107 protein-coding genes and 1 other RNA gene (2 of these 108 cut by a window edge) are annotated in these 112,667 nt (G+C 62.9%); 42 read left to right on the top strand and 66 right to left on the bottom strand.

Going from position 1 to position 112,667, the window contains the following annotated elements:
• Positions 1–64 carry the 3' portion of an adenine phosphoribosyltransferase gene (locus ACZ9A3_RS05130; RefSeq protein ID WP_045200461.1) on the top strand. Its footprint begins 485 nt before the window's first position, so 64 of the gene's 549 nt are visible here — the last part of the coding sequence; the start codon falls outside the window, past its left edge; its stop codon occupies positions 62–64.
• 78 nt (positions 65–142) lie between these two features.
• Here the strand turns inward: ACZ9A3_RS05130 and recR are convergent, their stop codons facing one another.
• Positions 143–745 carry a recombination mediator RecR gene (recR, locus tag ACZ9A3_RS05125; RefSeq protein ID WP_045200459.1) on the bottom strand — a complete coding sequence of 201 codons (603 nt, stop codon included), beginning with the start codon at positions 743–745 and terminating at the stop codon, positions 143–145.
• Positions 746–1,110: 365 nt separating this feature from the next.
• Here recR and ACZ9A3_RS05120 point away from each other — a divergent pair, with 365 nt between their 5' ends.
• From ACZ9A3_RS05120 to ACZ9A3_RS05100, 5 genes are all read left to right on the top strand, one after another.
• A complete protein-coding gene (locus ACZ9A3_RS05120) occupies positions 1,111–1,656 on the top strand; it encodes a fimbrial protein (RefSeq protein WP_045200457.1) in 546 nt (181 codons plus the stop codon).
• Positions 1,657–1,715: 59 nt separating this feature from the next.
• Positions 1,716–2,462 (top strand): fimbria/pilus periplasmic chaperone, encoded by a 747-nt coding sequence (locus tag ACZ9A3_RS05115; protein ID WP_045200572.1) that lies wholly within the window; start codon positions 1,716–1,718, stop codon positions 2,460–2,462.
• Between the two features lie 185 nt (positions 2,463–2,647).
• Positions 2,648–4,981 (top strand): fimbria/pilus outer membrane usher protein, encoded by a 2,334-nt coding sequence (locus ACZ9A3_RS05110; protein ID WP_476252200.1) that lies wholly within the window; start codon positions 2,648–2,650, stop codon positions 4,979–4,981.
• Positions 4,894–5,115 (top strand): FimD/PapC C-terminal domain-containing protein, encoded by a 222-nt coding sequence (locus tag ACZ9A3_RS05105; RefSeq protein WP_476252199.1) that lies wholly within the window; start codon positions 4,894–4,896, stop codon positions 5,113–5,115. Before ACZ9A3_RS05110 ends, ACZ9A3_RS05105 begins: the two co-directional genes overlap by 88 nt.
• Before the next feature lie 158 nt (positions 5,116–5,273).
• Positions 5,274–6,125, top strand: coding sequence for a fimbrial protein (locus ACZ9A3_RS05100; RefSeq protein ID WP_476252198.1), 852 nt, complete (start codon positions 5,274–5,276; stop codon positions 6,123–6,125).
• 50 nt (positions 6,126–6,175) lie between these two features.
• Here the strand turns inward: ACZ9A3_RS05100 and ACZ9A3_RS05095 are convergent, their stop codons facing one another.
• Positions 6,176–6,502, bottom strand: a complete 327-nt coding sequence (locus ACZ9A3_RS05095; protein ID WP_010226011.1) for a YbaB/EbfC family nucleoid-associated protein — start codon at positions 6,500–6,502, stop codon at positions 6,176–6,178.
• Between the two features lie 69 nt (positions 6,503–6,571).
• Positions 6,572–8,563, bottom strand: a complete 1,992-nt coding sequence (gene dnaX / locus ACZ9A3_RS05090) for a DNA polymerase III subunit gamma/tau (RefSeq protein ID WP_476252197.1) — start codon at positions 8,561–8,563, stop codon at positions 6,572–6,574.
• Positions 8,564–8,680: 117 nt separating this feature from the next.
• Here dnaX and ACZ9A3_RS05085 point away from each other — a divergent pair, with 117 nt between their 5' ends.
• Positions 8,681–9,454 carry a substrate-binding periplasmic protein gene (locus tag ACZ9A3_RS05085; RefSeq protein ID WP_258597106.1) on the top strand — a complete coding sequence of 258 codons (774 nt, stop codon included), beginning with the start codon at positions 8,681–8,683 and terminating at the stop codon, positions 9,452–9,454.
• A 4-nt stretch (positions 9,455–9,458) separates the two neighbouring features.
• Here ACZ9A3_RS05085 and ACZ9A3_RS05080 read toward each other — a convergent pair whose 3' ends face one another.
• From ACZ9A3_RS05080 to ACZ9A3_RS05050, 7 genes are all read right to left on the bottom strand, one after another.
• Positions 9,459–13,745: a dermonecrotic toxin domain-containing protein gene (locus ACZ9A3_RS05080; protein WP_258597104.1), complete on the bottom strand. Its 4,287-nt coding sequence runs from the start codon at positions 13,743–13,745 to the stop codon at positions 9,459–9,461.
• Positions 13,746–14,107: 362 nt separating this feature from the next.
• An RNA gene (ffs, locus tag ACZ9A3_RS05075) (signal recognition particle sRNA small type) lies at positions 14,108–14,204 on the bottom strand.
• Between the two features lie 116 nt (positions 14,205–14,320).
• Positions 14,321–15,493 (bottom strand): zinc-binding metallopeptidase family protein, encoded by a 1,173-nt coding sequence (locus ACZ9A3_RS05070; protein ID WP_258597102.1) that lies wholly within the window; start codon positions 15,491–15,493, stop codon positions 14,321–14,323.
• 60 nt (positions 15,494–15,553) lie between these two features.
• Positions 15,554–17,908, bottom strand: a complete 2,355-nt coding sequence (gene ligA / locus ACZ9A3_RS05065) for an NAD-dependent DNA ligase LigA (protein WP_476252196.1) — start codon at positions 17,906–17,908, stop codon at positions 15,554–15,556.
• Positions 17,909–17,988: 80 nt separating this feature from the next.
• Positions 17,989–18,858, bottom strand: a complete 870-nt coding sequence (zipA, locus tag ACZ9A3_RS05060) for a cell division protein ZipA (RefSeq protein ID WP_045200443.1) — start codon at positions 18,856–18,858, stop codon at positions 17,989–17,991.
• 204 nt (positions 18,859–19,062) lie between these two features.
• Positions 19,063–22,551 carry a chromosome segregation protein SMC gene (smc, locus tag ACZ9A3_RS05055; RefSeq protein WP_476252195.1) on the bottom strand — a complete coding sequence of 1,163 codons (3,489 nt, stop codon included), beginning with the start codon at positions 22,549–22,551 and terminating at the stop codon, positions 19,063–19,065.
• 2 nt (positions 22,552–22,553) lie between these two features.
• Positions 22,554–23,213: a GntR family transcriptional regulator gene (locus ACZ9A3_RS05050; protein ID WP_045200438.1), complete on the bottom strand. Its 660-nt coding sequence runs from the start codon at positions 23,211–23,213 to the stop codon at positions 22,554–22,556.
• A gap of 272 nt (positions 23,214–23,485) precedes the next feature.
• Here ACZ9A3_RS05050 and xdhA point away from each other — a divergent pair, with 272 nt between their 5' ends.
• Genes xdhA through guaD form a run of 4 tightly spaced genes read left to right on the top strand, consistent with a single transcriptional unit; the run spans position 23,486 to position 29,512 of the window.
• Positions 23,486–24,940, top strand: a complete 1,455-nt coding sequence (gene xdhA, locus ACZ9A3_RS05045; RefSeq protein ID WP_093385476.1) for a xanthine dehydrogenase small subunit — start codon at positions 23,486–23,488, stop codon at positions 24,938–24,940.
• A complete protein-coding gene (gene xdhB, locus ACZ9A3_RS05040) occupies positions 24,933–27,329 on the top strand; it encodes a xanthine dehydrogenase molybdopterin binding subunit (protein ID WP_476252194.1) in 2,397 nt (798 codons plus the stop codon). Before xdhA ends, xdhB begins: the two co-directional genes overlap by 8 nt.
• Positions 27,330–27,351: 22 nt before the next feature.
• Positions 27,352–28,197, top strand: a complete 846-nt coding sequence (gene xdhC / locus ACZ9A3_RS05035; protein WP_045200432.1) for a xanthine dehydrogenase accessory protein XdhC — start codon at positions 27,352–27,354, stop codon at positions 28,195–28,197.
• Between the two features lie 10 nt (positions 28,198–28,207).
• Positions 28,208–29,512 (top strand): guanine deaminase, encoded by a 1,305-nt coding sequence (gene guaD, locus ACZ9A3_RS05030; RefSeq protein WP_045200430.1) that lies wholly within the window; start codon positions 28,208–28,210, stop codon positions 29,510–29,512.
• Here the strand turns inward: guaD and aqpZ are convergent.
• Positions 29,509–30,201: an aquaporin Z gene (gene aqpZ / locus ACZ9A3_RS05025; RefSeq protein WP_401288245.1), complete on the bottom strand. Its 693-nt coding sequence runs from the start codon at positions 30,199–30,201 to the stop codon at positions 29,509–29,511. The two genes, guaD and aqpZ, sit on opposite strands and share 4 nt — an antisense overlap.
• A gap of 169 nt (positions 30,202–30,370) precedes the next feature.
• Positions 30,371–31,138 carry a GntR family transcriptional regulator gene (locus ACZ9A3_RS05020; RefSeq protein WP_036994364.1) on the bottom strand — a complete coding sequence of 256 codons (768 nt, stop codon included), beginning with the start codon at positions 31,136–31,138 and terminating at the stop codon, positions 30,371–30,373.
• A gap of 359 nt (positions 31,139–31,497) precedes the next feature.
• Between ACZ9A3_RS05020 and ACZ9A3_RS05015 the strand changes: the two genes are divergently transcribed.
• Positions 31,498–32,847 (top strand): NCS2 family permease, encoded by a 1,350-nt coding sequence (locus ACZ9A3_RS05015; protein ID WP_045200426.1) that lies wholly within the window; start codon positions 31,498–31,500, stop codon positions 32,845–32,847.
• A 180-nt stretch (positions 32,848–33,027) separates the two neighbouring features.
• On the opposite strand, the gene uraH is transcribed toward ACZ9A3_RS05015, so the two are convergent.
• On the bottom strand, positions 33,028–33,381 hold the full coding sequence (uraH, locus tag ACZ9A3_RS05010) for a hydroxyisourate hydrolase (protein WP_010225132.1): 354 nt from the start codon (positions 33,379–33,381) through the stop codon (positions 33,028–33,030).
• Positions 33,382–33,779: 398 nt separating this feature from the next.
• On the opposite strand from uraH, the gene puuE reads away from it, so the two are divergent.
• The 7 genes from puuE to ACZ9A3_RS04975 all read left to right on the top strand — a co-directional run bounded on the left by puuE (position 33,780) and on the right by ACZ9A3_RS04975 (position 40,763).
• Positions 33,780–34,706 (top strand): allantoinase PuuE, encoded by a 927-nt coding sequence (puuE, locus tag ACZ9A3_RS05005; protein ID WP_045200424.1) that lies wholly within the window; start codon positions 33,780–33,782, stop codon positions 34,704–34,706.
• A complete protein-coding gene (gene uraD, locus ACZ9A3_RS05000) occupies positions 34,706–35,221 on the top strand; it encodes a 2-oxo-4-hydroxy-4-carboxy-5-ureidoimidazoline decarboxylase (protein WP_045200422.1) in 516 nt (171 codons plus the stop codon). Before puuE ends, uraD begins: the two co-directional genes overlap by 1 nt.
• A 104-nt stretch (positions 35,222–35,325) precedes the next feature.
• The gene (locus ACZ9A3_RS04995; protein ID WP_045200421.1) at positions 35,326–35,829 is read left to right on the top strand and encodes an ureidoglycolate lyase; all 504 of its coding nucleotides are present in this window, start codon (positions 35,326–35,328) and stop codon (positions 35,827–35,829) included.
• A gap of 50 nt (positions 35,830–35,879) precedes the next feature.
• Entirely contained in the window at positions 35,880–37,205 is a 1,326-nt protein-coding gene (locus ACZ9A3_RS04990) for a urate hydroxylase PuuD (protein WP_045200420.1), read from the top strand.
• Positions 37,206–37,338: 133 nt separating this feature from the next.
• The gene (locus ACZ9A3_RS04985; protein WP_476252193.1) at positions 37,339–38,694 is read left to right on the top strand and encodes a nucleobase:cation symporter-2 family protein; all 1,356 of its coding nucleotides are present in this window, start codon (positions 37,339–37,341) and stop codon (positions 38,692–38,694) included.
• A 133-nt stretch (positions 38,695–38,827) separates the two neighbouring features.
• Positions 38,828–39,613 carry an outer membrane protein OmpK gene (locus ACZ9A3_RS04980; RefSeq protein ID WP_045200416.1) on the top strand — a complete coding sequence of 262 codons (786 nt, stop codon included), beginning with the start codon at positions 38,828–38,830 and terminating at the stop codon, positions 39,611–39,613.
• Between the two features lie 361 nt (positions 39,614–39,974).
• Positions 39,975–40,763, top strand: a complete 789-nt coding sequence (locus ACZ9A3_RS04975) for an outer membrane protein OmpK (RefSeq protein ID WP_045200414.1) — start codon at positions 39,975–39,977, stop codon at positions 40,761–40,763.
• Positions 40,764–40,867: 104 nt separating this feature from the next.
• Here the strand turns inward: ACZ9A3_RS04975 and ACZ9A3_RS04970 are convergent, their stop codons facing one another.
• On the bottom strand, positions 40,868–41,185 hold the full coding sequence (locus ACZ9A3_RS04970) for a hypothetical protein (protein WP_093385491.1): 318 nt from the start codon (positions 41,183–41,185) through the stop codon (positions 40,868–40,870).
• A gap of 186 nt (positions 41,186–41,371) precedes the next feature.
• Between ACZ9A3_RS04970 and ACZ9A3_RS04965 the strand changes: the two genes are divergently transcribed.
• The gene (locus tag ACZ9A3_RS04965; RefSeq protein WP_258716621.1) at positions 41,372–43,318 is read left to right on the top strand and encodes an LTA synthase family protein; all 1,947 of its coding nucleotides are present in this window, start codon (positions 41,372–41,374) and stop codon (positions 43,316–43,318) included.
• Between the two features lie 15 nt (positions 43,319–43,333).
• Here the strand turns inward: ACZ9A3_RS04965 and ACZ9A3_RS04960 are convergent, their stop codons facing one another.
• Entirely contained in the window at positions 43,334–44,242 is a 909-nt protein-coding gene (locus ACZ9A3_RS04960) for a DUF808 domain-containing protein (protein WP_258597094.1), read from the bottom strand.
• Between the two features lie 147 nt (positions 44,243–44,389).
• Here ACZ9A3_RS04960 and ACZ9A3_RS04955 point away from each other — a divergent pair, with 147 nt between their 5' ends.
• Positions 44,390–44,998, top strand: coding sequence for a TetR/AcrR family transcriptional regulator (locus tag ACZ9A3_RS04955; RefSeq protein ID WP_010225109.1), 609 nt, complete (start codon positions 44,390–44,392; stop codon positions 44,996–44,998).
• Positions 44,999–45,109: 111 nt separating this feature from the next.
• On the opposite strand, the gene ACZ9A3_RS04950 is transcribed toward ACZ9A3_RS04955, so the two are convergent.
• Entirely contained in the window at positions 45,110–45,550 is a 441-nt protein-coding gene (locus tag ACZ9A3_RS04950) for a GlcG/HbpS family heme-binding protein (protein WP_045200407.1), read from the bottom strand.
• Positions 45,551–45,806: 256 nt separating this feature from the next.
• On the opposite strand from ACZ9A3_RS04950, the gene gcl reads away from it, so the two are divergent.
• The 12 genes from gcl to ACZ9A3_RS04890 all read left to right on the top strand — a co-directional run bounded on the left by gcl (position 45,807) and on the right by ACZ9A3_RS04890 (position 61,599).
• Positions 45,807–47,582 (top strand): glyoxylate carboligase, encoded by a 1,776-nt coding sequence (gene gcl / locus ACZ9A3_RS04945; protein ID WP_045200404.1) that lies wholly within the window; start codon positions 45,807–45,809, stop codon positions 47,580–47,582.
• A gap of 57 nt (positions 47,583–47,639) precedes the next feature.
• Positions 47,640–48,422 (top strand): hydroxypyruvate isomerase, encoded by a 783-nt coding sequence (gene hyi / locus ACZ9A3_RS04940; protein WP_093385501.1) that lies wholly within the window; start codon positions 47,640–47,642, stop codon positions 48,420–48,422.
• 117 nt (positions 48,423–48,539) lie between these two features.
• Positions 48,540–49,433 carry a 2-hydroxy-3-oxopropionate reductase gene (locus ACZ9A3_RS04935; protein WP_045200397.1) on the top strand — a complete coding sequence of 298 codons (894 nt, stop codon included), beginning with the start codon at positions 48,540–48,542 and terminating at the stop codon, positions 49,431–49,433.
• Positions 49,434–49,605: 172 nt separating this feature from the next.
• Positions 49,606–50,874: a glycerate kinase type-2 family protein gene (locus ACZ9A3_RS04930; RefSeq protein WP_045200395.1), complete on the top strand. Its 1,269-nt coding sequence runs from the start codon at positions 49,606–49,608 to the stop codon at positions 50,872–50,874.
• 1 nt (position 50,875) lies between these two features.
• Positions 50,876–52,291, top strand: coding sequence for a pyruvate kinase (gene pyk, locus ACZ9A3_RS04925; RefSeq protein ID WP_123568113.1), 1,416 nt, complete (start codon positions 50,876–50,878; stop codon positions 52,289–52,291).
• 122 nt (positions 52,292–52,413) lie between these two features.
• Positions 52,414–53,298: an urea transporter gene (locus tag ACZ9A3_RS04920; RefSeq protein ID WP_093385510.1), complete on the top strand. Its 885-nt coding sequence runs from the start codon at positions 52,414–52,416 to the stop codon at positions 53,296–53,298.
• Positions 53,299–53,342: 44 nt separating this feature from the next.
• Positions 53,343–54,167 (top strand): ion transporter, encoded by an 825-nt coding sequence (locus ACZ9A3_RS04915; protein ID WP_045200389.1) that lies wholly within the window; start codon positions 53,343–53,345, stop codon positions 54,165–54,167.
• Positions 54,168–54,260: 93 nt separating this feature from the next.
• On the top strand, positions 54,261–55,262 hold the full coding sequence (locus tag ACZ9A3_RS04910) for a sulfate ABC transporter substrate-binding protein (RefSeq protein ID WP_123568109.1): 1,002 nt from the start codon (positions 54,261–54,263) through the stop codon (positions 55,260–55,262).
• A 137-nt stretch (positions 55,263–55,399) separates the two neighbouring features.
• Positions 55,400–57,427 (top strand): mechanosensitive ion channel family protein, encoded by a 2,028-nt coding sequence (locus tag ACZ9A3_RS04905; protein ID WP_195883391.1) that lies wholly within the window; start codon positions 55,400–55,402, stop codon positions 57,425–57,427.
• Positions 57,428–57,468: 41 nt separating this feature from the next.
• Complete coding sequence (locus ACZ9A3_RS04900; protein WP_476252192.1) at positions 57,469–57,855, top strand: DUF2946 domain-containing protein; 387 nt, start codon at positions 57,469–57,471, stop codon at positions 57,853–57,855.
• Between the two features lie 101 nt (positions 57,856–57,956).
• Positions 57,957–60,125, top strand: coding sequence for a TonB-dependent receptor (locus ACZ9A3_RS04895; protein ID WP_476252191.1), 2,169 nt, complete (start codon positions 57,957–57,959; stop codon positions 60,123–60,125).
• 10 nt (positions 60,126–60,135) lie between these two features.
• The gene (locus tag ACZ9A3_RS04890; protein WP_476252190.1) at positions 60,136–61,599 is read left to right on the top strand and encodes a PepSY domain-containing protein; all 1,464 of its coding nucleotides are present in this window, start codon (positions 60,136–60,138) and stop codon (positions 61,597–61,599) included.
• Positions 61,600–61,660: 61 nt separating this feature from the next.
• Here the strand turns inward: ACZ9A3_RS04890 and ACZ9A3_RS04885 are convergent, their stop codons facing one another.
• A complete protein-coding gene (locus tag ACZ9A3_RS04885) occupies positions 61,661–62,590 on the bottom strand; it encodes a class I SAM-dependent methyltransferase (RefSeq protein WP_476252189.1) in 930 nt (309 codons plus the stop codon).
• A gap of 167 nt (positions 62,591–62,757) precedes the next feature.
• Between ACZ9A3_RS04885 and ACZ9A3_RS04880 the strand changes: the two genes are divergently transcribed.
• Positions 62,758–63,402, top strand: a complete 645-nt coding sequence (locus ACZ9A3_RS04880) for a DsbA family oxidoreductase (RefSeq protein WP_213602037.1) — start codon at positions 62,758–62,760, stop codon at positions 63,400–63,402.
• Here ACZ9A3_RS04880 and ACZ9A3_RS04875 read toward each other — a convergent pair.
• Entirely contained in the window at positions 63,399–64,304 is a 906-nt protein-coding gene (locus tag ACZ9A3_RS04875; protein ID WP_213602038.1) for a LysR family transcriptional regulator, read from the bottom strand. The genes ACZ9A3_RS04880 and ACZ9A3_RS04875 overlap by 4 nt on opposite strands.
• Positions 64,305–64,405: 101 nt before the next feature.
• Between ACZ9A3_RS04875 and ACZ9A3_RS04870 the strand changes: the two genes are divergently transcribed.
• A complete protein-coding gene (locus ACZ9A3_RS04870) occupies positions 64,406–65,098 on the top strand; it encodes an alpha/beta hydrolase (RefSeq protein ID WP_045200372.1) in 693 nt (230 codons plus the stop codon).
• On the opposite strand, the gene ACZ9A3_RS04865 is transcribed toward ACZ9A3_RS04870, so the two are convergent.
• Positions 65,085–65,990, bottom strand: coding sequence for a DMT family transporter (locus ACZ9A3_RS04865; RefSeq protein ID WP_476252188.1), 906 nt, complete (start codon positions 65,988–65,990; stop codon positions 65,085–65,087). The genes ACZ9A3_RS04870 and ACZ9A3_RS04865 overlap by 14 nt on opposite strands.
• A gap of 131 nt (positions 65,991–66,121) precedes the next feature.
• Here ACZ9A3_RS04865 and ACZ9A3_RS04860 point away from each other — a divergent pair, with 131 nt between their 5' ends.
• Positions 66,122–66,559, top strand: coding sequence for an Lrp/AsnC family transcriptional regulator (locus ACZ9A3_RS04860; RefSeq protein ID WP_045200368.1), 438 nt, complete (start codon positions 66,122–66,124; stop codon positions 66,557–66,559).
• A 14-nt stretch (positions 66,560–66,573) separates the two neighbouring features.
• Here ACZ9A3_RS04860 and ACZ9A3_RS04855 read toward each other — a convergent pair whose 3' ends face one another.
• Both ACZ9A3_RS04855 and ACZ9A3_RS04850 read right to left on the bottom strand, forming a co-directional pair.
• Positions 66,574–67,485 carry a transporter substrate-binding domain-containing protein gene (locus ACZ9A3_RS04855; RefSeq protein ID WP_476252187.1) on the bottom strand — a complete coding sequence of 304 codons (912 nt, stop codon included), beginning with the start codon at positions 67,483–67,485 and terminating at the stop codon, positions 66,574–66,576.
• Between the two features lie 35 nt (positions 67,486–67,520).
• The gene (locus ACZ9A3_RS04850; RefSeq protein ID WP_213602041.1) at positions 67,521–68,762 is read right to left on the bottom strand and encodes a D-amino acid dehydrogenase; all 1,242 of its coding nucleotides are present in this window, start codon (positions 68,760–68,762) and stop codon (positions 67,521–67,523) included.
• A gap of 105 nt (positions 68,763–68,867) precedes the next feature.
• Here ACZ9A3_RS04850 and ACZ9A3_RS04845 point away from each other — a divergent pair, with 105 nt between their 5' ends.
• From ACZ9A3_RS04845 to ACZ9A3_RS04835, 3 genes are read left to right on the top strand one after another with little or no spacing between them, the layout of a single operon-like run.
• On the top strand, positions 68,868–69,791 hold the full coding sequence (locus tag ACZ9A3_RS04845) for a LysR family transcriptional regulator (RefSeq protein WP_213602043.1): 924 nt from the start codon (positions 68,868–68,870) through the stop codon (positions 69,789–69,791).
• A gap of 44 nt (positions 69,792–69,835) precedes the next feature.
• Positions 69,836–70,585, top strand: coding sequence for a hypothetical protein (locus ACZ9A3_RS04840; RefSeq protein ID WP_093385553.1), 750 nt, complete (start codon positions 69,836–69,838; stop codon positions 70,583–70,585).
• Positions 70,582–71,268 carry a hypothetical protein gene (locus ACZ9A3_RS04835; protein ID WP_093385558.1) on the top strand — a complete coding sequence of 229 codons (687 nt, stop codon included), beginning with the start codon at positions 70,582–70,584 and terminating at the stop codon, positions 71,266–71,268. The genes ACZ9A3_RS04840 and ACZ9A3_RS04835 overlap by 4 nt, the downstream gene beginning before the upstream one ends.
• Positions 71,269–71,271: 3 nt before the next feature.
• Here the strand turns inward: ACZ9A3_RS04835 and ACZ9A3_RS04830 are convergent, their stop codons facing one another.
• The 3 genes from ACZ9A3_RS04830 to ACZ9A3_RS04820 all read right to left on the bottom strand — a co-directional run bounded on the left by ACZ9A3_RS04830 (position 71,272) and on the right by ACZ9A3_RS04820 (position 73,500).
• The gene (locus tag ACZ9A3_RS04830; protein WP_045200362.1) at positions 71,272–71,934 is read right to left on the bottom strand and encodes a hypothetical protein; all 663 of its coding nucleotides are present in this window, start codon (positions 71,932–71,934) and stop codon (positions 71,272–71,274) included.
• A gap of 209 nt (positions 71,935–72,143) precedes the next feature.
• Positions 72,144–72,482: an FKBP-type peptidyl-prolyl cis-trans isomerase gene (locus tag ACZ9A3_RS04825; protein ID WP_195883382.1), complete on the bottom strand. Its 339-nt coding sequence runs from the start codon at positions 72,480–72,482 to the stop codon at positions 72,144–72,146.
• A gap of 79 nt (positions 72,483–72,561) precedes the next feature.
• Positions 72,562–73,500 carry a DMT family transporter gene (locus ACZ9A3_RS04820; protein WP_045200358.1) on the bottom strand — a complete coding sequence of 313 codons (939 nt, stop codon included), beginning with the start codon at positions 73,498–73,500 and terminating at the stop codon, positions 72,562–72,564.
• Between the two features lie 153 nt (positions 73,501–73,653).
• Between ACZ9A3_RS04820 and ACZ9A3_RS04815 the strand changes: the two genes are divergently transcribed.
• Entirely contained in the window at positions 73,654–74,547 is an 894-nt protein-coding gene (locus ACZ9A3_RS04815) for a LysR substrate-binding domain-containing protein (protein ID WP_476252186.1), read from the top strand.
• Here the strand turns inward: ACZ9A3_RS04815 and ACZ9A3_RS04810 are convergent.
• The 12 genes from ACZ9A3_RS04810 to ccmA are packed head-to-tail and all read right to left on the bottom strand — an operon-like array spanning position 74,540 to position 83,329.
• On the bottom strand, positions 74,540–74,947 hold the full coding sequence (locus ACZ9A3_RS04810) for a GFA family protein (RefSeq protein WP_045200354.1): 408 nt from the start codon (positions 74,945–74,947) through the stop codon (positions 74,540–74,542). The two genes, ACZ9A3_RS04815 and ACZ9A3_RS04810, sit on opposite strands and share 8 nt — an antisense overlap.
• A gap of 46 nt (positions 74,948–74,993) precedes the next feature.
• Entirely contained in the window at positions 74,994–75,932 is a 939-nt protein-coding gene (locus ACZ9A3_RS04805; protein ID WP_258597068.1) for a 2-hydroxyacid dehydrogenase, read from the bottom strand.
• A 47-nt stretch (positions 75,933–75,979) separates the two neighbouring features.
• The gene (locus ACZ9A3_RS04800; protein WP_045200350.1) at positions 75,980–76,393 is read right to left on the bottom strand and encodes a lipoprotein; all 414 of its coding nucleotides are present in this window, start codon (positions 76,391–76,393) and stop codon (positions 75,980–75,982) included.
• Between the two features lie 10 nt (positions 76,394–76,403).
• Complete coding sequence (gene ccmI / locus ACZ9A3_RS04795; RefSeq protein ID WP_045200348.1) at positions 76,404–77,606, bottom strand: c-type cytochrome biogenesis protein CcmI; 1,203 nt, start codon at positions 77,604–77,606, stop codon at positions 76,404–76,406.
• Entirely contained in the window at positions 77,599–78,075 is a 477-nt protein-coding gene (locus ACZ9A3_RS04790) for a cytochrome c-type biogenesis protein (RefSeq protein ID WP_045200346.1), read from the bottom strand. Before ACZ9A3_RS04790 ends, ccmI begins: the two co-directional genes overlap by 8 nt.
• Positions 78,072–78,605, bottom strand: coding sequence for a DsbE family thiol:disulfide interchange protein (locus ACZ9A3_RS04785; RefSeq protein WP_045200344.1), 534 nt, complete (start codon positions 78,603–78,605; stop codon positions 78,072–78,074). Before ACZ9A3_RS04785 ends, ACZ9A3_RS04790 begins: the two co-directional genes overlap by 4 nt.
• Positions 78,602–80,575, bottom strand: coding sequence for a heme lyase CcmF/NrfE family subunit (locus tag ACZ9A3_RS04780; protein WP_176794336.1), 1,974 nt, complete (start codon positions 80,573–80,575; stop codon positions 78,602–78,604). Before ACZ9A3_RS04780 ends, ACZ9A3_RS04785 begins: the two co-directional genes overlap by 4 nt.
• 11 nt (positions 80,576–80,586) lie before the next feature.
• The gene (gene ccmE / locus ACZ9A3_RS04775) at positions 80,587–81,042 is read right to left on the bottom strand and encodes a cytochrome c maturation protein CcmE (protein WP_045200340.1); all 456 of its coding nucleotides are present in this window, start codon (positions 81,040–81,042) and stop codon (positions 80,587–80,589) included.
• Positions 81,039–81,215, bottom strand: coding sequence for a heme exporter protein CcmD (gene ccmD, locus ACZ9A3_RS04770; protein WP_038996352.1), 177 nt, complete (start codon positions 81,213–81,215; stop codon positions 81,039–81,041). The genes ccmE and ccmD overlap by 4 nt, the downstream gene beginning before the upstream one ends.
• Positions 81,212–81,988, bottom strand: coding sequence for a heme ABC transporter permease (locus ACZ9A3_RS04765; RefSeq protein WP_038996353.1), 777 nt, complete (start codon positions 81,986–81,988; stop codon positions 81,212–81,214). The genes ccmD and ACZ9A3_RS04765 overlap by 4 nt, the downstream gene beginning before the upstream one ends.
• 43 nt (positions 81,989–82,031) lie before the next feature.
• On the bottom strand, positions 82,032–82,700 hold the full coding sequence (gene ccmB / locus ACZ9A3_RS04760; protein WP_026001415.1) for a heme exporter protein CcmB: 669 nt from the start codon (positions 82,698–82,700) through the stop codon (positions 82,032–82,034).
• On the bottom strand, positions 82,697–83,329 hold the full coding sequence (gene ccmA / locus ACZ9A3_RS04755) for a cytochrome c biogenesis heme-transporting ATPase CcmA (protein ID WP_045200338.1): 633 nt from the start codon (positions 83,327–83,329) through the stop codon (positions 82,697–82,699). Before ccmA ends, ccmB begins: the two co-directional genes overlap by 4 nt.
• Before the next feature lie 163 nt (positions 83,330–83,492).
• On the opposite strand from ccmA, the gene fliK reads away from it, so the two are divergent.
• A complete protein-coding gene (gene fliK, locus ACZ9A3_RS04750) occupies positions 83,493–85,061 on the top strand; it encodes a flagellar hook-length control protein FliK (RefSeq protein WP_045200336.1) in 1,569 nt (522 codons plus the stop codon).
• A complete protein-coding gene (locus ACZ9A3_RS04745; RefSeq protein ID WP_045200334.1) occupies positions 85,058–85,390 on the top strand; it encodes an EscU/YscU/HrcU family type III secretion system export apparatus switch protein in 333 nt (110 codons plus the stop codon). Before fliK ends, ACZ9A3_RS04745 begins: the two co-directional genes overlap by 4 nt.
• A 75-nt stretch (positions 85,391–85,465) precedes the next feature.
• On the opposite strand, the gene ACZ9A3_RS04740 is transcribed toward ACZ9A3_RS04745, so the two are convergent.
• The 30 genes from ACZ9A3_RS04740 to fliG form a co-directional block, all read right to left on the bottom strand.
• Positions 85,466–85,858: a DUF2802 domain-containing protein gene (locus tag ACZ9A3_RS04740; RefSeq protein ID WP_038996358.1), complete on the bottom strand. Its 393-nt coding sequence runs from the start codon at positions 85,856–85,858 to the stop codon at positions 85,466–85,468.
• A 1-nt stretch (position 85,859) separates the two neighbouring features.
• Positions 85,860–86,339 carry a chemotaxis protein CheW gene (locus ACZ9A3_RS04735; protein WP_010225041.1) on the bottom strand — a complete coding sequence of 160 codons (480 nt, stop codon included), beginning with the start codon at positions 86,337–86,339 and terminating at the stop codon, positions 85,860–85,862.
• Between the two features lie 64 nt (positions 86,340–86,403).
• The gene (locus tag ACZ9A3_RS04730; protein WP_213602053.1) at positions 86,404–87,261 is read right to left on the bottom strand and encodes a CheW domain-containing protein; all 858 of its coding nucleotides are present in this window, start codon (positions 87,259–87,261) and stop codon (positions 86,404–86,406) included.
• A complete protein-coding gene (locus tag ACZ9A3_RS04725) occupies positions 87,261–88,049 on the bottom strand; it encodes a ParA family protein (RefSeq protein ID WP_045200330.1) in 789 nt (262 codons plus the stop codon). Before ACZ9A3_RS04725 ends, ACZ9A3_RS04730 begins: the two co-directional genes overlap by 1 nt.
• A 45-nt stretch (positions 88,050–88,094) precedes the next feature.
• Complete coding sequence (gene motD, locus ACZ9A3_RS04720; RefSeq protein WP_045200328.1) at positions 88,095–88,982, bottom strand: flagellar motor protein MotD; 888 nt, start codon at positions 88,980–88,982, stop codon at positions 88,095–88,097.
• Positions 88,983–88,985: 3 nt separating this feature from the next.
• Positions 88,986–89,726, bottom strand: a complete 741-nt coding sequence (locus ACZ9A3_RS04715) for a flagellar motor protein (protein ID WP_045200326.1) — start codon at positions 89,724–89,726, stop codon at positions 88,986–88,988.
• Positions 89,726–90,844, bottom strand: coding sequence for a protein-glutamate methylesterase/protein-glutamine glutaminase (locus ACZ9A3_RS04710; RefSeq protein ID WP_476252185.1), 1,119 nt, complete (start codon positions 90,842–90,844; stop codon positions 89,726–89,728). Before ACZ9A3_RS04710 ends, ACZ9A3_RS04715 begins: the two co-directional genes overlap by 1 nt.
• A 45-nt stretch (positions 90,845–90,889) precedes the next feature.
• Entirely contained in the window at positions 90,890–93,121 is a 2,232-nt protein-coding gene (locus tag ACZ9A3_RS04705) for a chemotaxis protein CheA (protein WP_476252184.1), read from the bottom strand.
• Between the two features lie 12 nt (positions 93,122–93,133).
• Positions 93,134–93,922, bottom strand: coding sequence for a protein phosphatase CheZ (locus ACZ9A3_RS04700; RefSeq protein ID WP_045200319.1), 789 nt, complete (start codon positions 93,920–93,922; stop codon positions 93,134–93,136).
• A 19-nt stretch (positions 93,923–93,941) separates the two neighbouring features.
• Positions 93,942–94,316 (bottom strand): chemotaxis response regulator CheY, encoded by a 375-nt coding sequence (locus ACZ9A3_RS04695; RefSeq protein ID WP_036990294.1) that lies wholly within the window; start codon positions 94,314–94,316, stop codon positions 93,942–93,944.
• A 103-nt stretch (positions 94,317–94,419) separates the two neighbouring features.
• The gene (gene fliA / locus ACZ9A3_RS04690) at positions 94,420–95,160 is read right to left on the bottom strand and encodes an RNA polymerase sigma factor FliA (RefSeq protein ID WP_010225024.1); all 741 of its coding nucleotides are present in this window, start codon (positions 95,158–95,160) and stop codon (positions 94,420–94,422) included.
• Positions 95,157–95,990, bottom strand: coding sequence for a flagellar synthesis regulator FleN (gene fleN, locus ACZ9A3_RS04685; protein WP_016393812.1), 834 nt, complete (start codon positions 95,988–95,990; stop codon positions 95,157–95,159). Before fleN ends, fliA begins: the two co-directional genes overlap by 4 nt.
• Before the next feature lie 120 nt (positions 95,991–96,110).
• Positions 96,111–97,421: a flagellar biosynthesis protein FlhF gene (gene flhF, locus ACZ9A3_RS04680; RefSeq protein ID WP_213602055.1), complete on the bottom strand. Its 1,311-nt coding sequence runs from the start codon at positions 97,419–97,421 to the stop codon at positions 96,111–96,113.
• A gap of 11 nt (positions 97,422–97,432) precedes the next feature.
• The gene (gene flhA / locus ACZ9A3_RS04675) at positions 97,433–99,562 is read right to left on the bottom strand and encodes a flagellar biosynthesis protein FlhA (RefSeq protein ID WP_045200310.1); all 2,130 of its coding nucleotides are present in this window, start codon (positions 99,560–99,562) and stop codon (positions 97,433–97,435) included.
• A 132-nt stretch (positions 99,563–99,694) separates the two neighbouring features.
• Entirely contained in the window at positions 99,695–100,831 is a 1,137-nt protein-coding gene (gene flhB, locus ACZ9A3_RS04670) for a flagellar biosynthesis protein FlhB (RefSeq protein ID WP_045200308.1), read from the bottom strand.
• Between the two features lie 2 nt (positions 100,832–100,833).
• Positions 100,834–101,610, bottom strand: a complete 777-nt coding sequence (fliR, locus tag ACZ9A3_RS04665) for a flagellar biosynthetic protein FliR (protein WP_045200306.1) — start codon at positions 101,608–101,610, stop codon at positions 100,834–100,836.
• A gap of 7 nt (positions 101,611–101,617) precedes the next feature.
• Positions 101,618–101,887, bottom strand: a complete 270-nt coding sequence (gene fliQ, locus ACZ9A3_RS04660) for a flagellar biosynthesis protein FliQ (RefSeq protein WP_038996371.1) — start codon at positions 101,885–101,887, stop codon at positions 101,618–101,620.
• Positions 101,888–101,908: 21 nt separating this feature from the next.
• A complete protein-coding gene (gene fliP, locus ACZ9A3_RS04655) occupies positions 101,909–102,661 on the bottom strand; it encodes a flagellar type III secretion system pore protein FliP (protein WP_038996372.1) in 753 nt (250 codons plus the stop codon).
• Positions 102,661–103,113 carry a flagellar biosynthetic protein FliO gene (fliO, locus tag ACZ9A3_RS04650; protein ID WP_082075484.1) on the bottom strand — a complete coding sequence of 151 codons (453 nt, stop codon included), beginning with the start codon at positions 103,111–103,113 and terminating at the stop codon, positions 102,661–102,663. Before fliO ends, fliP begins: the two co-directional genes overlap by 1 nt.
• Positions 103,114–103,584, bottom strand: coding sequence for a flagellar motor switch protein FliN (fliN, locus tag ACZ9A3_RS04645; RefSeq protein WP_093385593.1), 471 nt, complete (start codon positions 103,582–103,584; stop codon positions 103,114–103,116).
• Positions 103,585–103,630: 46 nt separating this feature from the next.
• Positions 103,631–104,599 carry a flagellar motor switch protein FliM gene (fliM, locus tag ACZ9A3_RS04640; protein WP_045200301.1) on the bottom strand — a complete coding sequence of 323 codons (969 nt, stop codon included), beginning with the start codon at positions 104,597–104,599 and terminating at the stop codon, positions 103,631–103,633.
• A gap of 9 nt (positions 104,600–104,608) precedes the next feature.
• A complete protein-coding gene (gene fliL, locus ACZ9A3_RS04635) occupies positions 104,609–105,103 on the bottom strand; it encodes a flagellar basal body-associated protein FliL (protein ID WP_045200300.1) in 495 nt (164 codons plus the stop codon).
• Between the two features lie 107 nt (positions 105,104–105,210).
• On the bottom strand, positions 105,211–106,509 hold the full coding sequence (locus tag ACZ9A3_RS04630) for a flagellar hook-length control protein FliK (RefSeq protein WP_213602057.1): 1,299 nt from the start codon (positions 106,507–106,509) through the stop codon (positions 105,211–105,213).
• A gap of 79 nt (positions 106,510–106,588) precedes the next feature.
• A complete protein-coding gene (locus ACZ9A3_RS04625; protein ID WP_045200296.1) occupies positions 106,589–106,936 on the bottom strand; it encodes an Hpt domain-containing protein in 348 nt (115 codons plus the stop codon).
• A gap of 25 nt (positions 106,937–106,961) precedes the next feature.
• The gene (locus ACZ9A3_RS04620) at positions 106,962–108,677 is read right to left on the bottom strand and encodes an ATP-binding SpoIIE family protein phosphatase (RefSeq protein ID WP_258597047.1); all 1,716 of its coding nucleotides are present in this window, start codon (positions 108,675–108,677) and stop codon (positions 106,962–106,964) included.
• Positions 108,674–108,979 carry an STAS domain-containing protein gene (locus ACZ9A3_RS04615; protein WP_045200292.1) on the bottom strand — a complete coding sequence of 102 codons (306 nt, stop codon included), beginning with the start codon at positions 108,977–108,979 and terminating at the stop codon, positions 108,674–108,676. Before ACZ9A3_RS04615 ends, ACZ9A3_RS04620 begins: the two co-directional genes overlap by 4 nt.
• Positions 108,980–109,072: 93 nt before the next feature.
• A complete protein-coding gene (fliJ, locus tag ACZ9A3_RS04610; protein ID WP_045200290.1) occupies positions 109,073–109,525 on the bottom strand; it encodes a flagellar export protein FliJ in 453 nt (150 codons plus the stop codon).
• A 6-nt stretch (positions 109,526–109,531) separates the two neighbouring features.
• A complete protein-coding gene (gene fliI / locus ACZ9A3_RS04605; protein WP_093385605.1) occupies positions 109,532–110,896 on the bottom strand; it encodes a flagellar protein export ATPase FliI in 1,365 nt (454 codons plus the stop codon).
• A complete protein-coding gene (fliH, locus tag ACZ9A3_RS04600) occupies positions 110,886–111,647 on the bottom strand; it encodes a flagellar assembly protein FliH (RefSeq protein WP_093385609.1) in 762 nt (253 codons plus the stop codon). Before fliH ends, fliI begins: the two co-directional genes overlap by 11 nt.
• An 84-nt stretch (positions 111,648–111,731) precedes the next feature.
• On the bottom strand, positions 111,732–112,667 hold the 3' portion of the coding sequence (gene fliG, locus ACZ9A3_RS04595; protein WP_045189054.1) for a flagellar motor switch protein FliG. 84 nt of this gene lie beyond the right edge of the window; only the last 936 of its 1,020 coding nucleotides appear in the window; its start codon lies off the right edge, out of view; it ends in the stop codon at positions 111,732–111,734.

The raw sequence follows: 112,667 nt of genomic DNA, 5'->3' as shown, positions 1-112,667 counted from the left end.
GCGCCTGAACGACGTGGGTGTGCCGACCTTCTGCCTGACCGAGTTCTCGCTGAGCGAGTATTGACAGCATCGCGGGGCAAGCCCGCTCCCACAGGCTAAGGTTCTGTGGGAGCGGGCTTGCCCCGCGATTAAAGACCCAGGGTTACAGCGAGATCGGTTTGCGCCCGGCGAACGAATGCGCCAGGGTGCCGCCGTCGACCAGCTCCAGCTCACCGCCCAATGGCACACCGTGGGCGATACGAGACGCGACCAGACCTTTGTCGGCCAGCAACTGGGCGATGTAATGGGCGGTCGCTTCACCTTCCACCGTCGGGTTGGTGGCCAGGATTACTTCGGTGAAGCTGCCCTGCTCCTCGATCCGCGCCATCAGTTGCGGAATGCCGATGGCTTCCGGGCCCAGGCCATCAAGCGGCGACAAATGCCCTTTGAGCACGAAGTAACGGCCACGGTAGCCGGTCTGCTCGACGGCATAGACATCCATCGGCCCTTCTACCACGCACAATAACGTGTCGTCCCGGCGCGTGTCGGAACACTGCGGGCACAGCTCCTGCTCGGTCAGGGTCCGGCACTGGCGGCAATGCCCCACCCCTTCCATGGCCTGGTTCAAGGCCTGGGCCAGCCGGGTACCGCCACTGCGATCGCGCTCAAGTAGCTGCAAGGCCATGCGCTGGGCGGTTTTCTGTCCGACGCCAGGCAAGATGCGCAACGCGTCGATCAGCTGTCGGATAAGAGGACTGAAACTCATGGGAAAAGGCCTTGATGCAAGTGAAGGCGGTTTATACCTGCCCGACTGGGCAACGTCAAATCTTACAGACATTAAGACTAGCCGCGTAAGAAGCTAATGTTTCTTTCACGCTAACAGTAATATTGCCTACATCACATAAAGCATACCACCCCCTTTCTAACACTTCCTGCCTCACTCCTTTCTATAAACACCCAATCTTACAATACCCGGCTAAGTTCCCTCCGCCATCACCACCCTTCTTCCTACATCCAGCCAAACAAATAATCCGCATAATTTCCTGGCGCTCAAAAGCAAGTAAATATGTCTATGCAACACCTCATTTTACTTATCAACGCGCAATCTTAATTAATCCACTTGGAAAAAAAATGAACACACGCATTTTCGCTCTTGCCCTGTCCTTACCTCTGTTGGCTGGCGTCACCCTCAATGCCCAGGCAACTGATGGCCTGATCGATTTCACCGGCAGCATCTCGGGCACCACTTGCACCATCAACGGCGGCCCTGGCGGCCAGAACTTCACTGTTGCCATGAGCCCGGCGCATACCACCGAATTCACTACTGTCGGCAGTATCGCCCAACCTCGCCCCTTCGAGATCTCCCTGACCAACTGTGTCGCTGGCACCAGCGGCCAAGTGGACATCGAGTTCCTGGGCGGCGCCAATGTGCAGAACGGCCGACTGAACATGGATGCCGGTCCTACCAGCGCAACTGGCGTGCAGTACCAACTGCTCAACCAGGCGGGCATTCCGATCATTATCGGCGGGGTAAGCGGTGGCCAAAACACTGTCCCCGTAGAACTGGTAGATGGCGCTGCGACCCTGCGCTACACCAGCCAGTACTACGCTTCCGCCGCAGCGGTCACCCCGGGTGCCGCCAACTCCCGCGTTCAGTACGTGATCAATCTGCCGTAATGAACCAGCAGGCGCGCCTTGCGCGTCTGCTACCCCCAATCAGGTCGGATATCGCTTTCATGACTCGCTTTTCTTCCTTCCTGCTGGCTGCCCTCGCGCTACTGGCGGCCAGCGCACCCGCGCATGCCAGCGTTGTAATTACCGGCACCCGTATCATCTTTGCGGCACAAGAGCGCGAGGCTACCGTCAACCTCCTCAACAATGGCAAAGACCCCAGCCTGGTTCAGGTCTGGGTAGACGATGGCGATTCCCGAGCAGCACCCGAGACTCTACAGGTCCCCTTTACCGTAACGCCGGCGCTGGCCCGCATCGAACCTGCTCAAGGGCAGAGTATTCGCCTGTTGCACACCGGCAGCCCGATGGCCAGTGATCGAGAGTCAATCTTCTGGTTCAACATGTTAGAAGTCCCCCCAAAAGCCAAAGACAGCAACGTCCTGCAACTGGCCTTTCGTACCCGCATCAAGCTGCTGTACCGCCCACAAGGCCTGCCAGGCAAGCCCGAGGACGCACCCGCCCTGGTAACCTGGCACCGAGCGCCTGGCCAGGACGGCAAGCCGCACACGCTGGTTGGCCGCAACCCAACGGCCTACTTTGTCAATCTCGGGGGAATAAAAGTCGAATTCAACGGCCAGTCGACGTCCTTGGGCACCGGCTATATTGCACCTTATTCGCTCGCACACTTCAGCCCTTCGGCACCTATTAATCCAAGCGCAACCATCAACTTTACCAGCATTAATGATTATGGCGCAGGCCATAACAATAGCGCGCCCCTAAGTGCAGTGACGGCTACTACACCCAGCCCATAGCCTTACTCCTTATCTGACACTCCGGGCGGTCTCGAAGTCTTCGTGCGTGCCCAGGTTTACTATTGGCACTTCTGAAAATGACGATAATGTTATTGCACTTTCGCTCGCATCGAAAAAGCTCAGCTTCGTTAGTAAGCCGATTACCCGTTGGCCTGGCCAGTCTGTTGCTTTGGCAAGTACCGGCCATGGCCGACACACCTTCGTCCGCACTTGTCGAGTTTGAACCGGCGTTTTTGGGCAACGGTAGTACCTCCCCCGTGGACCTCTCGCGCTATCAGCGGCGCAACATCACAAGCCCCGGAACCTACAGCGTGGATGTGCTGGTCAACGATAACTGGCACGGGCGCATGAACCTCAGCTTCAAGGCCTGGCCCGGTAAAGAAGAAGCCCTGGCCTGTTTCGACAACGCTTTGCTGGAGCGTCTGGGCCTGGATACCAGCAAGTTCAGCCCGCAGGCGCAACAGCAGCTGCTTGCCGTCGATACCTGCATCCCCCTGGACGGCGCACTTGACGATGCCAGCAGCCGCCTGGATTTTGCCAGCCAACGCCTGTACCTGTCGGTACCGCAAATCGCGGTCAAGCGCAGTGCGCGTGAAACAGTCGACCCGGCGCAATGGGATGAGGGCATAACGGCGGGTTTTCTCAATTACAATCTCAACAACTACAGCACCCGGCACCGCAATCAGGATAATTCGCGCCAGACCTACCTGGGCTTGGGGGCCGGGCTCAACATCGGGCCATGGCGCCTGCGTCATGACGGTTCACTGAACTGGAGCGACCAGGGCCAGCACCGCTATCAGAGCATTGCCAGCTATGCCCAACGCGATATCACGCCCTGGCGCTCGCAACTGACCCTGGGCGAAAGCTACACCTCGGGCGAGCTGTTCGACTCATTGAGTTTCACCGGCATACGCCTGGCCAGCGACAATCGTATGCTCCCCGCCTCGCAGCGCGGCTATGCCCCCGTAGTCCGCGGGATTGCCAGCAGTAATGCCCGGGTAGTGGTCCGCCAACGCGGCGTGACCCTGCATGAAACCACTGTGGCGCCAGGCGCCTTCGAAATCGATGATTTGTATGCAACCGGCTACGGTGGCGATCTGGAGGTCACGGTAACCGAGGCCGACGGCCGCGAACATAGCTTCTCCGTGCCTTACGCTGCTGTTCCGTTATCCTTGCGTGCCGGCTCCAGCCGCTTCAGTGCAACCCTGGGTACCCTGCGTAACCAGGCACTGGACAGTGACCCGGTATTTGTCGAAGGTACCTGGCAATATGGCCTGAACAACCTGGTCAGCACCTACAGCGGCATGACCCTGGCATCAGGGTATGGCTCGGCCTTGTTCGGTGGCAGCCTGAACACCGAGCTTGGTGCGTTCGGCGCCGACCTCACCCAGGCCCGCACCCATCTGCCCGGGCTCGGCAGCCAGCAAGGCCAGAGCCTGCGCCTGAGCTATGCCAAGACCCTGAGTGAAACCGACACACAAATCGCTCTGGCGACCTATCGCTACTCGACCCGCGGCTTTTATGGCCTGGAAGACGCCCAGTTGAGCCGCCAGTTCCTGCGCGATGCAGGCGATCAGCGCCACCAGCGTCATCGCAATCGCACTACCCTGTCGCTGGCGCAACCGCTGGCCGAGCACTATGGACAGTTGCACTTGAGTGCCTCGGCATCCAGCTATTGGGACCATGCCGGCAGCGACGTCAACTATTCGATCGGCTACAGCAATCACTACAAGACGCTGGGCTATACCCTCAGCAGCACCAGGGAACGTGACCGCTTCGGGCGCGCCGACAACACCTATTTCCTGAGCTTGTCCCTGCCCCTGGGCGGCGAACGCGCGCGTAGCCTCAGCAGCAGTATTTCCAGGGACGGCAGAGGCAACAGCCGGGCCCAGGCCACGCTCACCGGCGCCCTCAGTGCCGATCAGCAGGTCAACTATGGCATCACCGCCAGCCAGGATCGCTCCGATGGCCTGAACAACCATACGCTGAGCAGCAACGTACTGTACCGCGGCTCTGCCGCCGAACTCAGTGCATCGATCAGTCAGGGCCGGCATACCTCACAAGCCTCGCTCGGCCTGCGCGGCGCCATTGTCGCCCACGCCGATGGCATGACCTTGTCGCAACCCTTGAGTGAGACCTTCGGGTTGATTCAGGCCAAAGATGCCGATGGCGCTCGGGTGATTTCGGCGTCCGCGCTGAAAGTCGACAGCAGCGGCTACGCGGTCGTCCCGAACCTTACGCCTTACCAACGCAATACGGTTGCCATTGACCCCAAGGGCTTGTCGACCGATGTCGAGCTGCAATCGAGCAGCCAGCAGACCGTGCCGCGCGCCGGCGCATTGCGTTGCTGGTGTTCCAGACCCGCTCCGGACGTTCGGCCGTCATCCATGCCCGCCAGGCCGATGGCCAGCCGCTGCCGTTTGGCGCCGCAGTGCTGGATAGCCAAGGTAACGAGCTGGGCGCGGTGGGCCAGGGTAGCCAATTGTTTGCCCGCGGCCTGCAGGATGCAGGTGAGTTGATCGTGCGCTGGGACAGCGGCCTGGCAGGCAACTGCCGAATTACCTATGCCCTGCCCGCCGCCACGAAAAAAGCCGCGAACGCTGCACCACAGAACATTCACTCCGTTTGCCTCGCACCCCCAGCCCACCCTTGACCCGCCGAGACCTGCCCATGTTTTGTTCTCTACCCGCGCGCCTCGCCGGCGCTACAGGATTGTTGCTGCTGGCCCACTGCGCAATCAGTACCGCCAGCTGCCAGCATATCGGCGCAGGCCCGTCCCAGGCTTACATCACCGTAGACTCGAGACTGACGGTGTCTGCCGCAGACCCGGTCGGCACGGTGATTTATGACAGCAACACCCGGTTCGCGACACGCATGGCCTACCGTTGCTCAGCCGCCCATGAGCAGCGCGCCGGCTTTACCCAGGACTTCACTCACATCGGTGAGGGCATTCATCAAACCAACCTGGAGGGTATCGGTATCAAGATCACCGGTTCCGAAGCCGGCGCCAGTCGTTTTTACCGCTGGCCGGTTCCTACTACCAGACATCCTGCCGGCACTACCGACGTCACCCCTTGGTACAGACTGCAGTTGATCAAGACCGGACCGGTAACCAGTGGGGTGCTGTTTTTCCCTCAGACAATCATTAGCCACACCTTTGAGCCGCATCATATCCCGGCCAATACCGCCAGGCTGACGATGGTGCAAACCCGAGTAGAGGTTGTTTCGGCCGATCCCACCTGCGACGTCGACCCCGGTTCGAAAACCATCCCCGTTAACCTGCGGGATCATCCAGCAGGGTTCTTCGACGCTGTTGGCAAGGCTACCGCACCCCAGCCACTTGAAATCCGCCTCAACTGTGCCGGCGGCAGTAGCGGCAGCCGCCTCAACGTCAGCTATACCGTCAGCGACGCCAGCAACCCGGGCAACCAGACCTCCATCATCAGCCTGGCCAGTCACGCTACTGCACGTGGCATCGGCATTCGCTTGTTGCGTAGCGACAACACCCCGATCGTGCTGGGCACCCGGCAACCGGGCGGTACGGTCGGAGCAGGCCCGGTAACGCATCGCATCCCCCTGCTCGCGCAGTATGTGCAGACCGCATCCCGGGTAACCCCAGGCTCCGCGCCAGGCCGGGCGACATTTCTGATGAGTTATGACTGAGCAGAAAAAAGCCAGGCAATAGCCTGGCTTTTATTTACGCTGCGACCGCCTCAGAACGGCATCTTGAAGCCCGGCGGCAACTGCATGCCGGCGGTCATGCCGCCCATTTTTTCCTGGCTGTTGGCTTCGACCTTGCGCACCGCGTCGTTGACGGCGGCGGCGATCAGGTCTTCGAGCACTTCCTTGTCTTCCTGCATCAGGCTGTCGTCCAGGCTGATGCGCTTGACGTCGTGACGACCGGTCATCACCACGCTGACCAGACCGGCACCGGATTGGCCAGTCACTTCGGCGTTGGCCAGTTCTTCCTGCATCTTGGCCATTTTTTCCTGCATCTGCTGGGCCTGCTTCATCAGGCCGGCCATGCCACCTTTCATCATGGGGTTCACCTCAACTATTAGCTTACGGGGTGCGGCGAGGGTCGGGCCCGGGCCGCTGCTGTTTTTCCGTTACTCGCCCTGGGCAACCGGGGCGTCGACAGGTTCAATCGTATCGTGGCGGACCATGGCGCCGAACTGCTGGATCATCTGCTGGATCAGCGGATCATCCTCGATCGAGGCCTCGGCCAGGCCCTGGCGCTCGGCGCGTTTGCGGGCTGCGGCCTGGGCGGGGGTTTCCTGCTCCGGGCGAATCAGCTCGATGGTCAATTTGAGCGTACGGCCCAGGTGCTGGTTCAACGCATCGTTCAGGCGCCGCTGTTGCGTGCTGTTAAACAGGGCGCTGTGGGCCGGGTCCAGGTGCAGCAGCCAGTCGTCGCCTTCGGCGCTGATCAGCGTACAGTTGGCGGCGATATTGCCGGTCATCCCGGAAATCGGCAACTGCGGGAACAATTCCAGCCATTTCAGCGCCAGCCCCGTGGCCGGTTGCGCGGCCGGCAAGGGCTCGGCCGGTGGCGCGTCGACTTCGTGGGCATGCTCGATGGCCAGCTCGTCCAGATAACTGTAGCTGGCCGGGTCCATTTCCGGCTCGTAATAATCTTCGTCCAGCGGCGGTTCATCGTCGCGGTCCATGCCGGCCGGGCTGTAGCCGATACCGTCGTCGGACATCGGCATATCCACTGCGGTTGCCTGCTGAACCGGCGCCGGCGGCACTTCAACGACAAGCGGTTCAGGCTCGACCTCGACCTCGACGGCGACAGGATCGTTCCAGGGCAGATCGACCACCGGCTCAGGCGCTGGGACCTCGACAGGGGTGGGCTCTGGCTCTGCAACGGGTTCAGGTTCCGGTTCAGCAACCACAGGCACGGGCACCGCAACTGGCGCAGCCTGAGGGGCTACTGCCACCGCGTTTGCAGAATCAGCTGTGGCCTGGCTGATCCCCACCGGCTTTAGCACCGGTTTCGGTGCATCGTCGCTGTCTGCGGGGCGGAACGCCAGCATGCGCAGCAGGACCATTTCAAAGCCGCCACGCGGATCTGGTGCCAATGGCAGGTCGCGACGGCCGATCAGGCCCATCTGGTAATAAAACTGCACATCTTCGGCCGGCAATGCCTGGGCCAAAGCCAGCACCCGGTCACGATCGCCCTGGCCGTTGTCAACTGCCTCAGGCAGCGCCTGGGCAATGGCCACGCGGTGCAGCACATTGAGCATTTCGGCGAGCACGCCGTTCCAGTCCGGCCCCTGCTCGGCCAAATGGCGAACGGCTTCGAGCAAGGCCCGGGCATCACCTTCGAGCAACGCCTGCAGCACGCCATACACCTGGCCATGATCCAGAGTGCCGAGCATCGCCCGCACATCTGCGGCCAACACCTTGCCTTCACCGAAGGCGATGGCCTGGTCGGTCAGGCTCATGGCGTCGCGCATCGAGCCGTCCGCGGCGCGGCCGAGCAGCCACAGGGCGTCGTCTTCGAAGGGGACGTTTTCGGCCCCGAGCACATGGCTCAGGTGCTCGACGACCCGTTCGGGGGTCATGTTCTTCAGCGAGAACTGCAGGCAGCGCGAGAGGATGGTCGCCGGCAGCTTCTGCGGGTCGGTGGTGGCGAGGATGAACTTGACGTAGGGCGGCGGCTCTTCCAGCGTCTTCAGCAAGGCGTTGAACGAGTGGCTGGAGAGCATGTGCACTTCGTCGATCAGGTAGACCTTGAAGCGCCCGCGGCTCGGTGCGTACTGCACGTTGTCGAGCAGCTCGCGGGTGTCTTCGACCTTGGTGCGGCTGGCGGCGTCGATTTCGATCAGGTCGACAAAGCGCCCCTCGTCGATCTCCCGGCACACCGAGCAGGTACCGCAAGGCGTAGAGGTGATGCCGGTTTCGCAGTTAAGGCACTTGGCGATGATCCGCGCAATGGTGGTCTTGCCCACACCGCGGGTACCGGTGAACAGGTAGGCATGGTGCAGGCGCTGGTTGTCCAGCGCGTTGATCAAGGCCTTGAGCACATGGGTCTGGCCGACCATTTCGCGGAACGAGCGCGGACGCCATTTACGTGCAAGAACCTGATAACTCATCGAAAACCGTCGCGACTGCAAGCTGAAGACCGCTAATCGTAGCGGAGCGGGGGCAAAATTGCACCCTGCCGATCTCGGCTAAGCTGTCAGGCGGGCCGGCATCAGGGAGGATGCAGCATGTGGCGAATCGTGGGTGCACTGCTGCTGATCAGTTCTGCCAGCTTCGCGCAGCAACCGGTGCTGCGCTTTTCGGTGGCCGAGAGCTGGGCCATGCCGCTGATTCGGGTGGAGCAGGAGCAGCCGGTCGAAGGTATTTTGCATGACCTGATGCTCGCTGTTGCCCGCGAGGTCGGGCATCACCCCGAATTTCACGTCCTCCCGCGCCTGCGCCTGCAGCAAGCCATGGACAACGGCGATGTCGATGTGCGCTGTTATGTTGCCCAGTCCTGGCTGAACACTACCTCGGATGCCTATTTGTGGAGCCTGCCGCTTTTTCAGCAACGCGACTGGCTGGTCGGTCAACCCGACCAGACACCGCCGCTGACGCCCACGCAATTGGCGCCCCAGGCCATTGGCACCGTGCTCGGCTACACCTACTCGACCATCGAACCGCTGTTTGCCAGCGGCCATTTGCATCGCGAGGACAGCCGCAATCAACTGCTGGTGCTGAACAAGTTGCACGCCCGCCGTTACCACTATGCCATCAGCAACCAGCTGTCGCTTGACTGGTTCAACCGGCAACTCCCTTCTGAGCAGCAACTGCGCCCGCTGACTGTGGTCGAGGAGCAGACCCTGGCCTGCCTGGTGCGTAACGATCCGGCCTTGCCGGTACAAGGCATCCTGCAGGCCTTGCTGCGATTGAAAGCGTCCGGGGAGATTGAACGAATGATCGAGCGCTATACACACATCCGTGGACAACCGCCCCAATCAAGCTCCCCGCCGCCCTCATGACCGGTCAGCCACCGGGGGCAGCCGGTATGCCCAGCGCTTCGCGGGTCAACCGCAGCAACAGCGCGGCCTCATCCATCGCCTGTTGCAACTGCCGGCCGCGTTCAAGCTGCAAACGTTCGGCCTCGGGCAGGCTGGCCTCGCGTAACCGTTGCGCAGCGCTGAGCTGATTGAAGCGGGTATCCAGTTCAAGCCACGCCGAGGCATGCCGCTGATGCAGGTACTCGACCCAGTTCGGTTGCCTGGTCATGAAGCGCGGCAAGCGCGCCTGTACCTGCGCCCCTTGCACATGGGCCAGCGCCGCGTCGAGCTGCGCGGTTGAAAGGGCAAGATCGGTGAGGATCAGATCCCGGGCATCGCCCGGCAACGCAAGCCGCCCGTACAGCTCTTGTTGGTAAAGCAACTGCAACTCGTCTCTGCGCGCAAACAGTTCGGGCTCCAGCAGCACCTGATCGATCACAAAGCGCCGCAACTCCTCACGATTGAAGGAGGCCCGGGCGAAATCCAGCAGTTGTCGCGGCCCGTGCTCCTGCAAGGCATACAGCAAGGCGCGATGCCCTTGAACCCTGCTTTCCAGATTCTCAAACGCCAGCAACGGATGACCTATGCTCTGTTGCGGATCACCGGCAAAGCGCAACAGGTCTTCGGCCATCGGCCCTTCGACGGCGTAATGCAAGATCCCCGCGACCCGTGTGCGCATCGACTCTGACTGCTCCTGCGCTTCGACGGTCTGGGCCAAGCGCTCCAGGACTGTCATCAAATTGCCGGCCTGGGGCTCGTTGCGCAGTCGCTGCCAATACTCGACAAGCTGGCGGTTGGCAGACGCCGGAGCAGTCCAGAATTGTTGTGCGGCATCACCGCCCGGCAACCGCACAGGCGTCGGCGGCGCCTGTAGCCGACGTAGCCGTCGATACTGCTCGTCGGTCAATGCATTACCTTCCAGCTCGATCATGCGCAAAAAACTGCGTGGTTCTTCAAGGAAGTGTTCGGGCAACTGGCTGATCTGGTTGTCGCTCAGGTCGACCCACTCCAGCCTTGAGCGATCGTGCAGGCTTTCCGGCACGCGGGTGATCTCGGTATTGTTCAAGGTCAGGATACGTAGCTGGGGCAGCCTGCTCACATCGGGCGGGATGCCCAGAGGGTTGCCCTCCAGGTGGAGGCTGTCCAGATTCAAAAGATCACCTATTCTCGCGGCATCGCGGGCATCAAGCACAATCCGGTTGTTGCTCAGGCGCAGGTTTTGCAAGCTCAGGCGATTTTCGATTGCTGGCGGAATCAGGGCCAGCTCATTACCGGAAAGATCCAGATAACGAAGACGGCCAAAGTGGGCGAGAAAATCCGCCGACACGGCCGCCAGGTTCATGCCTGCCATATCCAGCTCCAGCACATGATGCAGGTCCACCGCCTGCAACTCGGGCAATTCGCCAACCATCAGGCCTCCCAGATCCAGGCGATAACCCAGGGTTCGCCCTAATGGCGTGCGTATGCTCAACGACTGGTGACGCCAGGCCTGGACCAGGCGCTCGCTGAATTGCTGGCGACCGAGCGCCTGCTCACTGTCCACTGAAGCACCTTGCCAGCGCCGCAGCCCGGATTGCAGCCCTTGCAACTCTTCGCGACGGCGCTGCAACAGCGCGCGGGCCTCGGCGGGTCGAGCACGATAGGGCTCAAGGTAAGCGGCGATCTCTTCAGCTGAATAGTCAGGGTAAAGCTCAAGGATTTCTTCTTCAATGGAACGGGGTGACACCGGGAGCCGTGCCCCGCCCCCACTCAGGGCATAGCCCAGGCGACCATCGGCAAAACGCTGAAGCGGCGTCCACCACCGCTCATGTACGCCCCCCAATACGCGTCCAACCATGGCCCGCTGTGCACCGGCCTGTACGCCAAGCTGACGGCGCAAGGCCGGCAGATCTTCTGCAACGTCCAGCCCGGCCAGTTCCCACGCCAGCTCAAGCAGGTCGCGAGGCGCAGCTTCAGGCCGTTGACCGTCGATGTACAGGTCGCCTCGGCGGATCAGGGTCGGGCCCTGCACCGCAGGACCGACCCCTTCGATACCGAGTTCCAGCGCCGCAGGCCAGCGCGGGTCCTGCATCAGCATATGCAGCAGCAGCCGGTCACAATCAGTGTTGGCCATTTGCGGCCAGAAAAACCCCTCCAGCGCATGCGCCAGCCGTGTCTCACCCAAAGCTTGCCGCGCCTGCCTGGCCAGCCGCAGGGGCACACGACGGCTGTCAGCCATGCGCAAGCGCTCAGCGCTGGTGGCACTGGCTTCGATTTCCTCGACCATGGCCGGCTCCAGGCCAGGGAAATCACGCGCCACCAGGGACGATACAGGTGGCCGCTCGGCGGCCAGGCAGTGCTCGAAAAATCGCCGCCAGTTTGCCTTGAGCCACTCCTGCACTTGCCCTTGCGGCGCCGGCTCATCCGCCGAAGAAGACATCAGTTGCAACGCGCGCATCAGCAAACTTTCATCGGCTACGGCTGCCGGGTTTTGCAACTGCTGGCTAAAACGCTGCAAGCGCCGCTGCAGCCGCGCCCGCTCGCAGGCATCCACAAGAGCCCCGCTGGGTGGACGCCGATGCAGATGCAATTGACGCAACTGTGCTTCATCGGCACCACTGACGGCGAGTACCGAAGTTACCTCCTCATCGCCGAGATCTTCAACACTGGGGCCCAGTCGACGAAACAGGTACTGACTGCCTTGCCAGCGGTGTGGACTGTCAAAGCGGCTGCGCCAGGCGCCCTTGCCATTGTGTTCCAGCACCGGCGCCCAAGCGCCACTGCGCACGGGATGGCGAATGCGCCAGCTCCCCGTCTCGGCGTCTTGCTCGACGCGATAGAAACTGTCCTCGATGCGCACAACCTGTTGTTCACCGATCTGGTAAATACCTTGCTCGGACGCCGTCCCGGCAATCGTCGAGTCCAGGTCAAGGGCATAGGGCTTCAGGTCAGGCAAGCAAAGACGTAGCGCGCCATTATCCTTTCTCACCAGGGCCAGCGCCTTGAACAGTGCCGAGTTGCGTACCAGCGTTGCCGCCGTGCCGACAACGACTGCCCCGGCCGCCAGCCCGGCCACTTCGCCAACAACATGGGTAAGGCAATTGAACGCCTCATGACGATCACCTTCAGCCCAATCATCCAGCCCGGTGAACACCTCTTTCATCAATTGGCTGGCCACCACCCCGAACAGCACCTCACCTACACCTGGCACCACAAAGGCCGCCAGACCCAGCACATCCAGGCCAATTTCCAACGCATTGTCCAGCGCGGCCTGGCGTTCGCTGGCATCCAGCGTTGCGGTGGGCACCGCGATGAAACGGGCATCATCCTGAAGCTGCTCCAAGCACTGATTGAACAAGTCCTCGAACAGCGGCTCCGGCCGCAGGATGGCATCCAGCGCCAAGGACGGACTGGACAGCACCACTCGCTGGCCATTGCGCTGTTCAAACAGCCGGTTTTGCAGCTGCGTATGAAGCGCCGGCCATTGACGACGCAATGCCAAACGCATAAAGAACTGCCGGTAGCTGTCCCGGGACAGCTTGCCGGCCAGGTCCTGCTCGAACTCATCCCAACCGGCGTACTCCTTGAGGGGTGAAAACGGGTCCTGGGGGATGTGCACCAGCAAGCGGACCCAGGACCGCTGAATCGCGGCCAGATGCCCCAGCGGCTGAAAACTGAACTCGAAAACACTGACCCCACGCAGTTCGATCCCCGCCAGCTTCAGCCGTTTGAGCCGTAGCGGCACGCCCTGCTCCCGGATCCCGGTCTTGAGTTCACTGATTTCAAGCACTTGCTTGTACATTGGCGCGCTGATTGCCCCGCGCATCAGCGCCACATGAGCATCGACCTGCAAGGCGTAACGGTCACACTCCCGGAACAGCTCACGGGTCGACTGGGGAATGCCGACAACGCCATCGGGATCGAACACCGAGTCAATGTGTTTTTGATACTGCCCACCCAGATCCAGTTCGCGGCAGAACCTGACGAAATCCAAAACACTGACGCCCTGCACTCGCCTACCGGCATGGCGAAAGGATGACATCCTGACCAGGGCGCTATCACTCTGCTGCTCAGCGGCAGTGAAATTGTGCAAGGCCGCTTGCAGCAATCCCTGCTCGCTATAGTTACGCTTCCATAGCCAATCCAGGCCAGGGGGTTGCCAGGCGCCAAGGAGCCGATTGACGCGAATCAAACGATCACCCGTGGGTTTTAGTCTCGAACCGAAGCGTCGACGCAACGCCTCGTCGAATCGCGCCTGGGCAAACACCTGAACCGACTGCAGCGGCGCCAGCAAGCGGGCCCGCGCCGCCCGACTGGCCTCGCAGGCACGCATGCTGACACTCAGCTTTGCCAACAGTGCTGGCGCAGCAGAACGCAACCAGGCAGGTAGCTGTTGGCGAAGGAATTCGAGATTGAGACTGGCGGCGGAAAAATCCGCAGGTGATGTGGCCGCTGAAGGTACTTGCTCGGGGGCTGACATGAATACTCTCCCTGTAGGTCCAAAACCACAGACACTACAGGGCTGTCGAGCAGCCACGGCACTACAGGGTTATCGCACGCGCGCGAAAAACGGCAACGTAGGTTGTTGCGCCAGCGTTTTGGAAAAATCTTAGAGAGGAGGTGATGCAGAGCGCCAACAGGCAATATGGGTGGCGACCCCACCAGCCACACCCCGGCACACAATGTTCCCGCTGTGGCTGCTTCCTTCCGGATCTGACCAGGTTCACGGGTAATCGTTGCGGGGGGACCGATGGGGTCACCATAACGCATGCTCATCTGGCGACGAGCCGCGCCATTGTACCGGCATCAACTCAAGATACAACCACTAAATTTAAAAAAACCATCACCACTCAATGACTTGGCATTGCTTCACGGGAGCGCAGCACCCGCTTGGTCGGCTATCGGGGGCGCTGGCTGGGTGACCCGCAGGTGGATAAAGTGCAGCTTGGCAACCACCGCTTTGCCCAGCACGAACGGATAGAGATCCACCTGGCCCATGCTGCGCGACAGCTCATTGAGCATTGCTGACAGCTCGACCCAGGCATTGATGAAGGCGAGAAACTCCTTTGCCCCGGGGTCGTCCGGGCGATAGAGGTCCTCACGCGTGAACGGCGGGAAGTCCAGCTCCAGGCTGCTGGCATTCATGCCCAGTGCCAGCGCGGTGTCGAGCGCATCGGTCATGTGCAGGTAGTGTGCCCAGGTTTCAGCCCAGTCTTCCCAGGGGTGCATGGTCGCATAGGCACTGACGTGAGCAGCCGCCCAATCACTTGGCGCCCCTTGCTGATAGTGACGTTCCAGCGCCTCGCTGTAGCTTTCGCGCTCGTCACCGAACAGGTCACGAAAGCCGTCGAGCCAATGGCTGTCGGCAATCAGACGATCCCAATAGTAGTGACCGACTTCATGACGCAGGTGGCCCAGCAGGGTGCGATAGGGTTCGTGCAGTTGCACGCGCACCCGCTCGCGCCAGTCATCATCGGCCTCGCGCACGTCGAGAGTAATCAGGCCATTGGCATGGCCGGTGATGGGCGCGTTGCCCTCAAGATCGACGCCGATGAAATCAAAGGCCAGGCCCGGGCCGTCCTGCGCGCTTTTCGGCTCCACCGGCAAGCCCAGGTGCAACAGCTGCGCGGTCAGCCGGCGCTTGGCGGTTTCCAGCTTGCGCCAGCGCGGGTGATTTTCAGCAATGCCAAGGTCGGGGATGGTGCGGTTCAGGCGACAGGCCAGGCACAGGTTGTCGGGCTCATGCTCGGCCAGCAGCCAGTTGCAGGCCGCCGGGGTGTCAAGGTTGGCACAGCGACGCAGCGGCCCGGCTTCAGGCTCGCCATCGAGCAGCCAGAGCCCCTCTGCAGGGCCGGGCGACAGGCTGGCGACACGGTTACTGAGCGGCCAGTAGCCCAGTGCCGACTGGCAGGCCAGGCACTGGCTGTTGCGAAAGAACACCGACTGCCCACACCGGCATTGCCAGACCCGATCCGGACGCTGCTGCTGGCTGACGAAGGGCGCCGCGATCCTGGCGCCCAGCTGTTCGAAAAAACGGTACATGGCGATCCCTCCTGGCTGCCTGCCAAGACTAGACCATGGCGAACGCCACCAGTGCCGCCTTTAGACCTCGATACCCTGCCCGGCCAGGAAGCTGACAAAAGCATCTTCATCCAGCACCTTCAGGCCCAGCTCATTGGCCTTGGCCAGCTTCGAGCCGGCGCCGGGGCCGGCGACCACGCAGTGGGTCTTGGCCGAGACCGAGCCCGCAACCTTGGCCCCCAGGCTTTCCAGCTTGTCCTTGGCCACGTCGCGGCTCATGCGCTCCAGCGAACCGGTCAGCACCCAGGTCTGGCCGGCCAGAGGCAAGCCTTCGGCGACTTTCTTCTCGCTCGACCAGTGCATGCCGAAGTCGCGCAGTTGCGCTTCGATAGCCAGGGCCAGGGCGGCATTCTCAGGCACCTGGAAGAACGCGCGCACCGCTTCAGCCGGCTTGGCCGCCAGGGCCTGGCGCAGGTCGATGCCATCGGCGGCGATGATCTTCTCCAGGCTGTCGAGCTTGGCCACCAGCTTCTCGGCACCGGTGGGCCCGACCGAGGGAATATCCAGTTTGGCAATCAGCCCGGCCAAGGTGGTACTCGCAGCGAATTCGGCGCCCAGCTCGCCTTCATCCTGCAATTGCAGGCCGCGCTCAAGCAACTGGGCGATCACTGTGCGGTTGTGTTGGTCTTCGAAAAAGCTGTGGATCTCGTGGGCGACTTCCAGGCCGATATCCGGCAGGTAGGTCAGCACTTGCGGCAACGCCGCCATGACCCGCTGCAACGAACCCAGCGAGCGCGCCAGGACCTTGGCGGTCTCCTCGCCCACGTCCGGGATGCCCAGTGCATAGATGAAACGCGCGAGGCCCGGCTGCTTGCTCGCCTCGATCGCCGCCAGCAAGTTCTTGCTCGACAGTTCGGCAAAGCCCTCGAGGTCGACAATCTGCTCGAACGTCAGCTGGTAGAGGTCGGCTGGCGAACGGATCAGGCCTTCATCCACCAGTTGCTCGACGCTCTTCTCGCCCAGGCCTTCGATGTCCATGGCCCGCCGCGATACATAGTGGATGATCGCCTGCTTGAGCTGCGCAGCGCAGGCCAGGCGGCCGACGCAACGGTACACGGCGCCCTCGCTGACGGTCTCCTTGCCCTTGCTGCGCTTGACCAGCTGGGTGCGCTCGACTTGCGAGCCGCACACCGGGCACGCGGTAGGAATGTGCACCGGACGGGCGTCTTCAGGGCGACGCTCGGTGACCACCTGCATGACCTGCGGGATCACATCGCCGGCGCGGCGGATGATCACCGTGTCGCCGATCATCAACCCCAGGCGCGCCACTTCGTCCATGTTGTGCAAGGTGGCATTGGACACCGTCACACCCGCCACCTTGACCGGCTTGAGCCGGGCCACGGGAGTTACCGCGCCAGTACGGCCGACCTGGAACTCGACATCCAGCACTTCGGTCAGCTCTTCCATGGCCGGGAACTTGTGGGCAATCGCCCAGCGTGGTTCACGGGCACGGAAGCCCAGCTCGCGCTGGGAAGCCAGGTTGTTGACCTTGAACACCACGCCGTCGATCTCGTAAGGCAGCTCGTTGCGCCGGGCGCCGATATCGCGGTAGTACTCCAGGCACTCGGCAACGCCAGCGGCATGGCGCAGCTCGCGGCTGATCGGCATGCCCCAGGCCTTGAGCTGCTCCAGGGTGCCGATATGGGTGTCGGCAATCGGCGCCGAGACCTGGCCGACGCCGTAGCAGCAGAACTCCAGCGGGCGGCTGGCGGTGATTTTCGAATCAAGCTGGCGCAGGCTGCCGGCGGCAGCGTTGCGCGGGTTGGCGAAGGTCTTGCCGCCGGCGTCGATCTGCGCCTGGTTCAAGCGCTCGAAACCGGCCTTGGACATGAACACCTCGCCGCGCACTTCCAGCACCGTCGGCCAGCCCTCACCCTGCAGCTTGAGCGGAATGTTGCGCACGGTGCGCACGTTAACGCTGATGTCTTCGCCGGTGGTGCCATCGCCACGGGTGGCGCCCTGCACCAGTTGCCCGTCGCGGTACAGCAGGCTGACCGCCAGGCCGTCGAGCTTGGGTTCGCAGCTGTAATCGACGGCGGCGCCATCACCCAGCAGGTCACCGGCCGGCAGGTCCAGGCCCTCGACCACGCGGCGGTCGAATTCGCGCAGGTCGGTTTCTTCAAAGGCGTTGCCCAGGCTGAGCATCGGCACTTCGTGACGCACTTGGCTGAACGCCGAAAGCGCCGAGCCACCGACACGCTGGGTCGGCGAGTCAGCGGTCACCAGCTCCGGGTGTTCAGCTTCCAGGGCCTTGAGTTCATTGAACAGGCGATCGTATTCGGCGTCTGGCACGCTCGGCTCATCGAGCACATAGTAGCGATAGTTGTGCTGGTCGAGCTCGGCGCGCAGCTCAAGGATTCGGGATTCGGCGGTCATGGTGTGTCGTCTCTTGCAAAGCAAAAGAGCAGCCTTGGCTGCTCTTGCGTGTTTCTTATCGCGGGGCAAGCCCGCTCCTACTAGCGCTTCTGGGTCAGCGCGCGGCGCTCGAACTCGACAATGCGCTGGCGGTAGTGCTCGATGGTCTGCGCGGTCATCACGCTGCGCTGGTCATCCTTGAGCTCGCCATTGAGTTCGTGGGCCAGCTTGCGCGCTGCCGCCACCATCACGTCGAAGGCCTGCTTGGGGTGACGCGGGCCTGGCAGGCCGAGGAAGAAGCTCACCGCGCGAGTGCTGAAGTGATCGATGTCGTCGAGGTCGAACACACCGGGCTTGACCGCGTTGGCCATCGAGAAGAGTACTTCGCCATTACCGGCCATGCTTTCGTGACGGTGGAAGATATCCATTTCACCAAAGCGCAGGCCGCTTTCAAGAATGTTCTGCAGCAATGCCGGGCCCTTGAAGCCGCCTTCATCGCGGGAAATCACACTGATCACCAGTACTTCTTCAACCGGCGGCAGGTCTTTGTCCGGCGCGGAACCGTAGCCGCTGGTTTTCGGGCTTTCATCCGGGAAGTCGTCGTCGGCATTGCCAAACAGGTCCGGCTCACGCGGTTCGGCGGCCAGGTTCAGGTCGCCCTGCTGAGGCTCGCTGCCGCGCTTGTTGCGCTTGCTCTTGCCGACCTTGGGTTCACGCTCACGCTCACGCCCGGCACTCATCGACGGCAGATCGTGTTCGTCCAGCGCTGGCTCTTTGTGGTTGTCGAGCACACGCGGCTCACCGATCACTTCAGGGGAGCTGTCATCGTCCGGCAGGTTGGAAAAGCTGCGGTCCAGACGGAATTTCAACTTGCCCTTGCCGCCGCGCATGCGGCGCCAGCCGTCGAAAAGAATACCGGCAATGACAATAATGCCGATGACGATCAGCCACTCGCGCAGACCGATTTCCATGTAATCCCGTGCCTCTGTAAAAAATGCTGAAAAATAAAGGGTTTAAACCCCTTTAAAACGTGGCGCCAACTCTATGTTCTGACAGGCGTTTTACCCACGCAAAAAAATAAGTGACATTAAGCTAGCACGACCAAAGATAACTTTACACCGTCTGTCGCAACTGACAGGGCCATTTACCGCAGGTTCACGCGTTATTGCTTCAAATCAGGCGTCGACCATGGCCATCGCCTCCTCCACATCCACCGCCACCAGCCGTGAACACCCCGGTTCATGCATGGTCACGCCCATCAGTTGATCGGCCATCTCCATGGCAATCTTGTTGTGGGTGATGTAGATGAACTGCACCGTCTGGCTCATCTCTTTCACCAGCCGGGCGTAACGCCCGACGTTGGCATCGTCCAGTGGCGCATCGACTTCATCGAGCATGCAGAACGGTGCCGGGTTCAACTTGAAAATGGCAAATACCAGGGCCAGGGCGGTCAGCGCTTTCTCACCGCCCGAGAGCAGGTGGATGGTGCTGTTCTTCTTGCCCGGTGGCCGCGCCATGATCGTCACCCCTGTATCGAGTAGATCTTCGCCCGTCAGTTCCAGGTAAGCGCTGCCACCACCGAAAACTTTTGGGAAAAGTGCCTGTAATCCGGCATTTATCTGATCAAAGGTATCTTTGAAGCGGTTGCGGGTTTCCTTGTCGATCTTGCGAATGACGTTCTCGAGGGTGTCCAGGGCTTCGACCAGATCGGCGTCCTGGGCATCCAGGTAGCGCTTGCGTTCGGACTGCTGCTGGTACTCGTCGATGGCCGCCAGGTTGATCGCACCCAGGCGCTGGATACGCGCATCGATGCGTTCGAGCTCCTGTTCGGCTTCCTGCTCGCTGGCCTGCTCGCCCAGGGTCGCCAGCACCCCGTCGAGGTCGTAACCGTCGGCGAGCAGTTGCTCCTGCAAGGTCTTGCGCCGCACGCTCAGCCCTTGCCACTCCAGGCGGTGCTGCTCGAGCTGGCCACGCAGCAACTGCGATTGCTGTTCGGCCTGGGTGCGGCGTTTTTCGGCATCACGCAGCTCGCGGTCGGCTTCGTCCATGTGCAGGCGCGCCTGACGCATCTCGTCGTCGACGCTCATGCGTTTTTCCAGCAGCTCTTCAAGCTTGAGGCGCAGCTCTTCGAGCGGTGCCTCGCCCTCCTCCAGGTTCAGGGTCAGCTGTTCGCGTTTTTCGCTCAGGCGCTCGGACTGCAGCTCCAGCCGCTCCAGGGCCTGGCGGGTGGAATCGTGCTGGGCGCGCAGCGACCCCAGGCGCACGGCCAGCTGGTGGCCGTGGTCCTTGTGCTGGCGGGCTTCCTGGCGCACCCGGTCGAGGCGCTCGCGCAGGCTGTCGCGTTGGGCCAGCAACAGTTCGCGCTGTTCGGTGTCCTGGGCCATCAGGTCGAGGGCTTCCTGCAGCTGCAGGCGCGACTCACCGAGGTTTTCGTGCTCGATGCTGCGTTGTTCAAGCAGCTCGGCGAGCTCTTCTTCCAGACGCCGGCGGCGCAGGCTCAACTGCTCGGCGCGGGCCTTGCCGGCCGAGAGCCTGGCGTTGAGCTCGCTTTGCTGGCGCGCTTGGTCCTGGGCGCTGCGACGCAACTGCTCGCGGCGCTCTTCCAGTTCTTGCTGCTGCTCGCGCAGTTCCTGCAATCTGGTTTCCAGTAGCTCCAGCGCCGCTTCATGCTCTTGCAGTTCTTGGCCCAGGCGCTCCAGTTCCTGCCCACGGGCGAGTACGCCACCCTGGGCGTCGCTGGCGCGGCTGACACGCAAAAAGTGCCGGCCAACCCAGTAGCCGTCACGGCTGATCAGGCTTTGCCCGTCTGCCAGCTGAGCGCGCAAGGCCAGGGCCTGATCGAGGCTCTCCACCGGTTTGACCTGGCCGAGCCAGGGCGCCAGGTCGATGCGCCCCTCGACCTTGTCGAGCAGGCTGCCGGGAATACGCACGCCTTCGCCACGGCTGGCGAGCAGGCGCAACTCGCCCTGATCGAAGGCACTGAGGTCCAGGCCTTTGAAGTCTTCGACCACTACCGCCTGCAGGTCGGCGCCGAGCACGGTTTCCACCGCCAGTTCCCAACCCGGCTCGACGCGCAGGCCTTCAGCCAGGCGCGGACGCTGCTCCAGGCCCTGCTCACGCAGCCATTGCGCGGTGCCGGTGCCGGGGTCGAGCGCCGCCTGCTGCAAGGCTTCGAGCGAAGCCAGGCGGCCGCCCAGGCGCTGCAATTCGCCCTGGGCTTGCTGCTGGGCCTGCACCGCCTGCTGCAGTTGTTCGCGCAGGGTTTCTAGCTGCTCGACGACCTGCAGCTCTTCTAGCTGTAGTTCTTCGAGCAGCAATTCACTGCTGGCCACCTGCTCGCCCAGCTCGAGGATTGCCGCGTCTTCCGGGTCGGCGCTGAGCTGGTCGCGCTCTTCGCCAAGCTTGCGCTGGCGCTCGGCCAAGCGCTCGAGGCTGGTTTCCAGCTGCTGGATACGCGCCTGCTGCACTTCGGCCTGGCGCCGAGGTTCGGCCGAGCGGGTGTTGAAGCTGTCCCACTGCTCCTGCCAGCCGTGCATGGTGGTTTCGGCGTCTTCCAGGGTGGCGGCGGCCTCTTCGGCGGCGGCCAGGGTCAGCTCCTGCTCGGGTTCGAGCATCTGCAGCTCTTCGCCCAGGGTGGCGAGCATCGTGCGGTCGTGGCCCAGGTGCGACTCGGTTTCGAGGCGCGCGCGCTCGGCTTCCTTGAAGTCATCCTGCAACTGGCGCAAGCGCTGCTGGCCGTGCTGGATGCTCTGCTCGACCCGGGCGATATCGCCGCCAACCGAATAGAAACGCCCCTGCACCAGGTTGAAACGCTCGGACAGCTCGTGATGGCCATCACGCAGGCGCTCGATGCTGGCATCGGCATTGCGCTGCTCGGCCACCAGCGCTTCGAAGGCCACTTCCTGATCGCCAATCACCGCTTCGCGCTGGCCGACCTGATCGTTCAGGGCCTGCCAGCGCAGGGCTGCCAGTTGCGCCTTGAGCTGGCGTTCCTCGGCCTTGTATTCCTTGTACTTCTCGGCCGCCTGGGCCTGGCGATGCAGACGTTCGAGCTGGCGCTCGAGCTCTTCGCGCAGGTCGGTCAGGCGTTCGAGGTTCTCGTGGGTACGGCGGATGCGGTTCTCGGTCTCGCGCCGGCGCTCCTTGTACTTGGAGATGCCCGCCGCTTCTTCGATGAAATTGCGCAGGTCCTCGGGCTTGGCTTCGATCAGCTTGGAGATCATCCCCTGCTCGATGATCGAATAGCTGCGCGGGCCCAGGCCGGTGCCGAGGAAGATATCGGTAATGTCCCGGCGCCGGCATTTAGCGCCGTTAAGGTAGTAGGTGTTCTGCCCGTCGCGGGTCACCTTGCGGCGAATGGAGATTTCCGCATACGCCGCGTACTCACCGACCAGGGTACTGTCGGAGTTGTCGAAGACCAGTTCGATACTGGCCTGGCTCACTGGCTTGCGGCTGGTCGAGCCATTGAAGATGACGTCGGTCATCGACTCGCCACGCAGGTTTTTCGCCGAGCTTTCGCCCATCACCCAGCGCACCGCGTCGATGATGTTGGACTTGCCGCAGCCATTGGGCCCGACCACCGCTGCCATGTTGCTGGGGAAGTTGACCGTGGTCGGGTCGACGAACGACTTGAACCCGGCCAGGCGAATGCACTTTAAGCGCATGCTCAGGCAGTCGCCAGCGCCGCCAGCACCAGCTCGCAGCTGCGCTGGCAGTACTCGGCCAATACCGTGCGGATACGCACCTGGTCTCGGGCCACCACGGCTTCGAGCAGGTTGGCGAACAACACCAGGAAGTCGTTCATGTTGGCCTTGCGCTGGTCCAGCGCCAGGTAATAGGTACGACTCATGGCCGGCTGCAGGTTCTCGACGGTTTCCTGCAGGTACGGATTGTTGGCAAACGGATAGGCGGCGCGCATCACCGCGAAGCTTTCATCGACGAAGGCGCGGATGTCCTGGCGCTCGAACGCGCCGGTCAGGCGCTGCTGGATCTTGAGGAACGGATGCAAATCGCCATCGTTGCGCCAGTTAAGGGCCACGGCGTTGCCGAGCAGGTTGTACAGCTCGCCCATCAGCGTGCACAGGCTGCGCACATTGTGCTCATTGAGCTCGGTCACATGGGCGCCACGGCGCGGCAGGATGGTCACCAGGTGGCGGCGTTCGAGGATCAACAGCGCCTCGCGCACCGAGCCACGGCTGACATTCAATGCCTGGGTGACCTTCTGCTCCTGGATCCGCTCGGCGGGCTTGAGCTCGCCGCGGATGATCCGCTCGGCCAGATAATGGGCAATTTGCTCGGAGAGGCTGTCCGGCGCCTTGAACGTCATGGTTTTCCTTCAAAATCATTGAACTGTGCACAAGCGCCGAATTGTAGCGCACTTGCCCCCGCGCCGCGCAGTGGCCATGCAGCAGAAGTTGGCACGATTGGCGCAAAAGATTCGGATCACGCAGGGCCAACTATGCTCATAACAGAGCACCTGTGAAAGGGCGGAAGCGCCACGAGAAATTTCCTGACCCAAAGGTCAGAAAATTGTTGACCTGAAAATCAAGTCTGCTTACAGTCCGCTCAACAACAATAAGTCGCTTGTGAGGCCTTCCCGTGATCCAGTTTCTACTTAACCAGGAGCTGCGCAGTGAGCATGCCCTGGACCCCAACCTGACCGTGCTCGAGTATCTTCGTGAACACCTGGGCAAGTCCGGTACCAAGGAAGGCTGCGCCAGCGGCGATTGTGGCGCCTGCACCGTGGTGGTCGGCGAGCTGGCCGAGGGCGAGGACGGCGGCGAGCACATTCGCTACCGCAGCCTCAACTCGTGCCTGACTTTTGTCTCCTCGCTGCACGGCAAACAGCTGATCAGCGTCGAAGGACTCAAGCACCAGGGCAAGCTGCACAGCGTGCAACAGGCCATGGCCGATTGCCACGGCTCGCAATGCGGCTTCTGTACTCCGGGCTTTGTCATGTCGTTGTTCGCCCTGCAAAAGAACAGCGACGCACCCGATCTGCACAAGGCCCAGGAAGCCCTGGCCGGCAACCTCTGCCGCTGCACCGGCTACCGGCCGATCCTCGCCGCCGCCGAGCAGTCGTGCTGCCAGGCCCAGCCGGATCAGTTCGACAGCGGCCAAGCGCAGACCATCGCCCGCCTCAAAGCCATCGCCCCAAGCGAAACCGGCGAGCTCAACAGCGGCGACAAGCGCTGCCTGGTGCCGCTGACCGTGGCCGACCTGGCCGAGCTGTACGGTTCGCACCCCGAAGCCCGCTTGCTGGCCGGCGGCACCGACCTGGCGCTGGAAGTCACCCAGTTCCACAAGACCCTGCCGGTGATGATCTATGTCGGCAACGTCGCCGAACTCAAGCGCATCGACACTCAAGCCGAACACCTGGAAATCGGCGCGGCCACGCCATTGACCGACTGCTACGACGCCCTGAGCCGCGAATACCCGGATTTTGGCGAACTGCTGCACCGCTTCGCCTCGCTGCAGATCCGCAACCAAGGCACCCTGGGCGGCAACATCGGCAACGCCTCGCCGATCGGCGACTCGCCGCCCCTGCTGATTGCCCTGGATGCGCAGATCGTTCTGCGCAAAGGTGACAACACCCGCACCCTGGCCCTGGAAGACTACTTCATCGACTACCGGATCACCGCGCGACAGGAAAGCGAGTTCATCGAGAAGATCATCGTGCCACGGGCCCGCGCCGACTGGGCGTTCCGCGCCTACAAGGTGTCCAAGCGCCTGGACGATGACATCTCGGCAGTCTGCGCGGCATTCAACCTGCGTATCGAGAACGGTGTTGTCGGCGCAGCGCGCATCGCCTTCGGCGGCATGGCGGCGATTCCCAAGCGCGCCCGCGCCTGCGAAGCGGCGCTGGTCGGCAAGGCCTGGAACCAGGCCAGCGTCGAGCGCGCCTGCCAGGCCCTGGCCGAAGACTTCACGCCGCTCTCGGATTTCCGGGCGAGCAAGGAATACCGCCTGCTCAGCGCGCAGAACCTGTTGCGCAAGTACTTCATCGAACTGCAAACGCCGCACATCGAAACTCGGGTGACCGCTTATGTCTAACCATCACGTCGCCAAAAGCCAGGCCGAAATGGCAGAACTGTTCAGCCAGGACCTGACCACCGGGGTCGGCCGCAGCCTCAAGCACGACAGTGCCGACAAACATGTGTCGGGCGAAGCGGTGTATATCGATGACCGTCTGGAATTTCCCAACCAGTTGCATGTGTATGCGCGCCTGTCCGACCGCGCCCACGCCCGGGTGCTGAGCATCGACACCAGCCCCTGCTACGCCTTCGAGGGCGTGCGCATCGCCATCACCCATGAAGATGTGCCGGGCCTCAAGGACATCGGCCCGCTGCTGCCCGGCGACCCGCTGCTGGCGATCGACACCGTCGAGTTCGTCGGCCAGCCAGTGGTTGCCGTCGCTGCCCGTGACCTGGATACCGCGCGCCGCGCAGCGATGGCCGCGATCATCGAGTACGAAGACCTGGAGCCGGTGCTGGACGTGGTCGAGGCGCTGCGCAAGAAGCACTTCGTGCTCGACAGCCACACCCACCAGCGCGGCGATTCGGTCAGCGCCCTGGCCAGCGCCCCGCACCGCCTGCAGGGCAGCCTGCACATCGGCGGCCAGGAGCACTTCTACCTGGAAACCCAGATCTCTTCGGTGATGCCCACCGAAGACGGCGGGATGATCGTCTACTGCTCGACCCAGAACCCCACCGAAGTGCAAAAGCTGGTGGCCGAAGTGCTCGACGTGCCGATGAACAACATCGTCGTCGACATGCGCCGCATGGGCGGCGGTTTCGGCGGCAAGGAAACCCAGGCGGCAAGCCCCGCCTGCCTGTGCGCGGTCATCGCCCACCTCACCGGCCAGCCGACCAAGATGCGCCTGCCGCGGGTCGAGGACATGCTGATGACCGGCAAGCGCCACCCGTTCTACATCGAGTACGACGTCGGCTTCGATGACAACGGCCGCCTGCATGGCATCAATTTCGACCTGGCCGGCAACTGCGGTTGCTCGCCGGACCTCTCGGCCTCGATCGTCGACCGTGCGATGTTCCACGCCGACAACGCCTATTACCTCGGCGATGCCACCATCCACGGCCACCGCTGCAAGACCAACACCGCCTCCAACACTGCCTACCGTGGCTTCGGCGGCCCGCAAGGCATGGTCGCCATCGAGGAGGTGATGGACCATATCGCCCGCCACCTCGCCCTCGACCCGCTGGCGGTGCGCAAGGCCAACTACTACGGCAAGACCGAGCGCAACGTCACCCACTACTACCAGACCGTCGAGCACAACATGCTCGAAGAGATCACTGCCGAGCTCGAAGCCAGCAGTGACTACGCCGAGCGCCGCGAATCGATCCGCCGCTTCAACGCCAACAGCCCGATCCTGAAAAAAGGCCTGGCGCTGACCCCGGTAAAATTCGGCATCTCGTTCACCGCCAGCTTCCTCAACCAGGCCGGCGCCCTGGTGCATATTTACACCGATGGCAGCATTCACCTGAACCACGGTGGCACCGAGATGGGCCAGGGCCTGAACACCAAGGTCGCGCAGGTGGTAGCCGAAGTGTTCCAGGTGGATTTCCAGCGTATCCAGATCACCGCGACCAACACCGACAAGGTGCCCAACACCTCGCCGACCGCGGCTTCCAGCGGCGCCGACTTGAACGGCAAGGCGGCGCAGAATGCCGCCGAGATCCTCAAGCAGCGCCTGACCGAATTTGCCGCACGCCAGTACAAGGTCAGTGAAGAGGACGTCGAATTCCGTAACGGCCATGTGCGCGTGCGCGATGAAATCCTCAGTTTCGAAGCGCTGGTACAACAGGCCTATTTCGCCCAGGTGTCGCTGTCGAGCACCGGTTTCTACAAGACCCCGAAGATCTATTACGACCGCAGCCAGGCCCGCGGCCGGCCGTTCTACTACTTCGCCTTCGGCGCAGCCTGCGCCGAGGTGATCGTCGACACCCTGACCGGCGAGTACAAGATGCTGCGCACCGACATCCTGCACGACGTCGGCGCCTCGCTGAACCCGGCCATCGACATCGGCCAGGTCGAGGGTGGTTTCATCCAGGGCATGGGCTGGCTGACCACCGAAGAGCTGGTGTGGAACGCCAAGGGCAAGCTGATGACCAACGGCCCGGCCAGCTACAAGATCCCGGCGGTAGCGGATATGCCGGTGGATTTGCGGGTGAAACTGGTGGAAAACCGCAAGAACCCGGAAGACACGGTGTTCCATTCCAAGGCCGTGGGCGAGCCGCCGTTTATGCTCGGCATTGCCGCCTGGTGCGCGATCAAGGACGCCGTGGCCAGCCTTGGCGATTACCGCGTGCATCCGCTGATCGATGCGCCAGCGACGCCGGAGCGGGTGCTCTGGGGCTGCGAGCAGATGCGCAAGGCGCAGGCGGCGCAGCAGCCTGCTGCCGAGGTTGAGACAGTCGCTCCGTAGGGCGCCACATAGGTAACTGAACATGCACACCTGGATCAACGCCCTGTCCGACCTGCAGTCCCGCGGCGAGCCCTGCGTACTGGTGACGATCATCGAAGAGCGCGGCTCGACGCCGCGCAACGCCGGCTCGAAGATGGTCGTCAGCGCCGAGCAGTTGTTTGACACCATCGGCGGTGGCCACCTGGAATACAAGGCCATGCATATCGCCCGGCAAATGCTCGCCGAGCGCCGCGAAGCGCCGCACCTGGAGCGCTTCAGCCTCGGCGCCAGCCTCGGCCAGTGCTGCGGCGGTGCCACCGTGCTGCTGTTTGAGCCGATGGGCCAGGTTCAGGCGCAGATTGCCGTCTTCGGCGCAGGCCATGTCGGCCGCGCTCTGGTACCCTTGCTCGCCGCCCTGCCCTGCAAGGTGCGCTGGATCGATTCGCGCGAGCAGGAATTCCCCGAGAGCATTCCCGCCGGGGTCAGCAAGATCGTCAGTGAAGAGCCGGTGGATGAAGTCGATGAGCTGCCCGCTGGCAGCTACTGCATCGTCATGACCCATAACCATCAACTGGATCTGGAACTGACCGCGGCGATCCTCAAGCGCAATGATTTCACCTGGTTCGGCCTGATCGGCTCGAAGACCAAACGCGTCAAGTTCGAGCATCGCCTGCGCGAGCGCGGCTTTGCCGAGGAACGCCTGCAGCGCATGCGTTGCCCGATGGGCATCGCCGAGGTCAAGGGCAAGCTGCCGATCGAGATCGCCGTGTCGATTGCCGCAGAAATCATTGCCACCTACAACGCAAGCTTTGGCCAGCACAACAACGCTGCCAACGCCGGCCCCATTGCCCAATTGCTGCCGCCATCACGGCGCAGCCAAGCCATATGACGAGAGCCCTATGAGCGCAACCCGCAAAGCCTACCGTGCCGCCATCCTGCACAGCATCGCCGACCCTGCTGAAGTAGGCGTCGAAGCCTCCTATCAGTATTTCGAAGACGGCCTGCTGGTGATCGACAACGGCAAGATCAGCGCTGTCGGTCATGCCCGCGACCTGCTGCCGAGCCTGGCCGCCGACATCGAGGTCGAGCACCATCAGGACGCCTTGATCACCCCGGGCTTTATCGACACCCATATCCATTTCCCGCAGACCGGCATGATCGGTTCCTACGGCGAGCAGCTGCTGGACTGGCTCAACACCTACACCTTCCCCTGCGAAAAGCAGTTCGCCGACAAGGCGCATGCCGACAAAGTCGCGAAAATCTTCGTCGAGGAACTGCTGCGCAACGGCACCACCACCGCCCTGGTGTTCGGCAGCGTGCACCCGGAATCGGTCAATGCCTTCTTCGAAGAAGCCGAGCGCCTGGACCTGCGGATGATCGCCGGCAAGGTGATGATGGACCGCAACGCCCCGGACTACCTGACCGACACCGCCGAATCCGGTTATGTAGAAAGCAAGGCGCTGATCGAGCGCTGGCATGGCAAGGGCCGCCTGCACTACGCAGTGACCCCGCGTTTTGCGCCGACCAGCACCCCGGAGCAACTGGCCCTGGCCGGCCAGCTGCTGGGCGAATACCCCGACCTGTACATGCACACCCACCTGAGCGAGAACCTCAAGGAGATCGACTGGGTCAAGGCGCTGTTCCCGGAGCGCAAGGGCTACCTCGACGTCTACGATCACTACAAGCTGCTCGGCCAGCGCTCGGTGTTCGCCCACGGCGTACACCTGTGCGACGACGAATGTCAGCGCCTGGCCGAAACCGGCTCGGCCGTGGCCTTCTGCCCGACTTCCAACCTGTTCCTCGGCAGCGGCCTGTTCAACCTGCCGCAGGCCGAGAAGTTCAAGGTCAAGGTCGGCCTGGGCACCGACGTCGGCGCCGGCACCAGCTTCTCGCTGCTCAATACCCTGAACGAAGCCTACAAGGTCATGCAGTTGCAGGGCGCGCGCCTGAGCCCGTTCAAGTCACTGTACCTGGCAACCCTGGGCGGCGCCCGGGCGCTGAGCCTGGATGACCGTATCGGCAGTCTGCAGCCGGGCAACGATGCCGACTTCGTGGTCCTCGACTACAAGGCCACGGCGTTGATGGACTACCGCATCCAGCAGTCGAACAGCATCGACGAGACGCTGTTCGTGCTGATGACCCTGGGCGATGACCGCACCGTCAAGCAGACCTTCGCTGCCGGGCGCTGCGTGCATCAGCGCTAAGGCTCGCGGAACAGCCCCTTGTACAGCGCGCCGCCGATCACCGCCCCGATCAGCGGCGCGACCCAGAACAGCCACAGCTGCTGCAACGCCCAGCCACCGACGAAAATCGCCGGGCCCGTGCTGCGCGCCGGGTTCACCGAGGTATTGGTGACCGGTATCGAGATCAGGTGGATCAAGGTCAGCGCAAGGCCGATGGCAATCGGCGCAAAGCCTGCCGGGGCACGGCTGTCGGTGGCGCCCATGATGATCAGGATGAACATCGCGGTCATCACCACTTCACTGGCAAAGCCTGCCGCCAATGAGTAGCCGCCGGGGGAATGCTCGGCATAGCCGTTGGACGCCAGCCCCGCCGACAACTCGAAACCGGCCTTGCCGCTGGCAATGAAGTAGATCACCGCCGCACCGAGAATTGCCCCGATCACCTGGGCGATGACGTAGGGCAGCAGGTCTTTGAGTGGAAACCGCCCACCCACCACCAGCCCGACCGACACTGCGGGGTTGAGGTGGCATCCGGAAATATGGCCAATGGCGAAAGCCATGGTCAGCACGGTCAGGCCGAAGGCCATGGCCACTCCGACCAGGCCGATACCAATGGGGAACGAGGCGGCAATCACCGCACTGCCGCAGCCACCCACCACCAGCCAGAACGTCCCGATCAGTTCAGCACCCATGCGTTTGCTCAGGGGCATCGACATATACCAGTCCTCAAGTAGTTGAAGTTCTACGCAAAGCGCGCAAGCCCAACTGCTTGATGAAGGTTTGCGGTGGATCAGGTGAGAATCTAGCAGAGGCTGGATAACCTGCCAGTGGCCTGAAACGCATCGCGGGGCAAGCCCCGCGATTTGATGTTACTGGCCTTCAACCCTTGAGCGGTGCAACCCCACCCCGCTTCTTGGTTTGCAGCAGGTGCGAGAACACCGCGTGCAGGTCATCCGAAGCGCTGTCTTCGTCGAGGTTGAGCTTGCTGTCGATGTGGTCCATGTGGTGCATCATCAGGCTCACCGCCTGGTTGACGTCACGGGCCTCGATGGCGTCGATCAGCTGCATGTGCTCGTCGTAGGAGCAGTGCGAGCGGTTGCCGCTTTCGTACTGGGCGATGATCAGCGAGGTTTGCGACACCAGGCTGCGCTGGAAGCTGATCAACGGGGCGTTGCCCGCCGCTTCCGCCAGTTTCAGGTGGAACTCGCCAGACAGGCGAATGCCGGCACCGCGATCGCCACGGGAGAAGCTGTCGCGCTCTTCGCGGACCATCTGGCGCAGTTCGTTGAGTTGCTCGGCGGTGGCGTGCTCAACCGCAAGCTCGGTGATCGCGCGCTCTACCATGCGCCGCGAGAAGAACACCTGGCGGGCCTCTTCGACCGTCGGGCTGGCCACTACCGCGCCGCGGTTGGGCCGCAGCAGCACCACGCTTTCGTGGGCCAGGCGCGACAGCGCGCGACGGATGATGGTGCGGCTGACGCCGAAGATCTCGCCCAGGGCTTCCTCGCTCAACTTGGTACCCGGCGCCAGACGCTGCTCGAGGATGGCCTCGAAAATGTGCGCGTAGACGATATCGTCCTGGGTTCCGCTACGACCGGCCTTGCCGGTACGCACTGGTTTCTTGAGAGGTTGCAGCTGTTCGTTCATGGGCACTCGAGCACGGAGATCCGCCAGTCGGACCCTGACTGTAATACCAGCCAGAGGGGCGATGGCAAGTCCTGGTAAGAAAATTAAACGATTAAGGTATTGGCACATTGTACACAGCCGCAGGGATTTCTGCAGGTGCCGATGTCCTTTATAGCTACGCCTGCAAATTATCTGGCCACAACAACGAAAACATTATTTGCATTCTTTGTATACAAACGCATAATCCATCCGTGCAACTTCCTGACCCAGAAGTCAACAAACGGTCCGGTGGCCTGCCATCCCATCCGCCTCACAGAGCCCCCCAGTGCGTGCGCAGGACTGGTTCTGGAAAACAAGAAAAGACTTGAGGAGTACACGCTGTGGAAAGCCGCAAATCCGACGCCCCTACGCTGGATCTTGCCCCACCGCTCGAAACGAGCTGGCTGGAGCGGATTTTCAAACTCAAGCTACATGGCACCACCGTCAAAACCGAGATGATCGCCGGGTTGACCACCTTCATCACCATGGCCTACATCATTTTCGTCAACCCCAACATCATGGCCGATGCCGGCATCGATCACGGTGCGGCGTTTGTCGCCACCTGCATCGCTGCCGCCCTCGGCTGCCTGTTGATGGGCCTGTACGCCAACTGGCCGGTCGGCCTGGCACCGGGCATGGGCCTGAACGCCTTCTTTACCTACACCGTGGTCGGGACCATGGGCTACACCTGGGAAGCCGCGCTGGGCGCGGTATTTGTCTCCGGGGTGCTGTTCATGCTGCTGACTTTGTCGCGGGTGCGCGAATGGCTGCTCAACAGCATTCCGGTCAGCCTGCGCCATGCCATGGGTGCCGGCGTCGGATTGTTCCTCGGACTGATCGGTCTTAAAACCGCAGGGATTGTCGTCGACAGCCCGGCGACCCTGATCAAGCTCGGCTCGCTGCACGAGCCCGGCCCGCTGCTGGCAGCCATCTGCTTTCTGATGATCGCGGTGCTCAGCTACCACCGGGTGTTCGGCGCGATCCTGATCAGCATCATCAGCGTCACCCTCGCCGGCTGGGGCCTGGGCCTGGTCGAGTACGGCGGCTTGTTCTCGCTGCCGCCGAGCCTGGCACCGACCTGGATGGCCATGGATGTTGCCGGGGTGTTCAACGTCAGCATGATCGCGGTGGTGTTTGCCTTCCTCTTCGTGCACATGTTCGACACCGCCGGCACCCTGATGGGCGTGGCCCAGCGGGCCGGCCTGGTGAATGCCGACGGGCGCATCGAGAACCTGTCGCGGGCGCTTAAAGCAGACAGCGCCTCGAGCGTGTTCGGCGCGGTGGTTGGTGTACCGCCGGTGACCAGCTATGTAGAGAGCGCGGCAGGTGTCGCCGCCGGCGGCCGTACCGGGCTGACTGCGGTGGTAGTCGGCCTGTTCTTTATCGCCGCAATGTTCTTCGCCCCGCTGGCCGGGATGATTCCTGCCTACGCCACGGCTGGCGCGCTGATCTATGTGGCGATGCTGATGATGGGCAGCATGGCCCACATCAACTGGGATGAAGCCACTGACAGCATCCCGGCGATCGTCACCGCGATCATGATGCCGCTGACCTTCTCGGTCGCCGACGGCATCGCCCTGGGCTTTATCACCTATGTGGTGCTCAAGGCCGGGACCGGACGCTACAAGGAGATCTCGGCCAGCCTGTGGGTGCTGACGGCGATCTTCATTGCCAAGTTTGTGTTCCTGTAAACAAGGCGATTGCGAGACAAGGGCCTCACCTTCGGGTGGGGCTTTTTGTTGTGTGTGAGGGACCTATCGCGGGTCAAGCCCGCTCCTACACCCGCGATGAGGCCGCAGAAAAATCACAGGCAAAAAAAAGCCCGCAGTGTGAGCGGGCAAGGGACCTACGAAGATTCTTCTAGCGACCAACTAGCTTCCACGATAGGTCGAGTAACTGTACGGCGAGATCAACAGCGGCACGTGGTAGTGATCCTGTTCGGCGCTGATGCCGAAACGCAGTACCACCACGTCAAGAAAAGCAGGCTCGGGCAGTTGTACGCCGCGGGCACGGTAGTAGTCGCCGGCGCTGAACTGCAGCTGGTAAACGCCACTGCGGTAATCATCGCCTTGCAGCAGCGGTGCGTCGCAACGGCCATCGCTGTTGGTCAGGGTAGTGTTCACCAGTTCCAGCTGCTGGCCTTCGACCCGGTACAGCTCGACCTTGATCGAGCTGCCAGGGCAGCCATGAGCGGCATCCAGTACATGCGTGGTCAAACGTCCCATTGCTTGCTCGCCTCTGTTCTATCTGTGGGCAAAAAATACCCGCACGCCAGCGTCAGGAAGCCCGACAACGTGCGGCTGTCGGATTATTAAGACATTTTTCTATGAAATTGTACACAATAATTCGGTATTCTTTACTGGCACGCCGCTCATCCCCTGTAAATAGGCCATCAGTCGCAAAACCACGCCAATAGCCGACGCATCCGTCATTAGCTGACCGATCAGGCAGGTTTCTTGCAGGGCTCCTTATAGAGGTGGGAGTGGCCAAAAAGGCAAAGAAAAGCGAAAAAACAGGCTTACAAATCGCAAACAAAGTTGTATACAATCATTCCATCGTCGTGGCCGATACCCTACCCGGGTGCCCACGCCCTCCGTATTCACGTACAAGAAGGAAGACTGCAGTGAGCGCTGATTACCCTCGCGACCTGATCGGTTACGGCAACACCCCACCTCATCCGCGCTGGCCGGGGAATGCCCGCATTGCTTTGTCTTTCGTGCTCAACTACGAAGAAGGTGGCGAACGCAACATCCTTCACGGTGACAAAGAGTCCGAAGCCTTCCTCTCGGAAATGGTCGCCGCCCAGCCGCTGCAGGGCGCGCGCAACATGAGCATGGAATCGCTGTACGAGTACGGCAGCCGTGCCGGCGTCTGGCGCCTGCTCAAGCTGTTCAAGGACACCGGCGTACCGCTGACCATCTTCGCCGTGGCCATGGCCGCCCAGCGCCATCCGGACGTGATCCGCGCCATGGTCGAAGCCGGCCACGAGATCTGCAGCCACGGCTACCGCTGGATCGACTACCAGAACATGGACGAGGCCCAGGAACGCGAGCACATGCTCGAAGCCATCCGCATCCTCACCGAACTCACCGGTGAACGGCCGCTGGGCTGGTACACCGGCCGTACCGGGCCGAACACCCGGCGCCTGGTGATGGAGGAAGGCGGCTTCCTCTACGACAGCGACACCTACGACGACGACCTGCCCTACTGGGAACGCAACAACCCCACCGACAAGCCGCACCTGGTGATCCCCTACACCCTGGACACCAATGACATGCGCTTCACCCAGGTACAGGGTTTCAATTGCGGCGAGCAGTTCTTCCAGTACCTCAAGGACGCCTTCGATGTGCTCTACGAAGAAGGCGCCGAGGCGCCGAAAATGCTCTCGATCGGCCTGCACTGCCGCCTGATCGGTCGCCCGGCGCGCCTGGCTGCGCTCAAGCGCTTCGTCGAGTACGCCAAGAGCCATGACCAGGTCTGGTTCGCCCGGCGCGTGGACATCGCCCGTCACTGGCATGCCACCCACCCTTTCCAAGCCGAGAACGCCTAATGACCGCATTCAAGACCCTGAAGCCTTCGACCCTGGACCGCACAGCGTTTGTCGAAGCCTTCGCCGACATCTACGAACACTCGCCATGGGTTGCCGAAAAGGCCTACGACCTCGGCCAGTTGCACGAAGCCGACCAGATCGAAGCCCTGCACCAGCGCATGAGCGACATCCTCCTGAGCGCCGACCACGCCGCCCAGCTGGCGCTGATCAATGCTCACCCGGACCTCGCCGGCAAGGCCGCGATCCAGGGTGAGCTGACCGAATCGAGCACCAATGAACAGGCCGGCGCCGGTATTCACCAGTGCACCGCCGAAGAGTTCGAGCGTTTCACCGAACTCAACGATGCCTACAAAGAGAAGTTCAAGTTCCCGTTCATCATGGCGGTCAAAGGCAGCAACCGGCACCAGATCCTCGCCGCCTTTGAAAAGCGCATCCACAACTCGGTCGAGGCCGAGTTCAAGGAAGCGCTGGCGCAGATCAACCTGATTGCCCTGTTCCGCCTGCTGCAGCTTTAAGGGCGTCGACCGCCGGGCTGGCCCGAGTGCGCGACGCGAGCGTACCCAGGGCCTGACCGGCGCCACAACGGCACCCTCCACAACACAGAATAAAGAGAATCCGCATGCGCACTTTAGTGATTGAGCCCCTGAGCAAAGAAGCCTTCGCCCCTTTCGGTGACGTGATCGAAACCGACGGCAGCGACCACTTCATGATCAACAACGGCTCGACCATGCGCTTCCATCGTCTGGCCACGGTCGAAACCGCACAACCCGACGACAAGGCGATCATCAGCATCTTCCGCGCCGATGCGCAGGACATGCCCCTGACCGTACGCATGCTGGAGCGCCATCCGCAGGGCAGCCAGGCTTTCATTCCGCTGCTCGGCAACCCCTTTCTGATCGTGGTCGCGCCCGTTGGCGATGCACCTGTATCAGGCCTGGTCCGTGCCTTCATCAGTAATGGAAGGCAGGGCATCAATTACCATCGCGGCGTCTGGCACCACCCGGTGCTGACGATCGAAAAGCGGGATGACTTCCTGGTGGTTGATCGCAGTGGCACTGGCAACAACTGCGATGAGCATTTTTTCAATGAGGATGAGCAATTGATCCTCGCCCCCCACCAATAAGAGAAGACCTGAGCGCCCGGCTACAGGGTGCCAGGGTAGAGGTAAAGACTGTGGAAGCACATCTGTTGGAATGGCTGAACCTGAGCGTGCGTTGGGTTCACATGATCACTGGCGTGGCATGGATTGGCGCGTCGTTCTACTTTGTCTGGCTGGAAAACAACCTCAACCGGGCCAACCCGCGCGACGGTCTGTCCGGCGATCTCTGGGCGATTCACGGTGGCGGGATCTACCACCTGGAGAAGTACAAGCTGGCTCCGCCAAAAATGCCGGAGAACCTGCACTGGTTCAAATGGGAAGCCTACTTCACCTGGATGTCGGGTATCGCCCTGCTGTGCCTGGTGTTCTACTGGAACCCGACCCTCTACCTGCTGGCCCCTGGCAGCACCCTGAGCGGTGGTGAAGGGATTGCCATCGGTGTCGGTTCGCTGATCGCCGGCTGGTTCATCTACGACTTCCTCTGTGACTCGCCACTGGGCAAGCGCCCTGGCCTGCTCGGCCTGGTCCTGTTCGTGCTGGTCATTGCCGCCTGCTACGGCTTCAGCCAGGTGTTCAGCGGCCGCGGCGCGTACCTGCACACCGGCGCGATCATCGGCACCATCATGGTCGGCAACGTGTTCCGCATCATCATGCCGGCCCAGCGTCAGCTGGTGGCCGCCATCGAAGCCAACCAGACCCCCGACCCGCTGCTGCCAGCCAAGGGCCTGCTGCGTTCGCGACACAACAACTACTTCACCCTGCCGGTGCTGTTCATCATGATCAGCAACCACTTCCCGAGCACCTATGGCAGCCAGTACAACTGGTTGATCCTGGGCGGTATCGCGGTGGCTGCGGTGTTGGTGCGTCACTACTTCAACACCCGTCATGACAGCAACAAGTACGCCTGGACCCTGCCGGTCGGCGCCCTGGCGATGATCTGCCTGGCTTACGTTACCGGCCCTGCGCCGATGCCGACTGCGCCACAGCAGGCCGCCGCCAAGGTTGAGTACCAGCCGCTGCCGGAAACCGCCCTGGGTGGCAAGACCGCTGCCGAGAAAGCCGCCGAACAAGCTGCCGCCCCTGCCCAGCCAGCCGCCCCTGCTGCTGCCCCGGCCGAGGCCACCGCCAAGCTCGACGATGCCGGTTTCGACAAGATCCACAGCGTCATCCAGGAACGCTGCGCGGTGTGCCATTCGGCCAAGCCGACCAGCCCGCTGTTCAGCGCCGCCCCTGCCGGGGTGATGCTCGATACCCCGCAGCAGATCCAGCAACAGGCCGCGCGCATCCAGGCGCAAGCGGTAGCCACGCAGATCATGCCCCTGGGCAACATCACGCAGATGACCCAGCAGGAACGTGAACTGATTGGCGCCTGGGTCGCCAAGGGAGCACCGACCAACTAAGGCAGCCGCAAGCTGCCAGCTGTAAGCGGCAAGCAAAAAAAAGCTGCAAGCCAAGCGCGACCTCCTGCTTCTTCTTGAAGCTTGGCGCTTGAAGCTTGCAGCTCCAAGAATAAAAACAAAACCGAGGTGTTGCATGTCCGAGTCACGCAAGGCGTACATCCCTGTTGCGCCCCCACGACAGCCACTGCCCCTGTTCCAACTGTTCCTGGTGGGTCTGCAGCATGTGTTGCTGATGTACGGAGGCGCGATTGCCGTGCCGCTGATCATCGGTCAAGCCGCCGGACTTTCTCGTGAAGAAGTCGCTTTCCTGATCAATGCCGACCTGCTGGTCGCTGGTGTCGCCACCATCGTCCAGTCGTTCGGCATTGGTGCTGTCGGCATCCGCATGCCGGTGATGATGGGCGCAAGCTTTGCCGCGGTCGGCAGCATGGTGGCCATGGCCGGCATGCCCGGCGTCGGCCTGCAGGGGATTTTCGGCGCGACCATCGCCGCCGGCTTCTTCGGCATGGTCATCGCGCCGTTCATGTCCAAGGTGGTGCGCTTCTTCCCGCCCCTGGTGACCGGCACGGTCATCACCTCGATCGGCCTGTCGCTGTTCCCGGTTGCCGTCAACTGGGCCGGCGGCGGCGCCGATGCCGCACCCTTCGGCTCCCCCGTGTACCTGATCGTCGCCGGCCTGGTGCTGGCCACCATCCTGCTGATCAACCGCTTCATGCGTGGCTTCTGGGTCAATGTCTCGGTGCTGATCGGCATGGGCCTGGGCTACATCATTGCCGGCTCCATCGGCATGGTCGACCTCACCGGCCTGAGCGAAGCGCCCTGGGTCCAGGTCGTCACCCCGCTGCACTTCGGCATGCCGACCTTCAGCCTGGCGCCGATCCTGTCGATGTGCCTGGTGGTGGTGATCATCTTTGTCGAGTCCACCGGCATGTTCCTCGCCCTGGGCAAGGTCACCGACCGTGAAGTCACCCCGGGCATGCTGCGCCGCGGCCTGATGTGCGATGCCGGCGCATCGTTCGTGGCCGGCTTTTTCAACACCTTCACCCACTCCTCGTTCGCCCAGAACATCGGCCTGGTGCAGATGACCGGCGTGCGTTGCCGCTACGTTACGGTAGTTGCCGGAGGTTTTCTGATCCTGCTCAGCCTGCTGCCAAAAGCGGCGTTCCTGATTGCCTCGATTCCGCCAGCAGTACTTGGCGGCGCCTCGATTGCCATGTTCGGCATGGTCGCCGCTACCGGCATCAAGATCCTCCAGGAAGCCGACATCGCCGACCGTCGTAACCAGTTGCTGGTGGCCGTCAGCGTCGGCATGGGCCTGATCCCGGTGGTGCGCCCCGAATTCTTTGCACAGATGCCGCAGTGGATGGAACCGATCACCCATAGCGGCATTGCCATGGCCACCGTCAGCGCGTTGATCCTCAACCTGCTGTTCAACATCCTCGGTGGCGCCGAGCGCGCTGCCCACAACGATACCGCCCACCAGCACTGAGCCTTTGGGCGGCGCTTGCCGCCCGGCGTCACCCGAGCAACATGCAAGGCCGTCGACCCGTGGGAGCGGGTCGGCCGGGGCGCTTCGCGCCAAAAAACCGAAAACCAACAATAACAAAGCCGGGAATCACAACATGAAAGGCATCACCACTTCCCTCCTGCTGGGTAGCAGTCTGCTGGCCACCTTGCCAGCCGCCGCAGGGGACTTGCTGCTCTGGCACACCAACAGCCTCACCTACCTCTACGGCAAGGACTTCCAGGTCAACCCGGCGATCCAGCAGACGCTGACCTTCGAACACGCCAACAAGTGGAAGTACGGCGACACTTTCCTGTTCATCGACAAGATCTTCTACAACGGCGGTACCGACCGCAACAAAGGCAGCAACACCTACTACGGTGAGTTCAGCCCGCGGCTGTCGCTAGGCAAGATCTTCGATCGCAAATTCGAGTTCGGTCCGATCAAGGACGTACTGATCGCCATGACCTACGAGTCGGGCGAAGGCGACAACGAGGCCTACCTGATCGGCCCCGGCTTTGACCTGGCGATTCCCGGCTTCAACTACTTCACCCTCAACATCATGCAGCGCAACACCGAAGGCAGCCGCCCAGGTGATCGTGTCTGGCAGATTACCCCAACCTTTTCCTACACCATCCCCGTGGGCAAGTCCGACGTGCTGATCGATGGCTACATGGACTGGGTGGTGGACAACGATCAAACCCGGCGCGGCACCTACCACGCCAACCTGCAGTTCAACCCGCAGGTCAAATACGACCTGGGCAAGGCCCTGAACCTGGGCGCCAAGCAGTTGTACGTAGGTATCGAATACAGCTACTGGAAAGACAAATACGGTATCGAGAACAGTGGGAAGCTCGACACCAACCAGAGCGTTACCAGCGCCCTGGTTAAGGTTCACTTCTAAAAGCTGACCAAACGCACAGTTTTTGCCACACCTGCTCCAGGACGGAGCACTTGAGGACCGGCGCGCAAGCCAGTAATCTGCGCGCCCCCTCGCTCAGGGCAGGACGGATCCTGTCTGCGTTTGCTGACCGCTCAGTCAATGAATTCGGGCGGTTGGCAAGCGTCACGCCATCCAGCAATACCCTTTTCATCTGTTCAGTCTGACGTCGAGCAGGATTGTTGAGCCAGCCCCAAAAAGTTGGCCCAGCTCTTGCCAAACAGCTGTGGCCAATCGAAAAAAACTGACTCAGAAGACAAGTAATTACCCAAAAGGTGCCACACCAGAGCACCGACACAGAATCAATCAAGGGAGCAACTACGCGATGCGTATTACCAACAGCCTGATCCTCGCCAGCGGCCTGCTGGCGGCCAGCACCGGCGCCAGCGCCGGTGACCTGCTGCAATGGCAGAACAACAGCCTGACCTACCTGTGGGGCAAGAACTTCGCCGTCAACCCGTCGATCCAGCAGACCGTGACCTTCGAGCACGCCGATGCCTGGAAGTACGGCGACAACTTCATCTTCGTCGACAAGATCTTCTACAACGGCGACAAGGACTTCAACAACGGCCCCAACACCTACTACGGCGAGATCAGCCCGCGCCTGTCCTTCGGCAAGATCTTCGACCAGAAGCTGGCCTTCGGCCCGGTCAAGGACGTGCTGCTGGCCATGACCTACGAGTTTGGCGAAGGTGACACCGAGTCCTACCTGATCGGCCCGGGCTTCGACCTGGACATCCCGGGCTTTGATTACTTCCAGCTGAACTTCTACCAGCGCCACACCGAAGGCAGCCGCGCCGGTGACAACGTCTGGCAGATCACCCCGGTATGGTCCTACACCATTCCCGTGGGCAAGTCCGACATCCTCATCGATGGTTTCATGGACTGGGTCGTCGACAACGATGCCACCAGCCGCCGTGGTACCTACCACGCCAACCTGCACTTCAACCCGCAGGTCAAATACGACCTGGGCAAGGCGCTGAACTGGGGCGAGAAGCAGTTGTATGTCGGTTTCGAATACGACTACTGGAAGAACAAATACGGCATCAAGGACAGCGATGCCTTTGATACCGATCAGAACACGGCCAGCTTCCTGGTCAAAGCGCACTTCTGATCTGCACGAATACAAAGTTGCGCCCTGCATGGGCGCAACTTTTATAAGCAAGTCAAACTTCGGAAATCTCTTACATCAACTAAGGCATTTTCCTACAAACGAATTCAACCGATACTCGCGCGCCGCAGATTCAGACGCAGATACAAACCAGCAGCCGCAAGCCCCGGTGCAATAACCCCAAAAACCAACAGACTGAATAACACCGCCCGGTGATCGATCAGGCGCAGTACATCTGCCAACAGGATTCCCAGGCAGACCAGCACGCCCAGCCCAGCCACGCCCAGGCAACTGCCCGGCACAGCAGCAAAGCGACGCCTGCGCGCGCAAAGCAAAACCATGACGCAAAGGCTGGTCCAGGCCAATGCAGTGGCCATGTACAAGCCCAGGTGAAAGACATCGTAGGTCAATGTTCTGAAGGGCATTCATGGGCTCCTTATTTAGTTATCAGGGGCGATTATCATTAGCGCCTCGTGCGCATCCTTGCGGCATGAAAGAACTATCACTATAAACTACAGACAAACTTCTTCACTGCATTTATTTGACAATTTTTTCTCATTTCAAGCGTTAGTTTGCCGCCCCACCTCCCCTGCAATAACAAGGCAAACGCCATGCACGCTACACGCTCAGCGCCGGTGCGCTATCTACTGCTATTAACGTCGTTGTGGTTGGTTATTTTCTTACTGACAAGAAGCGCCCTGTACTTCACTCACCTGAGTGAAGCCGGGGGGCATTTTTTCTCGATCTTTACCACCGGCCTGGTCTATGACCTGGGCTTTCTGATTTATGCCGCCCTGCCCCTGGCCGTCTACCTGCTGCTGTGCCCGGCGCCGCTATGGCGGTTGCGGGCGCATCGCGGGTTGCTGCGAGTGGTGATGTTCGCCAGCGTATTCATCATGTTGTTCGTCGCCGTTGCCGAATGGCTGTTCTGGGACGAGTTCGGCGTGCGCTTCAACTTTATCGCCGTGGACTACCTGGTGTACTCCGATGAGGTACTGAACAACATCCTCGAGTCCTACCCCATCGGCCTGATTCTCAGCGTACTGGCACTGGTCGCGCTGGTAGTGACCCTGGCAATTGCCAAACCGTTGCGCCAGGCCCTGGATGCACCTTTGCCCAGTTGGCGTAAACGCCTTGCCAGCCTTGCTGGCCTGGCACTGCTGGCTGGCAGTTGCGCGCTGTTGATCAACCAGGACATGCCCCGCGGCCAGGGTGGCAATGCCTACGCCCGCGAACTGGCAAGCAACGGGCCGTACCAGTTCTTTGCCGCGTTTCGCAACAACGAACTGGACTATTCACAGTTCTACGGCAGCCTCAGCGAAAGCGAATCCACCCAGTTGATTCGCGCCGAACTGCAAGAACCCAATGCACGCTTCGTCGATCAGGAACCCATGGGCATTCGCCGGGAAATTACTGCCTCGGGCAGCCCGCGCACGCCGAATATCGTCCTGGTTACCATCGAGAGCCTGAGCGCCAAGTACCTGGGCAGCAACGGCGATACTCGCAACCTTACCCCCAACCTCGACGCACTGCGCAAGCAGAGCCTGTACTTCAACAACTTCTATGCCACCGGCACGCGCACCGACCGCGGTCTGGAGGCGATCACCCTGTCGATGCCGCCAACGCCCGGGCGTTCGATCGTCAAGCGCATCGGCCGTGAAAGCGGCTTCGCCAGCCTTGGCCAGCAACTGGCCGAAGTCGGCTATGACAGCGTGTTCGTCTACGGCGGGCGCGGCTATTTCGACAACATGAACGCGTTTTTCAGCGGCAACGGCTACCGGGTCGTCGACCAGAGCAGCGTTGCCGAAGCCGACATCAGCTTCAAGAATGCCTGGGGCATGTCCGATGAAGACCTGTACACCCAAGCGCTAAAACTGGCGGACGCCGACCACGACAACCAGGTGCCGTTCTTCCTGCAACTGATGACCACCTCCAACCATCGTCCCTACACCTACCCCGATGGCCGTATCGATATTCCATCAGGCAATGGCCGCGACGGCGCGGTGAAGTACACCGACCATGCCATCGGGCGCTTTTTGCAACAGGCCCGCAGCAAACCCTGGTTCGACAACACCCTGTTCATCTTTGTCGCCGATCACACGGCCGGGAGTGCCGGCAAGGAGGACCTGCCGGTCAGCAACTATCAGATCCCGCTGTTCATCTACGCCCCGAAGCTGATCGAAGCGCGCGAGGAGTCAAAACTGGCCAGCCAGATCGACCTCGCACCGACCCTGCTGGGCCTGTTGAACATGAGCTACACCTCGACCTTCTTCGGTCGCGACCTGATGCTCGATGACCGCCTGCCACCGCGGGTACTGATCGGAAACTACCAGCACCTGGGCCTGTTCAACGGCCAGGACCTGGCCATCCTCAGCCCGCGTGACGGCTTGCGCCGCCACAACCAGGCGCTGGGTGAAAGCCAGGAAGTGAACAGCAGCACCAGTGACCCGTTGATCCAGCGCGCAATCGCCTACTACCAGGTCGCCAGCTACGGTTTCACCCACCACCTGCTCGACTGGCTGCCCGCAGCCAACGAGCGCACAGCACTGAAGAACTGATCGAACCTTGCGGCATCAGGCTCTGGCAGCACGCCAGAGCTTGCCGATGACCGCCACCACCGCCAGTACCGCGGCGCCGGCAAGGATACCGACGCCGGCGTTGAGCAAGGCGCCGGTCAAGGCGCCGCCGCGGCCTGCGCTGAAGGCTTCAATGGCATGGTGCAGCGGCGCCACGCCGTGCACCAGAATCCCGCCACCGACCAGAAACATCGCCGCCGTGCCGATCACCGACAGGCTTTTCATCATGTACGGCGCCGCGCGCAGGATGCCGTTGCCGATCGCCTTGGCGGCGCTGGAAGCCTTCTGGGTCAGCCACAGGCCCAGGTCATCGAGCTTGACGATGCCGGCCACCAGGCCATAAACACCGATGGTCATGACAATGGCGATGCCCGAGAGCACGATGATCTGCTGGGTCAGCGGCGCATGGGCGACCGCGCCCAGGGTGATGGCGATGATCTCGGCCGAAAGGATGAAGTCTGTGCGCACCGCGCCCTTGATCTTGCCTTGCTCGAAGGCCACCAGGTCGACTGCTGGGTCCGCCACCGCCTCGGTCAGCGCCGCATGCTCGGCCTGGTCTTGCTCCTTGCTGTGGAGGAACTTGTGCGCGAGCTTTTCGAAGCCTTCAAAGCACAGGAACGCACCGCCGACCATCAGCAGCGGCGTCACCGCCCAGGGGATGAAGGCGCTGATCAACAGCGCCGCCGGCACCAGGATCAGTTTGTTGAGGAACGAGCCCTTGGCCACCGCCCAGACCACCGGGATTTCCCGCTCGGCGCGCACGCCTGTAACCTGCTGGGCATTGAGCGCCAGGTCGTCGCCCAGCACCCCTGCGGTCTTTTTTGCCGCGACCTTGGTCATTACCGAGACATCGTCGAGTACCGTGGCGATATCGTCGATCAATACCAGAAGACTGCTTCCTGCCATGTTTGCCTGATTCCAGCGGGTTGAGAGGGCCACAGTCTAGCTCAAAGTCGCCACCTTGAGCCGCTTGCGAACCCGGTGCTACCATGCGCAACCGCCCTCCCAGGCCCGGGTGCCGCCAGCGGCCAGACACGAGGAACAGCGTCAACCATGAGCAGCATTCGCGAGCGCAACAAAGAACTGATCCTGCGCGCGGCCAGTGAAGAGTTTGCCGACAAGGGCTTCGCTGCCACCAAGACCAGCGACATCGCGGCCAAGGCCGGCCTGCCCAAGCCCAACGTCTATTACTACTTCAAGTCCAAGGAAAACCTCTACCGCGAGGTCCTGGAAAGCATCATCGAACCGATCATGCAGGCGTCGACACCGTTCAATGCCGACGGCGATCCCAAAGAAGTGCTGAGCGCCTACATCCGCTCCAAGGTGCGCATCTCCCGCGATCTGCCGTTCGCCTCCAAGGTGTTCGCCAGCGAGATCATGCACGGCGCGCCGCACCTGAGCCCGAGCCAGGTCGAGCAGCTCAACGACCAGGCCCGGCACAACATCGAGTGCATCCAGGCGTGGATCGACCGCGGCCAGATCGCCCCGCTCGACCCGCACCACCTGATGTTCAGCATCTGGGCCGCGACCCAGACCTACGCCGACTTCGACTGGCAGATCTCGGTGGTCACCGGCAAGGCCAAGCTCGATGACAGCGATTATGAAGCGGCGGCGCAGACCATCATTCGTTTGGTGCTCAAGGGCTGTGAGCCGGACGCTTGATCGGTAGTGCATCCATCGCGGGTCAAGTCGAGTCGTCGCACCGCCGCTCCCACAGAGTCAGGTGATTGTGGGAGCGGCGGTGCGACGACTCGACTTGACCCGCGATACATTTTAAGCCGCTACACCGGCATCCGCCGTCAACCCCGCCTCTTCGATCGCACTGATCGCGCACTGCTCGTCGATATCCGACGTATCGCCACTGATACCGATCGCCCCCAGCACCACGCCCTGCTGATTACGAATTAGCACCCCACCCGGCGCCGGCACCACCGGGCTTTGACCCAGGCCATTGAGCGCGGCGAAGAACGCCGGGCGCTGTTGCGCGTCCAGCGCCAGCAGGCGCGAGCCCTTGCCCAGGGCAATTGCGCCCCAGGCCTTGCCCATCGCCACTTGCGGGCGCAGCAGGCTGGCGCCGTCTTCACGCTGCAGGGCCAGCAGGTGACCGCCGCTGTCCAGCACCGCCACGGTCAGCGGCGCGGAGGAGATCTTGCGCCCGGCCACCAGCGCAGCGTTCACCAGGCTGACAGCGACTTTCAGGGTCAAAGCGTTCATGGAAAGGTCCTCTTGTTGTTAGAAGCCCGAGGGCAGGTGTAAAAATCAATAGAACAAATAGAACACAATGGCGAATGTTTTTGTATACAATAATTTCGACGCGATGAACCAATTCTGACGAAACGCCATTTTTAAAGGCTTCCCGACGAAAGCGCCGATCGCCGATGAAAATGGATTGACCAGAGTCGCCTGGCGTGAATACACTCTGGTGAAAAGCCATTTGTATACAATTACAAAATCAAAGAGGCACAAAACCATGAGCAAAATGAGAGCAATTGATGCAGCCGTTCTGGTGATGCGCCGCGAAGGTGTGGAAACCGCGTTTGGCATTCCGGGTGCAGCCATCAACCCCCTGTACTCGGCCCTGAAGAAAGTCGGCGGTATCGATCACGTCCTCGCTCGTCACGTTGAAGGCGCCTCGCACATGGCCGAGGGTTACACCCGCACCAAGGCCGGCAACATCGGCGTGTGCATCGGCACCTCCGGCCCTGCCGGCACCGACATGGTCACCGGCCTGTACAGTGCCTCGGCCGACTCCATCCCGATCCTGTGCATCACCGGCCAAGCGCCGCGTGCCCGCATGCACAAGGAAGATTTCCAGGCCGTCGACATCACCAGCATCGTCAAGCCGGTGACCAAGTGGGCGACCACCGTTCTGGAACCCGGCCAGGTGCCGTATGCGTTCCAGAAAGCCTTCTATGAAATGCGCTCCGGCCGCCCAGGCCCGGTGCTGATCGACCTGCCGTTCGACGTGCAGATGGCCGAGATCGAATTCGACATCGATGCCTACCAGCCGCTGCCGGTGCAAAAGCCTGCGGCCAACCGTGTTCAGGTCGAGAAAGCCCTGGCCATGCTCGACACTGCCGAGCGTCCATTGCTGGTTGCCGGTGGCGGCATCATCAACGCCGATGCCTGCGACAAGCTGGTGGAATTCGCTGAGCTGACCGGTATCCCGGTGATCCCGACCCTGATGGGCTGGGGCATCATCCCTGACGATCACCCGCTGATGGTCGGCATGGTCGGCCTGCAGACCTCGCACCGCTACGGCAACGCCACTATGCTCAAGTCCGACGTGGTGCTGGGTATCGGCAACCGTTGGGCCAACCGTCACACCGGTTCCGTTGACGTCTACACCGAAGGCCGCCGCTTCATTCACGTCGACATCGAGCCGACCCAGATTGGCCGCGTGTTCACCCCGGACCTGGGTATCGTTTCCGACGCTGGCGCCGCCCTGGACGTGTTCCTGGAAGTGGCCCGCGAGTGGAAAGCCGCCGGCAAGCTCAAGGACCGCAGCGCCTGGCTCGAAGACTGCCAGCAGCGCAAGTCGAGCCTGCAGCGCAAGACCCACTTCGACAACGTGCCGGTCAAGCCGCAGCGCGTTTACCAGGAAATGAACCAGGTGTTCGGCAAGGACACCTGCTACGTCAGCACCATCGGTCTGTCGCAGATCGCCGGCGCGCAGTTCCTCCACGTCTACAAGCCACGCCACTGGATCAACTGCGGCCAGGCCGGTCCGCTGGGCTGGACCATTCCTGCGGCGCTGGGCGTGGTCAAGGCCGACCCGACTCGCAAGGTCGTGGCACTGTCGGGCGACTATGACTTCCAGTTCATGATCGAAGAGCTGGCAGTGGGCGCGCAGTTCAACCTGCCCTACGTCCACGTGCTGGTGAACAACTCCTACCTGGGCCTGATCCGCCAGGCCCAGCGCGGCTTCGAGATGGATTACTGTGTGCAGCTGGCGTTCGAGAACGTCAACGCGCCGGAACTCAACGGTTATGGCGTCGATCACGTCGCCGTGGTCGAAGGCCTGGGCTGCAAGGCCCTGCGCGTGACCGAGCCTGGCGAGATCGCCCCGGCCCTGCTCAAGGCGCAAAAGCTGGCTGAAGAGTTCCGGGTACCGGTGGTGGTCGAGGTTATCCTCGAGCGCGTGACCAACATTTCCATGGGCACCGAAATCAACGCGGTCAACGAATTCGAAGACCTGGCCCTGGTCGGCAACGACGCGCCAACCGCGATTTCCCTGCTCGACTGATCGCTGCGAAGGCCCTGCTGCCGGGTGCACAGGGCCCCTTTTTGCAAGGAGACAACCATGCCACGTTTCGCCGCCAACCTGTCCATGCTGTTCACCGAGCAGGACTTCCTCGCCCGTTTCAAGGCTGCTGCCGACGCCGGCTTCAGCGGTGTCGAGTACCTGTTCCCGTACGACTTCAGCTCGGCTGAAATCAAGCAGCAGCTCGATGCCCACGGCCTGACCCAGGTGCTGTTCAACCTGCCGGCCGGCGACTGGGCCAAGGGTGATCGCGGCATCGCCTGCGACCCGGCCCGTGTCGAGGAATTCCGCGCCGGTGTCGATCTGGCCATCGCCTACGCCCAGGTGCTGGGCAACACCCAGGTCAACTGCCTGGCCGGCATCCGTCCACAAGGCCCGGACTGCGCCACGGTGCGCAAGACCTTCGTCGACAACCTCAAGTTTGCCGCCGACAAGCTGCAGGCCGCCGGGATCAAGCTGGTCATGGAAATGATCAACACCCGCGACATCCCGGGCTTCTACCTGAACACCACCAAACAGGCGCTGGAGATCCAGGCCGAGGTGGCGAGCAGCAACCTGTACCTGCAATACGACATCTACCACATGCAGATCATGGAGGGCGATCTTGCCCGTACCGTGCAGAGCAACCTGGCCAAGATCAACCACATCCAGCTGGCCGACAACCCCGGCCGCAACGAGCCGGGTACTGGCGAGATCAACTATCGCTTCCTCTTCGAACACCTGGACCGCATCGGCTACCAGGGCTGGGTGGGCTGTGAATACAAGCCGCTGACCACTACCGAAGCGGGCCTTGGCTGGCTGAAGACCCATAACGCGATTTAAGGATTCCCTGTAGGAGCGGGCTTGCCCCGCGATAGCGGCGGTACGGCCACTATCGAATCGCGGGGCAAGCCCGCTCCTACAGTGCCCTGCATCCAACAATTACAAGAGGCATTTCTCATGGCTAAAATCGGATTTATCGGCACCGGCATCATGGGCCGCCCAATGGCGCAGAACCTGCAAAAAGCCGGTCACAGCCTGTTCCTCTCGACCCACCACGACGCCGCGCCTGCCGACCTGGTCGCCGCCGGCGCCGTAGCCCTGGCCAACCCGAAAGAAGTGGCCCAGGAAGCTGAATTCATCATCGTCATGGTCCCCGATACCCCGCAGGTTGAAGCGGTGCTGTTCGGCGACAACGGCGTGGCCCAGGGCGTCGGCCCGAACAAGGTGGTGATCGACATGAGCTCGATCTCGCCAACCGCCACCAAAGCCTTCGCCGAGAAGATCAAGGCCACCGGCGCCACCTACCTCGACGCGCCGGTGTCCGGCGGTGAAGTCGGTGCCAAGGCCGCGACCCTGAGCATCATGGTCGGCGGCTGCCCGAACGCCTTCGAACGCGCCCTGCCGCTGTTCCAGGTCATGGGCAAGAACATCACCCGCGTCGGCGGCAGCGGCGACGGCCAGACTGCCAAGGTCGCCAACCAGATCATCGTCGCCCTGAACATCCAGGCGGTGGCCGAAGCGCTGCTGTTCGCCGCCAAGAACGGCGCCGACCCTGCCAAGGTGCGTGAAGCACTGATGGGCGGCTTCGCTTCGTCGAAAATCCTCGAAGTGCATGGCGAGCGCATGATCAAGGGCACCTTCGACCCGGGCTTCCGTATCAGCCTGCACCAGAAAGACCTGAACCTGGCCCTGCAAGGTGCCAAGGAACTGAACATCAACCTGCCCAACACCGCCAACGCCCAGCAAGTGTTCAGCACCTGCGCGGCCATCGGCGGCGCCAACTGGGACCACTCGGCGCTGATCAAGGGCCTTGAGCACATGGCCAACTTCTCGATCCGCGGTGAAGAGTAAGAGGCCAGTTGCAAGCTTCAAGCTGCAAGTAAAAGCAGGCCGCGCGTCGATCCGCTTTCTCTTGCGGCTTGGAGCTTGAAGCTTGCCGCTTTCAGCGCCCCTGGGTCGGCCTGCACGGAGGCGGGCCCAGGGGCGTTTTTGATTCTGAAAAACAATAAGATTGGAGCCTGCCATGTCGGTCGATCCGCAACACTTTCTGCGCGAGCTGTTCGCCACGGCCATCGATGCCGCGCATCCCCGCCAGGTCCTTGAAGCCCACCTGCCCAGCGACCGCAGCGGTCGCGTCATCGTCATCGGCGCCGGCAAGGCTGCCGCGGCCATGGCTGAAGTCGTCGAGCGCGCCTGGAAGGGCCCGGTTTCCGGCCTGGTGGTTACCCGCTACGGCCATGGCGCCAGCTGCTCGAAAATCGAAGTGGTCGAAGCCGCCCACCCGGTCCCGGATGCCGCCGGCCTGGCCGTGGCCAAGCGGGTACTGGAAATGGTCAGCAACCTCACGGCTGACGACCGGGTGATTTTCCTGCTCTCCGGCGGTGGTTCGGCGCTGCTGGCGCTGCCTGCCGAAGGCCTGACCCTGGCCGACAAGCAACAGATCAACAAGGCCCTGCTCAAATCCGGCGCCACCATCGGCGAGATGAACTGCGTGCGCAAGCACCTCTCGGCGATCAAGGGCGGGCGCCTGGCCAAGGCTTGCTGGCCGGCCACCGTCTATACCTATGCGATTTCCGATGTACCCGGGGATCTGGCCACGGTCATTGCCTCCGGCCCCACCGTGGCCGACCCGAGCACCTCGGCCGAAGCCCTGGCGATCCTCAAGCGCTACAACATCGAAGCGCCTGCTGCGGTCACCGCCTGGCTCAACAACCCGGCCTCCGAGACCGTCAAGGCTGACGACCCGGCCCTGGCCCGCAGCCACTTCCAGCTGATCGCCCGGCCCCAGCAGTCGCTGGAAGCGGCAGCGGTCAAAGCCCGCCAGGCCGGCTTCAGCCCGCTGATCCTTGGCGACCTCGAAGGCGAGTCGCGCGAGGTGGCCAAGGTCCATGCCGGCATCGCCCGGCAGATCGTCCAGCACGGCCAGCCGCTGTCGCCACCCTGCGTGATCCTCTCCGGTGGCGAAACCACCGTGACCGTGCGCGGCAATGGCCGTGGCGGGCGCAACGCCGAGTTTTTGCTGAGCCTGACCGAAAGCCTCAAGGGCCTGCGCGGGGTCTATGCCCTGGCCGGTGACACCGATGGCATCGACGGCTCCGAAGACAACGCCGGCGCACTGATGACCCCGGACAGCTACGCCCGCGCCGCGGCGCTGGGCCTGTCGGCCAGTGACGAGCTGGACAACAACAATGGCTACGGCTACTTCGCCGCGCTCGATGACTTGATCGTTACCGAGCCGACGCGGACCAACGTCAACGATTTTCGCGCCATCCTGATTCTCGAGAGTGCCTGACATGACGCCTGATAAAAAAGTCAAAATCCTCGCCACCCTCGGTCCTGCGATCAAGGGCATCGATGACATCCGCCAACTGGTCGAGGCCGGGGTGAACATCTTTCGCCTGAACTTCAGCCACGGCGAGCACGAAGACCACGCCCTGCGCTACCAGTGGATCCGCGAGGTGGAGAGCCAGCTCAACTACCCGCTGGGCATCCTCATGGACCTGCAGGGGCCTAAACTGCGCGTCGGCCGTTTTGCCGAGGGCAAGGTCCAGCTGCAACGCGGCCAGGCCCTGCGCCTGGACCTGGACAGCACCCCGGGTACGCTTGAGCGGGTCAACCTGCCGCACCCGGAAATCATCGCTGCGCTGGAGCCGGGCATGGACCTGCTGCTCGACGACGGCAAGCTGCGCCTGCGGGTGACCGCCAAGCACAGCGACGCGATCGAGACCGAAGTGCTCAACGGCGGCGAGCTGTCCGACCGCAAGGGCGTCAACGTGCCGCAAGCGGTACTCGACCTCAGCCCGCTGACCGCCAAGGACCGCCGCGACCTGAGCTTCGGCCTGGAGCTGGGCGTGGACTGGGTGGCACTGTCGTTCGTGCAGCGCCCGGAAGACATCGTCGAAGCGCGCCAGCTGATCGGTGACCGTGCCTACCTGATGGCCAAGATCGAAAAGCCCTCGGCGGTGACCCAACTGCGCGCCATTGCCGAGCTCAGCGACGCGATCATGGTTGCCCGTGGCGACCTGGGCGTGGAAGTGCCGGCCGAAAGCGTGCCGCAGATCCAGAAGGGCATCATCAACACCTGCCGCGAACTGGGTAAACCGGTGGTGGTGGCCACGCAGATGCTCGAATCGATGCGCTTCTCCCCGGCCCCGACCCGCGCCGAAGTCACCGACGTCGCCAACGCCGTGGCCGAAGGCGCCGATGCGGTGATGCTCTCGGCCGAGACCGCTTCGGGCGACTACCCGCTGGAAGCGGTACAGATGATGAGCAAGATCATCCGCCAGGTGGAGAACGGCCCAGACTACCAGGCGCAACTCGACGTCGGCCGGCCGAAAGCCGAGGCCACCGTGTCGGATGCCATCAGCTGCGCGATCCGCCGCATCAGCGGCATCCTGCCGGTGGCGGTGCTGGTCAACTACAGCGAATCGGGGGCTTCGACCCTGCGCGCTGCACGCGAGCGGCCACGGGCGCCGATCCTCAACCTGACGCCCAACCTGTCCACCGCCCGGCGCCTGAGCGTGGCCTGGGGTGTGCATTCGGTGGTCAACGATCGCCTGCGCCAGGTCGACGAGATCTGCTCCACCGCCCTGGAGATCGCCCAGGCCCAGGGCATGGCCAGCCGCGGCGACACGCTGTTGATCACCGCCGGTGTGCCTTTTGGCAAGCCGGGGTCGACTAACACGCTGCGGATCGAGACCTTGATCTGAGGTAGACCGCTCCCACAGGTTTGTGGGAGCGGGCTTGACCCGCGATGAATGCAACACAAACCCCAGGTGGGACAACCCGGCCCAAAGAGGCTCCCCACTCCACATCAACCCAGACTGCCCCCATGTACACCAAGAATTTCGTCAACCCGTGCCCCGACTGGGCCACTGCCTTGCTCAACGGCTTCAGCCAGGTGCTGCTGCAGCGCAATCCGCTGTGTGGCCTGTGCTGCCTGCTGGCTATCACCCTGACCGCGCCCGACCTGGTCGGCGGCGCGCTGCTCGGGGCCCTAGCCGGGCTGCTGACTGCCCAGCGCCGTGGCTACAACCGCACTGACCGCCAGGCCGGCCTGTACAGCTACAACGGCGTGCTGATTGGTCTGCTGATCAGCTATGCCCTGCCCTGGTCGGCGATTCTGCCGCCACTGATCATCGCCGCTGGCGGCCTGAGCAGCATGCTCGTGCACCAGTGGCTCAAGCGCGGCCCCAGGCAACTGCTGCCTGCCTATACCGCGCCGTTCGTGTTGCTCGGCTGGGCCGCCCTGGCCATGGCCGAACCCGCCAGCGCCACCAGCACCAGTGTCGAGGCCAACCCGCTGTTCGCCCTGGCCCGCGGCCTTGGGCAGATCTTCTTGCTCGACCAGCCGCTGGCCGGCGTGCTGATCGCCCTCGGCCTGCTGATCTCCAATCGCTACGCCGCCGTCTGGGCCCTGCTCGGCTCGGCCATCGGCGGCAGCGTGGCGTTGCTCGGTGGCGAGGCCACGGCGGCCTACAACGGCCTGTTCGGTTTCAATGCCGCCCTCGCCGCCCTGGCCTTCAGCCAGGAACGCCAGCGGCCCTGGCTGCCGCTGCTGGCCATCGTCCTGGCAATTGCCCTGCAACCAGCGGTGAGCCTGCTGCCGGTCGCCGGCCTGACTGCGCCGTTCATTCTCGCCTGCTGGCTGCTGCATGCCGGCGGCCGCCTGCTGCGCCTGCCGCTATCCCACAGCCGGCGTCGCTTGCACAGCTGAGGTGCAGCCCCTAGGCTCTGCCCATCTGCCTTTGGAACGAGCCTATGGACACCCCTTCGAGCTGGCGCGAGCGGCTCTACGTCATCGTCTTTCAAACCGACACCACGGCCGGCCGGCGCTTCGACAAGATCCTCCTGCTGATCATTCTCGCCAGCCTGGTAACGGTGATCCTCGACAGCATCGACGAGGTGCACCAGGGTTATGCCGGGTTGCTGGCGGCCGTCGAGTGGGGCTTTACCGCGATCTTTCTGGTCGAGTACCTGATCCGCTTGTATTGCTCGCCCAAGCCCTTGCGCTACGCCTTCAGTTTTTATGGCCTGGTCGACCTGCTGGCGATCGTCCCGGGGATCATCGCCCTGTACTACAGCGACGCCCAATACCTGCTGATCATCCGCGTCGTACGTATGCTGCGGATCTTTCGCGTGCTCAAGCTCAGCCCCTACCTCAAGCAGGCCCATTACCTGCTCGCGGCGCTGCGCGGCAGCAAGCAGAAGATCATCGTGTTCCTGCTCAGCGTCTCGACCCTGGTCACCGTGTTCGGCACCCTGATGTATGTGGTCGAAGGTCCCGAGCATGGCTTTACCAGCATCCCCAAGGGCATCTACTGGGCGATCGTCACCCTGACCACGGTCGGCTTTGGCGACATCGTGCCCAAAACCCCGCTGGGCCAGGTGTTGTCGTCGATGGTGATGATCACCGGTTACTCGATCATCGCCGTGCCCACCGGGATTTTCACCGCCGAGCTTGCCAACGCCATGCGCGGCGAACAGCTACAGCACGACTGCCCGGTGTGCCGGAAAAACAGCCACGAGCACGGCGCGGCGTTCTGCTCGCGCTGCGGCAATGCGCTGTTTAAAAAAATGGAATAAGCAAAGCACTTTTTAATCTTTTAGCGCCTAAAGCCCAACCGTTATAGTCGCTGGCATAATGCCTTTAACGCTAACTCGAACAAGGAATGCGCAGTGAAAAAACTCTTCAGTGCCTCGCTTCTGGCCGCAAGCCTCGCCTTCGGCTCCGTGGCCCAGGCTGCTCCGGCGCCGCTGCTGAACGTCTCGTACGACGTGATGCGCGACTTCTACAAGGATTACAACGCCGCGTTCCAGAAGCACTGGGAAGCCGAGCACAAAGAGAAGATCACCGTGCAGATGTCGTTCGGTGGCTCGAGCAAGCAGGCCCGTTCGGTAATCGACGGCCTGCCGGCTGACGTCATCACCATGAACATGGCCACCGACATCAATGCCCTGGCCGACAACGGCAAGCTGGTGCCGGACAACTGGGTCACGCGCCTGCCGAACAACAGCGCGCCGTTCACCTCGGCCACTGTGTTCATCGTGCGCAAGGGCAACCCCAAGGCCCTGAAAGACTGGCCCGACCTGCTCAAAGACGGCGTCCAGGTCATTGTGCCAAACCCGAAAACCTCCGGTAACGGCCGCTACACCTACCTCTCGGCCTGGGGCTATGTGCTGAAGAACGGCGGTGACGAGAACAAGGCCAAGGACTTTGTCGGCAAGCTGTTCAAGCAGGCGCCAGTGCTCGATACCGGTGGCCGCGCCGCCACCACCACCTTCATGACCAACCAGATCGGCGACGTGCTGGTGACCTTCGAGAACGAAGCCGAAATGATCGCCCGCGAGTTCGGTCGTGACCAGTTCGAAGTCATCTACCCAAGCGTCTCCGCCGAAGCCGAGCCACCGGTGAGTGTGGTCGACAAGGTGGTCGAGAAGAAAGGCAGCCGCGCCACCGCCGAGGCATACCTGAAATACCTGTGGTCGCCTGAGGCCCAGGAAATCGCCGCCAACAACTACCTGCGTCCGCGTGATCCAGCGGTGCTGGCCAAGTACACCGACCGCTTCCCGAAAGTCGACTTCCTCTCGGTCGAGAAGACCTTCGGTGACTGGCGCACCGTGCAGAAAACCCACTTCAACGATGGCGGGATTTTCGACCAGATCTACACCGGGCAGTAATGGCCTCATCGCGGGTCAGTCGAGGTGACGCCTCGACTTGACCCGCGATTGCTTCACCCCCTATCGAACTTACCCTCCCATTTGCTGATCAGTTCATTGACTACCCTTTCCGTCATCCACGGCTCAAGGAGTGCCCAGTGACCCGATCTTTACTCACCTTGCTGTTCAGTTGTCTGTTGAGCAGCCAGCTGTTCGCCGCCGAACCTTCGCCCGCCGCACCAACACCTGAACCTGAACCCGTGGTCCAGGGCGGCCTGCTCGGCGCCATTGCCGATGGCCTGGACGATGTCAGCCAGGAACTGGATATCGACAGCCACCTGTTCGACAGCTGGCGCCTGCGCGCCGACCGCGCCGCCAATGAAGTCGATCAACTGGTCAACCGCCACGCCGGTCGCGATGGCCTCGACCTGCTCGGCGATTTCGCCCTGCTGAGCATCACCTGGCTGGTCGCCTTCGCGGTGCTCACCAACCTCGGCCGCCTGCTGGCCCATCGCAGCAACAACAGCCGCCCGCTGCGCCAACGCCCGCGCCTGCAGAAACTGCTCGGCTACCTGCTGCCCTATACCCTGCCGGCCCTGGCCAGCCTGCCGACCACGCTGTACGTCAGCCACTATCTGGAGCCGTCGGTAGGCCGCGCCCTGGGCCTGAGCCTGGCCTATGCCACCAGCAGCGGTATCTTCTCGACCTCGATCATCCTGTGCCTGATCACCCTGTTCGACACCGGCCACAAGCGCGCGGCGGTGCGCATCATTCGCCAGCTGGCGCCTCGGCCGCTGTTCATGATCGGCTTTCTGGCGGCCTGGAGCGATGCCCTGACCAGCCCGCAGATCGCCCGGCAACTGGGCGGCAACATCACCAGCAGCGTGGCGGTAATCACCGGCCTGCTGGCGACCCTGGCGTTCGCCGTCCTGGTGATTCGCCTGCGCCGCCCGGTGGCGCACCTGATCCGCAACCGCGCGCTCAAGGAGCGCTTGCAGCACCGCGCCGTGCAGGAAACCCTGCGGATCTTTTCCTGGCTCTGGTACCTGCCGATCCTGATGATGATCCTGGTCTCGGCCATCACCCTGATCGGCGCCGGCGAAGAGAGCCAGAAGGCCCTGCAAAACGCTTTGCTGACCACCATTTTGCTGATCGCCACGCTGTTTCTCAGCACCACCTTGCAGCACCTGTTCAAGGCCCACGACATCGAACCCGGGCAACGCCTGCGTCCGTACAAGGAACTGCTGCGCAACCTTGCCCACGCGCTGCTGCGCATCGCCATGGCAGTGGCCTTCATCGAGCTGCTGGGGCGCATCTGGGGCTTTTCGGTGCTCGATTTTGCCCTGCGCAACAGCCTGGGCCGGGCGATCAGTGATTCACTGAGCAGCATCGGCCTGATCCTGCTGGTCACCTGGCTGCTGTGGGTGGTGATCGACACGGCGATCCAGGAAGCCCTCAAGCCCACGGTCGGGCGGCGCTCGTCGCGCCAGCCGAGCACCCGGGTGCGGACCATCCTGCCGATGCTGCGCAATGCCATCAAGATCATCCTGGTGGTGATCTGCACCATCACCACCATGGCCAATCTGGGCATCAACGTCGCGCCCTTGCTGGCCGGCGCCGGGGTGGTCGGCCTGGCGATCGGTTTCGGCTCCCAGCAACTGGTGCAGGACGTGATCACCGGGCTGTTCATCCTCATCGAAGACACCATCGCCATCGGCGACTGGGTGGTGCTCGATTCCGGGCATGCCGGCACGGTCGAGAGCCTGACCATCCGCACCTTGCGCCTGCGTGATGGCAAGGGCTTCGTGCACTCGGTACCGTTCGGCCAGATCAAGGCGGTCACCAACCAGTCACGGCAGTTCGCCTATGCGTTCTTCTCGGTGCAGTTCAGCTACCAGACCGACGTCGACAGCGCGCTGAAACTGATCCGCGAAGTCGGCCAGTCGATCAGCGAAGACCCGCTGCTGCGCCACAGCCTGCAAGGGCCGCTGCAGGTGTTCGGGGTCGACAGCATGAACCTCAACGGCATCACTTTGACCGCGCAGTTTCGCACCAGCTCCGGCGGGCAATATGCGGTCAATCGCGCCTTCAACGAACGGCTGAAAAAGCGCGTCGACCAGACCGACGACGTGAGCTTTGCGCAATACAATCCGCCACCGCAAAAAGTCGCTGAAGAACCGGCCTGATTGCTTTAACCCCAGCGGCCATCGGTGCTAAAGTCGCGGCCATGAACCGCGCCCCCTCCGACCGCCCGCTGATTGCCTGGACCTTGTACTTCTGTGTCCTGTTCAATCTGTTCGCCTGCGGTATCGGTCACGGGCAGATGATGGGCCTGCAACTCAACGGTATCGGCGGCGCCTATTGCTCGGCCATGGGCAGCGCCGGGCCGACGCTGAAAAGCGATTTCGGCGATCAGACGGTGGCCGGCTGGGACAGCATGCAGACCTGCCCGGTGTGCGCTGCCGCCGTGGTCTGCCTGGGCCTGGTGCTGGTCATCGGCTGGCTGCTGGCGGTTACCCGGGTACGTCGCTATCACCGTGAACTGCGCAGCAAAGCGCCGCCGCGATATTGCTGGCCGGCCGCCAACCCCCGCGCCTCCCCGCTTCTGGCTTGAACCTCCTGGCAGCCGCTTGGGCTGCCCGAAACCGGCCGTTTTTTGCTGTGCCTGCCTGACAGGTGCAGGCGGCCGCTGGCTCAATTTCCAGAGTGTGATTCATGCCCTACTCCTATCGCCTTTACGGTTGCGCGGCGCTGCTGTGCGCGTTGCCCCTCCACGCTGTGGCCGAGGCGCCGCTGACCCTGCCCGACCTGCGTATCAACAGCCGCGCCGACGCCGAAGACGGCGTGCTGCTCGACACCCCGTCGCAAACCGCTTCGCGCCTTGGCCTCACCCCGCGGGAAACCCCGGCCTCGGTGAGCATCGTCAACCGCCAGCAGATCGAGCAACGCGGCGCGCAGACCACCCAGGACGCGCTTAACGGCGTGCCCGGCATGACCGCCGCCTCACCACCGGGTTCGGCAGGCTCGGTGGCTTACCGGGGGTTTTCCGGGGGGCAGATCACCCAGCTGTTCAACGGCATCAGCGTGCAGTACGACTCGGTTGCCGCGCGCCCGGTCGACAGCTGGATCTATGACCGCGTCGAAGCCGTCGGCGGGCCGTCGAGCTTCCTGTTTGGCGCTGGCGCCGTCGGCGGCTCGATCAACTACATCAGCAAACTGGCCAGCCGCGACGAGAACTTCAACGAAGGCAGGATCAAGTACGGCTCCTACGACAGCAGCGAGACCTCGTTCGGCTTCAACCATGCGCTCAACGACGGCGATGGCATCCGCAACTACGCACGCCTGGATTTCAGCCACAGCAAGAGCAACGGCTATGTCGATCGCGAAGAGCGCGATGCCTGGACCGTGGCGTTCTCGCTGCTCACCGACATCAACGACCAGCTGTCCCACACCCTGGCCGTGGAGTACCAGAACGAAACGGTCGACAGCCCCTATTGGGGCAGCCCGGTGCTCAACCCGCTGGGCGGCGAAATGAAGGTCGACGAGAGCCGCCGCTTCGAAAACTACAACGTCGAGGACGGCCGCTACGAGCAGCGCGTTCGCTGGCTGCGCTCAATCACCGAGTACCGCTTCAACGACAACACCTCGCTGCGCAACACCCTCTACCACTACAACACCGAGCGTGATTTTCGTAACCTCGAAACCTACGCCTACAATGCCGACAACAGCCGGGTCAACCGCTCCAACGCGCTGCTGCAACGCCATGACCAGGAGCTCAACGGCAACCGCTTCGAATTGCTGCACGAGGGCCAGTTGTTCGGCCTCAACAGCCAGTGGTCGGCGGGCCTGGACTACAGCCACAACGTGCAGATGACCTACCCGCGCTCGATCACCGGTATTTTCGACAGTGTCGATCCGGCCAGCTTCGAACCCGGGCATTTCTATGACCTGAAGGGCATGGTCCCGGGCTTTCAGAAGAACCGCGAGAACACCGTCGACACCTGGGCGGCGTTCGTCGAGAACCGCCTGCAACTGACCGAGCGCCTGTCGCTGCTGACCGGTTTGCGCTATGACCATATCGACCTCGATGTGCACAACTACCGCACGGTCGATGCCAACAACCCGCTGGACTTCCAGCGCAGCTACGAGCCCACCACCGGGCGCATCGGCCTGGTCTACGAGCTGACCCCGGCGGCCAACGTCTATGTGCAGTACAGCACCGCCGCCGACCCGCCCTCGGGCATGCTCAGCACAGCCAGTTTTGCCACCGTACGCGACTTCGACCTGAGCACCGGCAAGCAGCTGGAAGTGGGCAGCAAGTTCAGCTTCCTCGATGGCCGCGGCGCCGCCACCGTTGCCGCCTACCAGATCGAGCGCAAGAACCTCGCCACCGCCGATGCCGCCAACCCCAGCGTCACCCAGCCGGTGGGCAAGCAGACCTCACGCGGGGTAGAAGTGGCCGCCTCGCTGCACGTCACACCGAAGCTGTTGGCCGAGGGCAACTTTGCCTACGTCGACGCCCAGTACGACGAGTTCAACGAGAACGTCGGCGGTCGCTCGATCTCGCGCAAGGGCAATACCCCGACCAACATCCCCGAGCGGGTCGCCAACCTGTGGCTGACCTACGACATCGACCCGAGCTGGCAAATCGGTGCCGACAGCCGCTACGTGTCTTCGGTGTATGCCGACGCAGCCAACACCCGCTACGCGCCGGCCTACACGATCTTCGGTGCCTTCGTCGGTTTCAAGGTCGATGACGACACGCGCATCACGGCCCGGGTGCGCAACCTGACCGACGAGGTGTATGCCCGCTGGACCTCCTCGAGCATGCTCTACCTCGGTGCCCCGCGCACCCTGGAGCTGGCCGTGCAGACGCGCTTCTAGGACGCCGCCGATGAAACGTTACCTGTACCTGTGGCACCGCTGGCTGGGCATCGGCTTATGCCTGTTCATGGCCCTGTGGTTCTTCTCGGGGATGGTCATGCTGTATGTCGGCTACCCCAAGCTGACCCCGCGCGAGCACTACGCTCACCTGCCGCAGTTGCGCGTTCAGGATTGCTGCGTCGACCTCGGCACTGCCCTGCGCAGTGCCGATGCCGAGCGCACCCCGGCCAGCATCCGCCTGAGCACGGTGGCCGGCACGCCGCGCTACCTGTTCAGCTATCCAGGCCGGGCCAGCGTGGCGGTGGACGCCCGCACGGGCCAGCGCCTGCAGGCGATCGATCGCGAACAGGCCCTGGCCAGTGCGCATCAATACGATCCGCAGGCAACAGCCCGTTATGCCGGGGTGGTGACCGAAGACCTGTGGAGCCACTCGCGCGCCCTCGACGCCGAGCGCCCGCTGCAGCGGGTGCAGCTCGACGATGGCGCACGCACCCTGCTGTACATCTCCGGCCATACCGGCGAAGTGGTGCGCGATGCCAGCGCCCTGGAGCGCGGCTGGAACCTGGTCGGCGCCTGGCTGCACTGGCTGTATCCATTACGCGGCATTGGCGTCGACGGCCTGTGGAGCAACCTGGTGATCAGCCTGTCGCTGGCCGGCACGCTGATGGCGTTGCTTGGCGCGGTGATCGGGATCCTGCGCTGGCGCCTGCGCAAGCCCTACCGCAGTGGCTCGCGTTCGCCCTACCGGGGCTTTGCCCGCTGGCACCATATTGGCGGCTTGCTGTTTGGCGTGCTGGCGATTACCTGGATTTTCAGTGGCTTGATGTCGATGAACCCGTGGCGGCTGTTCAGCAGCTCAATGCCGTTGAATGTTGCGGCCTATCAAGGCGGGCCGTTGACCGCGGCGGCTTTTCCGCTGTCGGCCTCTGAGGCGCTGGCGCGGTTCGAGCAGCAAGGTTTCAAGGCCCGTGAGCTGGAATGGCGCTTGATTGCGGGTGCGGGGTACCTGGTCGGTCATGATGGCGCCGGGCGCACGCGGGTGCTGTCGATGGCCGACGGCCAGGTGCTCGAACGCCTGCCGCGGGAGGTGCTGGAGCGCGCCGCACAAGCGATCCTGCCCCAGGGCCAGATGTACAGCGAGCAGCTTGAAGCCTACGACTTCTACTACTACGCCCGGGCCGAGCAAAGCATGCTCGGCCACCTGGAAAAGCGCTTGCCAGTGTTGCGCGTACGCTTTGCAGACCCGCAACAGACCTGGCTGCACCTGGACCTGTACACCGGCGAGGTGCTGGGTGTACTGGACCAGCCGCGGCGCGTGTCGCGCTGGTTGTTCTCGTTGCTGCACAGCTGGGACTGGCTACCGCTGTTGCAACGGCGGCCATTGTGGGATGCCTGGATGATCGCCTTCAGCCTGGGCGGGCTGGTGCTCAGTGTCAGCGGTGTGGTGCTGGGCTGGCGGCGCTTAGCCAAGTAGGAGCGGGCTTGCCCCGCGATAGCATTCTGTCCGCCACATCGCATCGCGGGCAAGCCCGCTCCTACACAAGGGCCCTGAACACCAGCGCCTTCAAGCCACCCGCCGGATCGCTGTCGGGAAACTCCGGCGGGTTGGCCAGGCGTTCGACAAAGCTCAGCTCCGGTGCTTGCTCAGCCATGCCTTCGATGAGAAAGTCCGGGCCAACGGCCGGGTCGTTGACGCAGGCCAGCACCGTGCCGCCGGCGTTCAACAACTCCGGCAGGCGCCGCAGGATCTTGCGGTAGTCCTGGGTCAGGACAAAGCTGCCCTTCTGGAAGCTTGGCGGGTCGATGATGATCAAGTCATAGGGCCCGGACTTGCGCACCTTGCCCCACGACTTGAACAGCTCATGGCCAAGAAAACTCACCTTGCCCAGGTCATGGCCGTTGAGCCGATGGTTATCGCGCCCGCGGCTCAATGCCGAGCGCGCCATGTCCAGGTTGACCACCTGCTCGGCGCCACCGGCAATCGCCGCCAGCGAAAAACCGCAGGTGTAGGCGAACAGGTTGAGCACGCGCTTGCCCGCCGCCTGCTCACGCACCCAGCGCCGACCATAGCGCATGTCGAGGAACAGACCGGTGTTCTGCTTGAGGCCCAGGTCCAGCTGATAGCGCAAGCCGTCCTCATCGATCAACCAGTGCTCGCTGGGGGTACCCAGCAGCCACTGCCCGGGGCTGTCCGGCAGGTAGCGGTGCTGAATCAGAATGGCCTGGCCGCGCCAGCCTGGCGCCTGGGCAAGCGTCAGGAGCATCTGCTCCAGGGCCGGCAACTGGCCTTCGGGCGGCTGGCGAAACAGCGACACCAGCAACCCCCCCTGCAGCCAGTCCACGGTGATCTGCTCAAGCCCCGGCCAGCAGCGCCCGCGGCCATGGAACAGGCGCCGGGTTTCGCTCGGCGCCGGGTCGAGGGCGGCGAGCAGGTGCTGCTGGAGGGTGTCGATCACAGAGGTCATGGGCAGATTCAATCGGGTAAAGCCGCCTATTCTACCTTGCCCCGCCGGTGACAACAGGCCGTTCGGCCATTGATGAACACGATGGGTGAATGTGACCGGTTTTTGTCGCTTTTTTTACCCGACGCCGTTGCCGATAGTGCCTGCACCTTCACTAACGGAATCTTGCCATGCCTGCCCTGAAAATCGAGTTCTTCCACGACGTCGTTTGCGCCTGGTGCTTTGTCCTGGCCCCGCGCCTCAAGCAGTTGCAAGCTGAGTTCGAGCTGGATATCCAGCACCGCAGCTTCATCCTGCAAAGCAGCCGCGAGGCGATGATCCAGCGCTTCGGCTCGATGCCCCAGGCCAAGGAAACCATCCTCGATCACTGGCAGGCCTGCGCCCGCGCCGAGGACGAAAAGCGCATCAATATCCCGGGCATGCGCGAGCAAAGCTTCGAATACCCCAACGGCCTGCTCGCCGCCACCGCCTGCCAGGCGGCCCACGCACTGGCTGGCAATGCCGGTCACGAACTGATGTTCGACCGCCTGCAGTGGGCGCACCTGGTCAAGAACCGCAATATCGGTGACAAGGCCACTGTACTGGCCATCGCTGCAGAGGCCGGCTTCGAGCCGCAAGCTTTTGCCCACAGCCTCGAACACGACGCCCCTGCCTTGCTGGAGCGCGACCTGCAGCAAGGCCGTGAACTGAACTTGCGTTCGGTGCCTTCGCTGGTGATCGCCGAGCGCTTTCGCTTGTCTGAATGCATGACCCTGGAGCAGTTGCGCCAGGTCTTCAGCGATATTCGCGCCAACCTGGACAACAGCGAGGGCTAGGCGAGCGCACGACTGTTGCACTGCTGGCAGTGTTCACCAATCACCCGCACCAGCAACTGCACCTCGGGACTGTGCCGCAGTGCTTCGGGGTAACCGATGTACAAGGGCACGTCCCGCTGGCGCTGATGCTGCAACGCCAGCCGATGCAAGCGCCCGGCAGCCAGCGCATCAATGATCGCGTGCTCGGGCAGCCAGGCAAACCCCATGCCGCGCTCGACCAGGGTACAGGCCGCCGCCAGGCTGCTGACCGTCCAGCGCTGGGAGGTGCCGAGCCAGCCGCTGTTCTGCGGATAACGGGTGCCCGAGTCACGAATCACCACCTGCCGATGCGCATGCAAATCCGCCAGGCCCAGCTCGCCCCGGCTGGCGGCCAGCGGGTGATCGGCGCCGACCACGCAAACCAGCCTGACGTTCAGCAGCAACTCGTGCACATAACCGGCAGGAAGGCTGCTGGCGATCGCCAGCTCGACCTTGCCGTCTTCCAACAGTTCGCGCGCACCGGACAGCGCGGTTTCGTACAGGCGAATCCGGTAGTTTTCGAAGGTCGCCGAAAACCCCTGCAACCCTGCTTGCAGCAGCTCCAGCGGGAACAATACATCGACCGCCAGCGCCAGCTCACTGAGCACCCCCGGCTGATACTGGTTGGCCAATTGTTCAAGCTTTTGCGCCGCGCCGAGCAAATGCTTGGCCTGGGGCAGCAACGCCTGGCCCAAGGAAGTCAACACCGCCTTGCGACCTTCAATGATGAACAACTCCTGGCCAAGCAGCGCCTCCATGCGATTGACCGAATGGCTGACCGCCGACTGGGACTTGAACAAATGCTCGGCAGCTTGCAGATAGCCGCCGCACTCGACCGTGGCGACAAACGCGCGCCACTGCTCGAGACTGATTCTGGAAAACATGCCTACCTCCCTGTCTGCGTTTCAGCGTTGCGCGGCGCCCCGCAACGGGGCCAAGCACAAGCATCTACACTAGCATTCCACCCCTGTGCTGGAGAACGATCATGAGCGACACTCCGTCCATAGTCCTGGTCCATGGTTTCTGGGGCGGCGCCGCCCACTGGAGCCGGGTCATCCTCGAACTGTCACGCCTGGGCCACCGCAACCTGCATGCGGTGGAGATGCCCTTGACCTCGCTTGCCGATGACGCTGAACGCACGCGCAAGATGGTCGCCTCGATACCCGGCAAGGTGCTGCTGGTCGGCCATTCCTACGGCGGTGCGGTGATTACCCAGATGGGCAACCAGGCCAATGTCGCCGGCCTTGTGTACATCGCCGCCTTCGCCCCCGACAGCGGCGAAAGCCCCGGCGCCATCACCGCCAAGAACCCGCCGCAAGCGGCAGCCAACCTGCAACCAGATGGCGATGGCTACCTGTGGATCAAACCCGACAAACTGCACGAAAGCTTTTGCCAGGACCTGAGCAAGGATGAAGGGTTGGTGATGAGCGTGACCCAGAAGGCGCCACTGGCCAGCACCTTCGGTGACACCATCGGTGAGCCCGCATGGAAGCACAAACCCAGCTGGTACCAGCTCTCGACCCAGGACCGGATGATCCACCCGGACAACCAGAAACTCATGGCAGAACGCCTGCAGCCCAAGGAGCTGCTGACCCTGGAGGCCAGCCATGCCTCGCTGGTGTCCAGGGCCGCCGAAGTGGCCGCCCTGATCGATCGCGCAGCCGTCAGTCTGGCTTGACCGCCGGGGCCTTGAGCGCAGGCTTGAACCACCAGCCTTGCTGCATGCCGGCCGCGGCCAGCAGGATCGCGGCCACACCCAGCCATTGCAGCGGCGCCAGGCGATGGCCAAAGGCGAACCAGTCGACGAAAATCGCTGCGATCGGGTAGATGAACGACAGCGCCCCGGTCAAGGCGGTCGGCAGCTTCTGGATCGCGCCGTACAGCAGCACATACATCACCCCGGTGTGGAGGATGCCCAGGGTCACCAGGCTGGCCAGCGCACCGACGTCGCCCGGCAGGCCACTGGTATTGGCCCAGGGCGCCAGCAGGAGGATGCCGGTGCACACCTGGATCAGCGCGATCAGGTGCGGCGGCGTGCCGCTCAGGCGCTTGATGATCAGCGCCGCCACGGCGTACAGAAACGCCGCGCCCAGGGCCAGGGCGATGCCCAGCAGGTAGTCGTTGCCAGTGCCATCCTGGCTGCCATGGGCACTGACGATCGCCAGCATGCCGGCAAAGGAGACCGCTAGCCAGAACAGCTTGGGCGCGGTGATTTTCTCACCGAGAAACAGCGCCGCCAGGCCCACCAGCATGAACGGCTGGACGTTGTATACCGCAGTGCCGATTGCAATCGAGGCGCGTGAGTAGGAGGCAAACAGCAGCACCCAGTTGCCGACGATGGCCACGCCGCTGAGTACCGCCAGGGCGAAGGTGGCCAGGGTCAGGATACCGGGCTTGAGAAAGCCCATGGCCAGGCAGATCAGCAGCAAGGTGCCAGCACCGAACACACAGCGCCAGAACACCACATCCAGTACCGGTTGCCCGGACACCAGCACGAACCAGCCAATGGTCCCGGATATCAACATCGCGGCGACCATCTCGAACGACCCACGGCGGATTGAACTGTCCATCACTCACCTCCTTGACGATGGGTAAATTATGGCAAGGGCAGCGGCGACCGTTCCAGTGGATAAAACAGGCTAGACTGACCTTGTACCTTTACTATCAAGGCAGTTTTCGCATTTTGCCTAACGAGGCCTGTATGACCGACGATATCGACCAACTGTTGATCAAGGCACTGATGGAAGACTCGCGGCGCTCGCTCAAGGCCCTGGCGCAGCTCAGCGGGCTGTCAGCACCGAGCGTCAGCGAACGCCTGCGCCGCCTTGAAGAGCGTGGCGTGCTCAAGGGCTACACGGTAGAGATCGACCCGCGCTGCTTCGGCTACCAGCTACAGGCCATCGTCCGCGTGCGGCCGCTGCCCGGGCAACTGCAGGAAGTGGAGCGGCAGATCATGGCCATCCCCGAGTTCACCGAGTGCGACAAGGTCACCGGCGATGACTGCTTTATCGCGCGCCTGCACGTGCGCTCGATGGAAGAGCTCGACACCGTGCTGGACAAGCTCAACAGCCACGCCGAGACCAACACCGCGATCGTCAAGAAGACCCCGGTGAAACGGCGCTTGCCGCCGATGGCCTGATAACAGCGCAGAAACTACTGCACCGGCTCACTCGACGGCCTGGCAATCAGGCCCTTCAGTTCACTGGTCATCGCAAACTCCAGGTTCAGGCCATTGGGTGGAATCGGCTGCTGGAACCAGCGGTTGTAGATCGCCTCGATGCGCCCGCTGCGATAGACATCCGCCAACGCTTCATTGACCAGCGCCAGCAAGCCGTCATCGCCCTTGCGCACCATGCAGCTGTAGATCTCCTTCGATTGCGCCTCGCCCACCACCACCCAGTCGTGCGGATTGCGCGCCTTGGCCCGCTCGCCGTACAGCAGCGCATCATCCATGTAGAACGCCGCCGCGCGCCCGGACTGCAGCATCATGAACGCCTCGCCGTGGTCCTTGGCACTGATCACCGAAGCCCCCAACTGGTGCTTCAGGTTGTAGTTCTTCAGGTACTTCTCGTTGGTGGTGCCGGCGGTGCTGACCACATTCTTGCCCTTGAGGTCATCCAGGCCCTGGATGCCGCTGTCTTTTTTGGTCAGCAACTGGCCTTTGACGAAAATAAAGCCATAGGAGAAATCCACCTGCTTCTGCCGCTCGGCGGTGACCCCGGTGGTGCCGCACTCCAGATCGACCGTGCCGTTCTGCACCAGCGGGATGCGCGTCTGCGAAGTCACCAGGTTGTAGCGCACCTTGAGCGGCGGCACCGCCAGCTTGGCCTGCAGGTGCTTGACGATCTCAGCCGCAAGATCGACCGAATAGCCCATGGGCTTGCCGCTGTGGTCGCCCACATAAGAAAACGGAATGGACGAGTCGCGATAGCCGAGGGTGATGCTGCCGGATTCGGCGATCTTCTTCAGGCTGCCGCTGAGCGTCGGCGTTTGCGCCAGCAGCGGCTGGGCAAAACACAATGACAGGGCAAGCAGAGCAGGACGGTGCAAACGGGGAATCGACATCGGGACACTCCTTGCGGTTGTTGTTCTTGTTCGGTTCAGGCCGCCCGTGGGGTCAGGCCGTGCAGGTCGATTGACGGCGCGCGACCCGCGATCAGTTCGGCCAACAGCTGGCCACTGGCGCAGGCCAGGGTGAAACCCAGGGCGCCATGGCCAAGATTGAGCCACAGGTTGCGGTACGCCGTGGCCCCGAGCAACGGTACGCCGCTGGGGGTGGCCGGGCGCATGCCGGCCCATTCGCGGGCCTGGGCGTAGTCGGCGGCATCGGGCAAGGTCGCCCCGGCCAACTGGCGCATGCTGGCCAGCCGTGCCGGATCGAGCGATTCATCAAAGCCGACGATGTCGACCATGGCGGCGACGCGCAGTTGGTCTTCGAGGCGGGCATAGACGATTTTGCGGTCGTAGTCGGTGATGCTTACCTGCGGTGCCCGCTGCCCGGCCTTGATCGGTGCGGTCAGGCTGTAGCCTTTGAGCGGATAGATCGGCAACTGCAGCCCCGGCAGGCTGAGGCTGGCGCTGCGGTGCCCGGCGCACAGCACCAGGCGCTCCACCGGCACGACCTGCTCGCTCAGCTCCAGCGCCTGCACTACCCCACCACTGTGGCGGATGCGCGTCACTGCTTGCCCGAGCATCAGGCGGCATTGCCCCGACGCCTGCAGGCGCTCGACCAGGGCCAGGCAGAAACGATGACAATCGGCGACCTCTTCATCCGCGGTGAACACCCCGCCAATGAACGGCGCATCGGCCAGGGCCGGTTCCAGCGCGCGGATCTCCTGCGCATCCAGCACCTGCTGGCCCTGCGGGTCGAGCAGGTGCTGGCGGGCATGGGCAAAGGTTGCGCGATTACGAAAGGTCACCAGCTTGCCATTGCGCCGCCAGGCAAAGCCGTCCAGGCCATCGTCCTCGCGCCATTGCTTGAGCGTACCCTGGCTGAGCAAGGCCAGGCGCAGCAGATGTGCGGCATTGGTGCGATTGACCGAACTGCGACACGCCGCCATGAACGCGCCCATCCAGCGCCACTGCGCCAGGTCCAGGCGCGGGCGTAACTTGAGCGGTGACTCGCTGCGCAGCAGCCAGCCCAGCGCCTGCAACGGCACCCCGGCATCGGCCAGCGGCGCGACATAGCGATAGGACAACTGCCCGCCATTGGCAAAGCTGGTGCCGCCCGCCAGGCCCTCGCGTGCCTCGACCAGATCGACGGCAAAGCCTTCGCGCACCAGCGCGTAGGCCGTTGCCAGACCAATCACGCCGCCGCCGATCACCGTTACCCGCTGTGCCATGTGCTTTCATCCGCCAATCTGAAGGCCTTCAGACTAGGCCCGGTGACAGCCTGACGATAATGAATAAAAATGGGCAGACCATAAACAAAGGTTATGGGCTACCCCATGCGCTTGCGTCATATCGAAGTGTTCCAGGCCATCCGCCAGACCGGCTCCATCAGCGGCGCCGCGCAGTTGCTGCACGTCACCCAGCCGGCGGTGTCGAAAATACTCCAACACGCCGAAGCGCAGCTGGGTTTCCCGCTGTTCCTGCGGGTGCGCGGCAAGTTGCAGATCACCCCCGAGGCCCTGGCCCTGGAACGCGAAGTCGACAAGGTCAGCGACAGCGTTGAAGGGGTGCGGCGCCTGGCCGCCAGCCTGCGCCGGCAACCGGGCATGAGCCTGCGCATCGGGGCGACGCCGGCGCTGGCCCTGGCGTTGTTTGCGCCGGTGATCCGCCAATGGGCCGAGCGCCACCCGCAGTCCGAATGCGAACTGTCGAGCCTGCACAGCCGCGAGCTGGTGCAGCAGTTGCTGATGCGCGAAATCGATGTCGCCCTGACCTTGCGCCACCCCGAACACCCCGGCCTGAATGTCCAGCCCCTGGCCCACGGCAAGCTGGTGGCACTGGCCCCCAAAGGCTACTGGAGCGCAGACAGCCAGGGCTTGGCGCTGGCAGTTGAAGAACTGGCCGATGCGCCCTTGATCGGCCTGAGCAGCAGCGACCCGCTGGCCGCCCAGGTCGGCCAGTACCTGAAGAACCTTGAGCCGGCGCCGCGCACCAGCATCCGGGTGCAGACCTACTCCCTGGCCCGGGCCATGGTCGAATCCGGAGCGGGGTTGGCTTTGATCGATCCGTTCACCGCCCAAGGCTCGGCGCAAACGCTGGTGCGGCCGTTGGATCCGGCCTTGCCGATTACCCTGTACGCCCTGACCCGCGCCAACGAAAGCCAGCCGCACACGCTCGACGACCTCTTGCAACTGTTCAGCGAACGGGCCGAAGAACAGATCGCCCACGTCAGCCGCGCGTCTCGCCTTGAAAAGCGCTGACAAGCAGCCCATCCTTGCGCCCCCACCTTTGCAAGGATCGCAGCATGGTTCGACTTTTCATTGCGTTTGCCGCGCTGTTCGCCAGTGCCACTGTCCTGGCCGTGCCGCCCGTGCACGTCTATCGCGGCACCCAGGGCGACACCGCCATTGAAGTCGCCCTGACCTACGACGCCCAGCACAAGACCCTCGAGGGTTACTGGCTTGATGAACAGCGCCAGTGGCTGATCCCCCTTGAGCGCACGCCCCATGACTATCGCTTGCCGCTGTTGATCAACATCTTCAACAACCCGGAGCTGCCGTCCGCTGCACTGCTGATTCAGCCGTTTGCCTTCAGCCACGACCGCGAGCTGACCGGCACCCGGGTTGATCTGCGCAACCGCGAACGACAGGCGCTGGCGCTCAAGCGCGTGACCCGCTTCAGCGACCGTCAGGATTCGTCCTGGCAGGGCGAACTGCTGCAACTGCCGCTGGACGGCCGCCGGCTATTTCGCGTGCATGCACACAAGGCCGCCGGCGAGTATGTCGGCACCATCGATCGCATCACTGTCCTCGATCGCACCAGCGGCCAGCCGGTGCAGGTCATCGATAACCTGGCGCTGTTTTTCCAGGGCACTGCGAGCCTGAGTTTTGCCGACTTCAACGCTGACGGTGTGACCGATTTCAAGGCCATCCCGGTCGGGCAATTGGCCAGCGGCGGTGCTGCAGGGCAAGACCCGCAGTACTACGTGTATCAAGCCGACAGCAATCGCTATGAGCTCAAGACCGAGCAACAAGCCAGGGAGCGCAACCAATGAACACCTTGGGCAAATGCCTGCTGGGCGCCGGGTTGCTCGGCCTGAGCCTGGGCGCCCAGGCTTACCAGTCCGTTTACCAGGGCACCCTGGGCAAGCAGGCGATCACCCTGGTGATCGAGAAAACCAATGACTACAAGCACGGTTTCTACTTTTACGACCGCTACCGCACGCCGATCCGCCTCAAGCGCTCGGTCAACGCCGGCCGCCAGTTGTTCATGGACGAACTGGACAGCGCCGGTCTGCCCACCGCTCGGCTGAAGTTCTACAACCCCGATGACAACGCCGCCACCAAGCCGATACTCGGCACCTGGACGGCCTACGCCAATGCCCGGCAACTTCCCCTGGAGTTGCGCCTGGTAGCGGACTTCGGTCATCAACAGGTCTGGCCTGCCGGCACTGCGTCACTGCCCCAGGCGGCCTCTACCGAGCGTTTCTATTTCCAGATTCCGCTGGCCGATGACCACGACCGGGTGAAGACCATCGAGGTCATCGACAAGGCCAGCGGCAAGCGCGTGCAAACCCTCGACGTAGGCCTGCCCGGTTGCTACAGCCAGGGTATCGACAGCGTCAAGGTGCGTCTTGAAGGCGGCAGTACCCAGGTGCTGCTAGAAGCCAACAGCTATTGCCTGGGCAAGGTGTTTGAATGGCGCGAGGCCAAGGGGCAGTTCGAAGCGCTGAACTGAGTATCAGCTCGGGCAGCTGTGCTCGCCGTTGTTCAGGCCCTGCTTGTAGTTGCGGCTGAGCAGGCTGGCCTTGCCGTCGTGCCAGGTCAGGGTCAGTACGTACATCGAGTCGAAGTCCTCGCCGTCCCAGTCGTCGGTGATCACCCGTTTTTCACCGAGGGCCTTGCCGGCCACGGTGTTGATCAGTTCCGGCAGGTAGCCGTGGGACCAGGCGGTATAGACGGTGGCGTTGCGGTACTTGTCCTGCAGCAGTTCGTCGGCCAGATCGCCGGTATCGTTGGCGCCGAAGTCGATGTTCACCGGCAGGCCGAGCTTGATGGCACTGGGGCTGATGGTCATCAGCGGGCGGATATAGCTGTAGGCGTCGTCGTTGCTGCCCTCTTCGACGTGCCGGGACGGGTTGGCCGCGAACACATAGTCGGCCTTGCCGAACTTCTCCGGCAGCAAGGTGGCCAGGTCCAGGGCGCGGTTCAGGCCCTGGCAGTTGAGCTGCCCCAGGCCCTCGCCGGGCTTTTCGGCATGACGCAGGAACACCAGGGTCTGCACACCGTCCACAGGTGCTGCGCGGCTTTCCAGCGCCTCGACGGCCAGCAGGCCGACACCGGCAAGCAGGGCAAGGGACAACGCAGCGTGACGGTGACGCTTGAACAGGGAGGGCAACTTCATAGGGCTCTTCACAGCAAAAAGGGTTGAGGCTGACCCGCCTGTGCCACCCCGCGGCCGAAGCCGCGGGGGGATCCCTGTCTGATGCTCCATCCGTGGAATCGGGCATGCTTCAGAGTGCAAGAATGCCATTTGGTTCGATCCCTGAGCGCTCGGCCCTGAGCCAGAGCTACTGTAGCGCCTTGATGTTGCTGAATTAAGACCGACGGCGCTCAATCGTCGCGGGTAAGGACTTCGAGCAACTCGATCTCGAAGGTCAGGTCGGAGTTGGGCGGGATCTTGCCCATGCTGCGCTCGCCATAGCCCAGGTGCGCCGGCACCAGCAGTTTGCGTTTGCCGCCGACCTGCATGCCCATCAGGCCCTGGTCCCAGCCCTTGATCACCCGGCCGGTGCCGATCACGCACTGGAACGGCTTGCCGCGGCTGTGGGAGGAGTCGAACTCCGTGCCGTCGGCGAGCCAGCCGGTGTACTGGGTGGTGATCAGCGCGCCCTTGACCACGGCCTTGCCGTCGCCTGGCTGGATATCGATGATTTGCAGTTCGCTGCTCATGCTTGACCTCGTTGAAGCGGGATATGCCTTTGGTGGCCAGCGTTTTCGCAGGGTTGGCGAGGTTTTGCAAGGCCAGCGATCAAGCCTGGGCAGTCACCACCACCCTGCCCGGCTCGTGCTGGCGCATCGACCAGCAGACGCCGCCGATCACCAGGACAATCGCCAGGCCCTCCAGCAGGCTCGGGCCGCTCTGACGCCAGATGAAGGCGTAGAGCAAAGCGAACAGGGTCTCGAAGACGATCAACTGGCCGCTCAACGTCACTGGCATGCGCTTGGACGCGGCATTCCACAGCAGCGCCGCCAGCCACGAGCCGAACACCGCGCAACCCAGGCTGTACAGCCAGAACAGCGTCCAGCGCTCAGGCGCCGCCTCGACCTGCAACTGCGCCGGCTGCCACAGCGCCAGCAGCGCCACCAGCACCAGGCTCAACACGCCGGTCATCACCCCGTTGAGCACCGACCATTGATGGCTGTCGAAATGCCCGCACTGCTTGAGGTAACGGCTGTTGTGCACCGCGTACCAGGTCCAGCAGGCCAGCGCGCCGAGGGCATAAAGTACCCCGGCCAGTTTGTCGGCCACCGCTCCCGGCTCGAGGGCAAAGGTCTGCAGGTTGATGCACAGCATGCCGGCCAGGATCAGGCCCAGCGGCAGCAACAACTGACGCAGCGCCACCCCGCCGCTGTCGTGACGGCCATACAGGGTGATGGTCAGCGGCAGTACGCCGACAATCAACGACGCCGGCGCTACACCCAGGCGCTGGATCGCCGCCACCAGGCAGATGAAGTACAGCAGGTTGCCGATCAGCGCCAGGCGCCCGATCATCCACAGGTCGCCCAGGGTCAGGCGTCCGAGGGCCTTGCGCATGGGGATCGCCAGCACCAGGGTCACCAGGCCGAACAGCACGAAACGCGCGCAGCTGAGCAGCACCGGGCTGAACTCCGGCAACAGCTGCGGCACCATCAATACCAGCCCCCACATCGCACCGGCTACCCCGGCATACGCCACACCCCGTTTCACGTGCCTGCTCCTGATCTAAGAAGAGCGCAGGCTAACGCCTGGACAGCGCCTGGACAAAAGATCATTCGGCATGCAGGCATTCCCTGCAGGAATACCTTTCACGCTGAAAGCATCGACCTTATGATTCAGACATTCCCCAGACCGGACCGTCACATGAGCCGCTTCAGCCGTCACCTGCCACCCCTGGACACCCTGGTCGCGTTCGAGGCAGTGGTGCGTACCGGCAGCTTTACCCGCGCGGCCAGCGAGCTGTACCTGACCCAGAGCGCGGTGAGCAAACAGATCAAGCTGCTGGAAGAACACCTCGGTGCGCTGCTGTTCGAGCGCCGCGCCCGGGGCATCGCATTGACGGCGGCCGGCGACGGCTTCAATGCCATCGTCGAGCCCATGCTGGAAAGCCTGCTGGCCAATGTGCTGCGTCTTAAAAGCGGCCACGGCAGCCGCAACGTCAGCGTCATCTGCACCCATGCGGTGGCCCAGTACTGGTTGTTTCCGCGCCTGCTGCGCTTCAACGAACAGCACCCGGAGCTGACGGTGAACATTCATGCCAGCAACGAAATCAGCGAAAGCGATATTGGCAATTACGACTTCGGCATTCTCTATGGCCATGGCCACTGGAGCTCGCTCAAGGCCAGCAAGTTGTTCGATGAGGCCATCTACCCGATCGCCAGCGTCAAACGTGCCCTGCCCGCTGTGCAGTCACTGAGTGAGTTGCAAGCCTTGCCGTTGATCCAGCTGGATGCCTCGGCCTGGAACTGCCTGGACTGGCAGGACTGGTTCGGCCATCAGGGCTTGCGTTACCAGGCGCCGGCCAATGCGGTGACCTTCAACCAGGTCAACCTGGTGTTCGATGCGGTGATGCAGGGGATGGGCGTGGGCCTTGGCTGGGAGTTCATGGCCCGCGAGCGGATCGACAACGGCCTGATCCGCCAGGTCTCGGAGTTTGTCGTGCACACCGGGCAAGCCGACTACCTGGTGCACGACAAACAGGCCCTGCGCTCGCCGGCGGCGCAGGTGTTCGAGGACTGGTTGCTGGCGCTTAGCTGAACATGGCTTCGACTTCGGCTGCGGTCATCGTCGGCGTGCCTCGGGCCAGGCAGTAGTACTCAGGTTTCTTGTCGATATACACCTGTAGGTCGAACACCCAGTCGGTGTCACCCTCAAGTACACCCACCGACACCGCGTCGAAATTGCCGGATTTCAGCCGGTACAACAGGTGCGTGCCACAGGCGCCGCAGAACCCGCGCTGGGCCCAGTCGGAGGAGTCATGGAACACCGGCTGGCCGCGGGTGAACTTCACTGGCTGCGCGCAGTGCACCGACAAAAACGGCCCGCCGCCCCACTGCCGGCACATGCCGCAATGGCAGGCGTTGACGCTGGCTTTCTCAAGGCTGACGCTGAGTTTGACGGCGCCGCACAGGCAGCTACCGTGTTTTTCCAGGGACATGATCAAGGCTCCTTGCTGGGAGAAGAGCCGGCAAGTCTAGCAGCTGTCAGGCCGTGACCGGGGTCAGCACCGGCTCGCCGGCAAAAAACGCCTGCAGGTTGCGTAGCACCAGTTGCACGGTGTCGCGCGCCGCTTCCGGCGACTGGCCGGCGACGTGCGGGGTCAGCACTACCGTGGGCAAGGCCTTCAGGGCTTCGGGCACTGCCGGTTCGTCATCGAACACATCCAGCCCGGCACCGGCGATCACGCCGTTTTCCAAGGCATCGACCAGGTCCGCCGTGCTGACGACGCTAGCCCGGGCGATGTTGACCAGAAAGCCCTCTGCCCCCAGCGCTTCAAGCACCGGCTTGTCGATCAACTGGTGAGTAGCGGCGCCGCCCGGGGTGGCGACAATCAGAAAGTCCGATTCCCGGGCCAAGGCCAGGGGGCTGTCGCAATAGTGATAAGCGACGTCGCTACGCGGCGTGCGGTTGTGGTAATTCACCGGCATGTCGAAGCCCTGCGCTGCCCGCTTGGCGATCGCCAGGCCGACCGCGCCGAGGCCGAGAATGCCCAGGCGCTTGCCGCTGACCGACGGGCTGATCACCCGGTTCCACTCGCCACGGCGGGTCGAGGCATCGGCGCGGGGAATATCGCGCACCACCGCCAGCAGCAAGGCCATGGCATGGTCGGCGACCGCCGTGGCATTGGCGCCAGCACCGTTGGTCACAGTAATACCCCGGGCAGCAGCGGCCGCAAGGTCGACCTGCTCGTAACCGGCACCGATCACACAGATGATTTTCAAGGCGGGCAACGCGGCCATTTCATCGGCGTACAGGCCCAGCGGACCCCGGGTCAGCACTGCATCGATCTGGCTGCCATGGCGGGCAATGGCCTCGGCGCGCAAGGCCGGGGTCTGCGCGCGGATCAGGCGAAAGCCGTTGTGTTCCAACAGGGGAAGGTAGTCGTCGACCGTTTCTACCAGCACCAGTACCGTTTGTGTCATGCCTTGCTCCCGGGCTATTGGCGAGGGGGCATTATGCGCAGCTCAGGTTACTGGGCGAAAGCCCGGCCCAGACCGCCCGGCACGCCACTGCTGTCGGTTTCCTGCCAGGGGCCGTTGAGGTTGGTCGACCAGCTCCAGCCGTTGTTCCAGCGGTAGTAGGTGCGCTGGCGATAGAAGGTGTTGGTCTTGCCGTCGAGCACATACACGCCCAGGCGCGGGTCCCAGTGGCTGGCGCCACCGGGCGGAGGCGCAAAGCTCGGTGAGGTACGCTGCACTGGCTTGGGCACCGGGGTCACGGCCGGCTTGCTCGGCACCGCGCCCGGCTTGGGCGCAGGCTTGCTGCCCGGGCCCGGCGGCAGGGTTTCGATTGGCGGCGCGGTGGGTTCGGAGGGCTGGTGAACGGTACATGCACTCAAGCCCACAACCAGGGAAAGAAGGGTCAGGCGTGCGATGCTGTTCATAGTCGGTCTCTTACTGGTCCGGGCTGTCGATGGTCAGGTGCTGCGCAGCGGTCGTGCTGCTGGCCAGCGGAGCACCCTTGCCAACCCATTCGCCCTGGGTCGGCTGGCCAGCGCGAGAGATGCGCGCAACCAGTTGGACTTCAGGGAAGCTCGACAGTTTCATGTTCGGCATCATCGCGTCGCTGTCGCTCAGCTCGACCTCGATCGGCAGCTGCGCCACGGTTACCCGCTTGGCCGCCAGCGGCATCGGCGGGCCGGAACTTGCACGGGCAAAGATGAATACAGTGTCATCGGCCTTGACCTTGTCCTTGAGCGCCGCCGCAAGCTCGACCCGAACCTTCAGGCGTGCCGTGCCCTGCTCGGCAACTGCCGGTGCGGCCTTGCCCTCGCCGGCCTTGAGCTTGTCGCTGGCGCGCTCGATACCGCCCTGCAACGCTGCCCGCGAGGCGTCGCCCTCGGGCAGTTGCGCCAGCAGGCGGTTCCAGTAATCAATGGCTTGCTGGTAGTGCTCAGCCTCGAATGCAGCGATGCCCAGCAGGCCAAGGCTGGTGACTTCGTTGGGGTCGGCCTTGAGCGCTTCGTCGGTGAGGGCCTGCAATTGCCCGCTCCATTGCTTGTTGTTGGCAAAGTACAGCGCCTGCGCCCACTGCCCGAGCAGCTCCGGCTGGCGCCCGGCAACCGCGGCGGCACGCTCGAAGACGTTGGCGGCGTCGGCCGGACGCTCCTGGGCCATGTAGGCACGGCCAAGGAAGTACAAGCCTTCGGCCGAATCCGGCTGGGCCTTGACGGCCAGCTCCAGGCGGCGGGTCATTTCTTCCATGGACTGCGGCGCCTTGGCGAACTGCTGGGTCAGCTCGACCTGCTCGCTGGCACCAAAGTGCAGGTACAGGCCCAGGCCCATCAGCGGCACCAGCACCGCCGCCAGCAGCGGCAAGGGTTTGCCCAGGCGGCCCAGGCGCTGCGGTTCAGCGCCCTCGGTGTCGGCCAGCAGCTCGCGCGCGGCCTCGTCGCGGCCCTTGCCGAACTGCTCGGCATCGAGCACCCCGGCGGCCTGCTGGCTTGCCAGTTCGGCGACGCGCTCCTGATACAGGGCGACGTTGAGGGCGGTACGGTCTTCTTCCTGTTGCGCACGACGGCCGCGCAACACCGGGATCAGCAAAAAGCTCAGGGCCACCAGCAACAGCAGGCCTGCAGCAAGCCAGAAATCAGTCATGGGTCTGTTCTTTGTCCAGCAATTTGGCGAGGCGCTCACGCTCCTCGGACGAAAGGTCGGCGTTGCCTGCTGCCGCCTGGCCACGGCGCTTGCGCACGATCAGCGCGAGCACGGTGAAGCCGCCCAGCAGCAACACGCCAGGGCCAAACCAGAGCAGCCAGGTGCGGGCGCTCAGGGCCGGTTTGTAGCGGACGAAATCACCGTAGCGATCGACCATGAAGTCGATGATCTGCTGATTGCTCTGGCCCTCGCCGAGCATGCGGAAGATCTCCCGACGCAGGTCGGCGGCAATCGGTGCGTTGGAGTCGGCGATGTCCTGGTTCTGGCACTTGGGGCAGCGCAGTTCCTTGGTCAGCTCGTGATAACGCGCACGTTCCGCCTCATCGGCAAACTGGTAGGTATCGATCGCCGCCTGGGTTACCCCGGCCAGGCTCAGGCCGAGGACGGCGGCCGCCAGCCAGCGCTTCATGGCTTGGCCTCATCGACCAGGCTCTGGTACTGCGGCGCCAGTTGCTCGCGCCAAACGGTGGCGTCAACCACCCCGACGTGCTTGTAGCGGATGACGCCCTTGGCATCGATCAGGAAGGTTTCCGGCGCGCCATAAACACCCAGGTCCAGGCCCAGGCTGCCCTGCTCGTCACGGATGTCGAGCTGGTAGGGGTTGTGGAACTCGGCCAGCCACTTCAGTGCGGCGGCGTTGTCGTCCTTGTAGTTGACGCCGTGGATCACCACGCCCTGCTCGGCCAGCTTGTTCAGGTACGGGTGCTCGACCTTGCACGACGGGCACCAGGTGGCCCAGACGTTGACCAGCGCCGGCTTGCCGAGCAGGTCGGCCTCGGTCAGCGGCTTGCCGTCGACCGATTGCAGGGCAAAGGCCGGGAACGGCTTGCCGATCATCGCCGAGGGCAGTTCGCTCGGGTCGAGGAACAGCCCGCGGTAGAGAAACACCGCCACCAGCAGAAACACCGCCAGCGGCAGCACCATGATCCAACGCTTCATGCAGTAGCTCCAGACATGCCCAGTGCCTCACGCACACGGGTTTTAACCTTGACGCGATAGCGACCATCCAGTGCCGCCAGCAAACCGCCCAGGCCGGTCAGCAGGCCGCCCAGCCAGATCCAGCGCACAAACGGCTTGACGTGCACCCGCACCGCCCAGGCGCCGTTATCCAGCGGCTCGCCGAGGGCGACGTAGAGATCACGGGTGAAACCGGCATCGATGCCGGCTTCGGTCATCATCGACTGCTGCACGGTGTACAGGCGTTTTTCCGGGTGCAGCACGCTGATCTCACGACCGTTTTCGACCACCCGCACGGTGCCCTTGTCGGAGGTGAAGTTCGGCCCCTCAAAATGCTTGGCGCCCTCGAAGATGAACTGGTAACCGGCCAGCTCCACCGACTCGCCCGGCGCCAGGCGCAGGTCGCGTTCGGCGCTGTTGTTGCTCGACAGCACCACGCCCAGGGCGCACACCGCCAGGCCCAGGTGGGCGACGTGCATGCCCCAGTAGCTGCGGTTGAGGCCGCGCAGGCCTTTGAACAAGCCTTTGTGGCGGGTCTTGTCGAGGATGTCGCGGGCCCCGGCCAGGACAATCCACGCAGCCAGGGCAAAGGTGGTCAGCACCTGCCAGTCAAAGTCATCCACCAGCAGGCCGCCGATCGGTGCCAGCACGGCGCTGGCGATCAGCACCGGGGTGAGCATTCCCAGCAGCCATTTGCTCGGGGTGTCTTTCCAGCGCACCAGCACGCCCACCGCCATGACCACCATCAACAGCGCCATCAACGGGATGAACAGCGCATCGAAGTACGGCGGGCCGACCGACAGCTTGGCCCCGGTCAGGGCATCGAGAATCAGCGGGTAAAGGGTGCCGAGCAGGATCATCGACGCCGCCACCACCAGTATCAGATTATTGGCCAGCAGCAGGGTTTCCCGCGACCACAGGGCAAAGCCGACCTGGCTCTTGACCACTGGCGCGCGCAGGGCGAACAGGGTCAGCGAACCGCCGACCACGAACAGCAGGAAGATCAGGATGAAGATGCCGCGCTCAGGGTCGGAGGCGAAGGCATGCACCGAGGTCAGTACCCCGGAACGCACCAGGAAGGTACCCAGCAGGCTCAGGGAGAACGCGGCAATGGCCAACAGCACCGTCCAGCTCTTGAACACGCCGCGCTTCTCGGTGACCGCCAGCGAGTGAATCAGCGCGGTGCCGACCAGCCAGGGCATGAACGAGGCGTTCTCGACCGGGTCCCAGAACCACCAGCCGCCCCAGCCCAGCTCGTAATAGGCCCACCAGGAACCGAGGGTGATGCCGATACCGAGGAAGGCCCAGGCGACGATGGTCCACGGCCGCGACCAGCGCGCCCAGGCGGCGTCCAGGCGCCCGCCAAGCAAGGCGGCGATGGCGAAGGCGAAGGCCACCGAGAAGCCCACGTAGCCCATGTACAGCATCGGCGGGTGAACGATCAGGCCGATGTCCTGCAGCAGCGGGTTGAGGTCGGCGCCGTCACTCGGCATCTGCGGCAGCAGGCGCTTGAACGGGTTGGAGGTGATGATCAGGAACGACAGGAAGCCGACGCTGATCATGCCCATCACCGCCAGCACCCGCGCCAGCATCACCTGCGGCAATTGCCGGGAAAAGATCGACACGGCAAAGGTCCAGCCGCCGAGGATCATCGCCCACAGCAGCAGCGAGCCCTCGTGGGCGCCCCACACGGCGCTGAACTTGAAGTACCAGGGCAAGGCGCTGTTGGAGTTGTTGGCCACATAGGCGACCGAGAAGTTGTCGGTCATGAAGGCGTGGGTCAGGCAGGCGAAAGCGAACGCCAGGAAGGCGAACTGGCCCCAGGCGGCCGGGCGCGCCAGGCTCATCCACAGGCTGTCGCCGCGCCAGGCGCCGAGCAGCGGGATGGTGGCCTGGACGCAGGCGAAGCAGATCGCCAGGATCATCGCCAGCTGGCCCAGTTCAGGAATGATCAGTGCCGCATTCATGGCTTGGCTCCGGCATCGGTGGCGACCTGGCCGCTTTCCTTGAGGGCCTTGGTGACCTCTGGCGGCATGTATTTCTCGTCGTGCTTGGCCAGCACTTCATCGGCCACTACCACGCCTTCGGCGTTGAGCTTGCCCAGGGCGACGATGCCCTGCCCTTCGCGGAACAGGTCGGGGAGGATGCCGCGGTAGGTGATCGGCACCGACTTGTTGAAGTCGGTGACCACGAAGCGCACGTCCAGCGAGTCGCCGGAGCGTTGCAGCGAGCCTTTCTCGACCATGCCGCCAGCGCGGATGCGGGTGTCCAGCGGCGCTTCGCCGTTGGCGATCTGGGTCGGGGTGTAGAACAGGTTGATGTTCTGTTGCAGGGCACTCAGGGCCAGGCCCACGGCAATGCCAATCCCGGCCAGCAGGCCGAGGATGATGAACAGACGCTTTTTACGCTGCGGATTCACGGTTTGTTCTCCCGGCGCAGACGGCGCGCCTGTTCTTGCAAATAACGGCGCTTGGCGCGCACCGGCGCGGCGACGTTGAGGGCCAGCACCAGCAGGCAGATGCCGTAGGCCGACCAGACGTACAGGCCGTGATGGCCCATGGCGAGAAAATCACTGAAGGAGGCAAAGCTCATCGCGCCATCTCCCGACCCAGGCTGTTCAATACCTCCTCCTTGACCCAGCTGGCGCGCGCCTCGCGCTTGAGCACTTCAAGGCGCATGCGCAACAACAGCACGGCGCCGAAGAAGCAGTAGAAACCCAGCACCGTCAGCAGCAGCGGCAGCCACATCTCGGCGGGCATCGCCGGCTTTTCGGTGAGGGTGAAGGTGGCGCCCTGGTGCAGGGTGTTCCACCACTCCACCGAGTACTTGATGATCGGGATGTTGATCACCCCGACGATGGCCAGCACCGCGCAGGCCTTGGCCGCGCTCTCACGATTGCTGATGGCATGGCTCAAGGCAATGAGACCGAAGTACAGAAAAAGCAGGATCAGCATCGACGTCAGTCGCGCATCCCAGACCCACCAGCTGCCCCAGGTCGGCTTGCCCCAGATGGCGCCGGTGACCAGCGCCACGGCGGTCATCCAGGCGCCGATGGGCGCCGCGCATTGCAGGGCGACGTCGGCGATCTTCATCTTCCACACCAGGCCCACCACCCCGGCCACCGCCAGCATCACGTAGCAGGACTGGGCAAGCATCGCCGCCGGCACGTGGATGTAGATGATCCGGAAGCTATTACCTTGCTGGTAATCCTGGGGCGCGAAGGCCAGGCCCCAGACCACGCCGATGCCGATCAGCAGGATGGCGGCAATCGCCAGCCACGGCAGCATCCGCCCGCTGATGGAATAGAACCATTTGGGTGAACCCAGTTTGTGAAACCACGTCCAGCTGATTGCGCTGCTTTTCATCACGGTACATCCAGGGTCTTTGCTGGGCTGGGCCCAGACCTCATTATTCGCCGACGCTGATCTTCAGGCCAGCCGCTATTGCAAAGGGTGCCAGAGTTACTGCCAGGGCGGTCAGGCTGCCAAGCCAGAGCAGATAACCGGTCGCCGGCATAGCTTGCAGTGCCGCCTGCAAGGCGCCACTGCCCAGGATCAATACCGGGATATATAACGGCAAAATAAGTAGCGCCAGCAGCAGGCCGCCACGTTTCAAGCCGACTGTCAGGGCCGCACCCACGGCGCCCAACAGGCTCAGTACCGGGGTACCGAGCAAGAGCGATGCCAGCAGTACCGGCAGGCACGCCGCAGGCAAACCTAGCATCAGTGCCAGCAAGGGTGCCAACAATACCAGTGCCAGGCCGGAAAAGGCCCAGTGTGCCAGCACTTTCGCCAGCACCAGAAGAGGCAGGGGGTGCGACGAAAGGACCCACTGTTCGAGCGAGCCATCCTCGAAATCACTGCGGAAAAGCCCGTCCAGCGAGAGCAGAACCGATAAAAGCGCTGCCACCCAGACCAGCCCCGGAGACAAGGTTTGCAACAATTGAGTCTCGGGTCCGACCGCCAACGGGAACAGCGCAACGACGATGGCGAAGAACACCAGCGGGTTGGCAAGCTCGGCGGGACGTCGGCACAACAGGCGCGCTTCACGGCGCAACAACAGCACAAAGACACTCATGCGGCCCACTGCCCCAGGTTCAGTTCACGGTAACCGGACGGCTTGCGCTCCAGCGTGTGGTGGGTGGTCAGCACGACCATGCCGCCCTGCTCGCAATGGGCGGCCAGGTGCGCTTCGAGCTGGGCCACGCCCTGTTTGTCGAGGGCAGTGAACGGTTCGTCGAGAATCCACAGCGGCGGGCTGTCCAGGTACAGCCGGGCCAGGGCCACGCGGCGTTGCTGGCCGGCCGACAGGGTGTGGCAGGGGACGTCTTCGAAGCCGCGCAGGCCGACCGCTTCAAGGGCCGTGCGGATCGCCGCCGGCGCTGCCGGGCGATGCAGGGCGCAGAGCCAGGCGAGGTTCTCTTCGGGGCTGAGGACATCCTTGATGCCGGCGGCGTGGCCGATCCACAGGAGGATCCGCGCCAGTTCGTTGCGCTGTTCGGCCAACGGCTTGCCGCTGACTAGAATCTGCCCGGCGGTCGGGCTCATGAGCCCGGCCATCAGGCGCAACAGGCTGGTTTTGCCGCTGCCGTTGGGGCCGCTGATCTGCAGCATGTCGCCTGCGCCCAGGTGCAATTCGAGGTTTTCGAAGAGCATTCGCCAGTCGCGCTCGCAGGCCAGGCCCACGGCTTGGAGATGAGGGGTCACGGTTTCGCCTTATGCTTGGGATGCCTGTCTCAAGTCGGTCCCGGCCTTGCCGTTATACTGGCAACGACGATGTGGCCCGGCCGCGCTGATCGCCAAAGATCGGGCGGCATTATACATGTGATGTCCTACTGCAAAGAGGGCTATTTCAACAGGTTGCGAGCGGATGACAGGCGAAATCAACAACCTCGGCACACAGATTCCGGCCAGCCCGCAGCTGCGCTCGGCGATGACCGGCGAACTGCTGCGCCTGCTGCAACCGCAGCAGGCCCTGCTGGCCCCGGGCGAAACCGCCAAGGCCGAGGTCTTGGCCCTGCGCCAGGTCGGCCAGGACTTCCAGATGCTGCTCAAGCTGACCCAGGACAACGGCAAGCAAACCAATGTCCAGGCCAGCAGCACCCTGCCCCTGGCCCAGGGCAGCCAGCTGGCGGTCACCCAGAGCAGCAATGCCAACCTGAGCATTACAGTGCAGCAAGCCATCGCCAGCAGCGTCGCCACCCTGACCCGCATCGACACCCGCGAGCTGCCGGTGGGCACCCTGCTGCAAGGCAAGGTCGTTACCAGCCAGGCATTGCCGGCAAACGCCGGCCAATTGGCGCAGTTTCGCTCGCTGGTCACTTTGCTCGGCGGCCCGCAGGCCGGCGCCACCCTGGCCATCGACAGCCCGCGTCCGCTAACGGTGGGCAGCTTGCTCAGTGCCCGGGTGCAGGGCGATCAGTCGCTGAGCTTCGTGCCGCTCAGCGGCCGCCAGGAACAACTGGCAATCAGCCAGCAATTGAGCAGCCAACAGAGTCGCCAAGCCTCACTGCAGGGTTTGCTCAGCGCCCTGCAGCAGGTGCGCAGCGATAACAATCAGCCCGCCGAGGTACGCGTCAACGTCGACAAGTTGCTGGCCAGCCTGCCGGATGTGCGTCAGCTCAGCGACCCTAAAGGCCTGGCCCAGGCCCTGAGCAACAGCGGCGTGTTTCTTGAGGCCAAGCTGCTGGCCGGGCTGCCCGCGACTCTCGCACCTGACCTCAAGGCGCAGGTGACGCGCCTGGTGGCGCAACTGCTGCCGGGGCTGCCGGGCAACGCCACCTTCAACCCCGCCGCGGCCGCCAGTACCCTGGCCCAGGTCATGCCCGGCATGGTCCGCAGCGCCCTGGGCATGCTCGGCCAGGTCAGCCCGCGACCACAGCCCGGCGGTTTCCCCCTGCCCTCACGGTCATTGCCAAGCCAGGACGGGGAAGGCGACCTCGAGCACCTGTTGCGCCTGGCCGCCTCAGCCATCTCGCGCCTGCAAAGCCATCAGCTGGCAAGCCTTGAGCAGACCGGCACCACCGCCGATGGCAACCTGCAGACCACCTGGCAACTGGAAATCCCCCTGCGCAACGGTCAGGACTTCATGCCGCTGCAAATGAAGCTGCAGCGCGAAGAAACCCCGGAGCAGCAAAGCGACCCGGAACGCGAGCGTCGCGATCCACTGGAAATGCTCTGGCGCATTGAGCTGGCCTTCGATCTCGATCCACTGGGGCCACTGCAGGTGCAGGCGCAAATCACCCAGGGCAGCCTGTCGAGCCAGCTATGGGCCGAACGGCCGAGCACTGCGCAATTGATCGAAAGCCAGCTTGGCAACTTGCGCGAACGCTTGCTGGCCCGTGGCCTGAACGTTACCGAACTGCACTGCCATCACGGCACACCGCCCCAGGGGCCGCGTACGCACCTGGAACAACGATGGGTGGATGAACAGGCATGAGCGACAAGAACCCACGCCAGGCCATCGCCCTGACTTACGACGGTCAGCAGGCCCCGACCCTCAGCGCCAAGGGCGACGACGAGCTGGCCGAGGCAATCCTGAAGATTGCCCGCGAGCATGAAGTGCCGATCTACGAGAACGCCGAACTGGTGCGCCTGTTGGCGCGCATGGAATTGGGCGATCAGATCCCCGAGGCCCTGTACCTGACCATCGCCGAAATCATCGCTTTTGCCTGGCAGCTCAAGGGCAAGGTGCCGGTGGGGTTTGTCGACGAGGGGCCGCAGGAGCGCGATATCACCCCTACCGACCTGAGATTGCCGGGTACCTGAAAGCATCGCGGGGCAAGCCCGCTCCCACACAAGGTGTAGGAGCGGGCTTGCCCCGCGATTGATTCACTGCAACCCTCAGCTGCGGTGCAACTTGCTCATCAACTCCGCCTCAGCCTGGGTCAAACCACAGGACTGGGTCAGCTCATCGACGCTGGCACCCATGCCCACCAGCCGCGCCGCTTGCGCAAACGACAGGCTGTTGGGGTCACGCTGCTCCAGTTGCAGGAGCTTGTCCGGCAAGGGCGCAACCACCGCGCGCAGCTCGTGCAGGGCTTCGCCCATACGCACGCTGCCGTTCTGGTAGTCGTCCAGGCTTTTGGCCAGGTCCTTGATGCGCTGGTCACGCACGGCATCGCCCTGGGCCTGTTGCGCGGCCAGCTCGCGCTGGCGCTTGCTGTAGTTCAGGAAGAACCACAGGCTGACCGCCCAGAGCAGCGCCAGAAATATGACTGCAACCTCGAGGATCAACTCAGATGTTCTCCAGCTCGGACCACTCTTCCTCGGTCATCATTTTGTCCAGCTCGACCAGAATCAGCAGTTCGTTGTTCTTGTTGCACACGCCCTGGATGAACTTGGCCGATTCTTCGTTGCCGACATTCGGCGCGGTCTCGATTTCCGACTGACGCAGGTAAACCACTTCGGCAACGCTGTCGACCAGAATGCCGACCACTTGCTTGTCGGCTTCGATGATGACGATACGGGTGTTGTCGGTGATCTCGCTGGACAGCAGGCCGAAGCGCTGGCGGGTGTCGATCACGGTGACCACGTTACCGCGCAGGTTGATGATGCCCAGCACGTAGCTCGGGGCACCCGGGACCGGGGCGATCTCGGTGTAGCGCAGGACTTCCTGCACCTGCATCACATTGATGCCGTAGGACTCGTTGTCCAGCTTGAAGGTCACCCACTGCAGGATCGGATCTTCGGAACCTTGTGCAGACGATTTTTTCATTCCCCTATCCCTCAAATACCGCCATCGGCGGTGTGCTCAGTGCGGTCGCGGCAGATGCGGCCGATTATTTATGGGTGTTGTGCAGTTGCTTGACTGCGCCACTGGCGATCAACTCGGCCAGCTCGGCGACGTCGAGCAACGCGCACATGTGTTCAATCACGGTGCCGGCCAGCCATGGCCGCTGGCCACGCTGGCTGCGCCACTTGATCTCGTTGGGATCCAGGCGCAGCGAACGGCTGACCTGATGCACCGCCAGGCCCCATTCGTAGCCCTGGACCGAAATCACGTACTGCAGGCCCTGGCGAAAGTCGTCCCGGTAACGGTCGGGCATGACCCAGCGGGCGGTGTCCAATACCTTGAGGTTGCCGCTCTGGCTCGGCAGGATGCCAAGGAACCAGTCAGGCTGGCCGAACAGTGGTGTCAGTTCATGGCCGGCCAGCGAGTAGATCGAGCCCAGGCACACCAGCGGTACCGCCAGGGTCAGGCCGGCAACATCGAACAGCAGGCATTCGAACGGCTCGGCGGCCCAGGCCGGACGGCCATCGATGGTGGCCGGCGGTACCGGTTGATTGGGCGCCGGCGGCAGGTGCACGTCCACCAGCGGCTCGACCGGTGCGACCTGGGCAACCTCAGGCACTTCGACCACAGGCTCCAGCACAGGCTCGACAACCGCTGGCAAGGTCAGCGGCAATACCGGCCGAGATGGCTCGGCAAACGGCCGTGGTTCGGGTTTTACCGCGGCCTGGGCCGCCACCTGGGCATCACGGGCCTGCTCTTCGCGCACAGCCGCCTGGAATTCGTCGGGCTCAACCGAAGCTGGCAGCACTTCGTCGAGTTCTTCGGTGGCCTCCTGCAGCAAGCCATCGAGGTAGCTCTGCAGGGCCATCTGCGGCCGGCTGGCAAGCTGTTGAGGACGATTCATCAGGCCACCTGCAAGGCGAGGTTCTGCGTCAGCAGGTGCTTGAGCAAGGCGCGGTAAGCCACCACGCCGCGGCTTTTGCCGTCGAACTGCGAGGGTGTCAGGCCAGCCCGGCTGGCGTCACGCAGGCGCGTGTCGACCGGGATGTAGCCTTGCCAGATATGCTCGGGGTAAGCGTCGCGCAGCACCCGCAAGGTACCCATCGAGGCCTGGGTACGGCGGTCGAACAGGGTCGGCACGATGTGGTAAGGCAAGGCCTGCTTGCGCGAGCGGTTGACCATCGCCAGGGTGCTGACCATGCGCTCCAGGCCCTTGACCGCCAGGTACTCGGTTTGCACCGGGATCACCAACTGCTGGCTGGCCGCCAGGGCGTTGACCATCAGCACGCCGAGCAACGGCGGGCTGTCGATGATGGCGTAGTCGAAATCCTGCCAAAGCTGCGCCAGAGACTTGGCGATCACCAGGCCCAGGCCACTCTGGCCCGGCGACTGGCGCTCAAGCACGGCCAGGGCGGTGCTCGACGGCAGCAGCGAGATTTTCTCGTCGCTGGTGGGTAACAGCAATTGCCCGGGCAAGCCCTCGGGCACCGTGCCCTTGTGCAGGAACAGGTCGTAGCAACTGTGCTCCAGCGCATCGGGGTTGTGCCCGAAGTAGCTGGTCATCGACCCGTGCGGGTCGAGGTCGACGACAACCACACGCTTGCCCGCCTCGGCCAGCAGGCCGGCCAGGGCGATGGACGTGGTGGTCTTGCCGACTCCACCTTTTTGATTGGCTACTGCCCAGACTCTCATTGCGTTGCTTCCTCCCGGTACGGCAGCCTGCCCTGCCGGGATCGGTTATAGGGTCGGTGACGGGGAATTGACGCGATTGTCGCCCACCGTCGGTGCTACCGCTGGCGGTGCAGTTTGTGTGCCAGCCCGCTTCATCGCCGCGTCCGGGGTGGCATTGGCGCTGCCAGTGCCAGTCAGGCTGCGGCGTACTTCGAGGTTGCGCGAGATCACCAGCACCACCCGTCGGTTGCGCGCCCGGCCTTCAGCGCTGTCGTTGGCGGCGATCGGCTGGAACTCGCCGTAACCGACCGATGCCATGCGCGCCGGGTTCACCCCTTCCATCGCCAGCAGGCGGACGATACTCGCCGCCCGTGCCGATGACAGCTCCCAGTTGGTCGGGTACTGCGCGGTGCGAATCGGCAGGTCGTCGGTAAAGCCTTCGACGTGCACCGGGTTGGCGAACGGCTTGAGGATCTTCGCCACCTTCTCGATGATGTTGAACGCCACGTCGCTGGGCATGGCGTCGCCGCTGCCGAACAGCAGCGACGAATTGAGTTCGATCTCGACCCACAGCTCGTTGCCGCGCACGGTCATCTGGTCGGACTTGATCAGGTCGCCGAAGGCGTCGCGCACGTCATCGGTGATGGTCTTGAGCGGGTCGCTGCTGGTTTGCGCCAGGCCCGCATCGACCTGCTCGCTGTCCTTGATCAACGGCTCGGCCGGCTTGACGCTGAGCGGGCGCTCGTCGCCAATGGGGATCGGCTTCATGCTCCGCTCGGGGTCGTTGAACACGCCGATCAGCGCCTGGGAAATGACCTTGTACTTGCCCTCGTTGATCGACGAGATCGAATACATGACCACGAAGAAGGCAAACAGCAAGGTGATGAAGTCGGCGTAGGACACCAGCCAGCGTTCGTGGTTTTCATGCTCTTCGGGTTGTCGACGGCGCGCCATGTGTTACTCCATGAAGCCCTGAAGCTTCAGCTCGATCGAGCGCGGGTTTTCGCCTTCGGCGATCGACAGCAAGCCTTCCAGAAGCATTTCCCGGTAGCGCGACTGACGCAGGGCCAGGGCCTTGAGCTTGTTGGCGATCGGCAGCAGGATCAGGTTGGCACTGGCAACACCGTAAATGGTGGCGACGAAGGCCACGGCAATGCCGTTGCCCAACTGCGACGGGTCAGCAAGATTGCCCATGACGTGAATCAGGCCCATCACCGCACCGATGATACCGATGGTCGGCGCATAGCCGCCCATGCTCTCGAACACCTTGGCGGCCTGCACGTCGCGGCTTTCCTGGGTGTAGAAATCCACCTCGAGAATGCTGCGAATGGCTTCCGGCTCGGCGCCGTCGACCAGCAACTGCAGACCTTTGCGTGCGTACGGGTCCGGCTCGGCATCGGCGACGCCTTCCAGGCCCAGCAGGCCTTCCTTGCGTGCGGTCAGCGACCAGTTGACGACCCGGTCGATACCGCCAGCCAGGTCGACCCGTGGCGGGAACAGGATCCAGCGCACGATCTGCAGCGCGCGCTTGAAGGCGCTCATCGGCGATTGCAGCAAGGCCGCCGCCAGGGTGCCGCCGAGCACGATCAAGGCCGCCGGGCCATTGAGCAGTGCCGACAGGTGGCCGCCTTCGAGGTAGTTGCCGCCAACGATGGCGACAAAGGCCAGGATGATCCCGATAAGGCTCAAGACATCCATCAGACGCAGGCCTCGACCAGGTGCTTGCCGATCTCGTCCAGGCCATACACGGCGTCTGCCAGGTTGGCTTTGACGATGGCCATGGGCATGCCGTAGATCACGCAGCTGGCTTCATCCTGGGCCCACACGGTGCTACCGCCCTGCTTGAGCAGGCGCGCACCTTCGCGGCCGTCGGCGCCCATGCCGGTGAGCACCACCGACAGCACCTTGTCGCCATAGGACTTGGCCGCCGAACCAAAGGTGATGTCCACGCACGGTTTGTAATTCAGGCGCTCGTCGCCCGGCAGGATCTTCACCGTGCCGCGGCCGTCGACCATCATCTGCTTGCCGCCAGGGGCCAGCAGGGCCAGGCCCGGGCGTAGCATGTCGCCGTCCTCGGCTTCCTTGACGCTGATCTTGCACAGCTTGTCGAGGCGCTCGGCAAACGCCTTGGTAAAGGCCGCCGGCATGTGCTGGATCAGCACGATCGGCGCCGGGAAGTTGGCCGGCAACTGGGTCAGAACCCGCTGCAGGGCAACCGGGCCGCCGGTGGAAGTACCGATGGCAACCAGCTTGTAGGGTTTGCGCTTGGGTGCCGGCGAAGCACTCGATGCTGGCGCAGCCGCTGCGCGCACAGATGCTGCGGCGCGTGGTGCAGGCGTGCTGCCCAGGCTGCTGACGGCAGGTTGGGCGGCTGGCTGCGGCGCGGGCGCCGGGCTTGCGTAGGCACTGAAACGACGGTTGCTGCGGGAAATGGTATGAACCTTTTCACACAGCAGTTGCTTGACCTTCTCCGGGTTGCGCGAGATGTCTTCGAAGTTCTTCGGCAGGTAGTCGACCGCACCGGCATCCAGCGCATCGAGGGTGACGCGGGCGCCTTCGTGGGTCAGCGAGGAGAACATCAGCACCGGGGTCGGGCAACGCTGCATGATGTGACGCACGGCGGTGATGCCATCCATCATGGGCATTTCGTAGTCCATGGTGATGACATCGGGCTTGAGCGACAGCGCCTGGTCGATCGCTTCCTTGCCATTGGTCGCGGTACCGACGACCTGGATAGTCGGGTCCGCTGAAAGAATTTCCGAGACGCGGCGGCGGAAGAAACCGGAATCATCCACCACCAGGACCTTGACTGCCATAAACACTCCATTAGGGGGCGCGGCATGTGAGCCGCGCCACCAGAATCAAATACGCCGGGCGGCGTAACGCTTGAGCATGCTCGGTACGTCGAGGATCAGCGCAATGCGCCCGTCACCGGTAATGGTGGCGCCCGACATGCCCGGGGTGCCCTGGAGCATCTTGCCCAGCGGCTTGATGACCACTTCTTCCTGGCCCACCAGTTGATCGACGACGAAGCCGATCCGCTGGGTACCCACCGAAAGGATCACCACATGGCCCTCGCGCTGCTCTTCATGAGCGGCCGAGCTGACCAGCCAGCGCTTGAGGTAGAACAGCGGCAAGGCCTTGTCACGCACGATCACCACTTCCTGGCCGTCGACCACGTTGGTGCGCGACAGGTCGAGGTGGAAGATCTCGTTGACGTTGACCAGCGGGAAGGCGAACGCCTGGTTGCCGAGCATGACCATCAGCGTCGGCATGATCGCCAGGGTCAGCGGCACCTTGATGACGATCTTCGAGCCCAGGCCCTTGGTCGAGTAGATGTTGATCGAGCCGTTGAGCTGGGAAATCTTGGTTTTCACCACGTCCATGCCCACGCCACGCCCGGACACGTCGGAAATCTCGGTCTTGGTCGAGAAACCCGGGGCGAAGATCAGGTTGTAGCACTCGGTCTCGCTCAGGCGATCGGCGGCGTCTTTGTCCATCACTCCGCGCTTGACCGCAATGGCGCGCAGCACGTCGGCGTCCATGCCCTTGCCGTCATCGGAGATCGACAGCAGGATGTGGTCGCCTTCCTGTTCGGCCGAGAGCACTACCTTGCCGCCGCGGGACTTGCCCGAGGCTTCGCGCTCTTCCGGGGTTTCGACGCCATGGTCGACGGCGTTGCGCACCAAGTGCACCAGCGGGTCGGCCAGGGCCTCGACGAGGTTCTTGTCGAGGTCGGTCTCTTCGCCGACCAGCTCCAGGTTGATTTCTTTCTTCAACTGCCGGGCCAGGTCGCGAACCAGGCGCGGGAAGCGCCCGAAGACCTTCTTGATCGGCTGCATGCGGGTTTTCATCACCGCGGTCTGCAGGTCGGCGGTCACCACGTCGAGGTTCGACACGGCCTTGGACATGGCCTCGTCGCCACTGTTCAGGCCCAGGCGCACCAGGCGGTTACGCACCAGCACCAGCTCGCCGACCATGTTCATGATCTCGTCGAGCCGCGCGGTGTCGACCCGTACGGTGGTTTCGGTTTCGCTGGCAGGGTGCTTTTCGGCAGCCGGAGCGGCCTGGCGTGCAGGTGCAGGCGCCGCAGCCGCTGCTTTGGCCGCAGGGGCTGGTGCAGCAGCTGGCTTGGCGGCAGGTGCTGGCGCAGGCTTGGCCGCCGCTTTCGCAGGTGCTGCGCTGGCAACTGGTGCAGCCGTGGCTACTGCGTCCGGCGCAAACTTGCCCTTGCCGTGCAGTTCGTCGAGCAGCGCTTCGAACTCGTGCTCGGAGATGTGATCGCCAGCCGCGGCAGGCGCGCAGGCTTCCACAGGCGCGGCAGCAGCGCCCGGCAGTGCATCGACGGCAAAAGTACCCTTGCCGTGCAACTGGTCGAGCAGCGCTTCGAATTCATCGTCGGTGATGTCGCCACTGACATCGCCAGCGGCAGCTGCAACAGCCGGTGCTTCAGCCGCGCCGCCGAGGTTGTCGGCGGCGAACTGGCCCTTGCCGTGCAACTGGTCAAGCAGCGACTCGAACTCGGCGTCGGTGATTTCGTCACCGGCAGGCTCGGCGTCCTGGGCTTGTGCCTCGGCCTTGACTGCATTGAGCGAGTCGAGCAGTTGCTCGAATTCGGTGTCGGTGATGTCCGCCTCGGCCTCGGCCGCCGGTGCTTCAAGCACCTCGGGCTCAGCGGCAGGGGCTGGTGCTTCGTCTTCCCCGGCAGGCTCGGCCAGGCGCGACAGCGCCGCCAGCAGCTCTGGGGTCGCCGGGGTGATGTCGCTGCGCTCGCGAACCTGGCCGAACATGCTGTTGACCGTGTCCAGGGCTTCCAGGACCACGTCCATCAGTTCGGAGTCGACGCGTCGGGCACCCTTGCGCAGGATGTCGAACACGTTTTCGGCGATATGGCAGCACTCCACCAGCTCGTTGAGCTGGAGGAAGCCGGCGCCCCCTTTTACAGTGTGAAAACCGCGAAAGATCGCATTGAGCAGGTCGGCATCATCCGGTCGGCTTTCCAGCTCGACCAATTGCTCGGACAGTTGCTCAAGAATTTCGCCGGCTTCTACCAGGAAATCCTGAAGGATTTCTTCATCGGCGCCGAAGCTCATTAAACGTGCTCCCTAAAAACCCAGACTGGACAGCAGATCGTCGACATCGTCCTGACCGGACACAACGTCTTCACGCTTATCGGCATGAATCTGCGGACCTTCACCCCGAGTCGGATGTTTTTCTTGATCTTTTTCAGCGCGCAGCTGCTGGTGGTCATGTTCGATACCGGCAAAACGGTCAACTTGACTTGCCATCAGCACGAGCTTGAGCAGATTGCTTTCTACTTCGGTGACCAGCGCCGTGACGCGTTTGATCACCTGGCCGGTCAGGTCTTGGTAGTCCTGAGCCAGAAGAATGTCATTGAGGTGGCTGGCGACCTTGCGGTTGCCCTCCTCGCTGCGCGTCAGGAAACTGTCGACACGCTTGGCCAGCTCACGGAACTCCGGTGCCGCCACTTCGCGGCGCATGAAGCGCTGCCAGTCGACACTCAGCGCCTTGGCCTCGTCGCTCAGTTCGTTGAGTACCGGCGTGCTGGCTTCGACCAGGTCCATGGTGCGGTTGGCCGCGCCCTCGGTCAGCTTGACCACGTAGGACAGGCGTTCGGTCGCATCGGTGATCTGCGACACTTCCTCGGCTTGCGGCATGTGCGGGTCGATCTGGAAACTGACGATCGCGCTGTGCAGCTCGCGGGTGAGTTTGCCGACTTCCTGATACAGGCCAAGGTCACGGGTCTGGTTCAGCTGATGGATCAGTTGCACCGCGTCGCCGAACTTGCCTCGTTCAAGGCTGTCGACCAGTTCCCGGGCGTGTTTCTTGAGTGTCGACTCAAACTCGCCCAAGGATGATTGTGTTTGCTCCATAGCGCCCCCGTGGCGTACCTCAGCTATTGACGCGCTCGAAGATCTTTTCGATCTTTTCTTTCAGCACCTGGGCGGTGAACGGCTTGACCACGTAGCCGTTGACCCCGGCCTGGGCGGCTTCGATGATCTGCTCGCGCTTGGCTTCGGCAGTCACCATCAGCACCGGCAGGTGCTTGAGGCGCTCATCGGCACGCACTTTGCGCAGCAGGTCGATACCGGACATGCCAGGCATGTTCCAGTCGGTCACCAGAAAGTCGAAATGACCGCTTTCGAGCATCGGCAGTGCGGTGTTGCCGTCGTCGGCTTCCTGGGTGTTGGTAAAGCCCAGATCACGCAACAGGTTCTTGATGATCCGCCGCATCGTCGAAAAGTCGTCCACGATGAGGATTTTCATGTCTTTGTTCAATTAGACCTCCAAGCAGTCTTTAACGCGTTCAGCGCGGAACGCGCATTCAATCAATTCGGCACTACATTTCACGACTGCATCGAACCTGCGTTCAACGCGCCCGCCATTCCCCCAGGCGACCACGCAAACGTGCCGCGCACTGGCTGTGCAACTGGCTGACACGCGACTCGCTCACCCCCAGGACCTCACCGATCTCCTTGAGGTTGAGCTCTTCGTCGTAGTACAGCGCCAGGACCAGACGCTCGCGTTCCGGCAGGTTGGCGATGGCATCGGCCAGGGCTGCCTGAAAACGCTCGTCTTCCAGATCGCGCGAAGGCTCGAGCTGGGCACTGGCACCGTCCTCGTGCAGGCCTTCATGTTCGCCGTCCTGCAACAGGTCGTCGAAACTGAACAGGCGGCTGCCCAGGGTGTCATTCAAAATCCCGTAATAATCATCGAGACTCAATTGAAGTTCGGCAGCAACCTCGTGATCTTTAGCGTCACGGCCGGTTTTTGCTTCAATTGCACGAATCGCGTCACTGACCATGCGGGTATTGCGGTGTACCGAACGCGGCGCCCAGTCGCCCTTGCGCACTTCATCGAGCATGGCGCCACGGATGCGGATGCCGGCGTAGGTCTCGAAACTGGCCCCCTTGCTGGCGTCATACTTGTTGGCGACTTCGAGCAGGCCGATCATCCCGGCCTGGATCAGGTCCTCCACCTGCACACTGGCCGGCAGACGTGCCAGCAAGTGGTAGGCGATGCGCTTGACCAGCGGCGCGTAACGCTCGATCAGTTCGTACTGGGCGTCACGCGAAGCCTTGCTGTACATCCGATAACCACTGGCGTTCATAGCACCGGACCCGCACTCGTCGGTTGCACCAGGCGCTCGACGAAGAACTCCAGGTGCCCCCGTGGGTTGGCAGGCAGCGGCCAGCTATCGACCTTCTGGGCAATGGCCTTGAATGCCAGCGCGCACTTGGAACGCGGGAAGGCTTCATAGACCGCTCGCTGCTTCTGCACCGCCTTGCGCACACATTCGTCGTAAGGCACCGCACCGACGTATTGTAGGGCGACATCGAGGAAGCGATCAGTGACCTTGGTCAACTTGGCGAACAGGTTGCGCCCTTCCTGAGGGCTCTGGGCCATGTTGGCGAGGACGCGGAAGCGGTTCATGCCGTAATCGCGGTTGAGCAGCTTGATCAGCGCGTAGGCGTCAGTGATCGAAGTGGGCTCGTCGCACACCACCAGCAGCACTTCCTGGGCGGCGCGGACAAAACTGACTACCGAGTCACCGATACCTGCAGCGGTGTCGATCACCAGCACATCGAGGTTGTCGCCGATCTCGCTGAAGGCCTGGATCAGGCCGGCGTGCTGGGCCGGAGCCAGGTGCACCATGCTCTGCGTGCCCGAGGCCGCCGGCACGATGCGCACACCGCCGGGGCCTTGCAGCAGCACGTCGCGCAGTTCGCAACGGCCTTCAATGACATCGGCCAGGGTGCGCTTGGGCGTCAGGCCCAGCAGCACATCAACGTTGGCCAGGCCCAGGTCGGCGTCCAGCAGCATGACCCGACGGCCAAGCTCAGCCAGCGCCAATGACAGGTTCACTGACACGTTAGTCTTGCCAACGCCACCTTTGCCGCCGGTCACGGCGATCACCTGTACGGGATGCATGCTACCCATGTTTGTTCTTTACCTTGTCTTACTTAGACCGAGGCCACATGACTGGGCTGCGCTTTCAACACCTGAAAAATGCCTGGCAGACCATTGATGTAGGTACTTTGCAACGTAATCATATTCCCCTCAGCCCACGCGTTTGCCGGAGCTGTGGTAGAGATCAGCGAACATGTCGGCCATGGCCTCTTCGCTGGGCTCGTCCTGCATCTGCACGCTCACTGCGCGGCTGACCAACTGGTGCCGGCGCGGCAGGTGCAGGTCGTCAGGAATGCGCGGGCCATCGGTAAGATAGGCCACCGGCAGTTCGTGACTGATTGCCAGGCTCAATACTTCGCCGAGGCTGGCGGTTTCATCTAGCTTGGTCAGGATGCAACCGGCCAGGCCGCAGCGCTTGTAGCTGTGGTAGGCGGCGGTCAGCACCTGTTTCTGGCTGGTGGTTGCCAGTACCAGGTAATTCTTGGCCTGAATCCCGCGCCCGGCAAGGGTTTCCAGCTGCATGCGCAGCGCCGGGTCGCTGGCTTGCAGGCCGGCGGTATCGATCAGTACCACGCGCTTGCGCAGCAGCGGGTCGAGGGCCTGGGCCAGCGACTGGCCCGGGTCGACGTGAGTAACCGAAACGTTGAGGATCCGCCCCAGGGTCTTGAGCTGCTCCTGGGCGCCGATACGGAAGCTGTCCATGCTCACCAGGGCCAGGTTCTGCGCGCCGTACTTGAGCACGTAGCGCGCGGCGAGCTTGGCCAGGGTGGTGGTCTTGCCCATGCCGGCCGGACCGACCATGGCAATGACACCGCCTTCTTCGATCGGTTCGATTTCCGGCACCTGGATCATCCGCGCCAGGTGCGCCAGGAGCATGCGCCAGGCATGACGCGGCTCTTCGATTTCGGTGGTCAGCTCGAGCAGTTCGCGGGCAATCGGCCCGGACAGGCCGATGCGCTGCAGGCGGCGCCAGAGGTTGGCCTGCTGCGGCTTGTTGCCCTGCAACTGGCTCCAGGCCAGCGAGCCGAGCTGTACTTCAAGCAGTTCGCGCAGGCCCGAGAGCTCCGAGCGCATCGAGTCGAACAGGCGCGGGTCGATAGGTGCCGCGGCCGGTGCAGCAGGCACGGCCGGCGCTTCGACCTGCGGGTCGACCAGCGGCTCGGAAGCGGTCAGCGGCAAGCCGGCAAACAGCTGGCGATTGCCATCTTCGCTCTCGCTACGGCTGCTCAACTCGGCCTGGGCGGTGACGATGCGCGACTGGGTCTTGCGCAGCTCGTCTTCGAGCTCGACATTCGGCACCCGTGGCGCCAGGGCGGACAGCTTGTAGTCCAGCGCAGCCGTCAGCTCGACACCGCCAGCAATCCGTCGGTTGCCAATGATGGCGGCATCGGCCCCCAGCTCATCGCGAACCAGCTTCATGGCCTGACGCATATCGGCGGCGAAAAAACGCTTAACTTGCATAACCCACTACCTCAGCCGTTCGGGCCCACTGTGGCGACGATGGTAACTTGCTTGTTGTCAGGTATTTCCTGATACGCCAAAACATGCAAATTCGGTACAGCCAGGCGACCGAAGCGCGACAGCATGGCTCGTACCGGTCCTGCGACCAGGAGGATCGCCGGCTGCCCTTGCATCTCCTGACGCTGGGCGGCCTCGATCAACGAACGCTGAAGCTTTTCGGCCATGCTCGGCTCCAGAAGAACACCGTCTTCCTGGCCTTGCCCAGCCCTTTGCAAACTATTGAGCAAAATCTGTTCCAATCTTGGCTCAAGGGTGATCACAGGCAGCTCGGACTCAACGCCGACAATGCTTTGCACGATAGCGCGACACAATCCGACGCGCACCACCGCCACCAGCGCGGCGGTATCTTGACTCTTGCCCGGGTTGTTGGCGATGGCTTCGGCAATGCTGCGAATGTCACGCACCGGAACCTGCTCGGCAAGCAATGCCTGCAGCACTTTGAGCAGGCCCGACAAGGAAATGACGCCCGGCACCAGCTCTTCGGCAAGCTTGGGCGAAGCCTTGGCCAGCACCTGCAGCAGTTGCTGCACTTCTTCGTGGCCGATCAGCTCATGGCAGTGCTTGTGCAGAATCTGGTTGAGGTGGGTGGCGACCACCGTACTGGCGTCCACCACCGTGTAGCCCAGCGACTGCGCCTGGCTGCGCTGATTGACGTCGATCCACACCGCTTCCAGGCCAAAGGCCGGATCGCGGGCGGCAATACCATTGAGGGTACCGAACACCTGCCCCGGGTTGATCGCAAGCTCGCGGTCCGGGTAGATCTCGGCCTCGGCCAGGATCACCCCCATCAGGGTCAGGCGGTAGGCACTGGGCGCCAGATCGAGGTTGTCGCGAATGTGCACCGTGGGCATAAGAAAACCCAGGTCCTGGGACAGCTTCTTGCGCACGCCCTTGATCCGCGCCAACAACTGGCCGCCCTGGTTGCGATCGACCAGCGGAATCAGCCGGTAGCCGACCTCTAGGCCGATCATGTCGATCGGGGTGACGTCATCCCAGCCCAGCTCCTTGGTTTCCATCGCGCGCTGTGGCGATGGCAGCAGGTCCTGCTGGCGCTGCACCTCTTCCAGGGCCTTGAGCTTGGCCTGGTTCTGCTTGCGCCACACCAGGTAGGCGCCGCCGGCGGCCAGCAGGCCGAGGCTCAGGAAGGCGATGTGCGGCATGCCCGGCACCAGGCCCATGACGATCATCAGGCCAGCCGACACCGCCAGGGCCTTGGGCGAATCGAACATCTGCCGGTTGATCTGCTTGCCCATGTCCTCGGAGCCCGAGGCGCGGGTAACCATGATCGCCGCCGCGGTGGACAGCAACAGCGAGGGCAACTGCGCCACCAAACCGTCACCGATGGTCAACAGTGCATAGACCTTGCCGGCGTCGGCAAAGGTCATGTTGTGCTGGAACATACCGACGGCCATGCCGCCGATCAGGTTGATGAACAGGATCAACAGGCCGGCGATGGCGTCACCGCGAACAAACTTGCTGGCACCGTCCATCGAACCATAGAACTCGGCCTCGCCGGCCACTTCGGCGCGCCGCGCCTTGGCCTGGGCCTGGTCGATCAGGCCGGCGTTGAGGTCGGCGTCGATGGCCATCTGCTTGCCGGGCATGGCGTCGAGGGTGAAGCGCGCGCTCACTTCGGAAATACGCCCGGCACCTTTGGTGACCACCACGAAGTTGATGATCATCAGGATCGCGAAGACGACGATACCGACCACGTAGTTACCGCCGATCACCACCTCGCCGAAGGCCTGGATCACCTTACCGGCGGCCTCGTGGCCGTCATGGCCGTGGAGCATCACCACCCGCGTGGACGCCACGTTGAGCGCCAGGCGCAAGAGCGTCGCCACCAGCAGGATGGTCGGGAACGCGGCGAAGTCCAGCGGGCGCAGGGCGTAGACGCAGACCAGCAGGACCACGATCGACAAGGCGATGTTGAAGGTGAAGAACACGTCGAGCAAAAACGGCGGGATCGGCAACATCATCATTGCCAGCATCACCAGCAGCAACAGCGGCACACCCAGGTTACCCCGGCCTAGACCGACCAGGTTGCTACGGGCACTGTTGATTAACTGAGAGCGATCCACCGGTATTCCTCGTTAGCTCAAGCAAAACTTTGACGCGTTTGAGGCGCGCAGCGCTGCCTTTGCAAGAAGCTTTCCAACTTTGCCAAACGAGGTGGTTTGAGTGGCTCAGGGCTGCCGCGCAGGCAGCGCCGATCAGGAATCGCGACGCAAATCCGGCGGGATCGGCAGATCCTTGAGCGGCTCCGGCGGCTTGCCCTTGCCGGCGCGATACTGGCGGATCTGGTAGACGTAGGCCAGCACCTGGGCCACTGCCAGGTACAAACCGGCAGGAATCTCTTCTTCAAGCTCGGTGGAGTAGTAGATCGAACGCGCCAGCGCCGGCGATTCGAGCACCTGGATCTTGTGCTCGTTGGCGATCTCGCGAATTTTCAGGGCTATGAAGTCGGCACCCTTGGCCAGCAGCAGCGGCGCCGCGCCCTTCTCCGGGTCGTACTTGAGCGCCACGGCATAGTGGGTCGGGTTGGTGATGATCACGTCAGCCTCGGGAATCGCCGCCATCATCCGCCGCTGCGAAGCCTCGCGCTGCAGTTGGCGAATGCGCTGCTTGACCTCGGGCTTGCCTTCGGAGTCCTTGTACTCGTCGCGCACCTCTTGCTTGGTCATCAGCAGCTTCTTGTGCGCCTGCCAGAGCTGGATCGGCACGTCCACCGCGGCAATGATCAACAGCCCCGCTGCCATCCACAGCGCACTCCAGCCAACTACCTGGACGCTATGGATGATCGCCTGCTCCAGCGGCTCGTTGGCAATCGCCAGCAGGTCATCGCGATCAGCCGACAACACCGTCAGGGCGACGATCAGAATCATGAAAAACTTGGCCAGCGCCTTGAGCAGCTCGGACAAGGCGTTGACCGAGAACATCCGCTTGATCCCCGATAGCGGGTTCATGCGGCTGAACTTCGGTGCCAGGGAGCTGCTGGAAAACAGGAACCCCCCCAGCGACACCGGGCCGATGATTGCCGCAATCAGCAGCACCAGCAATACCGGCTGAGTCGCGAGCAAGGCCATCTTGCCGGAGGCCATGAGGAAAATGCCCATGGACCGCTCATCGATGAGCACCTCGCGGGACAAGCTGAAATTGATGCGCATCAGCTCCATCAGGGTTTGCGCCAGGCCACCGCCAAACGCCAGCAGCGCTCCAGCGCCCGCCAGGGTCACCGCGACCGTGTTGAGCTCCTTGGAACGGGCAATCTCGCCCTTCTCGCGCGCGTCCTTCTTGCGCTTGTCGGTGGGGTCTTCTGTTTTGTCCTGACCGCTTTCGCTTTCTGCCATGCTCAGCGCGCCCGTGCCAGTTCACGCAGCCACTGCAAGGCTTCGGAAGCCAGTGACTGATAGTGAGGAAGAATATCGGCCAGGGTGATCCAGAAGATCACCATCCCCAGCACCAGGGTCAGCGGAAAACCGATGGAAAAGATGTTCAACTGCGGCGCCGCCCGGGTCATCACGCCAAAGGCAATGTTGACCACCAGCAACGCGGTCACCGCCGGCAATACCAACAGCATGGCTGCACCCAGCACCCAACCCAGGCGCCCGGCCAGGTCCCAGAAATGATTGACCAGCACACCGCCGCCCACCGGCAAGGTGGTAAAGCTCTCGGTCAGCACTTCGAAGACCACCAGATGGCCGTTGATGGCAAGGAACAGCAAGGTCACCAGCATGGTCAGGAACTGGCTGACCACCGCCACGTTGACACCGTTGGCCGGATCGACCATGGAGGCGAAGGCCATGCCCATCTGGATTGCGACGATCTGCCCGGCGATCACGAAAATCTGGAAGAACAGCTGCAGCGCCATACCAAACACGGCGCCAATGATGATCTGCTCGGCCACCAGCAACATTGCCCTGAGATCCAGCGATTCGACCACCGGCATCGGCGGCAGGCCGGGAACGATGACCACGGTGATTGCCAGAGCGAAATACATGCGGATACGTGTCGGCACCAGGGTGGTACCGAAAATAGGCATGGTCATCAGCACCGCCGTGACGCGAATCAACGGCAGAATGAAACTGGCCACCCAGGCGCCGATCTGCGCGTCGGTCAGCTCAAGCATCGCCGGGTCAGCCGATCAGCTGCGGAATGCTGCCGTACAACGACAGAATGTATTCCATGAATTTCTGCACCAGCCACGGGCCTACCACGATCAGCGTCACCAACATCACCAGCAGGCGCGGCAGGAAGCTCAGGGTCTGTTCGTTGATCTGCGTGGCAGCCTGGAACATCGCCACGATCAGCCCCACCAGCAGGCTCGGCACCACCAGGATGGCAACCATCAAGGTGGTCAGCCACAACGCATCGCGAAACAGGTCGACAGCCACTTCAGGGGTCATGGACTTCTTCTCCTCGCGGCGTCAGACGCCGCCGAAACTGCCGGCCAGGGTACCCATGATCAGCGCCCAGCCATCGACCAGGACGAACAGCATGATCTTGAACGGCAACGAGATGATCAGCGGCGACAACATCATCATACCCATGGCCATCAGCACACTGGCGACCACCAGGTCGATGATCAGGAACGGGATGAAGATCATGAAGCCGATCTGGAACGCGGTCTTGAGCTCCGAGGTGACGAAGGCCGGCACCAGGATGGTCAATGGCGCCTGATCGGGGCTGGCGATGTCGGTGCGCTTGGACAGGCGCATGAACAGGTCCAGATCGCTTTCGCGGGTCTGCGCCAGCATGAAGTTCTTCAACGGCGCCTGGGCCTTGCTGATCGCATCCTGGGCGCTGAGCTTCTCGGCCAGGTAGGGCTGCACGGCCTCCTGATTGATGCGGTCGAACACCGGCGCCATGATGAACAGGGTCAGGAACAGCGCCATGCCGTTGAGGATCTGGTTCGACGGCGTCTGCTGCAGGCCCAGGGCCTGGCGCAGAATGGAAAAGACAATGATGATGCGGGTAAAGCTGGTCATCAGCACGACGAACGCCGGGATGAAACTCAGCGCGGTCATGATCAGCAGGATCTGCAGGCTGACCGAATACTCCTGCTGGCCGTCGGCCCCGCTGGACAGGGTGATCGCCGGGATCGACAGTGGATCAGCCGCCAGGGCCAGCGGCGCCGCCAGCATCAGCAGCAGCGTCAACATCATGCGCAACGCGCCCATCACGACCTTCCCTTCTGATCCTTGCCCATCAGCTCCATCAGCCGCTGGGCGAATTCTGGTGTTGCCTGGCGCGCACTGGCGGGCACTTCAACCGGCTCGGCCATGACATGCAAGGCCTCGATGGTGCCTGGCGAATGGCCGATGAGGATCTGCTCCTTGCCGACCTGGATCAGCAACAGCCGATCACGCGGCCCCAGCGAACGGCTACCGAGGATCTCGATCACCTGGCCACTGCCGGGCGCGGCGTTCTGCACCCGGCGCAGCAGCCAGGCGAGGACGAAGATCAACCCCAGCACCAGCAGCAGCCCCAGCACCAGCTGGGTCAACTGCCCTGCCGCGCTGCCACTGCTTGCCGGTGCCACTACCGCAGCCGCCGGCTGCGTGGCAGCCAGGGCGACATCCACGTACAGGCCGCAGGCCAGGCCCAGGCCGTTGCGCAGGAGCTTGCTCACTCAGCGCAGCTTCTTGATGCGTTCGCTCGGGCTGATCACGTCCGTCAGGCGGATGCCGAACTTTTCGTTGACCACCACCACTTCGCCGTGCGCAATCAGAGTGCCGTTGACCAGCACGTCCAGCGGCTCGCCGGCCAGGCGGTCGAGCTCGATCACCGAACCCTGGTTGAGTTGCAGCAGGTTGCGGATGTTGATCTCGGTACTGCCGACCTCCATGGAAATGCTCACCGGAATATCCAGGATCACATCCAGGTTCGGACCATCGAGGGTGACCTGTTCGTTGCTGCGCGGCGAACTGCCGAACTCTTCCATGGCCAGGCGGCTGGACGCCGGTGCGCTGGCGGCGCTATCGGCAGCGAGCAAGGCGTCGATGTCGGACTGGCCGGCATCGCCGGTTTCTTCCAGGGCCGCAGCCCATTCATCGGCCAGGGCCTGGTCCTCCGGGGAGGTGATGTCGTTTTCGTTAGCCATTTTGTCCTCGACGGGCAATCAATTCGGAGTTGGAACCACGAGCGCCTCAGCGGCGCTCGATCGGATCGATAATCTGCAGGGCCAGGGTGCCCTTGTGCGAGCCCAGCTTGGCCTTGAACGACGGCACGCCGTTGGCCCGCAGGATCAGTTCGTCCGGCAGCTCGACCGGAATCACATCGCCCGGCTGCATGTGCAGGATGTCGCGCAGCTTCAGTTGGCGACGGGCAACCGTGGCGCTGAGCGGCACGCTGACGTCCAGCACGTCTTCGCGCAGGGCCTTGATCCAGCGCTCGTCCTGGTCGTCCAGATCGGACTGGAAACCGGCATCGAGCATCTCGCGCACCGGCTCGATCATCGAGTACGGCATGGTCACGTGCAGGTCGCCGCCACCGCCATCGAGCTCGATGTGAAAGGTCGAAACCACCACCGCCTCGCTCGGCCCGACGATGTTGGCCATGGCCGGGTTGACCTCGGAGTTGATGTACTCGAAGTTGACCGGCATGATCGCCTGCCAGGCCTCCTTGAGGTCAACGAAGGCCTGGTCGAGGACCATGCGCACCACGCGCAACTCGGTCGGGGTGAACTCGCGACCTTCGATCTTGGCGTGACGACCGTCGCCACCAAAGAAGTTATCCACCAGCTTGAACACCAGCTTGGCGTCGAGGATGAACAGCGAGGTACCGCGCAACGGCTTGATCTTCACCAGGTTGAGGCTGGTGGGCACGTACAGCGAATGCACGTACTCGCCGAACTTCATCACCTGCACGCCGCCGACCGCCACGTCCGCAGAGCGGCGCAGCAGGTTGAACATACTGATGCGGGTATAGCGGGCAAACCGCTCGTTGATCATTTCCAGGGTCGGCATGCGACCGCGGACGATCCGATCCTGGCTGGTCAGGTCATAACTTTTGACACTGCCGGGCTCGGCATTGCTTTCGGTTTGTACCAGACCATCGTCGACGCCATGCAGCAAAGCATCGATTTCATCCTGGGACAGCAGGTCCTGCACGGCCATCTGGGGCTCCTACTGCAATACGAAATTGGTGAACAGCAACTGGTCGATGACCGGCTTGCCGACTTCCTTCTGCGCCACTTCCTGGACACTGGCAGTGGCCTTCTGGCGCAGCATTTCCTGGCCGACCGGGCTGGACAGGGTGTCGAAGCCCTGGCCCGAGAACATCATGACCAGGTTGTTGCGAATCACCGGCATATGCACCTTGAGGGCATCCAGCGCTGCCTGGTCACGCCCCTGCATGGTGATGCTCACCTGCATGTAGCGCTGGCGGCCGTTCTGGTTGAAGTTGACCACGAAGGCCGGTGCCAGCGGCTCGTAGATCGCTGCCGGCTTGAGGTTGGCCAGGGCCGGATCGACCGCAGGCTTATCCTCGGACTTGTGCAGGAAGAACCAGGTGGCGCCGACCGACAGGCCGATGGCAAGCAGCAATGCCAGCACCAACAGCAGGATCAGCTTGAGTTTGCCTGTAGCGGCGGGGTCTTTCTCTGCTTCGCTCTTCGCCATGCCAATAATCCGTCATTCATCGGAGATTTCAGTCACATGGCGAGGGTTGAGCAAGTGTTATGCCAACCTGGAAAAGCAAGGTCGGCCAGCACAAAGAGCACAGCCAATCAGGCGTAGTAATCCACCGCGCTGGAACCCACAACCGACTGCTGCTCGACCGGCATTGCACCTGGAGCGATTTCAGCGGACTCAGCGGATTCACCAGCTTCATTACGCCGTGCGGCCACGCCACTGAGTTTCGGCGTATCCTGGGCGCCCTGCTGCTGGCCACCACGGGACTGGTCAGCGACGTTGACGTCCGGCTGGCCGAGCCCCTGCTGGGCAAACATTTCCTTGAGCCGGTGCACCTGGTTTTCCAGCGCCTCGCGCACCCCGGCGTGACCACTGACAAAGGTCACCTGGGCCTGCTGTTCCGGCGCCAGGTTGACGCGGATGTCCAGGCGCCCGAGCTCGGCCGGCTCAAGCTTGATATCGGCCGATTTCAGGTTCTGGCTGGACAGGTACATGACCCGGTTGACCAGGCCTTCGGTCCAGCCGCCCTGGTTCATCGCCAACGGCTGCTGCAGCGGCGTGGCCACCGGCACGGCATTGGCGGTCTTGGCCGTGGCGGCCAGGGTCAGGTTGCTCAGGCGCTCGGCAAAGTTGTCGACACGCGTATCGCTGGAGGCGCTCTTGAGGTCCTTGAGGCCATCATCGAGCAGGCCACTGAAGGCTTTTTCACCCGGCTCGCCTGATTCGGCATCGGCACCTGGCTTGTCCAGCAGGGCCGCCAGTGTATTGACGGCAGGCTGCGCCGTCGGCGCTTCAGGCTGGGCATTGCCGGCCTTGCCAGCGGCATGGGCAGACGTAGTGCCCTGGGCCTGGGCACTTTGCTCAAGGGCCAGGCGCAAGGCTGGCAGGTCAGACAGCGGATCGGCCTCAGGATCGAATTCGGGCGCTTCGGCTACCGGCTGGGCCGGCGCCGCAGCCACCTGCAATTGTGCTGCCGCAGCCTGAATCACCGGCGCCACGGCTTCAGCCTGGGCCTGGATCAATTGCGCGCCGGGCTGGGCGTCGGTCACTTGACCCGCCACCAGGCTGGGGTCAAGCAGGGTGGGATCAGCCACCAGCGCCGGATCGACCTCGGTGCTGTCCTGCTCCTCAGGCAAACTATTGCCGCTGTCGGCAACCTTCGACGAATCAGCGGCCGTTTTATTGCCGCTGCCCGGGGCGGTGACGACCTTCTCAGGCACAGGCGCGTCCTTGGTGCCTGCAGTCGTCTCGCGAGACTGCTTGGCATACACATCGGAAAAGCCAGACGCCTTGTCGTTAGAGGCCTGCAGCGATTTATCCGGCGCACCGGCAGTGGCGCGCGACGGCTTCGCCACGGCACTGGCTTGCAACAGGGGGTTGGAGGCGACAGGCATGCAGGAGTCTCCGCTACAGAAGTCGTAATCGTGAATTAGCGAAGACTACGCAAAACTCGCGCCAGGTTTGCCCTCGCGCTCAACCAATCGATACTCGCTGGCGTTCGTCGTGGTAAAGGTCACGAACGGCCGCATACTCGCGATCGATCTGGTTGATCAGGTCTTCGATGCCTTGCAGCGGGCCGTGATTGACGCGGTCTTCGAGCTGCCTGCACAACTCGGCCAACGCTACCGCCCCCATATTGCTGCTACTGCCCTTGAAACTGTGCGCGGCATGCGCCAGCTCGTCGGCGTTCTTCGCCTCATGCAATTGACTGAGGCGTTTTTCGGAATCTTCAAGAAAGGTTTCCAGCAAGTACAGGTAGCCATCTTCCATGACCTCCTGCAAGTCGCTGAGCACCTTGCGATCGATGTGAATGTCGGACACTTGCTCACTCCTTGATCAAGTTGGATTATGCCAGAGCCTCCCAGGCGAACTCCACGCATGCGCGGCGCCCCTCGTCGGCCCATTCGGCACGCCGGCTCAACCGGCGTATGAGGGTCAGACCGCGTCCGCACAACCCTTGTTCGGACACAGGCCTGGCCAGCACTTTACTCACATTGAAGCCCTTGCCGCTATCTTCGACTTCAATCTTCAGACGCCCGCCTTGGCGATCCGGCTCGACCCGAAGGAACACGCGGATGAAGCCCTCGTTCAACGCCTGCAGGCGCTCGTCGCGCATCTGATAGTAGGCGGCAAAGCCCTGCGCATCGCGCTTTAACGCCGAGTCCAGCCCCAGCACGCCGTGTTCCAGGGCATTGGAATACAGCTCGGTGAGGACACTGTGCAGCGCCCCGCTCTGAGCCCGCAAACCGTGTATTTCCTGCAACAGCTGTAGCAAATAAGGTAATGGATTGAAACGTTTTAGCGTGTCGGCGCGAAACTCGAACTGCAGCGACCAGTCCAGCGGACTGGACTGCCCACTGTCAGAATAGATCACCGGCAGCGGCGACAACAGTTGCGGTTCGACCACCTCGATATCCAGCAGGCTGACATCATCGCGCGAGCGACCACGAAACGCTTCCAGCGCCTGCAGCACCTCCTCGAACAACAGTGCCGGCTGTCGATTGGCACTCAGCACCCGACGCAGGCGCTCGACACCGAACAGCTGGTCATTGTCATCACTGGTATCGACCACGCCGTCAGACAACAGAAACAGGCGCTCGCCCAGGGCCAACGGCAGCACCTGGGTGGCATCATCAAAGCGCTCCGGCGCCAGGATACCCAAGGGCAAATGGCGCGACACCAACGCCACAGGCTCACCCCCACCGGCGGGCAACAGATAGCCGTCGGGCATGCCACCATTCCAGACCTCGACCACCCGCCGCTGAAAACTCAGGTTGAGCAACAATGCACAACAGAACATGTCCACCGGCAGGATGCGCTTGAGCTTGGCGTTCATCTCGCGCAGGGTTTCGGCCAGGCCGTAACCCTTGGCTGTCATGCCATAGAACACCTCGGCCAGGGGCATCGCCCCCACCGCCGCCGGCAAGCCGTGGCCGGTGAAGTCGCCGAGCAGCACATGCATGTCACCTGCCGGCGTGAAGGCGGCCAACAGCAAGTCGCCATTGAACAGGGCATAAGGTGACTGCAGGTAACGGATGTTCGGCGCACTCAGGCAACCGGCATGGGCCACCTGGTCGAACACCGCCTTGGCGACCCGCTGCTCGTTGAGCAGATGAGTGTGATGGCGGGCAAGCTGGTCACGCTGCTCCAGCACCGTGGCCTGCAGCCGGCGCATACGCTCCATCGCCTTGATTTTGGCGGCCAGGATCACCGGGCTGTAGGGTTTTGCCAGAAAATCGTCGCCACCTGCCTCCAGGCAACGGACCAGCGCCTGTTCTTCGCTAAGCGAAGTGAGAAAGATGATCGGCACCAGCGCTTCACCGGCCAGCGCCTTGATCTGGCGCGCCGCCTCGAAACCATCCATGACCGGCATCAGCGCATCGAGCAGGACCATGTGCGGGCGCTGCGCGGCGAACAGCGCCACCGCCTGCTCGCCATTTTCGGCAGTGAGCACCTGATGCCCCTGTTTGCGCACAAGGGTGGCCAGCAACAAACGATCAGCAGCACCATCCTCGGCGATCAGGATGGTGAGCGCCTCGAAAACATGGGCTGGCTGGTTCAACTGATGTCGAACAGCTTGTCGAAGTTGGAAATGGCGAGGATCTTTCGCACATCGGAGCTGGTGTTGACCACACGGATTTCCGAGTCGTCGCCGCCGACGTGGTCACGCAGCAGCAACAGCATGCCCAGGGCCGAACTGTCCAGATAGGTGGCCTCCTTGAGGTCGACGACCACTGAGTCCGGCATGTTCTGCTTGAGCTCGTAAGCCTGGCGAAATTCCAGGTGCTTGCCAAAGTCAAAACGCCCCCTGACCTTGATCGTCAGTTTTTTCCCATCCGGGGATACTTCAGATACAACTGCCATGTCGATGATTCCTTCCATTGCGACGATTGCAGACACCTAGAAGGTTTAGCAGCCCCACCCCCCGGCAGCAAGCACTGCCGACCAAAGCACGCTTCAGTAGCGATCGTGGCGCGGCAGGCGCTGGGACAGTTCATCGAGCAGTTTTTGTTCGCGCTTGTCTTCCACCATGCGCGCCTCGTCGATGTAGCGCTGCACCAGCTTGCGCAAGCCCTCGACCCGGGCATAGGCCTGCTGCCAGGTGCCGCGGGCGTTCTTCAGATTGTTCTGGTGCCAGGCCAGGCTTTGGCGCTGCTGGGTCATGGCAGTTTCCAGCTGGCCGAGAAAGCTCTGGTAGTTGACCAGCCAGCTACCGGACACGCCCTGCCCACCGCGGTTGATCCACTGCAACTGGTAGTCTTCGCGAAAACGGTCAAGTTCGCTGAGCTTGGCCTGGGCCATGTTCACTTGCTGCTGGAATTGCCCCAGGCGCTGGGCGGCCTGGCGCTCGGCGTTTTCCGCCATCTCCACCACCGGCGCCAGACGCGCGGCACGGCTTGGCTGGGCCATGGCCTATCAGCCGCCTGCCGCAGGCAAGGGGGCAAACACGCCAGCCAGGTGCTCGCGGCTTTGCTGCATGCCGACGTTGTCGTTCAGGCCCTGGCGCAGGAAGTGCACCAGGCGCGGCTGCAGGGTAATGGCAAGGTCGGTCTCGGCGTCTCCACCGGCGACATAAGCGCCGACGCTGATCAAGTCGCGGCTTTGCGAGAGGCGCGACCACAGCTGTTTGAACTGCTGCGCTTCGGTCATCTGCTCGGGGCTGACCACCTGTGGCATGACCCGGCTAATCGAAGCTTCGATATCGATGGCCGGGTAATGCCCCTCCTCGGCCAGGCGCCGGGACAGCACGATGTGGCCGTCGAGCACGCCCCGCGCCGAGTCGGCAATCGGATCCTGCTGATCGTCGCCCTCGGACAATACGGTATAGAACGCGGTGATCGAGCCACCACCGGCTTCGCCATTACCCGCACGCTCAACCAGCTTGGGCAGCTTGGCGAACACCGACGGTGGATAGCCCTTGGTCGCTGGCGGCTCACCAATAGCCAAGGCAATTTCCCGCTGGGCCTGGGCGAAACGGGTCAGCGAATCCATCAGCAACAGGACATTCTTGCCCTTGTCGCGAAAGTACTCGGCAATGCGCGTGCAGTACATGGCCGCGCGCAAGCGCATCAGCGGCGCATCGTCGGCGGGCGAGGCCACCACCACCGAGCGCTTGAGGCCTTCTTCGCCAAGAATATGCTCGATGAATTCCTTGACCTCGCGGCCGCGCTCACCGATCAAGCCGACGACGATAATGTCCGCCTCGGTAAAGCGGGTCATCATGCCCAGCAGCACACTCTTGCCCACGCCGGTACCGGCGAACAGGCCCAGGCGCTGACCGCGGCCAACCGTCAACAAACCGTTGATGCTGCGGATGCCGACGTCCAGCGGCTGGCTGATCGGGTCGCGGTTGAGCGGGTTGATGGTCGGGCCGTCCATGGGCACCCAGTCTTCGGCTTTCATCCCGCCCTTGCCGTCCAGGGCACGACCGGCGCCGTCAAGCACCCGGCCAAGCATGCTCATGCCCATGGGCAGGCGTCCACTGTCAGCCAATGGCACCACGCGCGCCCCAGGGGCGATGCCGGCAACGCTGCCGACCGGCATGAGGAACACCTTGCCGCCGGCAAAACCCATGACCTCGGCCTCGACCCGCACCGGGTGATAGCTGTCGTCATTGATCACCACGCAGCGGCTACCAACCGCCGCGCGCAGGCCTTCGGCCTCGAGGGTCAGGCCGACCATGCGTAGCAGGCGGCCCTCGACCACCGGCTGAGACGGCAAATTGACGGCGTCGGCATACGCCCCCAGGCGCTTGCCGAAACTGGTTCGTTCAAGGCGCATCAGGGGCATCCAGCTCAACCTGCACATCCGCCGCTGCCGGGTGCAGGCTTTGGTCATGGAGCTGATCGAACAATTGCGCCATGGCCTTTTCGATACGGGTTTCCATGCTGGCATCGATACGGCTGTGATCAGTCTCGATGCGACAGCCTCCTGGCAGCAGGGCTTCGTCTTCGAGCAGCTTCCAGCGCTCCTCGTGACGCTCGCGCAGGGCTTTGACCTGCTCGAAGTCCTGCGGATTGATATGGATGCGGATGTTCTCGGCACCCATCGGCAGCAACTTCAGGGCTTCACGCAGTACCTGGCCGATCTGGCTGGAATCGCTGCGCAGCTCGCGACCGATGACCTCGCGGGCGATGTGCCCGACCAAATGGACCACAGCTTTTTCAATCTGGCTGTCTTGTTCGGCGATGGGTTCGAGCAGGTGGGTCATCACCTGTTCGAGGCTGGCCAGCTTGGCGCTCAGGGCCTCTTCGGCTTCCTGGCGAACCTTGAGCTGAGTGCTGTGAAAACCCTCGCGCTCGCCGGTGGCAAAGCCTTCGTTGTAGGCTTCCTGGCGAATGCTTTCAAGCTCTTCGAGGGTCAGTGGCTGGACTTCTTCCAGCGGCACTTCTTCGATTTCGTCCTGAACCGCTTCGGGCTCCGGTTCAGGCTCAGGCTCTGGTTCCGGGTCGAAACTGGGCAGCGCCCAGCGGTCGAAGCCCTCGACGTCGTTAGCGCGAATCAGTTCACTCAGGTGCTCGTTGGTTGACATGATTGCACGCACTCGTAAAGCATCGCGGGTCAAGCCCGCTCCCACAGGAGCGCTGTGGGAGCGGGCTTGACCCGCGATAAGGTCTTAGATCATCTCTTCGCCGCCCTTGCCACCGAGCACGATTTCTCCGGCTTCGGCCATACGGCGGGCGATGGTGAGGATTTCCTTTTGCGCCGTCTCGACGTCGCTGACGCGCACCGGGCCCTTGGCCTCGAGGTCGTCGCGCAGCAGCTCGGAGGCACGTTTGGACATGTTCTTGAAGATCTTCTCCTTGACCTTCTCGTCGGCGCCCTTGAGCGACACCACCAGCACGTCGGAAGACACTTCGCGCAGCAGCGCCTGGATACCGCGGTCGTCGACATCGGCCAGGTTGTTGAAGACGAACATCAAGTCTTCGATCTGCTCGGAGAGGTCGCCGTCGATGTCGCGGATCGCGTCCATCAGCTGGCCTTCGACGGAGCTGTCGAGGAAGTTCATGATGTCCGCGGCACGCTTGATACCACCCAGGGTGGTGCGCGCGGCATTGGAGTTGCCCGAGAACTGCTTCTCGAGGATCTGGTTCAGCTCCTTGAGCGCCGCCGGCTGGACGGTATTGAGCGACGAGACGCGCAGGATGATGTCCAGACGCACCTTGTGGTCGAAGTTGCCCAGCACTTCACCGGCCTGGTCCGGGTCCAGGTAAGCCACGACGATGGCCTGGATCTGCGGGTGCTCGTAGCGAATGACATCGGCAACCGCGCGCGGCTCCATCCACTTGAGGCTGTCCAGGCCGCTGGTGTTGCCACCGAGCAGGATGCGGTCGATCAGGCCGTTGGCCTTGTCCTCGCCCAGGGCCTGGGTGAGCATCTTGCGGATATAGCCGTCGGAACCGACGCCAAGGCTGGTCTGGTCGCCGACGATCTCGACAAACTCGCTCATCACCTGCTCGACCTGCTCGCGATGGACGTTGCCCATCTGCGCCATGGCCACGCCGACCCGCTGCACTTCCTTGGGGCCCATGTGCCGCAGCACCTGCGCGGC

It is taken from the genome of Pseudomonas sp. TE4620, assembly GCF_056279045.1.
The sequence above is the reverse complement of the archived record's forward strand: the minus strand, read 5'-3'. Positions and strand labels throughout refer to the sequence as shown.

What these genes read in the sequence shown, in the direction of transcription:
- gcl (WP_045200404.1), top strand. Translation starts at nt 45,807, where the DNA reads ATGAGCAAAATGAGAGCAATTGATGCAGCCGTTCTGGTGATGCGCCGC.
- ACZ9A3_RS04860 (WP_045200368.1), top strand. Translation starts at nt 66,122, where the DNA reads ATGACCGACGATATCGACCAACTGTTGATCAAGGCACTGATGGAAGAC.
- ACZ9A3_RS04735 (WP_010225041.1), bottom strand. Translation starts at nt 86,339, where the DNA reads ATGAAAAAATCGTCTGCACAAGGTTCCGAAGATCCGATCCTGCAGTGG.
- ACZ9A3_RS04970 (WP_093385491.1), bottom strand. Translation starts at nt 41,185, where the DNA reads ATGCCCTTCAGAACATTGACCTACGATGTCTTTCACCTGGGCTTGTAC.
- ACZ9A3_RS05085 (WP_258597106.1), top strand. Translation starts at nt 8,681, where the DNA reads ATGTGGCGAATCGTGGGTGCACTGCTGCTGATCAGTTCTGCCAGCTTC.
- ACZ9A3_RS04900 (WP_476252192.1), top strand. Translation starts at nt 57,469, where the DNA reads ATGAACCGCGCCCCCTCCGACCGCCCGCTGATTGCCTGGACCTTGTAC.
- fliK (WP_045200336.1), top strand. Translation starts at nt 83,493, where the DNA reads ATGACAGGCGAAATCAACAACCTCGGCACACAGATTCCGGCCAGCCCG.
- ACZ9A3_RS04960 (WP_258597094.1), bottom strand. Translation starts at nt 44,242, where the DNA reads ATGGCAGGAAGCAGTCTTCTGGTATTGATCGACGATATCGCCACGGTA.
- ccmI (WP_045200348.1), bottom strand. Translation starts at nt 77,606, where the DNA reads ATGACTGATTTCTGGCTTGCTGCAGGCCTGCTGTTGCTGGTGGCCCTG.
- uraD (WP_045200422.1), top strand. Translation starts at nt 34,706, where the DNA reads ATGACCGCATTCAAGACCCTGAAGCCTTCGACCCTGGACCGCACAGCG.
- ACZ9A3_RS04955 (WP_010225109.1), top strand. Translation starts at nt 44,390, where the DNA reads ATGAGCAGCATTCGCGAGCGCAACAAAGAACTGATCCTGCGCGCGGCC.
- ACZ9A3_RS04930 (WP_045200395.1), top strand. Translation starts at nt 49,606, where the DNA reads ATGTCGGTCGATCCGCAACACTTTCTGCGCGAGCTGTTCGCCACGGCC.
- flhB (WP_045200308.1), bottom strand. Translation starts at nt 100,831, where the DNA reads ATGGCAGAAAGCGAAAGCGGTCAGGACAAAACAGAAGACCCCACCGAC.
- ACZ9A3_RS04790 (WP_045200346.1), bottom strand. Translation starts at nt 78,075, where the DNA reads ATGAAGCGCTGGCTGGCGGCCGCCGTCCTCGGCCTGAGCCTGGCCGGG.
- ACZ9A3_RS04835 (WP_093385558.1), top strand. Translation starts at nt 70,582, where the DNA reads ATGAACACCTTGGGCAAATGCCTGCTGGGCGCCGGGTTGCTCGGCCTG.
- ccmD (WP_038996352.1), bottom strand. Translation starts at nt 81,215, where the DNA reads ATGAGCTTTGCCTCCTTCAGTGATTTTCTCGCCATGGGCCATCACGGC.
- ACZ9A3_RS04880 (WP_213602037.1), top strand. Translation starts at nt 62,758, where the DNA reads ATGCCTGCCCTGAAAATCGAGTTCTTCCACGACGTCGTTTGCGCCTGG.
- zipA (WP_045200443.1), bottom strand. Translation starts at nt 18,858, where the DNA reads ATGGAAATCGGTCTGCGCGAGTGGCTGATCGTCATCGGCATTATTGTC.
- dnaX (WP_476252197.1), bottom strand. Translation starts at nt 8,563, where the DNA reads ATGAGTTATCAGGTTCTTGCACGTAAATGGCGTCCGCGCTCGTTCCGC.
- xdhB (WP_476252194.1), top strand. Translation starts at nt 24,933, where the DNA reads ATGTCTAACCATCACGTCGCCAAAAGCCAGGCCGAAATGGCAGAACTG.
- fliL (WP_045200300.1), bottom strand. Translation starts at nt 105,103, where the DNA reads ATGGCGAAGAGCGAAGCAGAGAAAGACCCCGCCGCTACAGGCAAACTC.
- fliR (WP_045200306.1), bottom strand. Translation starts at nt 101,610, where the DNA reads ATGCTTGAGCTGACCGACGCGCAGATCGGCGCCTGGGTGGCCAGTTTC.
- ACZ9A3_RS04715 (WP_045200326.1), bottom strand. Translation starts at nt 89,726, where the DNA reads ATGGATGTCTTGAGCCTTATCGGGATCATCCTGGCCTTTGTCGCCATC.
- ACZ9A3_RS04710 (WP_476252185.1), bottom strand. Translation starts at nt 90,844, where the DNA reads ATGGCAGTCAAGGTCCTGGTGGTGGATGATTCCGGTTTCTTCCGCCGC.
- motD (WP_045200328.1), bottom strand. Translation starts at nt 88,982, where the DNA reads ATGGCGCGCCGTCGACAACCCGAAGAGCATGAAAACCACGAACGCTGG.
- ligA (WP_476252196.1), bottom strand. Translation starts at nt 17,908, where the DNA reads ATGACCGCCGAATCCCGAATCCTTGAGCTGCGCGCCGAGCTCGACCAG.
- ACZ9A3_RS04830 (WP_045200362.1), bottom strand. Translation starts at nt 71,934, where the DNA reads ATGAAGTTGCCCTCCCTGTTCAAGCGTCACCGTCACGCTGCGTTGTCC.
- ACZ9A3_RS04965 (WP_258716621.1), top strand. Translation starts at nt 41,372, where the DNA reads ATGCACGCTACACGCTCAGCGCCGGTGCGCTATCTACTGCTATTAACG.
- fliI (WP_093385605.1), bottom strand. Translation starts at nt 110,896, where the DNA reads ATGCGCCTTGAACGAACCAGTTTCGGCAAGCGCCTGGGGGCGTATGCC.
- ACZ9A3_RS04785 (WP_045200344.1), bottom strand. Translation starts at nt 78,605, where the DNA reads ATGAAGCGTTGGATCATGGTGCTGCCGCTGGCGGTGTTTCTGCTGGTG.
- ACZ9A3_RS04845 (WP_213602043.1), top strand. Translation starts at nt 68,868, where the DNA reads ATGCGCTTGCGTCATATCGAAGTGTTCCAGGCCATCCGCCAGACCGGC.
- pyk (WP_123568113.1), top strand. Translation starts at nt 50,876, where the DNA reads ATGACGCCTGATAAAAAAGTCAAAATCCTCGCCACCCTCGGTCCTGCG.
- ACZ9A3_RS04865 (WP_476252188.1), bottom strand. Translation starts at nt 65,990, where the DNA reads ATGGACAGTTCAATCCGCCGTGGGTCGTTCGAGATGGTCGCCGCGATG.
- ACZ9A3_RS05120 (WP_045200457.1), top strand. Translation starts at nt 1,111, where the DNA reads ATGAACACACGCATTTTCGCTCTTGCCCTGTCCTTACCTCTGTTGGCT.
- fliA (WP_010225024.1), bottom strand. Translation starts at nt 95,160, where the DNA reads ATGAACGCCAGTGGTTATCGGATGTACAGCAAGGCTTCGCGTGACGCC.
- ACZ9A3_RS04825 (WP_195883382.1), bottom strand. Translation starts at nt 72,482, where the DNA reads ATGAGCAGCGAACTGCAAATCATCGATATCCAGCCAGGCGACGGCAAG.
- ACZ9A3_RS05020 (WP_036994364.1), bottom strand. Translation starts at nt 31,138, where the DNA reads ATGAACGAACAGCTGCAACCTCTCAAGAAACCAGTGCGTACCGGCAAG.
- ACZ9A3_RS05095 (WP_010226011.1), bottom strand. Translation starts at nt 6,502, where the DNA reads ATGATGAAAGGTGGCATGGCCGGCCTGATGAAGCAGGCCCAGCAGATG.
- ACZ9A3_RS05070 (WP_258597102.1), bottom strand. Translation starts at nt 15,493, where the DNA reads ATGTACCGTTTTTTCGAACAGCTGGGCGCCAGGATCGCGGCGCCCTTC.
- fleN (WP_016393812.1), bottom strand. Translation starts at nt 95,990, where the DNA reads ATGGGTAGCATGCATCCCGTACAGGTGATCGCCGTGACCGGCGGCAAA.
- ACZ9A3_RS04885 (WP_476252189.1), bottom strand. Translation starts at nt 62,590, where the DNA reads ATGACCTCTGTGATCGACACCCTCCAGCAGCACCTGCTCGCCGCCCTC.
- ACZ9A3_RS04615 (WP_045200292.1), bottom strand. Translation starts at nt 108,979, where the DNA reads ATGGCAGTTGTATCTGAAGTATCCCCGGATGGGAAAAAACTGACGATC.
- hyi (WP_093385501.1), top strand. Translation starts at nt 47,640, where the DNA reads ATGCCACGTTTCGCCGCCAACCTGTCCATGCTGTTCACCGAGCAGGAC.
- ACZ9A3_RS04700 (WP_045200319.1), bottom strand. Translation starts at nt 93,922, where the DNA reads ATGGAGCAAACACAATCATCCTTGGGCGAGTTTGAGTCGACACTCAAG.
- ACZ9A3_RS04915 (WP_045200389.1), top strand. Translation starts at nt 53,343, where the DNA reads ATGGACACCCCTTCGAGCTGGCGCGAGCGGCTCTACGTCATCGTCTTT.
- guaD (WP_045200430.1), top strand. Translation starts at nt 28,208, where the DNA reads ATGAGCGCAACCCGCAAAGCCTACCGTGCCGCCATCCTGCACAGCATC.
- ACZ9A3_RS04995 (WP_045200421.1), top strand. Translation starts at nt 35,326, where the DNA reads ATGCGCACTTTAGTGATTGAGCCCCTGAGCAAAGAAGCCTTCGCCCCT.
- aqpZ (WP_401288245.1), bottom strand. Translation starts at nt 30,201, where the DNA reads ATGCCCCTGAGCAAACGCATGGGTGCTGAACTGATCGGGACGTTCTGG.
- ACZ9A3_RS04980 (WP_045200416.1), top strand. Translation starts at nt 38,828, where the DNA reads ATGAAAGGCATCACCACTTCCCTCCTGCTGGGTAGCAGTCTGCTGGCC.
- ACZ9A3_RS04920 (WP_093385510.1), top strand. Translation starts at nt 52,414, where the DNA reads ATGTACACCAAGAATTTCGTCAACCCGTGCCCCGACTGGGCCACTGCC.
- ACZ9A3_RS05110 (WP_476252200.1), top strand. Translation starts at nt 2,648, where the DNA reads ATGGCCGACACACCTTCGTCCGCACTTGTCGAGTTTGAACCGGCGTTT.
- ACZ9A3_RS04695 (WP_036990294.1), bottom strand. Translation starts at nt 94,316, where the DNA reads ATGAAAATCCTCATCGTGGACGACTTTTCGACGATGCGGCGGATCATC.
- uraH (WP_010225132.1), bottom strand. Translation starts at nt 33,381, where the DNA reads ATGGGACGTTTGACCACGCATGTACTGGATGCCGCTCATGGCTGCCCT.
- ACZ9A3_RS04745 (WP_045200334.1), top strand. Translation starts at nt 85,058, where the DNA reads ATGAGCGACAAGAACCCACGCCAGGCCATCGCCCTGACTTACGACGGT.
- ACZ9A3_RS04815 (WP_476252186.1), top strand. Translation starts at nt 73,654, where the DNA reads ATGAGCCGCTTCAGCCGTCACCTGCCACCCCTGGACACCCTGGTCGCG.
- fliP (WP_038996372.1), bottom strand. Translation starts at nt 102,661, where the DNA reads ATGGGCGCGTTGCGCATGATGTTGACGCTGCTGCTGATGCTGGCGGCG.
- ACZ9A3_RS04765 (WP_038996353.1), bottom strand. Translation starts at nt 81,988, where the DNA reads ATGAAAAGCAGCGCAATCAGCTGGACGTGGTTTCACAAACTGGGTTCA.
- ACZ9A3_RS04725 (WP_045200330.1), bottom strand. Translation starts at nt 88,049, where the DNA reads ATGAGAGTCTGGGCAGTAGCCAATCAAAAAGGTGGAGTCGGCAAGACC.
- ACZ9A3_RS04850 (WP_213602041.1), bottom strand. Translation starts at nt 68,762, where the DNA reads ATGGCACAGCGGGTAACGGTGATCGGCGGCGGCGTGATTGGTCTGGCA.
- smc (WP_476252195.1), bottom strand. Translation starts at nt 22,551, where the DNA reads ATGCGCTTAAAGTGCATTCGCCTGGCCGGGTTCAAGTCGTTCGTCGAC.
- fliJ (WP_045200290.1), bottom strand. Translation starts at nt 109,525, where the DNA reads ATGGCCCAGCCAAGCCGTGCCGCGCGTCTGGCGCCGGTGGTGGAGATG.
- recR (WP_045200459.1), bottom strand. Translation starts at nt 745, where the DNA reads ATGAGTTTCAGTCCTCTTATCCGACAGCTGATCGACGCGTTGCGCATC.
- ACZ9A3_RS04895 (WP_476252191.1), top strand. Translation starts at nt 57,957, where the DNA reads ATGCCCTACTCCTATCGCCTTTACGGTTGCGCGGCGCTGCTGTGCGCG.
- ACZ9A3_RS04875 (WP_213602038.1), bottom strand. Translation starts at nt 64,304, where the DNA reads ATGTTTTCCAGAATCAGTCTCGAGCAGTGGCGCGCGTTTGTCGCCACG.
- ACZ9A3_RS04890 (WP_476252190.1), top strand. Translation starts at nt 60,136, where the DNA reads ATGAAACGTTACCTGTACCTGTGGCACCGCTGGCTGGGCATCGGCTTA.
- fliM (WP_045200301.1), bottom strand. Translation starts at nt 104,599, where the DNA reads ATGGCCGTGCAGGACCTGCTGTCCCAGGATGAAATCGATGCTTTGCTG.
- ACZ9A3_RS04935 (WP_045200397.1), top strand. Translation starts at nt 48,540, where the DNA reads ATGGCTAAAATCGGATTTATCGGCACCGGCATCATGGGCCGCCCAATG.
- ACZ9A3_RS04975 (WP_045200414.1), top strand. Translation starts at nt 39,975, where the DNA reads ATGCGTATTACCAACAGCCTGATCCTCGCCAGCGGCCTGCTGGCGGCC.
- fliQ (WP_038996371.1), bottom strand. Translation starts at nt 101,887, where the DNA reads ATGACCCCTGAAGTGGCTGTCGACCTGTTTCGCGATGCGTTGTGGCTG.
- ACZ9A3_RS04870 (WP_045200372.1), top strand. Translation starts at nt 64,406, where the DNA reads ATGAGCGACACTCCGTCCATAGTCCTGGTCCATGGTTTCTGGGGCGGC.
- ACZ9A3_RS04805 (WP_258597068.1), bottom strand. Translation starts at nt 75,932, where the DNA reads ATGACACAAACGGTACTGGTGCTGGTAGAAACGGTCGACGACTACCTT.
- ACZ9A3_RS05115 (WP_045200572.1), top strand. Translation starts at nt 1,716, where the DNA reads ATGACTCGCTTTTCTTCCTTCCTGCTGGCTGCCCTCGCGCTACTGGCG.
- fliN (WP_093385593.1), bottom strand. Translation starts at nt 103,584, where the DNA reads ATGGCTAACGAAAACGACATCACCTCCCCGGAGGACCAGGCCCTGGCC.
- ACZ9A3_RS04630 (WP_213602057.1), bottom strand. Translation starts at nt 106,509, where the DNA reads ATGCCTGTCGCCTCCAACCCCCTGTTGCAAGCCAGTGCCGTGGCGAAG.
- ccmB (WP_026001415.1), bottom strand. Translation starts at nt 82,700, where the DNA reads ATGAGTGTCTTTGTGCTGTTGTTGCGCCGTGAAGCGCGCCTGTTGTGC.
- ACZ9A3_RS04800 (WP_045200350.1), bottom strand. Translation starts at nt 76,393, where the DNA reads ATGAACAGCATCGCACGCCTGACCCTTCTTTCCCTGGTTGTGGGCTTG.
- fliH (WP_093385609.1), bottom strand. Translation starts at nt 111,647, where the DNA reads ATGTCAACCAACGAGCACCTGAGTGAACTGATTCGCGCTAACGACGTC.
- ACZ9A3_RS05050 (WP_045200438.1), bottom strand. Translation starts at nt 23,213, where the DNA reads ATGACGTTCAAGGCGCCGGACAGCCTCTCCGAGCAAATTGCCCATTAT.
- ACZ9A3_RS04985 (WP_476252193.1), top strand. Translation starts at nt 37,339, where the DNA reads ATGTCCGAGTCACGCAAGGCGTACATCCCTGTTGCGCCCCCACGACAG.
- ACZ9A3_RS04705 (WP_476252184.1), bottom strand. Translation starts at nt 93,121, where the DNA reads ATGAGCTTCGGCGCCGATGAAGAAATCCTTCAGGATTTCCTGGTAGAA.
- flhF (WP_213602055.1), bottom strand. Translation starts at nt 97,421, where the DNA reads ATGCAAGTTAAGCGTTTTTTCGCCGCCGATATGCGTCAGGCCATGAAG.
- ACZ9A3_RS04950 (WP_045200407.1), bottom strand. Translation starts at nt 45,550, where the DNA reads ATGAACGCTTTGACCCTGAAAGTCGCTGTCAGCCTGGTGAACGCTGCG.
- ACZ9A3_RS04840 (WP_093385553.1), top strand. Translation starts at nt 69,836, where the DNA reads ATGGTTCGACTTTTCATTGCGTTTGCCGCGCTGTTCGCCAGTGCCACT.
- xdhC (WP_045200432.1), top strand. Translation starts at nt 27,352, where the DNA reads ATGCACACCTGGATCAACGCCCTGTCCGACCTGCAGTCCCGCGGCGAG.
- ACZ9A3_RS04855 (WP_476252187.1), bottom strand. Translation starts at nt 67,485, where the DNA reads ATGTCGATTCCCCGTTTGCACCGTCCTGCTCTGCTTGCCCTGTCATTG.
- ACZ9A3_RS04730 (WP_213602053.1), bottom strand. Translation starts at nt 87,261, where the DNA reads ATGAATCGTCCTCAACAGCTTGCCAGCCGGCCGCAGATGGCCCTGCAG.
- ACZ9A3_RS04810 (WP_045200354.1), bottom strand. Translation starts at nt 74,947, where the DNA reads ATGTCCCTGGAAAAACACGGTAGCTGCCTGTGCGGCGCCGTCAAACTC.